Origin of the sequence: Janthinobacterium sp. BJB401 (assembly GCF_013372745.1) — a bacterium.
GTDB lineage: Bacteria > Pseudomonadota > Gammaproteobacteria > Burkholderiales > Burkholderiaceae_D > Janthinobacterium > Janthinobacterium rivuli.
Genome location: NZ_JABXFH010000006.1, coordinates 55,833 through 165,849 on the forward strand (window position 1 = coordinate 55,833; position 110,017 = coordinate 165,849).

Below are 110,017 nucleotides of genomic sequence, written 5' to 3' on the forward strand. Positions count from 1 at the left end.
ATTGTTTTTTAGATTATAATGATGGCTTGCGCGATGGCGGTGTCTTGCTTTCCCGCCCGATTCGTCCCCCCATTCACCATGAGATTGTCCATGAAATTATTTACTACCCGCACCTTGCCGCTCATCAGCGCCGCCCTGTTCGCCTTCTCCTTCAGCGCTTCGGCCCAGGCGACCGTGATTGACCTCGGCGTCGCCAACGGCTACTCGGCCTTTATCTTCGGCAACATCGGCAGCAGCAACGCCAGCGGCTTTACCAGCGTCGGCGGCAGCCTGGCCGCTGGCGGCAATATCTACCTGGACGGCTACAGCGTCGGCTCGAACAAGAAGCCGGGCAGCGCCGTCAACACCCTGGTCGCCGGTAACAGCCTGAACATCGGCGGCGGCACCATCAATGGTACGGGCGTGTATGGCGTGAGCAATGCCAGCGGCAGCGTGACGGCGCCATCGTGGTACCCATCGGGTACCTTCAGCAAGGGCAATGCCTCCACCCTGGACTTTGCGGCGGCCCAGCAGCAACTGACGACCCTGTCGGGCGATGTGGCCAAGCTGCAATCGAACGGCACCGTGATCTCGCAATACGGCGGCTTCAAGCTGGTCGGCGATGTCAACGCCGACGTCAACGTCTTCACCATCGCGGCGAACGACCTGCATAACCTGACCCTGGACGTATCGTCGCTGAAAAGCACGGCCAGCATCATCATCAACGGCACGGCCACCAACATCACCATGAGCGGCGGCTTCGACAATTTCGGCAGCTTCGCCGACCGTACGCTGCTGAACTTCGCCAACGCCACCACCACCAACCTGAACAACGTCGGCATCAACGGCAGCATCCTCGCACCGAACAGCGCGTTTTCCGGTTCGGGCAGCATGAACGGCACCCTGGTCGCCAATTCGGTCAGCTCGATCAATTATGGCCACGTCTCGATGAACGGCGCCGGCTTCAACACGGTGAGCGTCTCGGCCGTGCCGGAACCAGGCACCTACGCCATGCTGCTGGCCGGCCTGGGCCTGCTCGCCTTCGTGCGCCGCCGCACGCCAGCGCGCGCACCACAAGCCGCGATGGCTTAAGCTTTACGCTAAATCAATGCGAAACACCGGGCCGCGCGAGCGTCCCGGTGTTTTTTTATGCGCTGACGAAAAATTTATTCCACGCTCAAGCCCAGATCCGTCGCCACCTGCTTGCGCAACAGGTATTTCTGGATCTTGCCCGTCACCGTCATGGGGAATTCCTCGACGAAACGTACATAGCGGGGAATCTTGTAATAGGCGATCTGCCCATCGCAAAAGGCGCGGATGTCATCGCTGGTGGCCTGCGTGCCCGGACGCAGGATGATGCAGGCGCACAGCTCTTCGCCATACTTGGCATCGGGCACGCCCACGCATTGCACGTCAAGCACGCTCGGGTGGCGGTACAGGAATTCCTCGACTTCGCGCGGATAGATGTTTTCACCGCCGCGTATCACCATGTCCTTCGAACGGCCGACGATGCTGCAAAAGCCGTAGTCGTCGATGACGGCCAGGTCGCCCGTGTGCATCCAGCGCGCCGCGTCGATGGCCTCGGCCGTTTTTTCCGGATCGCCCCAGTAGCCCTGCATCACGGAATAGCCGCGCGTGAGCAATTCGCCCTTCTCGCCGCGCGGCACGATGCGCCCTTCCGCATCGATGATTTTCACTTCCAGGTGCGGGTGGACACGGCCGATGGACGACACGCGCATTTCGCGCGGGTCCTCGATCGCCGTCTGGAAGCTGACGGGCGACGTTTCCGTCATGCCATATGCAATCGTGATTTCCGCCATGTGCATCAATTCGATAACCCGCGTCATGACTTCCATCGGGCAGGGCGAACCGGCCATGATGCCGGTGCGCAACTGGGACAGATCATATTGCTTGAAGTCAGGATGGTCGAGGATGGCGATGAACATCGTCGGCACGCCGTGCAGCCCCGTGCAGCGTTCGGCCTGCACGGTTTCCAGCACGGCCTTCGGATCGAAGCCCTCGCCAGGAAACACCATGGCCGCGCCATGCGTGACGCAAGCCAGGTTGCCCAGCACCATGCCGAAGCAATGGTACAGCGGCACAGGTATGCACAGGCGGTCCTGTTCGGTGAGGCGCATGGCTTCGCCGATGAAAAAGCCGTTATTCAGGATATTGTGGTGCGTCAAGGTGGCGCCTTTCGGCGCGCCCGTGGTGCCGGACGTGAACTGAATGTTGACGGCGTCGTCAAACTGCAAACCAGCGCTGACTTCTTCCAGGCGCGCCAGGTCGGCATCGGCAATGCCGTCCATCAGGGCGTCGAAGTTGTGCATGCCCGGCGTGGCGGCCGCACCCAGCCGGATGACGTGGCGCAATTGCGGCAGGCGCGGCGACTGCAGGGCGCCCGCGCGCGAACGGGCAATTTCCGGCACCACGTCCTGCACGATGGCCAGGTAATCGCTGGACTTGAAGCTGGGCGACAGGATCAGCGCGCTGCATTGCACCTTGTCGAGCACGTATTCGAGTTCCGAGCGCCGGTAGGCGGGATTGATGTTGACCATGATCAAGCCGGCTTTCGCCGTGGCAAACTGGGTCAGCACCCATTCGGCGCAGTTTTGCGACCAGATGCCGACCCGGTCGCCCGGCTGCAAGCCCAGTTTCAGCAAGCCGGCAGCCAGGCGGTGCACGCGCTGCTGAAACTCACGATACGTCCAGCGCACGTTCTGGTGCGCCACGATCAGGGCGTCGTGCTGGCCGTAGCGGGCGGCAATGCCGTCCAGGTAGGCACCTATCGTTTCGCCGATCAACGGCGTCTCGTGGGCGCCGTGTACATAACTCATTGCTTGCATGCTGTCTCCAGGGTGTATGGCGCGACGCGCTCTTGTTATCGTCTTCGATGCAGAAAATTATAGCCGCAACCGCCCCCGCCCTGCGCAGCTTGCTGTAATGTGCAGGCCAGTACACCAGACACTCACGGCACCATGACAGGCACCACGCAGCACCCGCTCGAACAGGGCTTCATCCTGACCCGCCACTGGCGCGACACGCGCGACGGCACGGAAGTCGATTTCTGGCTGGCAACGGATGCCGGGCCCCGCCACGTGCGCCTGCCCGTGCAAACGGCCGTCGCCTTCCTTCCCATGGAGCAACAGGAACAGGCGCAACAGTTGCTGCGCGGCGAGCGCCACGCAGAGCTGCGTCCCCTGTCGCTGTGCGATTTTCATCACCGCCCCGTGCTGGGGCTGTACTGCAAGCAATACCGGCATTTGCTGAAGCTGGAAAAGCAGCTGCGCGCGCACGGCGTCGACGTCTACGAAGCCGACATCCGCCCGCCCGAGCGCTACCTGATGGAGCGTTTCATCACGGCGCCGGTCACGTTCAGCGGAGAAACGGAAGTGCAGCTGAAACCGGCACCCGGCTATCGCCCCACATTGCAACTGGTGTCGCTCGATATCGAGACGACGGCGCATGGCGAGCTGTATTCGCTGGCCCTGGAAGGCTGCGGCCAGCGCCAGGTCTACATGCTGGGGCCGCCAAACGGCGGCGATGACGCCTTGGACTTCGACCTCGAATACTGCGACACGCACGCGCAAATCCTCGAACGCCTGAACACGTGGATGGAACGCCACGACCCTGATGCCATCATCGGCTGGAACCTGGTGCAGTTCGACTTGCGCGTGCTGCGCCAGCACGCCGAGCGCTACCAAATACCGTTGAAGCTGGGACGCGGCGGCGCCGTGATGGAATGGCGCGAACATGGCGGCAAGCAAGAACACTATTTTGCCGCCGCCGCAGGGCGCCTCATCATCGACGGCATCGAAGCCTTGAAATCGGCGACGTGGAATTTTTCCTCTTTCAGCCTGGAAAACGTGGCGCAAACGCTCTTGGGCGAAGGCAAGTCCATCGACAATCCCTACCAGCGCATGGCCGAGATCGACCGGCGTTTTCGCGAAGACAAACCTGCGCTGGCCCGCTACAACCTCAAGGATTGCGAACTGGTCACGCGCATCTTCGCCAAGACCGAGCTGCTGACCTTCTTGCTGGAACGGGCCAGCGTGACGGGCCTGGCGGCCGACCGCAGCGGCGGCTCCGTGGCCGCCTTCGAACATTTGTACTTGCCGCTGATGCACCGGCAAGGCTACGTGGCGCCCAACCTGGGCGATGTGTCCGGCGAAAACAGCCCCGGCGGCTTCGTCATGGATTCGCAGTCGGGCCTGTACGATTCCGTGCTCGTGCTCGACTACAAAAGCCTGTACCCGTCCATCATCCGCACCTTCCTGATCGACCCAGTCGGCCTGGTGGTGGGCACCAGCGGCGACGAAGCCGATACCGTGCCCGGCTACCGGGGCGCGCAGTTTTCAAGGATCAAGCATTGCCTGCCGGCCATCGTGGAACAGGTGTGGCAAGGCCGCGAGACGGCCAAGCGCGAGCGCAATGCACCGTTGTCGCAAGCGTTAAAAATCATCATGAATGCGTTTTATGGCGTGCTGGGGTCCAGCGGCTGCCGCTTTTTCGACCCGCGCCTGGCCTCGTCGATCACCCTGCGCGGCCACGACATCATGCACCGCACGCGAGAATTGATCACCGGGCAGGGTTATCAGGTGATCTATGGCGACACGGATTCCACCTTCGTGTGGCTGAAAACGGCGCATAGCGACGAAGAGGCGGGCAAGATCGGCCGCGCACTGGTGGTGCATGTGAACGCCTGGTGGAATACCTATCTGCGCGATGAATTCGGCCTGGACAACGCGCTGGAGCTGGAATTCGAGACGCATTACCGGCGTTTCCTGATGCCCACCATCCGCGGCTCGGAAGAAGGCAGCAAGAAGCGCTACGCGGGCCTGGTGGGTAAACCGGACGGCAGCGAGGACATGGTCTACAAGGGCCTGGAAACCGTGCGCAGCGACTGGACGCCGCTGGCGCAGCAATTCCAGCAGGATTTGTACCGGCGCATCTTCCAGCGCGCCGCCTACCAGGACTATGTGCGCGACTACGTGGCGCGCACCGTGCGCGGCGAATTCGATGCCTTGTTGGTCTACCGCAAACGCCTGCGCCGTCCGCTCGACGACTACCAGCGCAACGTACCGCCCCATGTGCGCGCGGCGCGCACGGCCGACGCCTACAACCTGGCGCAGGGACGGCCACTGCAATACCAGAACGGCGGCTGGATCAGCTATGTCATCACGGTGGCCGGGCCGGAACCGCTGGAAACGCAGCGCTCGCCCATCGACTACCACCATTACCTGACGCGCCAGCTGCAACCGGTGGCCGACGCGATCCTGCCCTTCCTGGGCGACGATTTTTCGCGCCTGGTGTCGGGCCAGCAGGATTTGTTTTAGATCAATTCTGCTTACCTGCGCGGCCAAGCTGAGGTAATATCGGCGCCTGCCGGACTTATCTGACCCTGTCCACGGGCGCTGTGCGCCGCGGCAGCGTAAAATACGCCATGGCGAAAGAATAAGAGCTGTTCCAAAGAAGAAGATGCCGCTCCAGACGAGAATCGTTCGCAAGAAGATTGTCGCCACTGAAAGGGCGCATAATTTATCACTATGTTGAACCAGCAGGCTGTGCGGTATGCGCCTCCCCTGCTATTTTTTGAATGAATTGACACCATGACCGAGATCACGTCCCTAAGAGACATCCCGCAAAAAAATATCTTCCGCAAGGGCGACACCTTTGTGCTGTTCGGCGAGCTGTTCGGCCGCGGCTATGTGAATGGCTTGCTGGACGAAGCGCGCAAGGCGGGCATGAATATCGTCGGAATGACGGTCGGCCGCCGCGATGAAAACATGGCGCTGCGCCCGCTGAACGCGGAAGAGCTGGCCGAAGCCGAAGCCAACCTGGGCGGCCGCATCATCAATGTGCCGCTGATGGCCGGTTTCGACCTCGACGCGCCAGCCGGCGAACCGACGCCGACGGCCCTGCTGGCCGACATGACCCTGAAAAGCTGGCAGGAAGACAAGCTGGACTGGGCGCAGATCGAACGCTGCCGCGAAGCCGGCATCGCCCGCTTCAGCGCTTCCGTAGCAAAAGCCATGGCCGAGCTGGACAGCCTGATTCCTGACGGCAGCAATGTGTATTTCGCCCACACCATGGCTGGCGGCATTCCAAAGGTCAAAGTCTTCCTGGCCATCGCCAACCGCATCTATAAAGGCCGCGGCGAGCGCTTCATGTCCTCGCGCGCCCTGCTCGACAGCGATCTGGGTAAATTGATCCTGATGAACTTCGACGAAGTCACGGCCAACACCCTGCAACACCTGATCGACGGCAGCGCCGCCATCCGCGCCCGCATCGAGCAAACGGGCGGCCAGGTGCGCTACAGCGCCTACGGCTACCACGGCACCGAGATCTTGATCGACGGCAAGTACCAGTGGCAAACCTACAGCAACTACACGCAAGGCCTGGCGAAGATGCGCTTGGAAAACGTGGCCAAGGCCGCGTGGGACAAAGGCATCAAGGCCACCGTCTTCAACTGCCCGGAAATCCGCACGAACTCGTCCGACATTTTTGTCGGCGTGGAACTGTCCCTGTTCCCCCTGCTCGACGCGCTGAAAAAAGAAGGCGGCGCGGCCTGGGCCGAAGAGCAATGGAAAATCTGCCAGGGCTTGCTGGAAGACGGCGTCTCGCTGCAAGACTTGCTCGACCGTATCGCCGCCTACAATGGCGACGCCACCAGCGTGCAATTCCGCAACTTCGCCGCCTGGCCGATGGACAACACGCCAGAGCTGGCCGACGTCATGATCGGCACCTCGGACGACATCACCAAGCTGCACAAGGACCGCAAGGAACTGATCACCGACCACCTGAGTTCCTTGGTGCTGGAAGGCACGGGCCCGTTGATGTTCCACACCATGTCGGAACCGCCAGCACCGGTCGTCTGGCTCAACCACGACATCATCGCGCGTCTGCTGAACTGCGTGCATAACTAAGTCTGGCCACGCAGCAGTGAGAAACGCCGTCCCAGGCTTGCGCTCGGGGCGGCGTTTCTACTTTGGGCTGACAACAGCAAGCGAAAAACTTGCCGAATTGTGACAAATAAGTGATAATGCGTCTCGCGCTGCCCGAGTGATGGAATTGGTAGACGTAGCGGACTCAAAATCCGCCGCCGCAAGGCGTGCCGGTTCAAGTCCGGCCTCGGGCACCAGAATTAAAGTAGAAAAGCACTGACTTCGGTCGGTGCTTTTTTCATTTTCGTCCTATTGTTTTTCCTGAATTTTTTACTGCATGCATTTCAACGCAAAGGCCCACCGCGCAGCCTTTGCGCTACGCACACGATGCATGGGATTCCCCTTGTCGCCAGTTGGCCACGCAAGGCGGATTGCATCGTTTAAGTTCTGTCAACAACCAAACGGTCGCGCCGGCAGCCGCGGCGCCATCATCGCAGATCAACGCTCTTCACGATAATAATCGCAGCCCGCGAAAGTGGTGCGCAGCGCTTGCTGCAGCTGGGCGTAGCGCTCCGGCGCCAGATTGAAGCGCACATCGATCTGACTTCGTCGCCCATCTGCATGGCCGCCTTGGCATCCATCTGCACAGACAGGCGATTCGGATGCAAAATCACGGCATGCATGTGGCCATACCAAGAAAATTACTGGCAGCAACATTCGATATACGGTTCATCCATGGCGCCGCGCCACCGCTGTCATTTCCGCTGCAGCTCAGATCACCAAGCGCATCAGGCATGGTTAAACTGCTCAAATTTGATTAATTCGCTTGATTATATGTATCCCAAATAATACAATCGTATGTATGAAAAGCATCCACACCACGGTCACTTTTGATGGGTGGTTCAGTAAACTGAAGGACAGGAAGGCTTTTTTTCGAATCCAGGCGCGCATTGACCGCGCCGAAGACGGCAACTTTGGAGATTGCAAGCCTGTCGGTGGCGGCGTCTCGGAAATGCGAATTGACTGCGGCCCGGGTTACCGCATCTACTTCACTCAACGCGGCATGGAAATTATCATCCTGCTCGCTGGTGGAGATAAGTCAACCCAGGCGAAAGACATCAAAACCGCACAGCAACTCGCACAAGAACTCTAGGAGGTCGTTATGGCAGAGAAACTAAATAAATGGGATAGCGCCCAGTACCTCAAAACTGAAGAGGACATGGTCGCCTACTTCGAAGCCTGCCTTGAAGAGGCTGGCGACGATGGATCCTTCATCGCCAAAGCGCTCGGCAATATTGCCAAGGCGCGCGGCATGACACAACTCGCCAAAGATACCGGACTGGGACGGGAGAGCTTGTACAAAGCCCTGTCCGGCGAAGGTAATCCAAGCTTCGACACAATACTGAAGGTAACGCATGCTCTTGGCCTGCAATTCCGAGCCGCGGCCCTCTCAGCTTAAAAAATCGTACGCAGGTCTGCCATTCCGACACGCTCTCAGCCTTGAGCACCGATACTCAAGCTGACGACATCTGAGCCAACTCAATGTTGATTAGTTGAGGTTGCATTAATAACAACCAAAATTCCAACCAGGCGCCTTGGTTCATGTCGTGTCCAAGTGGCTGACCCGGCAGCCACTAAAAAAGCCAAAACCGGGTGTTACGCCGCTACCGGAATTTTTCCCGCATCGACCGCCAGCGTCATCTCGAAAATTCGCCGCACATAAGCATCCGCGTCATCAGCCATGAACAACACATGCTGCTGCGCAAAGGCGTCCAATGTGCCGACATCCCATTTCAAGTTGCGCAATAGGGTCGGCGTGACGATGAAGCTTTCCAGAGCGACCTTCTTGCCGGCGCGCTGGACACGTTGTTCGATTTCCTTGATGGTGCGATGGAACAGGATTTTTTGGCTGGCTGGCCCTTCGTGCATCAAGCCATGCGGCTCGACGAAGGCAACATACTGATGCGTACCGCGCACGATCCACAAAATGAAATCGGGATAGAAACTGCCTGCCTCGAAGAAGCCCAGCCCGCCACCGCGGCTACGATTACGCAATAGAAACACGTCGCACCCTTCCAGCAGCGTTTTGCTGCCGGGTTGATCAATGAAATGGTGCAGGTCACGGACAAAGGCAAACTCGCTTTCATTCAATGCCACCGGCGCGACACTGACCTTGCGGCCCCGCGCAACATGCAGCAACGGCGAAAACAAATGCACACCCAGCTTGTACGCCTTCAGATCCTTGTGTTCGCCAATCAAGCCGCCAGCGGATTGCTTGATTTCTTCTTCCAACAACTTGATATCGACAATCAATGCTTCATCGCTGGCATCGGCAATCAATTGATACTCATCGCCAATCGCGGGAAGATTCTTGTCGCCTGCTGCGAGCGGCTTCAATTCCAGACGCGGCTCGTAAAATGCCTTTTTCGAATGGTTATAAAAAGCCTCGACATAGCGTTTCAACAACTCCGTTACCACCCGCTGCCAAATCTCGACATTACCCCAGTGGCTGGTAGCTAAAGCCGCCTGCGGAATCAGCAGCGTGTACCAGCCTTGGCAACCGGCATCAAACAAAGCGGCCAGCTTGCCCTGATCGATATTCAGATTGGTCCAGCCGCGCAAGCGCTTGTACGTTTCCAGTTCAAACCAGATCGCATCCCAACGGATGAAGGCCAGCTGCGTCGCACCCAGCACACCGCTATGCTTTTCCGACTCCTGTCCGGTAGCGGCCAGATCACGCCGGGCAACGATGGCTTCAATGCGCGGATACCAATCGACCACTATCGGGTTCTGCCTCAGCTTGGCTGGCACCTCGCCCGCCGACGGCACCGGGCCATCGAGCTTAAAACTGTAGTCGCGTCCGTTGGTTTTTTTGGTCTTCGGCCCCAACATCATCAATTGCTTGCCGAAGTCGTACGTCAGGTTCATGGGTATCGTCCGCGTCTCCTTCTTTTCATTGCCAGGCAGGCCTTCCTGCTCCAGAAACTTGCGGAATTCCTGCATATAATCGGCCTTCACGCCGAATACGCCCAGCGTCTCCACCAGCTCGATATTCGGTGGACGTGGCACCAATGGTGTGGCGCTGCTGCGTTTGAGGCTCCAAGCATGCCCCTTCAATCGCACGCCCCGGCCAAACAATTGAATAATCTGCGCGCCTTCGCTTTTGCCGACGTGCATCAATCCCAGGGTAGAAACGCGCCAGCAATCCCAGCCCGAGACAAATTTGCGCGAACCAATCAAGAGATTGACTGGCGAGGTCGAAGCGCTGATATCGCCAAACAAGGCCCCCGATGCAAATTCGCTTTCACGCACAATCGCCTGCGGACAGCTCAGTTCCAGCACTTTCATCAGCGCAGGCGCGTTGCCGACATTGATCACGCCAAAGGGAATGTCGGAAGTACCCGCCTGCAAGCGCACTTCGGCGGTCTCGCCCTTGACGCGCGTCAGCGTCAAGGTGCCGCCGGCCGCATGCTGAAAAATCCGCGTCAAGATATCCTGGTACAGCGCGGCAGCATCCTCGCCAGCCAGGCGTTTTTCTTTCAGCATCTTGAACGACGAAGCAAAAATATCGTGGCCAGTCTCATCAAGCAAGCCGGTCGCCTGACCATTTCCAGTCAGCAAGGCCTCGATCTCGCTCACGCTGAGGCTGCGCTCATGCAGGAACCCCGCAAAAAAATTCACGATGCGCGCCACGTCCGTCATCGTTTCAACATCGTCTTTGGTGCCGCCCATCGCCTTCGTCACGCTGGCACCGACAAACACCCATAGCGGCTTTTCCAGATTAAAAGCGCCAAAGCCCACTCGCTGCTCTTCAAACAAGCGCAGCTGCTGGTAATACGACAGCAGGCTTGCCATCAAATACAGGCGTTGCGTCGCATCGTGCGCATGGCCGCTGCCCGACAGGTTAAATATCCGGTAATCCTTGCCATAGCCATCTTCGTAAAAGTAGCGATACGAGTAATCGAACAGCACGCTCTTTGCATAGGCTTGCGTTACCACGTCTTCTTTTGCCGCCTCGACCGCCTGCGCAAACGTCGCTGAATACTCGAACACAAAACCCTTGGCTGACAAGGCATCGCGCCGCGCCAGCCAGCCCGTTTCGTTCTGGCTACCAAGGCCGACATGGCCCTCGTCGACCAGCAGCAAATTGCTGTCGCCCAGATTGCGTACCGCGACGATGTTTTCCTTGTCTTCATCGCCAAGCTTGCTCATTTCCAGCGCGTCGACACGCGTCAGTTCGGGTGCGGTCTGCGACAGCAAATCACCGGCCACAAAGCGCGCCGACACAATGCCGCTGGCGCCCAATTCGCGCAGATGCTGCTCGGTCAAGTCCGCTCCCGGCGTCAGCAAGATCACCCTGCCATACTCGCCGAGTTTGCCGGACTGCGCTGCGGCATGGCGGAACTGCAGCAGATTGACGTGCATCAGCAGCGTCTTGCCGCTACCGGTCGCGTTTTGCAGGCACACCTTGTTCAATTCATCCAGAGTGAACAGGTCGATCTGGCTGCTCAAGCCCTGCTCGCCGCGCCAAGTGTTGAAGGCCGGGACAAATTGATTCAAGCCTTCCAGCAAGTCATGCTTGCGATGAAAAAACAGGTCGAGGTAACGCTCGACGAACAATAGCGTCATCCATTGAAAGTATTTCCAGCTGATCTTGCGCGCGCGCTGGGCATTGATCGCCTCGGTATGGCGCACGATATTTTCTTCATAGCGCAGCAATTCGGCGCGTGTAACGACGGCTTGCGGCGACAACTGGAATGCATGGAAAAAATGATGCAAGCCATCCGCGCCGATGCCCTCGGCGACGTGGCGGATGCTCTCGCCCAGCGCCCGGATCGGCAAAATGGGCGTACCCGTAAGATGCAGCAGCGGGTTTACGCCAAATTCGCGTATCAGCCAGGCATTCAAGACCAGCTTGTGCCGGAAATGATCGTTTTCCTTGGCCAGACTGCGGCTTTTGGCCGACTTTTCCGCACCGACAGTACCGCTCACGCCTTGCGCGCCACCAGTGGCGGCCTTGACGGGCCTACCACGTTTCTTGAGCGTCGTACTGGCCGGCAGCGGAAGTGTAATAAGGTCAGACATCTTGCGACTCCCACATGCGCTGATGGAAAGCCTGCTCCAGCAGGCGGATATCGCAATGCGGCAGTTTCGGCAAAGTATGGCTGCCGTTGACGTAAATCACATCGAACTGGTTCTTATCTTGGCTATTGGACAAATCCAGCCGCAATACTTGGCGCAGATAGGCATCAAGCACCGCGTTATCCTGCTCCAGGTTGCCGCTCAGTTTGCGCCACACGACAAGCACCCGCTGATCGATCAGCGAGCCTGCCGCGCCCGGCACACGGCCTTCCACACTGCGGAACCACCACGATGGCAGCTCCGCATTGACGGCGACTTCCTTCAGCTTGCCTTTGACCAGCAAGCGCGTTGGGCTGCCTGCCGGCAAATCAGCATCGGCTTCCTGCTCGAACTCTGCCGCAAAGGTCTGCGGCGCATGCAGCTTATCGACGCGCAAACCTATCAGCCAATTGAAGGTCTCCACCAGATCGACCGTGCGCAATGCATGCGCGTCCGAACCGGGCCGCTTGACGTCGAGCTGGTAGGCAGTCGGATCGGTGAAGGCCGCAACATTGAGCAGCGAAGGAGAACCCCGGGTTTCCAGCGCCAGCATATAGTTGAGGAAATAATCCTCGCGCAATTGCGAATTGGTGGTGATCGCTTGCTGGCGCGGGGCCATCTCAGCCAATTGCAGATTGTTCAACGTATCTTCGTAGGATTCCAGACGAATGACTTTGACGAGTTGAGAGATACCATCGTTGCCCGTGCACTTGCCATTTTTCCAATCGCTTGAAAAAATTATTTTGGAAACTCTTCTTTTTAATACCGAATCAAAATACCCCCCCATTTCAATTAACAGATACTTTCTACTACCATTATCTTTTTTGTTTTGCGAAATAACCGCATGTCCAGTTGTACCTGAACCTGCAAAAAAATCCAAAATTAGTGAATTTTTATCTGCCCAATAAATAAGTGCATTTTCCACCAAATTTACTGATTTAGGATATGAAAATTCTGTCGTATTTAATATATCTTTGAGTAATTTCGACCCATACGTCGTTCCAGAGTACGCACCTCCATACCACATTGTTTTTGGTTTTCTCCCCTCCGGAATTCTAGTTTTTTTTACAACCTCAACCCGACCAGCTTTTTCCAATACAGAAATATCTCCAGATAGAATATCTTTACGTGCACCATCTGGGCTAACTCGCCAAATTCTTCGTTCACCATGAGGGTCAAGAGGAAAAATTTCTATAGCATCACTAAAATTTTTTAATGATACTTTGGGTGGATTTAGTGTTACATATAATGGATACCACTGATTTGGCCGATCATCTGGTCGCGAATTTCCACCGCGCCTTCTTAAATTATCCCATAAAAATGCACTGATATCATCTACAAGATTAAAGCTCTGTTTTTCTTCTGGAGTTAATCCACGAAGATTAATTGAACTACAATTAATATCTTTTGCGTAGGCATGAAAATAGTCATGACTTTTTGCCGGTTCGTTTTCACGTATATTTTGACCAGCAGGGTTTACCTCAACCGAAATTGTTGATATATAGTTATTAATTCCATAAATGCCATTCAAGAGAAGACGAGCATTAGCCATTTCCGTATCATCTATAGCAAACAATATAGACCCATCTTTTGAATTCATTTTTCGTCCAATTTCGCAACGATTTTGAATTAATGAAATCCATGATGAATGTTTGAATGTGTTTTTGTATGGGATAGCATTTTCAGTTGTGTTATACGGTGGATCAATATAAATGCACTTCACCTGTTCCCGATATCGCTCCTGCATCAAATTCAACGCTTGGAAATTCTCGCTATGCACCAGCACGCCATCGGTCGCGTCATCCAGATTGTCGATACTCGCCAATAAGCGCGCGGTAAATTCCGCATCAAAAAACCGCGTGTCCAGCACCAGCGTGGTGTTCGCCTGCAAATATTCCAGCGTGCCCGGTTTCGCATTCGCCAGCAGATCCTGCGACGGCTCGATCAAGAATCCAAGCTGCCGCCATTCCACCCACTGTGCTGCATTCGCGGCAACTTCCGCATACATCGTCGCCGGCACCCTGTCGAGGGTGACCAGCCACTGTGTATCGATGACGAATTTTTTCTTCAGCCAGAGTTTTTTCTGGAAGTCTTCAATCTGCGCCAGAAACGCGATCAGCTTGTGGGCGATGGCGCGCAGCGTGTGCAGCTTGCTCAGGTAGTTTTCAAAATTGGCGACATGTGGCGCGCTGGCGGTGCCGAGATCGTCAAGCCGCATGACTTCGTTCTTGATGTAGAAATCCAGCTCACGTTTCAGGAAACCACCGAGGTCTTTGTGGATGAAATAATCCATCGTGTTCTTGGCCGTGTACTGGTGCAGGTATTTGGCCAGCAGCGGCTGGGTATCCTGCTTGCCGCCAGCCTTCTTGGCGCCTTTGCTCACCAGTTGCGCCAGGGCCAGATGATAGGCGGCGGCGTCGCCGGCCTGCGCATCGCCACCCTGCGCTTGTTGCTGCAGCGCAGTCAGGATATCTACTACCGATTGCGTATTGCGCTTGTCGCGCCAGGTGCCGGTGTTGCCGGTCTTTTCGTCATCCGCCCGGTACTGGAAGCGCACGACCAGTTCGGCGGCATCATCCGCGCCTGTTTGCCACGCAATCGGCGTGGCGTCGAGCAGGAAAAACCGGTCCTTGTCGGCGGTGGCCTTGACGTTGTTGTGCTCGCCCTCTTCCGCTTCCACCAATTTGAAGTGCAGCCTGCGCGGCGCGGTGGCTTCAGCATCGCCAAACAGGGGATTTTGCCCGTCGCTGCCGGCGGCCTTGCTGATGTCGATACTGTAGTTGTTAAAACTTTCGCTGGTCTTGATGTAGTACTGATCCTTGTTGGCCCAGTGCAGATAGACCTCGCTGCCATCATAGGGTACCGAGTACGGCGCCGCGCGGTCGTGGGTTTCACGGGCGTAATAACGGCGCGACAGAAAGTCGCCCTGGTCGTAATAGCGTTCAAAAAATCGATACAGGTGATCATAAATTTCTGCATCATCGCCGGCGCTGTCGCGTGCGGCTTCATATGCCGCACGAGCTTGTTGCACTTTCGGCAGATTGTCAGGCTCGACCGCGCCGTATTCTTTGGCGGTGGTAAGCTCCCGTTCATAGCTGGCGCGGGCTGTGTCGATGCCCGCCTGCGCGCTGCCGCCGAAGGTGGTTGCGATCACTGCGAGCAAGTCTTCGCTCAGAAATTTTTCAATCTCTGCCGATTTGGCATGCATGATGCGGTACAGGCCGAAATCGAGATCGGGTTGGTTGAGCTGGAATAGCTCGCGCAGCAATTGGATGAAGCGGTCGCGTTGTTTATTGGCAGTACTGGCTTGTGTCATTTTTAGCTTGGTTGGTTATTCTGCTGTGGTTCGGTTCTGCCCGATTGGGTAGCGGCATGGGGTATTGCTTGCGCAGGGATGACGGCTGGCATGGGTGGTGCTGTCGCTCATTGCACCCACCACCGAATGGAAAACAAGGTTTCGGCGTGGACGCTTTGCGTCAGCCGTTGTTCGAGTTGCGCGATCAGCGCATCTCGCTTTTCAAGGACGGCGTCTTCCACCTCAAACACTTCCTGGCGTTGCTTGCGCTGCTGCTGTTCCAGCGCCCGCAGCTGAACCTGGATACCGGCCTGCTCTTCCATCGATAGCGCCTGACGGCTGTCGCGCTTGGTCTGGGCAATTTGTTGCTTGGTGTTGCGCAAGTGCTCTTCTGCTGCAAGCAATTTGTCATCCGCCCATTTTTCCAACTTGTTGCGCTCCTCATGGAACAGGCGCTGGTTGGTGTCGAGGATGACGGCGACTTCAGCTTCCACGCGGCGCTGGCCGTTGCTATCAAGCCAGGCTGGCGCGCTCGCGGTGATGCCCGCTGGTTTGGCCGCGGCTTCGAGCATCAACATTTTTTCGCAAGTCTCTTGATCGAGCACGCTACCGCTATCGGTGCGGGCAATGAACATCAGGCGCTCGCAAACATCGAAGGCGGTGACTCGCAGCCGGATCAGACGCAGCCAGCCGCAGGTGCCACGCAGTGGTTCCAGCACGCTGATGCGGCTGGGATGGCGGCTGTGTTCGAAGATGATTTCCGCTGGGGGCGTGGCGCCGGCCAGTGCCTGCGCCAGCGTCCATTCACCCAGCGGGTGCGTCAAACGATAAGCATGCGCCAGCATGTCGGGCTGGAGCGCGCCGCGCAGCAATTGATAGCGGCCGGCAGCGACGCTGGCGATAGGCGGGCGCAGCAACGAAAAAGCGTAGTGCGCATCGTCGAACTGCGCGTGGCTGGCCAAGATGTAACGGCTCGCCCCCCAGAACCAGCGGCCAACCTTGTCGAGCCTGGATTCGGCCTCGTTCAAGCGCAATTTCAGGCGGTCATGCACGTCTTCGTCAAAGCGTTCCAGCAGTTGCGTCTGGGTGTCACGAATGCGGACATTGATATCTTGCTCCAGCTCGGCTTGCAGGGCATTGAAGGCGGCCTCGATCTGTTCCGGCTCGCGGCAGCTTTCGACTATCTGCAGAATGCGCCTTTCAAAATCGATGCCGCTCTCGATAGTGCCCAGCACTTCGTCAGAAGCGCCGAAGACACCGGAAAACAGGCTGAATTTTTCGGTCAGCAATTCCAGCACCCGCTGGTCGGCGTAGTTGCGGGTGTTGAGGAAATTCATGACCACGACATCGAAGCGCTGGCCATAGCGATGGCAGCGCCCTATGCGTTGCTCGATGCGCTGCGGATTCCACGGCAGGTCGTAGTTGATAACCAGTGCGCAAAATTGCAGGTTGACGCCTTCGGCGGCGGCTTCTGTCGCGATCATGATGTCGGCGTCGTCGCGGAAGCAATCGATCAGTGCGGTGCGTCGGTCCACTTGCGGCGAGCCGGTGACACGGTCAGTGCCTTTATACCGTGCCAGCCAGGCGTGATAGATGTGTGTGGCCTGTTCGCTATTATTGCTGCCGCTGAAGGTGACGATGCGCCCGCTATAGCCATGTACTGCGAGAAATTGCGCCAGATATTCCTGAGTACGACGCGATTCAGTGAAGATGATGGCTTTCTTCGGTCCCTTCAGTTCGACCATTTTTGCCATCCCTGCAGCCAGTCCGTGCAGCAGCGACTGGGCCTTGGTGTCGGTTGTCAACGCCCCGACGGCAGCTATGAAACTGTCGATCTCGGCTATCTCGGCGCGGACACGGTTGACATCGATGCTGTCCGGCGTCCCGCCACCTGGCTTATGTTCATCATCGCCATCGCCGTTATCATCTTCGGCATCGTCGAGGTAGTCTTGTTCCAGGTCTTCGTCTGCTATCAATTGAACGACCAAGTCGTCTTGCCCTGCCGTCTCATCGCATTCCTCCAGCCTGACCAGCCTTGTGCGTATGGTGCGCAAGGTGGCAACGACGGCGTGCGCGCTCGATGCCAGTAGCTTGCGCAGGATCAATGCGGTTAAATGGCGCTGCTTTTTTGGCAAGGCGTAGGACACTTCATTTTGCAGGAAAACGGAGATGGCGTCGTAGAGTTGCTGCTCCTCGTCGGTCGGGTTGAATTTTTGCGTCAGCGGCTTGCGCTCGGTATATTTGACGTATTCCAGCACGTCCTTGCGCAATGAACGCTGAACGAAGGTTTGCAGGCGGGCGCGCAACGCGGGCAGATCGGCGCCGCTTTGCATGTACTGGCGACGGAATACGGTTTCGTCGCCAAACTGGTGCTCGTCGATCAGTGTAGAAAGCCCATACAACTCCAACAAGGAGTTCTGCAGCGGCGTGGCAGTCAATAGCAGCTTTTGCCGACCGGCCAATGCGCGTTTAAGTGCCTGTCCGATGCGATTGGTACGACGGTGTGCATTGCGCAGTTTGTGCGCCTCATCGATGACGACCAGATCCCATGGCACGCTGCGCAGTTCCACCTCCATCCGCAGCGAAAATTGGTAGGACATGATTAGGATTTGCCTTGAACACAGAGCATCGAGAGACTGGCCTGAGCCGATTTTTCGCAATGTCGGTGCATCGAGGATCAGGCTGCGAAGATTGAATTTATCACGCAGCTCCTGCGACCACTGCTTGCGCAAGCTGGCTGGACCAATGATGAGCAAACGACGTTTACGTTCCGCCCAGTACTGCCCCAGCACCAGAGCTGCCTCGATGGTCTTGCCCAGGCCCACTTCATCGGCCAGTATCACGCCCTTGCTAAGCGGACTTTTTAACGCAAATAGCGCCGCCTCAATCTGGTGAGGATTCAGGTCGACATTGGCGTCAAACAGCGCTTGCGACAATCGATCCACCCCGTCAGCAGCATGCTTTAGTACTAATTCCTGCGCGTAATATTTGGCGTGGTAAGCGGTGAACATCTGATTTATAAATGATGGGCGGCAAATCCCATCTTTTGCTGGCGCGCTAGGCGCTCGGAATGAGTGACTAGGTAAAAAAATAGGAGAAGGATCAAACTTATACCAATAATTTGCGCTATACGCAAATTATAGTGTTTAAATTTGCTTGATGGACTTTGTCTTACTTACGGTGAAGGCTGGAAAATTGCTTGATGAAAATTGGCCAAGTTATCCGACAAATCAGGAAAGATAAAGGCGCGACGCTGGAGAGGATCGCATTGGCTGCAGGTACCGACCCAGGAAATTTATCAAAGGTGGAACGTGATTTACAGCAACCAACCCCAGAAATGCTAGAAGGCATCTCGAAAGCGCTAGGCTTGCCGGTTTCTTCGCTATACCTGATTGCAGAACAAACCAGTCTTTCAAATAAAATAGTAGGAAATAAAGATGAAATGCAGCAGATTACGCGTCGCCTTGAATGCGTAGTCACGCAATTCATGCAGCTAACGCCATCGAATCAACAACTTATCAATGATTTTATTGGGGTGATGCTGAAGGCACAGCACAAAGACAACTGATACGTATTGTCAGCCGCCCCCTTCAGCACGACAATAAAAAAATTGTCTTTTGAGCGCGAGCATGAATGCCTCAACGCTCCTCGCGATAATAATCGCAGCCCTCGAACGTGGTGCGCAGCGCCTGCTGCAGCTGGGCGTAGCGTTCGGGCGTCAGGTTGAAACGCACGTCGATCTGGCCATCGTCATCCATCTGCATGGCGGCCTCGGCATCCATCTGCACGGACAATCGGTTCGGGTGCAGGATCACGGCGTGCATGTGGCCGTACCACGCAAATTCCTGGCCGCAGTATTCGATGTACGGTTCGTCCATGCCCATGGCCACGTCCTGCTCGTCATACTCGTCGGCGCGCTGCAGCATCAGGTAGACGGGCTCGCCTTTGCCGGCTGGCGCGGCCAAGGTGGTGATCAGGGCGTCGTCTTCATTGATGACGGACAACTCGGTGGCGGTAAATCCTGCGGACATGGCGTGCTTTCAACAAATAGATGGATGACGCCACCATAGCGCAAAAGCGGCGCGGACGACATAGCGCGCGGCGAATAAAGCGTGCCCCTATAATGGTCATTCCATCCATATTGCACAGGAGACCGCCTTGACCGCAGCATCGTCCTACACCACCCGCCTGGCCATCCCCTCCATCGCCACCTATCAGCACCTGCGCGTGGCCGCCGGCATGAGCGCGAAAAGCACGGCGGCGGCGGCCAAGGGCTTGCCGAATTCCCTGTTTGCCGTGCAAATCCTGCATGGCGACGAGGTGGTGGGGATCGGGCGCATCATCGGCGACGGCGGCTGCTTCTTCCAGGTCACCGATATCGCCGTGCTGCCGGCCCACCAGGGCAAGGGCCTGGGCAAGCGCATCATGCGCGAGATCATGCAATTCATCGAGACGGAGGTGCCGCAAAGCGCGTATGTCAGCCTGATCGCCGATGGCCAGGCGCAAGAACTGTATGCGCAATTCGGTTTCAAGCACACGGCGCCCGCCTCCGTCGGCATGGCGCTGGTACGCTAGTGCCGGCCTGGCTGGCTGCCAGCATGGCGCTGGCGCTGATGTTGAGCGCTGCCGCCTGGCGCGCCGAGCGCCTGCTGCAGCGGCGCGGGCGCACGACGCGCTGGCTGTGGCTGGCGGCCATCGCCGCGTCCGCCATCTTGCCGCTGGCGTGGCTGCCCGGCGTGCTGGCGGCCATGCCGGCGGAACAGGCGCAGCTGAAGCTGGGCTGGTTTGTCTTATCGAGCGGCATGCTGTTGCTGTTGGCGCTGCGCAGCGTCTGGCTGCTGTCGCACCAGCGTCGCTGGCAGAAAACATCGTTGCTGGGCACGCCCGTGTACTTGAGCGGCGGCATCGGTCCCTGCGTGGCGGGGCTGCTGCGGCCGCGCATCGTGATGCCCGTCTGGCTGCAACTGATTTCGCCCCAGCAACAGGCGCTGCTGCTGGCGCACGCACAATGCCGGCTGGCCGCGCACGATCCGCTGCTGCTGGCCGTGGCGTACGCATTGATTATTCTCATGCCGTGGAACCTGCCCCTGTGGTGGCAGTTGCACCGGCTGCGCTTTGCCATCGAGGTCGATTGCGACACGCGCGTGCTGGCGCACGGCCACGCGCTGCGCGACTATGCCATCGTGCTGCGCCAGCACGGCCAGTACTATTCGGGTCTGACGGGCGCCTCGCCCATCGTGCTGAACGACCCGCTGGCGCTGCGGCGCCGGCGGCAAATCATGGCCAGATTTACGCGGAACCGGGCGGCGAACTTGCTATAGTAGTGGCAACGCCGCGCGGCGCGCCCGCGATCCCGGCTCCCCCCTTAGAAATCAGAGAGATACCATGCTTTACCTGCTTGCCATCGTGATCGTCATCGCCCTGCTGTACTACGTCTTCAGCGGCCGCACGCCCGTCAAACCGCTGCACAAGCCGCTCGTCTCGGTGCGCCAGTACGTACCGGCGATTCCTGCGGGCGCCCCCGCGCATCATTGGAGCGACGAGGGACGCTTTGCGTCGGAAGTGGAAAACGAAGCCATGTACCAGGGCGCCATCGCCAAACTGGCCGGCGAGCATGGTCCCGGCAATGCGGAAGAAAAATGCCTGGCCCTGCTCGTCTGCGACGATGCCAACCCGTTCCAGGACAAGGCCATCGCCGTCTTCATCGATGGCCTGCTGGTCGGCTACCTGTCGCACAACGACGCGCTGCGCCTGCGCCGCAACCTGGGCCGCATGGATCTGGTGGGCCAGCTGACTTCGTGCGACGCCGTCATCCGCGGTGGCGGACTGTGGAATGGCAAGCGCCTGTCATATGCCGTGTGGCTCGATTTGCAGCCGTACAACTGATAAGCACTACACCGCGCGCGCCTGCCTGATGGCGCGCGTGGCGATAAAGCTGGGCAAGTATTTTTCAATTTCAAAGCGCGGGTGCGGATGCATTTCCTCGTGATACCCCGCCAGCACGAAGCCCGCCGCCAGCTGGCCGCCGATCTGACTGTCCAGCCCGTGACCGAAGATCAGCGCATCGCCCTGCTCCATGCGCAATGCCAGCGCATCGGCGTCCATATCCTCCAGATCCGAATACGGCAGCACGAAGCGGGGCCGTATCAAGCCCTGCTGTGCCCATTGCGGGTCGCGGTCGCCGATGAACACGGCCGGATTGAAAAAACTGCTCAGCAGCACGCCGCCGTCGGCCAGCACGCGCGCGCATTCGCGCCATACGGGGCCGATGTCGGGTACGTACTGGTTCGATACAGGATGGACGATGACATCGAAACTGGCATCGGCAAAGCGGCTCAGGTCGCGCATATCGCCCTGCACGGTGGCCAGATGCAAGCCGTCACGTTCAGCCACCATGCGGTCTTTCGCCAGTTGCTGCCCGGACAAATCGAAGACGGTCACGTGCGCGCCGGCGGCCGCCAGCACGGGCGCCTGCTGTCCGCCGGCGCCGGCCAGGCACAGGATACGCTTGCCATGCACCTCGCCCAGCCAGCCGGCCGGCAAGGGGCCGGGCGTCAAATGGATTTGCCACTGCCCGGCACGCGCCGCGGCGATGGTGGCGCTGTCGACAGGCTGCGACCATGGGCTGTTCTGTGCAGCCTGAGCATCCCAGGCTTGCTGATTATGCCGCAAGAAGTTGTTACTTAAAGGCATAGTCATCCTTTCAGAAAAAACAGGACGCGAATGTAGCATGACGCATGGCAAGGCGTCGCACCTTGCAAAAAAACCACACAATTCCTGATGGCAACTTCCTCGTCAGCACGGCCATTCCACGGGCACGACAAGGTGAGCGCCCCACTCATCCGCTTGGAAATGACTTGCACGACAGGGAGAATAATTACAATTAAGATATTTGTTTCCGGAAATCTGGTAAGGTAATCCGCATCGATCACCCGCCGTGGCGGCAGGCGCACACGCCAGCGCCACACGCGCCACCTGCTTCCTACGATGATACCTGCCAGCGTCCAGCACCTGTTCCACCTTCCCACCGATCCGGCCCAGCTGCATCACGGCCAGCATGCGCCGGGCCTGGTGCTGCTGTCGCTCGTGATCGCCATTTTCACGTCGTGGATGGCTTTCCAGATGACGGCGTACAGCCGCGCGCAGGCAAGCATCAGCCGCCGCTTGCACCTGCTGTGCCTGCTGGCCGGCAGCCTGGCGCTGGGCTGCGGCGTGTGGGCCATGCATTTCATCGGCATGCTGGCCTTCGAGCTGGGCACCAGCGTCGCCTACGATCCCGGCCTGACCCTGCTGTCCATCGTGCCCAGCGTGGCGGCCTCGTTCGTCGCCTTGGCCACCATCAGCCAGCGCGCCGTCACGGCGCCGCTGCTGCTCGGGAGCGGCCTGCTGGTGGGCCTGGGCATCGGCGCCATGCATTACACGGGCATGCACGCCATGCGCATGGGCCTGTCGCTGCGCTACGATCCGCTGCTGTTTGCGCTGTCGCTTGCCGTTGCCGTGGCGCTGGCCACCCTGGCCCTGTGGATACGTTTCGGCCTGCGCGGCTGGAGCAGCCGCATAGTCGCAGCGCAGCGCACGCTGATCAGCGCCTGCGTCATGGGGTGCGCGATTACCGGCATGCATTACATGGGCATGCAGGCGGCCCGCTTCGTGGGGACGATTCCCCCAGGCAATGATGCCGATGCCAACCGGCCCATGCTGGTGATCAGCGTGACCCTGCTGACCATCGCCCTGACCATCCTGGTCGCCTCGGCCGTGGGCATCTTGCGCTACCGCGAACTGTTTCGCCACCTGAACCAGAGCGAACACTGGACCCGTTCGCTGCTGACGAGCACGGTTGACGGCGTCATCACCATCGACCGCCACGGCAACATCGTCGACTTCAACGGCGCCGCCGAGCGCATCCTCGGCTGGCGGTCGGCGGAAATTGTCGGCCGCCATGTCAGCGTGCTGGTCAGCGACGTGCGCCAGTCGGAACAGCACGGCCTGCTGCACTACCTGCGCACGGGCGAAGGCGACGCGGTCCACACCAGCGAGGAAATCGTCTACCTGCGCAAGGATGGCGCCCCGGTCGCCGTGCAGCGCTCAATGGCCAGCGCGCGTCTGGCCGACCAGGATTTATATGTGCTGTTCATTACGGACATCAGCGAACGGCGCGCCATGCTGGCCGCCCTGCGCGAAAGCGAGCAGCAGTTGCGCTCGCTGATCGGCAACATTCCCGGCATCGCCTTTCGCTGCACCACGGCGGAAAACCAGCCCATGCTGTTCATCAGCGATGGCGTGGAAGCCGTCACCGGCTATCCGCCCGCCGACTTTCTCGGCGCGGCGCCGCGCCGCAGCATCACGGGCCTGATCGCCAGCGAAGAGCGCGCCTACGTCATCGACGTCTTCAACCGCAGCGTCGCCAGCGGCGAGCCCTACCTGCTCGAATACCGCTTGCTGCATGCCGACGGCACGGCGCGCTGGCTGTGGGAACGGGGCACCGTCGTGCACGATGCGGCCGGCGCCGTGCGCTGGGTCGACGGCGTCATCCTCGACATCAGCGAACGCCGGCAAATGGAGGAAGACTTGCGCATGGCCAAGGAAAAAGCGGAGCTGGCGGCCGCCACGCGGGCCAGCTTTGTCGCCAACATGAGCCATGAAATCCGCACGCCGATGAATTCCATCCTCGGTTTCACGGATGTGCTGCTCGACTCGCCGCTGGCGCCGGAGCAGCGGCGTCACCTCGACACCGTGCGCCAGTCCGGCCGCTCGCTGTTGCGCCTGCTCAACGAAGTGCTCGACACGGCCAAACTGGACAAGGGAGCCGTGGCGCTGGAATTGCGCGACTACAGCCTGCTGGCGCTGGTCGATGAACTGGCGTCCACGTATGGCATCCACGCGCGCGCCAAAGGCTTGCGCATGGAGGTGCAGTACGACCCGCAACTGCCGGCCGTGCTGCATGGCGACGAATTGCGCATGCGGCAAGTGCTGGGCAACCTGCTCGACAACGCCATCAAGTTCACGCCCGGCGGCGCCGTCAGCCTGACGGCGCGCCGCGACGATGGCCAGCTGCACCTGCTGGTGCAGGACAGCGGCATCGGCATCCCCGCGGAACGGCGCGACGCCATTTTTGATCCGTTCGTGCAGGCCGACGCCTCGACCACGCGGCGCTTTGGCGGCACGGGCCTGGGCACCACCATCAGCCGGCAGCTGGTGACCCTGATGCAAGGGCGCATCTGGGCCGACGCCGCCTTGCCGCACGGCAGCGTGTTCCACGTCATGCTGCCCTTGTTGCCGGCACGCCAGGCGGCGCTGCCCGCCAGCGAACGCCGCAGCGTGCGCCTGCCGCCCCTGCGCGTGCTGGCGGCCGACGACGTGCCGCAAAACCTGGAGCTGCTGAGCTTACTGCTGGGCAAGCGCGGCCACACGGTGATCACGGCCGGCGATGGCGCGCAAGCCTTGCAACTGGCGCAGCAAGACGACTTCGACGTGCTGCTGCTGGACTTGCAAATGCCGCACATGGATGGCCTGGCCGCCACGCAAGCCATCCGTGCCGCCGCCCTGCGCGATGGCCGCCCGCGCGTGCCCGTGATCGCCATGACGGCCAGCGTGCTCGATGCGCACCGCAAGGCGGCGCGCGCGGCCGGCATGGACGGTTTCGCGACAAAACCCGTCGAATGGCAGGCGCTGTCGCAGGAAATCGCCCGCGTGCTGGGCCTGGCGGCGGAACCGGCCGACGCCAGCCACGCGCCGGCGCCCGCTGGCGGACGGGTGCTGCACCATGCGGGCGCCCTGCAGCGCTGGGCCGGCAACGACAGCGCCTACCGCGCGGCGCTGGCACGTTTCGGAATCGAGCATCCCCGCCTGCCGCCTGCCCTGCTGGCCGCCATCGAGGCGCGCGAGCATGCAACGCTCTTGCCTCAGAGCCACAAACTGCGCGGCGTGGCGGCCAACCTCGGCCTGGAGCAACTGGCCGCCAGCCTGGCGGCGCTGGAGCAATGCTGCGCCAGCCCCGGTCCCGCCACGGCACAACAGCTCGACGCAACGCTGGGCGCCCTGCTGACGCAATGGCCGGCGGCCGTGGACGCCATCGCCCGGCTGGCGCCGCCTGCCTTGCCGGCGACGACAGCAGCGGCAGCCATCGACGCGCCCGCCGCCCGGCAAGCGGCCAGTGCACTATTAAACGCCTTGCGGCGCGGCGAACTCGATGACGCGGCGCAAGCACAGTTGCAGCACGCCATGGGCGCGCAAGCGGACGCGCTGGCGCCGCTCTTGCACGCCATCGACGACTTTGATTTCCCCCTGGCGCAGTCGCTGCTGCACGACTTGCTGCACACCTACGCCCCGGAGTCCCCATGAATGCATCAGCCCGGCCCGTGATTCTCGTCGTCGACGATGAGGCGGCCAATTTGCAGCTGCTGCGCCAGATCTTGCAGAACGACTACGCGCTGCTGTTCGCCAAGGATGGCGCGCGGGCGCTGGCACTGGCGCAGCAGGAACGCCCGGCGCTGATCCTGCTCGACGTGATGATGCCCGGCATGAGCGGCCACGACACCTGCCGCCAGCTGAAAGCGGCGCCGCTGACGGCCGCCATCCCCGTCATTTTCGTCACGGCCCTGAACGACATGCGCGACGAACTCAGCGGTTTCGAAGCGGGCGCCGTCGATTACATCACCAAACCGCTCAGCCCCGCCATCGTGCGCGCCCGCGTGCGCACGCACCTGTCGCTGGTGCGCATCGATGAATTGAAGGAAACGCGGCTGCAGATCGTCCAGCGCCTGGGTCTGGCGGCCGAATACAAGGACAATGAAACAGGCTTGCACGTGATCCGCATGAGCCATTACGCGCGCCTGCTGGGCGTGGCCGCCGGCATGGACGAGGCCGCCGCAGACGACCTGCTGCACGCGGCGCCCATGCACGATGTGGGCAAGATCGGCATCCCCGACCGCATCCTGCAAAAGCCGGGCAAGCTCGACGCGGACGAATGGGCCATCATGCAGACGCATGCGCGCATCGGCGGCGACATCATCGGCGAACATGCCGAAGGCGGCATGCTGGCGCTGGCGCGCGCAATCGCCCTGTCGCACCATGAAAAATGGGATGGCAGCGGCTACCCGGACGGCTTGGCGGGCGAAGCGATTCCGCTGGCCGGGCGCATCGTCGCCGTGGCCGACGTCTTCGACGCGCTGACCTCGGTGCGCCCGTACAAGCGCGCGTGGTCGGTGACGGACGCCGTGGGCTATCTGCAAGCGCAACAAGGCAGCCATTTCGATGCGCGGCTGGTCGAGCTGTTTGTGCAGGAACTGCCCGCCATCGACGCCATCCGGCTGCGCTGGGCGGAGAAAGCGGAACACCACGCGCCGGCTTGAAGAGTGAACTCCCGCCACGGCCAGCGTTGTTGCGTCACACAAACAAGTGCCGGACAGATGGCGCCGGCGCCGATGCAGACCACTGGAAGAGCAAGGAGTTCAATGCCATTATGGCTGGCTGCGGGCCAGGCATTTTGACGCGCATCAAACAGCTCGCAATTTCCTGGCTGTGGACTTGCAGATGGCCATGGCCCGTATTTTTTTGACCCATATCAAGCCCAGCATAAGAAAAACGTCCGCCAGCACGGCAACGCTGGACTTGCCCCTGTTGCCGTTCTAGCCTTGTTGCCATCCTGACTAGCGAATGACACCATGGCCTATAAATCCATCCTCGTCCACGCCGACCTGTCGCGCCATGCGCCGCAGCGCATCGCCATCGCGGCACGGCTGGCGCACGCGCACCAGGCGCACCTGATCGGCGCAGCCATGACGGGCCTGTCGCGCTTTTACGTGGAAAACAACCGCGGCATGCGCGGCGGCGCCGTGGCGGCGCAGATTTCAGCCCTGCACGGGCAGGCGGAACAGGCGCTCGACCAGTTTGAAACGCTGGCGCGCCAGGCCGGCGCCGCCTCGCTGGAACGGCGCCTGATCGAAGACGATGAAGATGGCGGCATGGCCGTCAGCGCCCGCTACAGCGACTTGACGGTGCTCAGCCAGCACGACGACAGCGAAGCCCTGCCCGGCGCCATGAGCGACCTGGTGCCCTACGTGATGCTGAATGCGGCCCGTCCCGTGCTGATCCTGCCGCGCAGCGGCCAGTTCGCGCAAGTGGACAACACCGTCGTGGTGGCCTGGGATGGCAGCATGGAAGCGACGCGCGCCATCGGCCACGCCCTGCCCCTCTTGCGCGCGGCGCGCCTGGTGGTGCTGGCCCTGCTGCACCCGCCGGCCGGCCACGCGCAGCCGGCGCGCCACCCGGGCGCCGACATCGCCGCCTACCTGAGCCGCCATGGCGTGCCCGTCGAAGTGCGTTCGGCCACCACCACGGGCGACATCGGCGCGGCGCTGCTGGCCATGGCCGCCGAAGTGCATGCGGACTTGCTGGTGATGGGCGGCTACGGCCACGCGCGCTTCCGCGAAATTTTATTGGGCGGCGTGACGGAAACGGTGCTGCGCCAAATGACGGTACCGGTGCTGATGGCGCATTGACGTCAAGCGCGCCATGTTTATTTGCTAAATAGCTATAATTGCCTGATTACTTACCTCAAGGCAATGTACATGAAGCAACAACTGCTCAATTGGAGTAGCACCCTGGCGCCGTTCGGCAGCGACCTGCTGTGGACAGTCCTGCCGTGGATGCTGCTGTATGGCGTGATCGGCTTTGTGCTGGCGGTCGGCATCTGCTACCAGCTGGCCAGAAAATGCCTGCTGGTGCGCCGTCCGCCCGCCTGGCATGTGGCCGCCAAGCTCAGCTATGTGTTGATCCTGGTCGCGCTGCCGCTCCTCGGTGGCGGGTTTGGCGCCGTGCACAGCGTGCAGCGCGTCGTCAACCAGGCCCTCGAACGCGACCTGCAGCCGGTGGTCGAAGCGCAAATGCCGGCGCTGCGCGTCTACCTGGAACAGCAGGTCAGGCTGATCGCCCCGGGCCAGGCTATCAGCATGCGCAGCCTGATCGAGCCCTTCGTGCAAGACATGTATTACCGGCCGACATCCGGCAGTTACTGGGAACGCAGCAAGGCGCGCTGGATCAATGAATTCATCCTGCGCCGCGGCAGCGTGCTGCTGACGCAGGTGCTGCAGGAACAGCTGATCGCCAGGGCAACTGTGCTGGGCGAAGCGCTCAAGGGCGCCGGCTTCCGTGGCCAGGCGACGGGCGAACTGGCCAGTCTGGGCACCGACTTGGCCGTGCGCCTGACCACCGATGTGGCGCGCCAGGCCGACTTCAGCAAACTCGACAAATCAGTGCCGATGATTTTCATCGATGCCGTCAAACGCCAGGCCGGCGCCTATTTCAATTCGCTCAAGATCACGCTGGGCCTGTTCGCGCTGGCGGCGCTGCTGCTCGTGTGGGGCGAGATCATGTTGTACCGCCACTATTACCTGCGCCGCCATCCGGCCACGGCCCTGCCCGTGCCACCCATGTAAAAAAGCCGCCCCTCCTTGCGGACGGGGCGGCTTTTCATGTGCTGCTAACGCTTAGGCTTTACGCTGGGCGACAGCATCCACGACGCACAGCGCCGTCATGTTGACGATACGGCGCACGGTGGCCGATGGCGTCAGAATGTGCACGGGCTTGGCGCAACCGAGCAGGATCGGGCCCACGGCGATGCCGTTGCCTGCCGCCGTCTTCACCAGGTTGTAGGCGATGTTGGCCGACTCGATATTCGGCATGACGAGCAGGTTGGCGTCGTTCTTCAGTGCCGAATTGGGCATCAGTTTTTGACGCAGCTTGCTGTCGAGGGCCGTATCGCCGTGCATTTCGCCGTCGATTTCCAGGTCCGGCGCGCGTTCCTTGACGATGGCCAGGGCGGCGCGCATCTTTTGCGCCGAGGCGCTGTCGCTGGAACCGAAGTTCGAGTGCGACAGCAGGGCCGCGCGCGGCGACAGGCCGAAACGGGTCATCTCTTCGGCGGCCATGATGGTGATCTCGGCCAGCTGCTCGGCGTCCGGGTTTTCATTGACGTGCGTGTCGACCATCACCAGCTGGCGCTCCGGCATGATCAGCACGTTCATGGCGGCGTAGACATTGCTGCCGGCACGCTTGCCCAGCACCTGGTCGATGTATTTCAGGTGCAGCTGGGTGGTGCCGAAGGTGCCGCAGATCATGCCGTCGGCGTCGCCCTTGTGGATCATCATCGAACCGATCAGGGTATGGCGGCGGCGCATTTCCAGCTTCGCGTATTCCTCGGTGACGCCCTTGCGGCTCGTCATCGCATAATACGTGTTCCAGTAATCGCGATAGCGCTCGTCGAAGTCCGGGTTGATGACGTCGAAGTCGACGCCTTGTTTCAGGCGCAGGCCGAACTTCTGGATGCGCGCTTCGAGCACCGGTGGACGGCCAACCAGGATGGGACGCGCCAGTTTTTCATCGACCACCACTTGCACGGCGCGCAGCACGCGCTCTTCTTCGCCTTCGGCGTAGACGATGCGTTTGAGTTCGGCCGGCGTGGATTTCGCCATCAGGAACAGCGGCTTCATGAAGGTGCCGCTGCGGTAGACGAATTGCTGCAGGCTGTCCGCGTACGCTTGCAAGTCCTTGATCGGACGCGTGGCGACGCCGGAATCCTCGGCCGCCTTGGCCACGGCTGGCGCGATCTTGATCAGCAAGCGCGGATCGAACGGCATCGGGATCAGGTATTCAGGACCGAACGACAGGTTGCTGATGCCATAGGTGGTGGCCACGATGTCCGACTGCTCGGCATGCGCCAGGTCGGCGATCGCGTGCACGACGGCGATTTCCATTTCGCGCGTGATCGTCGTCGCGCCGCAATCGAGGGCGCCGCGGAAGATGTACGGGAAGCACAGCACGTTGTTGACCTGGTTCGGGTAATCCGAACGGCCCGTGGCGATGATGGCGTCGCTGCGCACGGCCTTGACTTCTTCCGGCAGGATTTCCGGATTCGGGTTGGCCAGCGCCAGGATCAATGGGTTCGGCGCCATCTTGCGCACCATGTCTTGTTTCAGCACGCCGCCGGCGGACACGCCGAGGAAAATGTCGGCGTCCGGGATGATCTCGGCCAGGGTGCGCAGCGGCGTGTCTTGCGCGAAGCGTTCCTTGTCCGGGTCCATCAGTTCCGTGCGGCCCTTGTAGACGACGCCGGCCAGGTCGGTGACGTAGATATTTTTCAGCGGGAAGCCCAGGTCGACGATCAGGTCGAGGCAGGCCAGCGCCGCGGCGCCCGCGCCCGACACGACCAGCTTGCAGTCCTCGATTTTCTTGCCGACGGCTTTCAGGCCGTTCAGGATGGCCGCGCCGACGATGATGGCGGTGCCGTGCTGGTCGTCATGGAAGACAGGAATCTTCATGCGGTCGCGCAGCTGGCGCTCGATGTAGAAACACTCGGGCGCCTTGATGTCTTCCAGGTTCACGCCGCCGAAGGTCGGTTCCAGCGAGGCGATGATGTCGACCAGCTTGTCCGGGTCCATCTCGTTGATCTCGATGTCGAAGACGTCGATGCCGGCGAATTTCTTGAACAGCACGCCCTTGCCTTCCATCACCGGCTTGGCGGCCAGCGGACCGATATTGCCCAGTCCCAGCACGGCCGTGCCGTTGGTGATGACGGCCACGAGGTTGCCGCGCGCCGTATATTTATAGGCATTCGCCGGATCGATGACGATTTCTTCGCACGGTGCCGCCACGCCTGGCGAGTAGGCCAGTGCCAGGTCGCGCTGGTTGGTCAGTTGTTTGGTCGGCGTCACGCTGATTTTGCCGGGGCGCGGGCACTCGTGATACTCGAGTGCGGCCAAGCGCAATTGTTGACGCAATTCTTCTTTTTTATCAGATGACGAATCCATGCTGTGCTGCCTTCCTGTTTGGTCGATCGGGTGTTCCGGATTTTATCAGACCGATTCTTTCAATTAGCTAGGTATTTTCCGCTAGCCACAGTCTGATATCACGAAAACGCATAACCTAGCATTGTAAGGCCGTCCGGCGATGCAAACGTCCTGAACAGGAAAAACTATCAAATTTTAGATTTCAATTAGTTTTTGTGATCACTGACCGGGGGCACGCCACAGCGGCAGCGCGGCGACGGCGCGCTCGATATCGTCCATGTCGTCCGCGCCCAGGGTGTCGTCGAACGGCGCGGACAAAATGCTGCGCATCAGCGCCAGACGGGTCGTCGCTTGCTGCGCATCGATGAAGCGCGTCGTCTCCGCGCAATACCGCGCCCGGCGCTCTGCATCGGCGCCGTCATCGTCGCCATCGGGATAATAATGGCGGCCGATGTGATGCAGCGACTGCAGCAGGAATTCGATCTCGCGCAGGATGCGCAGCGCATCCTCGCCGGACAGCACGATGCGGCGGTTGGCGGGCAGCAGGGATGGCGGCGTGGCGGGATGGTCAGCCATGGCGGATCTTTCTATCAAGGACAAGCCGACAGCCTACGCGATTTTTGCCGCTGGCGACGCCAACCGCGCACCGGGCGCGAAGCGCACGGCGATCAGCAGCAACAGCACCACGCCGCCCGCCATCACCATCCACGCCTGGGCCAGGCTGGACGAATGCTGGCGGATCAGGCCGGCAATGAACGGCATGCTGCTGGCGATGATGTAGCCGCCGCCCTGCACAAAACCGAGCAGCGCGCCGGCGCCGGCCGGGTCACGCACGTGGTCCATGCTGACGATCAGCGACAGGGGGAACAGCGAACCGATGCCGCAGCCCAGCAATATCACAGCAGGAATGGCCAGTTGCACGGGCGCCACGATCAGGCAAGCCAGGCCGGCCAGCACGGACAACAATACGGACAATAACAGGATGCGGCGGTCGGGGAAGCGGTGGATGACGCTGGAAATCACCAGTCCCGCCAGCACTTCCACCAAGGTCAGGCCGCCGAGCAGCAAGCCGCTGTCGGCCGCGCTCCAGCCCAGCTCCGTATAAAACGGCGGCAGCCAGGCCAGCACCAGCGTATAGGCGCCCGTGCCGATGCCGAAAAACACCATCAGCAGCCAGGCGCGGCCACTGCCCACGGGCAGGCTGGCGCCCGCGCCGCCGGACACGTCCACGCGCGAAGCGGCTGCGCGGCGCCACAGCAGCGCGGCGGCCACGGCGGGCAGCGTCCACAGGGCCAGCAGCGCCTGCCAGCCGAGCGATTGGGCCAAGGGCGAAGCGGACGCGGCGGCAATGGCCGCGCCGCCCATGATGCCCGTCGTATAAAAGCCCATCAGCTGGCCTGCCCGTTCGGGGAAATGACGCTTGATGAAGGCCGGCAGCAGCGCCTGCACCAGCGCGATGCCCAGGCCGCCCAGGGCCGCCGTGGCGATCAGGCCGCCGCTGCCGTGCAAGGGCCAGCGCAGCGCGCAGGCGGCGGCGATGATGGCGATGCCCAAGCTAATGCCGCGCGCCACGCCGAGCCGGCGCTGCAACTGCGCGCCCGCCAGCGCGCACAAGCCCATGGCGAACACGGGCACCGTGGTCAGCAAGCCCGCGTCAGCATTGCTGAGGCCCGTGCTGGCCTGGATGCTGTCGAGCAAGGGACCGATGGCGGCAAGGATGGGGCGCAGGTTCAGCCCCAGCAAGATGATGGCGGCCACCAGCAAGGCCGAAGACGTTGAAGAAGGGGAAGCGGCAGGGCGTGTGGAAGGCATGGGATAGTCCTTGCCTCGCTGGGAGGCACATGGTTTAATGCGTCATCAAATATGACTCGATGAAAAGTATCTTAACATAAAGATAGAAATCTATCTTGAGGTCAAGATAAATGGATCCCCATGACAGACACCCCGCAAGAACACACGCGCGCGCAATTTGCCGCCGCACAATGGCAGCGCGAGCTGCCGCAGATGGATACGCGCGCCATGCAGCTGGTGGGCCAATTGGGCACGGTGGCGCAGCTGATGGCGCGCGACTGGCTCAACCCGCTGTTCGCCGAACACGGCTTGCAACCGGGCGAATTCGACGTGCTGGCGACCTTGCGCCGCTCGGGCGCGCCCTACAGCTTGACGCCGACGGCCCTGTACGAAGCGGCCATGCTGTCCTCGGGCGGCATGACCAACCGCATCGACCGCCTGGAAGCGGCCGGCTGGATCGAACGCCAGAAGCACCCGACGGACCGGCGCGGCGTGCTGGTGGCCCTGACGCAAAAGGGGTTGGAACTGATAGAAAAACTCGTGCTGCTGCACGTGGAGAACGAGCGCGCCATGCTGTCGGCGCTCAGCGCCGACGAGCAGCGCCAGCTCGACCAGTTGCTGGCCAAGCTGCTGCAGGGCATGGCGCAGGCGAAGAAAATTTAGGAAAGCAGGTGCGCCAGCTCGCGCAGCGCCGCATTGCCGCGCCGGGCCAGGCGCTGCAGTTCGGCAGGGTCGCGGCTGTCGTAGATGGCCTGGACATGGCGCGCGCTGGCCGCGCGCAAGTCGATATCGCTGTCGCGGTCGGGAAGCTGGGCATCGGCCACGTGGCCCTCGACCAGGGTCAGATAGTAATGGCGTGGCTTGCCGCGCAAGTTGGCGGCAAACTGCAGCACCAGGCCATTCTCGAACAGCAAGGCGCCGCTGCGCTCCCCCTGCTCGAGCAGCACACGAAACGCCGGCAAAGGCTGCCGCGCCGCGCGCAGGAAGCCGGCCAGGTGCACCTGATAGCCAAGATCCAGGCCATTCGCGCCCAGCTGGCCGCGCTGCAGATACGCCTTGAACGACGCCTGCACAGACCGCTTGCCCCTGCGGAACAGGCGCTCGTCTTCGTACAGGCACAACTGGCCGCCGTCGCTGATGGCGTCGAAGCCCCACGCCACCAGTTCCTGCGCCTCGAAGGAGGCCAGGCCGACGGCTTGCGGGTCGCGCAAGCAGCCATGGTCGAGCCAGGATTGCAGCAGGTCGTGAATATCGAGAATGGGCATGGCAGGTTGCTCGGCAGTGGAAAAGACCCGTATTGTAGGCCAGCCTATAATAGCCGGGCCACACCCTCATTCAACGAACTGACCACGCCATGGCCCCACACGACGCGCTTTCCGAATTCGACCTGATCAAACAATATTTCGTGCGCCAGCGCCCCGGCCGCGCCACCCTGGGCATCGGCGACGATTGCGCGCTGATGACGCCCGGCGCCGGCAAGCAGATCGCCATCTCATCGGACATGCTGGTCGAGGACCGGCATTTCTTTGCCGGCGCCGACGCCCGCATGCTCGGTCACAAAAGCCTGGCCGTGAATTTGTCCGACCTGGCCGCCATGGGCGCGCGTCCCGTGGCATTCACGTTGGCCCTGGCGCTGCCGCAAGCCGAACGCGCCTGGCTGGCCGGCTTTGCCGACGGCCTGTTTGCGCTGGCCGACGCGTTTAATTGCGAACTCATCGGCGGCGACACCACCAAGGGTCCTTTGAATATCTGCATCACCGTGTTTGGCGAACTGGCGCCGGGCCAGGCCCTGCGCCGCAGCGCGGCCGTAGCGGGCGACGATATCTGGGTCAGCGGCACCCTGGGCGACGCGCGACTGGCGCTGGCTGGCTACCGCATGGAACAGGAGCTGGCGCCAGAGGACCTGGCCACTGCTGGTGCGCGCATGCACACGCCCACGCCGCGCGTGGCGCTCGGCTGCGCGCTGGCCGAAGCGGGCCTCGCGCATGCGGCCATCGACATTTCGGACGGCCTGGTGGGAGATTTGGGCCACATATTAAAAGCGTCGCAAGTAGGCGCCACCCTCGACGTCGACGCCCTGCCTGCCGGCCCCGTGCTGGCGCGGCAAGACACCACCCTGCGCCGCCGCTACACGGCCGCCGGCGGCGACGATTATGAACTGTGCTTCACGGCGCCCGCCACGTCGCGCGACGCCATCGCCGCGCTGGCGGCCAGCTGCGCCACACCAGTCACGCGCGTGGGCAGCATCGAGGCGCATGCGGGCCTGCGGCTGGTGGATGCAAAGGGGCAGCCGCTGGATCTGGCCTTGAGCTCTTTCGACCACTTCAGCGATTGAGCTAACGCACCGCCACCCGCGCCAACCCTGGCTGGTTCACCATCCAGTAGTGCTGGAAGGCCAGGCGGATGTTGTCGCGCAGCTGGGTGTCGTCCCACGGTTTCGTATAGAAACGGTAGATGGCGCCGCGGTTGATCGAGTCGAGCACGGCTTCCAGGCCCGTGTAGCCGGACAGGATGATGCGGATGGTTTCCGGGTACAGCTCTTTCACCTTGCTCAAAAACTCCGTGCCGCTCATGCTCGGCATGCGCTGGTCGCAGACGATCACGTGGACCCGGTGCAGGGCCAGCATTTCAAAGCCTTCGGCCGGCGTGCTGGCCGTGAGGATCTGGTAACCCTCGGGACGGAACAGGCGGTGCAATGACGACAGCACGTTGACGTCGTCGTCGACGATGAGCAGCGTTTGCGCCGGCTGCGCGGCCGGGTCGTGGCCGGGCGGCAGGCCGGCGCCGGCGACGATCATCTGTCCCAGTTCCAGCGCCGGCAGGGCGCGGCTGAAATAGAAACCCTGGATTTCGTCGCAGCGGTTGCGCCGCAGGTATTCGAGCTGCGGACGCGATTCCACGCCCTCGGCCACGACGCTCAGTTTCAGGCTGTGCGCCATGCTGACGATGGCCAGCGCGATGGCCGCGTCATTCGGATTGCTGGTGATGTTGCGCACGAAAGCGATGTCGATTTTCAGCTTGTCGATGGGGAAGCGCTGCAGATACGCGAGGCTCGAATAACCGGTGCCGAAATCGTCAATGGCCACCTTCACGCCGATTTTTTTCAGTTTGCCCAGCACGACGATGGTGCGCTCGGCGTTCGACATCAGCGCCGTTTCCGTCAGTTCCAGTTCCAGCAATTCCGGCGCTACATTGTGCTGCGCCAGCGCGCGCGTCACCTCGCCTTCCAGGTCGCCTTCGGCAAACTGGCGGCTCGACACATTCACGGCCACGTGCACGGGTCCCACTTCGCTGTCGCGCCACTCGGCGATCTGGCGGCAGGCGGCCTGGATCACCCAGGCGCCCACGCGCACGATCAGCCCCGTGTCTTCCAGCACCGGCACGAATTCGGCCGGCGCCACCAGGCCGTAGCCGGGACGGCGCCAGCGCAGCAGCGCTTCGACGCCGCTGATGCGGCCCGTGCGCAAATCCACCTTCGGTTGATAGTAGAGGATGAACTGCTCGTGTTCGAGCGCATGGCGCAGCGCCAGTTCCAGGTCCAGGCGCGCCAGCACCTGCACGTTCATGCCGGCCGTGAAAAAACGGTAGCCGTCGCGTCCCGCCTGCTTGGCGCCGCCCATGGCCGTATTCGCGTATTTGATCAGGGTTTCCGGGTCGGTGGCGTCGTCCGGATACATGGCGATGCCGATGCTGGCCGTCAGGGTGGCCGCATGGCCGCGCAAATCGAACGGCGCCCTCAAGGCTTCGCGCACCTGGTTGGCCACGGCCACGGCTTCCTGCTGGTTGCGGCTCATGGTGAGTATCAACGCGAATTCGTCGTTGCCCAGGCGCCCCACCGTGTCGCGCAGGCGCACGCATTCGACCAGGCGGTTGCTGAACTGGCGCAGCAGCTCGTCACCCAAGGCCGCCCCCAGGGTGTCGTTGATGCTTTTAAAACGGTCGAGCGCGATGAACAGCACCACGATGCGCCAGCTTTTTTCCTGCGCCAGTTCGACGGCCTGGGCCAGGGTCTGATAAAACAGGCTGCGGTTCGGCAGCCCCGTCAAGCCATCGTAATGGGCCAGGTGCTTGAGGCGCTCCTGCGCCTGGCGCCGCTCGCTGATGTCGCGCGCCACGGCGATCAGCAGCAGACCGCCCGTGCCCTGCCCTCCCCCCACGGGCGCCTGCGCATACCAGTGCCAGCCCAGCTCCACGGGGATCAGGCTCAGATCGCGCCGCACCAGTTCGCACTCCGTCACTTCCGTGGCCAGGTGGGCCGGGCCGCCCGGCAGCGCGGCCAGCGGCGGGGCCGGCGGCGACGGCAGCAAGGTGCCAGGGGCCAGCGCCAGCAGTTCGGTGCGCGCATAGCCGAGCAAACGGCACGCGCCATCGTTGACGTCGACCAGGGTCATGCCCAGCACGTCGACGAGGAAGATGGCGTCGGTGGTGGCGTCCATGGCGCCGCGAAAGCGCTGCAGTTCCGCCGTGCGCTGGCCTACCGTGCGTTCGAGCAGGGTGTTGTAGTGGCGCGCGGCGCGGTGCAGCAGCCGCACTTCGAGCATGTTGCGGATGCGCGTGAGCACCTCGAGCGCATCGAACGGTTTGCTGATGAAGTCGCGCGCGCCCGCTTCCAGCGCCGCCAGCTTGGCGTCCGGGTCGGCGGCGATCACCAGCACAGGCAAATAGCCTTCCAGTTCCAGCGGGCGCAAGGTATCCATCACCTCGTAGCCGCTCATGCCCGGCATCACCAGGTCGAGGATGATCAGGTCGAACTGGTGGCGCTGGTGCAGGCCGGCCACGGCGTGCGCGTCGAGGGTGCTGGTGATGGCCGTGTAGCCGCCGCTGTGCAGCAAATGCTCGAGCAGGCGCAGATTGACTTCCTGGTCGTCGACGATGAGAATTTTCGCCGCATAGATATCCGCCTGGCTGATCATGGCGCGCCGGTTCCCTTCTGCCGGCGCTGCTGCGCCACATAGGCCAGGGTGCTGTTGATCGCCTCGGTAAATTCATCGAGGTTGATCGGCTTGGTCAGATAGCGGTAAAAGCCCAGCGCCAGGCTGCGCTCGACGTCGCCCGGCATGGCGTTGGCCGTCAGGGCGATGACGGGGATGTGCGCCGTGCGCGGATCGGCGCGCAGCAGTTTCAGCGCGTCCGTGCCGTTCACGTTCGGCAGGTTGATGTCCATCAGGATCAGCTGCGGCAAGTGCGTGCGCGCCATTTCCACGCCCAGGCGGCCATCGGTCGCCGTCAGCAGTTGCAATTGCGGGCAGTAGCGCACGATTTCCTCGACCAGGGTCAGGTTGGCGGGATTGTCTTCCACGTACAGCAAGGTCACGGGGGCGCTGTGCTCGAGCAGCGCGCCGGCCAGATCCGGCCGCGGCAAGGCCAGCGTGTCGGGTGCGGGCAAGGCGTCGACCACGCGCAGCTCGATCCAGAAGGTGCTGCCCTCGCCGGGCACGCTGGTCACGCCGATGCTGCCATCCATCAGCTCGACCAGGCGCTTGGTGACCACCAGGCCGATGCCGCTGCCTTCTTCCGTGCCGCCTTCCTGCCCCAGCCGGTTGAACGGCTGGAACAGCAGCGCCACCTGTTCGGCGTCAAGGCCCACGCCCGTGTCGCGCACGCTGATGCGCACCCGCCCGCCCGCCTGCGGCGCGCAATCGATGGCCACCTGCCCCCGCTCGCGGTTGTACTTGAGCGCATTCGACAGCAGGTTCAGCAGGATTTGCTTGAGGCGCGTGCGGTCGGCCAGCACGTTCAGGGGGCAGGCGTCGGGGAAGGCCATGCCGATGCCGCGCTGGCTGGCCAGCGGCGCGATCATGTCGCGGCATTCCTGCAAGATGGCGTCCAGGCCCACGGGTTCGAGCGACAGGCTGACCGTGCCCGATTCCACCTTCGCCAGATCGAGGATTTCATTGATCAGGGTCAGCAGGTGACGCCCGGATTTCAGGATATGCCCGGCGAACTCCTTCTTTTGCTCCAGGGTCGACGGCAGACGGTCGGAACTGAGGATTTGCGCGAAGCCCAGGATGGCGTTGAGCGGCGTGCGCAATTCGTGGCTCATCGACGACAGGAACGCCGACTTGGCATAGTTGGCGCTGCGCGCCTCTTCCATCGCCATGGCCAGTTCGCCATTCGTCATTTCCAGCTGCATCGTGCGCTCGTGCACGCGCACTTCCAGTTCCTGGTTCAGGCGCATGACTTCCTGCTGCGCCTCGGTGCGCTGTTCGCCTTCGCTCGCCAGTTCGCCGTTCGAGCGCTCCAGCGCCTGCGTGCGCAGCTCGATCTCGGCCAGCATCTTGTTGAAGGAATCGACCAGCTGCGCCACTTCATCGACGCTGAGCTTGCGCGCGCGGCGCGAATAGTCGCCCGTTTCAATCACTTCGCGCGCCACGTCGGCGATATCGAGGATCGGCTGCGTGATGACGAAATCGAGGCGGCGCAACAGCAGCAAGGCCACCAGCAGCGCCAGCACCGTCACGCTCAGCGCGATGGCCAGGTAATCGGCCGTGCGGCCGGCCAGTTCATAATCGGCGCGCAGATACACGGTGCCCAGCAGTTCGCCATTGTCGACGATGGGCTTGAACAATTCGACGGATTTGCCCGCGATACTGACGCCTTCCTTGCCCGCCTTCGCCGGCAGCTCGCCCACATGCTGGTTCGCGCGGTAGCTGGCAAACAGGCTGCCGTCGGCCTTGTACAGGGCGCCGGCCGTCACGCGCGGGCGGATGCGCATCAGGTTGAGGTTTTCCAGCGCCAGGCGCTCGTCGTCGAAGGCCAGCGCGGCCGAGCTCATGTGCCCCAGCAGCTCGGCCTGGGTACTGATGTCGGCCACCAGATTGCGGTGGTAGGCGCGCAAGTCGTAGACGACGATGGTGCCCAGCGAAATGACGAGCGCCACCAGGGTGGTCAGCAAGACCACCGACATCAGCTTGTGGCGGATGGAACGCAGTCTGATCATCTAGGCGCCTCCCGTCTGCACGCGGTAGGCGGCCAGCAGCATGCGCGCGCTGATGCGGATATGCGCCTGCGCCACAGGTTTCAAGGCCACGTCGAAGCGGACCTTGTCTTCGGCCATCACAAAATTGATCATGCTGCCCATCGCGTAGACCTCATCCGAATCGGATACCGTCAGCAACGCCAGGCCACGGCTGGCGGCCAGCATTTCCTGCAACGCCGTTTTCTCCAGCGCGCCCAGGTACAGCACGTGCAGCCCGGCCAGCGTTTCGCCGCGGCGCACTTTTTTCACTTGCACGGCGCGGCCGTTGACGCTATGCCCGGCCACGCTCTGTTCGAGCTGCTCGGCCAGCGCATCGGCGCCCGCCACGCCGATCACCAGCGGAGAGTCGGGCCGGGCAAAGCTGCCGTCGGGCCATTCGACAAAGCCGGCAAACTTGTACAGATACCCGGCCTTGACCTGGCGTTCCAGCTCCCCCGGCACCTGTGACCGTGCATCGGCGCACAGCACGCCCAAAAGCAGCAAAAGCCAGCCCCAGCGAAGAGGGAGGCGGCGGCCGCGCGCGGGGCGGCGCAGGGGGCCAGGATGACGCCACCAGGTCCAGTTCAGAATTACCATGACAACCGAGTAAAGATAATGCAATCCGAAGGCGCGGCACCATGCCGCTTGCCTGTTCGAGCGATGCGCACCCGGGTAGCGCAGCGGCGGCCCGCCTGCCGGCCCGAAGTGGTAGCAAATGTATAAAAGAGTGTACGCATTTTCGCTGTGACCGGGGAAAGTTTCTTTTACCGTTGACCATGCTACAGTCTTGCCATCATTTTCACCGCATGCAGGAGCCATCCATGAGCAAGGAACTCGTCCCCCTCTCCACCGCCGTCGGCCTGGCCTTGCAGGCGAAGGGACTGCTGCTGGCCACGGCCGAATCGTGCACGGGCGGCGGCGTGGCACAGGCCGTCACGGACGTCTCAGGCTCGAGCGCCTGGTTCGAACGGGGCTTCGTCACCTATTCCAACGGGGCCAAGACCAGCATGCTGGGCGTGCCTGCAGAACTGATCACCGCACACGGCGCCGTCAGCGAGGAAGTGGCCGCCGCCATGGCGCAAGGCACCCTGGCCCACAGCGAAGCCCAGGTGGCCGTTTCGACCACGGGCATCGCCGGCCCCACGGGCGGCGTGCCGGGCAAACCCGTCGGCACCGTCTGTTTCGGCTGGGCCATGGACGGGCGCGTGCTGACGCAACGGCTGGTATTCGCCGGCGACAGGCAAGCCGTGCGCGAGCAGGCCGTGACGCACGCGCTGCGGGAACTGCTGCGCTTTATCCAGTAGCGTCGGCGATGCAGGCGCGGTCGCGGCCCGCCTGCTTGGCCGCATACAGGGCGCTGTCGGCGCGCATCAGCAATTCGTGGCGGCCGGCGCCGTGGCGCGGATATTCGGCGATGCCGGCCGAAAAGGTGCAGCCCGTCAAGCTGTGCGGCGCCTGCTGGATCAGCAGCTGGCGGTAGCGCGCGGCGATATCGTCGATCTTGTGCGCCGCGATCAGGCTGTCGGCTTCGCGCAACAGCAGGCAGAATTCCTCCCCGCCATAACGGCACACCATGTCGCTGCCGCGCAACTGGCCTTCCACCAGGCGCGCGAACTGGATCAGCACTTCATCGCCGAAGTTGTGTCCATAGGTGTCGTTGACGCGCTTGAAAAAATCGAGGTCGATGATGGCGATGGCCACGGGTGCATCCGCATCGGCCTCGTGCAGGATGGCATTGAGGCACGTTTCAAAATGGCGGCGGTTGTACAGGCCCGTCAGGTGGTCGCGCATGGCCTGTTCCTTCAGGCTGTCCTGCAGGGAATTGACGTGCAGGATCTGGTGCGCCAGTTCGCGGTTCAGGTGCTCGAGCTTGGCGTTTTCCGTCTCGCGCGCCGCCTGCAGCTCCAGCGCCTTGTCGCGCTCGGCCTTCAGGCTGTGCATTTCCTTTTCCAGGTTGCGCATCAGGCTGCGCGAGGCGCGCGCCGATTTGCTGCTGGCCTCGTAGGCGGCCTGGTATTGCTGCAAATAGCCATACGCGACCTGCCATTCACCCAGCTGGGCGTTGATGTCGGCCAAGCCGCGCAAAATCTGCTGCTGGTGAAACGGATTGCGCGTCCAGCTCAGCAGGCTGTGCGCCTGCGTCAGCGAGGCCAGCGCCTGCGCCGTCTGGCCCGCGTGCAAGTCCAGCTTGCCGCGCACCAGCCACGCATGCATCTGCTCTTCCAGGTCCTGGCCGCGGCGCGCATATTCTTCGGCCCGCAACAGCAATTGCAGGGCGCTGTCGGGCTGGCGCAGCAGGATGGCCGCGTGGGCGGCGATGCAGAACAGGAAGGCGCGCACGGCCAGGTCTTCTTCCGGCCACTCGTAAAACGGCTCCACCAGCGCCAACGCCTCGGCCGGCTTGCCGGTGGCCAATAAACACATGGCCAGGTTGGCCGAGACGATGGTTTGCTGGTATTTGAGCTTTTGCGTGCCGATGATCTCGAGCGCCTCGACCAGCAAGGGGATCGCATCTTCATCGTTGCCCAGGTCATGCTGCGACGACGCCAGGTTCGACAGGCTGTTGACCCGATGCGCGGGGCTGCCGAAACGTTCGGCGATGTCCAGCGCCAGCAAAAAGTTGCGCGGGCCGTCCTGCGTATCGCCACGGTTCAGGGCATCGACGCCCAGGCGCGCGTACAGCATGAACTTGTGCAGCGAATCGGGGATTTGCGCGGCCTGGCTGCGCGCCTGCAGGAAATGCTGTTCGGCATCGGCAAAATCGCCGCGCCGGCTCGCATATGCGCCCTGCAGGGCGGCCACTTCCATGCCCCCTTCCAGGTCGCCGCTGTGCTGGAAATACGCGCCCAGACGCTCGCACGACGGCTCGGCCTCGCCCGCGTAATACGCGAGCCAGCAATGATTGAGTTCCGCATACGCGCCGCCGCGCGCATACTGTTGCCGTTGCGCCGCCGCCAGCGCCATCTGCGCCAGCCGGCGCGCCTGGCGGCGGTTGCCGACCAGGCAAGCCAGGGCTTGCTGATTCAGACGGTCAATGTCGGCTTTATCGAGACTGGAGATCGGCACTGCGTCCTCGTTCACACTCTGGGGTGCATTTTTCACACAAAACTTGCTCTGTATCAATGGTATCCTGATTAACATCATAACCAGATTCGCTGTTCCGCATGGCATATTTGCAAAGGATTGTGGTAAAAATGCCAGTCGCCGCTGTCACGGATCTTTGATTGTCACTGACGCAACAACTTGGAGTAGTCGCAATGCAAAACACGGTACATTTCATCCTGCAGGGCAAGGGCGGCATCGGCAAGACCCTCGTCTCTACCCTGCTGGCCCAGTGGATAGGCGGCAAGGACGATACGCCTTTGCGCTGCTATGACACCGACCAGGAAAACGCGACTTTTTCGCGCTACAAAGCGATGCAGGTCAAGCACGTGCCCGTGATGACGGATGCGCGCAACATCGACCCGAAACGCTTCGACGCGCTGATGATCGACATTCTCGACACGGACGGCAACTGCGTGATCGACAATGGCGCCAACACCTTTTCGCCGCTGATGGGCTACCTGCTGGAAAACGACTGTTTCTCGCTGCTGGAAGAATCGGGCCGCAAGGTCTACATCCACACCATCGTCGGCGGCGGCGATACCTTGCACGACACGGCCACGGGCTTTGTCGCGACGGCCCAATCGACGAAGGTGCCGCTGGTGCTGTGGCAAAACGAACACTTCGGCCTGCTGCAATCGGCGTCGGGCAAGCAATTCGTCGAATCGCAGTCGTACAGCGACAACCGCGCGCGCGTGAAAGGCAGCATCACCCTGAGCCAGCGCAATCCCGACACCTTTGGCGCCGACGTCAAGAAAATGAACACGGCGCGCCTGACGATGCAGGAAGTGCTGCAGAACGACAAGTTCAACATCATGGAAAAGCAGCGCATCAAGGTCGTCTACCGCGACATCTTCGAACAGCTCGACAAGGTGCAGTGGTAGATGGACCAGCACAAACTGCGCAGCCACGTGTTCGACAAGACGGGCATCAAGGTCGATGTCGATGACCCCATATTCGCCCTCGTGGCGCTGAACGAAGCCGTGCTGGCGGAAACCGTCGAGCGCCAGCTGGCCCTGCTGGATTCTGCCACGCAGGCGCTGGCGGCCCAGGCGCGCGCGGCGGGCGGCTTGCCGGCGGCCGCGCCCCAGCCTGTGCAGGAAGCGGCCGGGCGCGCCCCTTGGTTTTCTCCGCGCGAATGGCGCTTGCTGGGCGCCGCGGCCGTCGTCTCTGTCGCCAGCGCGCTGCTGGTGCTGGGCGGCGCAGCCCTGTTGTATAAACTGTAGCACCGACCGTATTAACGTCCCGCTGCGCCAGCCACGAGCGAGCCGCAGCGTCTTCTCCACCTATCCCTGGAAGCATGCATGAAACCGATCAAACTGCTGGCCCTCCCCGCCCTGTTGCTGTCGCTGTACGGCGCCCCGCTCACCCTCGCCCACGCCGCCGATGCGGCCGTCACGACGGGCGCGTCATCCGTGCCGCATATCGCCTACGAAAAATACACCTTGCCGAACGGCCTCGACGTCATTCTCGTGGAAGACCATAAACTGCCCGTCACGGCCGTCAATATCTGGTACCACGTGGGTCCCGCGAATGAAGCGCCGGGCCTGACGGGCTTTGCTCACCTGTTCGAGCACATGATGTTTGCCGCCACCAAGCATGTGCCGCGCGGCATGGCCGATCAGTTGCTCGAAGGCGCGGGCGCCACGGATTCGAACGGCAGCACGGATTTCGACCGCACCAATTATTTCGACACGGTACCGTCGAACCAGCTGGAACTGGCCCTGTGGACGCATTCCGACCGCATGGGCTACCTGCTGGACGTGCTCGACCAGACGGCGCTGACGAACCAGCAGGACGTGGTGCGCAACGAACGCCGCCAGAGCGTGGAAAATGCGCCCTACGGCATCGTGCAGGAAGCGCTATACCATCAGCTGTTTCCCAAGACCCACCCGTATTACGCCAGCGTCATCGGTTCGCACGCAGACATCCAGAACGCGAAACTGGCCGACATCAAGGAATTCTTCAGCAAATACTATGGCCCCAACAACGCCAGCCTCGTGATCGCCGGCGATATCGACAAGGCGAAAACCAAGGAACTGGTCAACAAGTATTTTGGCAGCTTCAAGAGCGGCCCGGCCGTGCCGAAACCCGATGTCGTGACGCCGCCCATCACGCAGGAACGCCGCATCGTGGTGCAGGACCGGGTCGAATTGCCGCGCGTCTTCATGGCCTGGCTGACGCCGTCCGCCTACACCAGGGATGACGCGGAGCTGTCGATCGCCGCGCACATCCTGGCCGGCGGCAAGTCCAGCCGTTTATATAAGTCCCTCGTGTACGACAAGCAGATCGCCCAGGACGTGGGCGCCAGCCAGGGCTCGAACGCCCTCACCTCCATCTTCACCATCGACGCGACGGCGCGCCCGGGCCGCAAGCCCGAGGAAATTGAGCAAGCCCTGCAGGCGGAGCTGGAACAACTGCGCGCCAAGGGTCCCACCGAGAAGGAACTGGAGCGGGCGCGCAACAGCATCGAGACCAACATGCTGAGCCAGGTGGAAAAAATGGGCGGGCGCGGCGTGGCCAACTTGCTCAACGAATACAACCAGTACGTGGGCGACCCCGGCTATCTGGCCAAGGATATCGCGCGCTACCGCCAAGTGACGGCGGCCGGCGTGCAGCGCGCCGTCGACCAGTACCTGAAAAACCAGTCGCGCGTGGTCGTCTACGGCGTGCCCGGTACGCCGGACCTGGGCGCGGAAGTGCCGACACCGGCGCCGGGCAAGGTCAAGCCTGCGCCAGGCACGGCCATCAATGCCGACGAGCCATGGCGCAATGCCGTGCCGAAGGCCGGTCCCGCACCAAAAATTGTTTTACCGCAAGGAAAATCGTTCACCCTGGCGAACGGCCTGACCGTGATTCACCACTACAACGGGGCCGTGCCGCTCGTGTCCAGCCAGCTGGTGATCAAGAGCGGCTCGGGCGCCAATCCGCTGGCGCAGCCGGGCTTGTCGAGCTTTACGGCGCAATTGCTGCAGGAAGGCACGGCCACGCGCACGGCGCCGCAAATCGCCGACGATGTGGCGCAACTGGGCGTCCTGCTGAGTACCGGCTCCGGCACGGATGCCTCGTTCGCCCAGCTGACGTCGCTCAAAGCCACCTTCCCGCAAGCGCTCGACGTGCTGGCCGACGTGGTGCTGCACCCGCAATTCCCGCAGGAAGAAGTCGAGCGCCAGCGCGCCAGCCGCATCGGACAGCTGGCGCAGCAGCGTGAAAACGCGGGCTTTGTCGCGGCCCGTGTGGAAGCGGCGGCCCTGTATGGCCCGCAGCATCCGTATGGCTACATCCAGCTGGGCACGGAAGCGGCGCTGAAAGCGGCCAGCCGCGCAGACTTGCAAGGTTTCTGGCAGCAGCATTACCTGCCGAATAATGCGGCCCTGATCGTCTCGGGCGATATCGGCGAAGCGGAATTGAAGGCGCTGGCTGAAGCCAAGTTCGGCAGCTGGAAGCCAGGCACGGTGGCGCCGGCCGTGGCCGCCGCGCCGCAGACGACGAAGGCCAAGTTGATCCTGGTCGACAAGCCGGGCGCGCCGCAAACGGCCGTGCGCCTGTCCGCCATCGCCGTGCCGCGCGCCACGCCCGACTACGCGCCGCTGCAAGTGATGAACGCGGCGCTGGGCGGCTTGTTTACCAGCCGCCTGAACACCAACTTGCGCGAAGAAAAGGGGTATACGTATGGCGTGCGCTCGCAATTCCAGTACCGCAACCAGCCTGGACCGTTCTCGATTGCCGCCAGCGTGCGCACCGATGTGACAGGTCCGGCCGTGTCGGAAACCGTCAAGGAACTGCGCGCCATGATCGCCAAGCCCTTGAGCAACAAGGAACTGGCGAATGCGCGCAACTCGCAAGTGCTGTCCTTGCCGGGCCAGTTCGACACGAACGCCAGCATTAGCGCCAGCATGGCGAACGCGTATATCTACGGCCTGGGCCTCGACTATTACACGACCTTGCCGCAGCGCTTTGCCAGCGTGACGGACAAGCAGGTGCAGCAGGTAGCGAAAAAATACCTGCAGCCGGAAAAGCTGATCGTCATCGGCGTGGGCGACAAGGCGAAGATCGCCCCGCAATTGAGCAAGCTGAAACTGGCGCCGGTGGAACTGCGCGATGCTGAAGGCAACGTGAAGTAATCGGGCTAGCGGCGCTTGAACAGCGCCGCTTTATCCACCAGCGCCGCGATCGCCACACCGGCCGTGTAGGCGATCAGATCGACCCAGCCGAAGGCAGAGCCCAGCACCAGGTGCCCCAGCGGATGGGCGCGTAGCGCGACGAGCCACGGCGCCTGGATCAGCTGGCCGAATTCGACGCCAAAGCAGATCAGCAGAGACCACAAGGCCAGTTGCCACGTGCGCATGCGCGTGGCAACGATGCCCAGCGCAAAGACGATCATCATGGCCCACAGGGCGTCGCCCGGATACTTGCCGAGCGCGGCGGGGACGAATTGGGGATAGGCGCGCGAGGCCAGGCCCAGCGCGATGACAGCCACGGTTGCGCCCACCTGCAGCAGGCGGCGGCGTTCAGGTTTTACCAGGAACATATTTCCATTCAAAGGCACAATACGGGCCGAACCATTGCGGCCCGTCCGATATTGTACTGCGCGGCCGTGTCCGTCTGTAGCCTAATGCATCAGTTCAGCTTGACGTTCTGCGCCAGGAAATCAAGAAAGACGCGCACGCGCAGCGGCACATGCCCGCCTTGGCCCACGAACACGGCATGCACTTCCTCGCTGTCGCCGGGATTGAATGCTTCCAGCACGGCCTGCAAACGGCCGGCCGCGATATCGGCGCGCACCTGGAAGGCGGCCAGGCGCGCCAATCCCAGTCCCGCCAGCGCCAATTGCCGCAAGGCTTCGCCATCGCTGGCCTGCGCATTGCCGACGACAGGCACGACGACGTCGCCCTCGGGCAGGTGCAGCGGCCAGCCCGAGCGGGCGCGCGCGTAATTGGCATCAAGCAAGTTGTGCGACGCCAGCTCGGCGGGCGTCAACGGCATGCCGCGCCGCGCCAGGTAGGCTGGCGCCGCCACGATCACCATGCGCGTCTGGCCCAGCTTGCGCGCCAGCAGGCTGGAACTTTTCAGCGGGCCAGCCCGCACGGCCACATCCGTGCGCTGCTCGAGGATATCGACGACTTCATCCGTGAGCACGATGTCGAGCGTCACCTCGGGATAGCGTTCCAGGAACAACGGCGCCAGCGGCAACAAAAAATGCTGGCCGAACGGCACGTTGGCATTGACCCTGATTTTGCCGCGCGGCACATCCTGCACGCCGGCGCAGCGCTCGGCCTCGTCCAGCGCCGCCAGCACGTGACGCCCCCGTTCGTACAGGCCGCAGCCTTCGGCCGTCAGCTGCAGCTGGCGCGTGGAACGGTTCAGCAATCGCGCGCCCAGGCGCTCTTCCAGCCGCGCAACGAGCTTGCTGACGGCCGATGGCGTCATGCCGCAGGCGCGCGCGGCGGCGGAAAAGCCGCCCAGCTCGACCACGCGCACAAACACTTCCAGCTCGCCGGAGCGGTTCACTTCCAGTCTGGCCATTGTGAATTCAACTCATAAATGTTCTTCGATGAGATAGTCTAGTGCATAAATGGCTTTGCTTTCATCATGCCCACATTCCCCTTGATGAAGCGAGCCGCCATGCAACGATTGTCCATTTTTCCCGCCGCCTTGCTGAGCCTGGCATTCAGCACCAGCCCGGTCCAGGCCGCCAATGCCGCACCCACCTGGCTGGCCAGCTGGACGGCCAGCCCGCAAGCCGTGTGGCGCACCGATTTCCTCTTCCCATCCAACGTACCCGCCGTGCTGCAAGCGCAAACCGTGCGCCAGGTGGCGCGCCTCAGCGTGGGCGGCCCGCGCGTGCGCATCGTGTTGTCGAACGCGTATGGCAAGGCGCCGCTGCACATCGGCACGGCCACGGTGGCCCTGGCCGCGTCCGGCTCAGCCATCCAACCCGGCAGCCTGCGCACGCTGACGTTTTCCGGCCAGCCGGCGGCCAGCGTGGCGCCGGGTGCGCCGCTCGTCAGCGACCCCGTCGAGCTGTCCGTGCCGGACCTGGCCCGGCTGACGGTGAGCATCCATTTGCCGCAAGCCAGTCCCGTCTCCACGTTTCACTGGGATGGCCGCGAGACGGCGTGGATCGCGCCGCATGACCAGACGCAGGCGGCGCGCATCGATGACGGGCCCGGCGTGCAAGCCACCACGGCGCGCCTTTTACTGACGGCCATCCAGGTGGAGGCGGCGCAGGGGGCGCAGGGAGCGCAAACTGTGGCCATCCTTGGCGATTCCATCACCGATGGCGCCAGCGCCAGCCTGGGGATGGATGCGCGCTGGCCCGATTTCCTGGCTGAACGCCTGGCGCCGCACGGCGTGGCCGTGGTCAATGCGGGCATTTCCGGTGGGCGACTGTTGTCCGACGGCATGGGAGACAACGCCCTGGCGCGTTTCGAGCGCGACGTGCTGGCGCAGCCTGGCGTGCGCACGGTGATCGTCTTGTTGGGCATCAATGACATCAGCTGGCCCGGTACGGCGTTTGCGCCACGGGAAAAACGGCCGACATTGGAGGAATTAACAAACGGCTACGCCCAGCTGGTGGCCCAGGCGCGCAGCCGCGGCGTGCGCGTGATCGCGGCCACCCTGACGCCGTTCGCAGGCGCCCTGCCCGGCACGCCCCTGAGCAACTATTATCAGCTTGATAAAGATGCATTGCGACAGCAATTGAATGCGTGGATACGCGCCAGCGGCCTGTTTGATGCCGTCCTCGACTTCGATGCGCTGGCGCGCGACCCTGCGCACCCGCTGCGCCTGCTGCCCGATTACGACTCGGGCGACCACCTGCACCCGGGCGACGCGGGCAACCGCGCGCTGGCGGAAGGGATAGACCTGTCCCTACTGTTTACAAATCAATCACCGAGGCCTGCGTACAAAGCCGTGCTCAGGTAGCGTTCGCCGAACGACGGGATGATGGTGACGATGGTCTTGCCCGCGTTTTCCGGACGGCGCGCCACTTGCAGGGCGGCCCACAGGGCGGCGCCCGACGAAATGCCGACCAACAAGCCTTCGTCGCTGGCGGCCAGGCGCGCCGTGGCGAACGCGTCGTCGTTCTTGACACAAATGATTTCGTCGTAGATGGTGGTGTTGAGAATCTGCGGCACGAAACCGGCGCCGATGCCCTGGATCGGATGCGGCCCTTTCGTGCCTTTCGACAGCATCGGCGACGCTTCCGGTTCCACGGCGATCACCTGCACGCCGGGTTTGCGTTCCTTCAGCACTTCGCCGATGCCCGTGATCGTGCCGCCCGTGCCCACGCCGGCGATGACGATATCGACTTGCCCATCCGTGTCGCGCCAGATTTCCTCGGCCGTCGTGGCGCGGTGGATGGCGGGATTGGCGGGATTGTTGAATTGCTGCAGCATCAGGTAGCGCGGGTCGGCCGCCACCAGTTCCTCGGCCTTGCGGATGGCACCCAGCATGCCTTCGCTGCCTGGCGTAAGCACCAGCTCGGCGCCATAGGCGCGCAGCAGGATGCGCCGCTCGCGGCTCATGGTGTCGGGCATGACGAGGGTGCAGCGGTAGCCGCGCGCGGCGCACACCATGGCCAGCGCGATGCCCGTGTTGCCGCTGGTGGGCTCGACGATGACGGTATCAGGATGAATCTTGCCAGCGGCTTCCGCGGCGACGATCATGGCCAGGCCTATACGGTCCTTGACGCTGTGCGCGGGATTGTAGAATTCGAGTTTGGCCAGGATGGTGGCCACACTGCCGGCGGCGATGCGGTTGATGCGCACCAGGGGCGTGTTGCCGATCAGTTCAGTGACGTCGTTGGCGATGTTCATGGGGGTGGTCTCCACAGCAATTACAGAAGAACCCAGTCTACCGTGTTTCAGCGCGTAAATGGCGGCGGCGCGGGGATGCGCCGCCGCCAAACCGAACAATTACTTCACGTCCAGCAATTCCACGTCGAAGATCAGTGCCGAGTTCGGCGGAATGTCGCCATTGCCGGCGCCGCGCGGACCGTAAGCCAGTTCGCCTGGAATGATCAGGGTGCGCTTGCCGCCCACTTTCATGCCGGCCACGCCCTGGTCCCAGCCCTTGATGACCATGCCCTTGCCGAGCGGGAAGTCAAACGGGCCACGGCCCACGGAGCTGTCGAATTTCTTGCCGCGCGAATCTTTCGCCAGCGGACGATACAGCCAGCCCGTGTAGTGCACGGTGACGGCATTGCCGGCGGACGCTTCCTTGCCCGTGCCGACCTTGTTGTCGATGATGATCAATTTATCGGCGACAGGGCCGGGGCTCAGCGAGACGGCGGAGGCGGGAACAGGCGCTGGCGCCTGTGCCTGCGCCAGCGACGCGGCGACGGAGCAGATCAGGGCAAACAAAACGGAGCTACGCGTCATGATGTATTCTTTCAGTGAGTTTCGGTGAGATCCCTGCCAGTGCAAGTGGGCAGGCAACGCCAATAATAGCAAACCGCCGCAACGATAGGAAAAACTTGTCGCCCGATACCCATTGCCCCCGTCTGTTTTACGCGCTGTGGCCCGACGCGGCCACGCGCGCGGCCCTGGCCGCCTGGCAAGCGCGCCTGGAAGGCAAACCCGTGCGCGCGGACAAGCTGCACCTGACCCTGGCCTTCCTGGGCCAGCGCCCGGCCAGCGAGCTGCCGGCCCTGCTCGATATTCTGGCGCACACACCGGCGCGTCCCATGCCCTTGCTGTTCGATCACGCCAGCCATTTTGCGCAGCTGGCGCTGGCCTGGGCCGCGCTGGCGCAACCTTCGCCGGCCTTGCTGGACTTGCGCGCGGCCTGCATGCGTAACTTGGCGGAACAGGGACTGGCGCCCCGCTTCGAACACGACCGTTTTACGCCGCACGTGACCCTGGCGCGCCAGGCGCCGCCACCGGCCATCGGGGACTTCGCGCCCATCACCTGGCTGGCGGACGAGCTGGTGCTGGTGGAATCGCTCAAGAGCAGCGGCGACTACCGCATCCTGGCCAGCCGGAAACTAAGCTAGGCGACTAAGCTAGGCGGCGTCCGGCAAGGCCGCTAATTTGTCCTGGCGCAAGCTTTTCAGCGCATGGGCGGCCGCCACCATGCCGAAGCTGGCCGTCACCACCACGCTGGAACCGAAGCCGGCGCAGTTCAAGCCCGTGACGCCGGCGGGCGTGCTGCCATCGATGGCGCACGCTTCGGCGCTTTCTGGCGTGCTCAACGGTTCCATGGAAAACACGGCGTCGACGTTGAACTTGTTTTTCACGCCACGTGGGAAACCATATTCAGTGCGCAACAGTTTGCGTACTCGCTTGAGCAGCGGTTCCTGTTCCGTTTTCGACAGGTCGCGCACGGCGATCAGGGTCGGGTCCGTCTGGCCGCCCGCGCTGCCGATGGTCAGCATGGGTATGTTGCGCGCGCGGCAATACGCGATCACGGCCGCTTTCGCCTTGGCATTGTCGATGGCGTCGACCAGGTAGTCGAAGTCGCGCCCGCCCAGCAACTGCTCCAGGTTATCGGGAGTAATAAAATCCTCGATCTGCGTGACCTGGCAAAACGGGTTGATCAGTTCGATGCGTTCGGCCAGGGCCGTGATCTTCGCTTGGCCGATGGTGTCGCTCATGGCCTGGATCTGGCGATTGATGTTCGATTCGGCAACATTGTCGAGGTCGATCAGGGTCAGGCGGCCGACGGCGCTGCGCGCCAGCGCTTCGACGATCCAGGAACCGACGCCGCCCACGCCGATCACACACACATGCGCGGCGCGGAAGCGTTCCAGCGCGGGGGCGCCGTACAGGCGGGCGATGCCGCCGAAACGCCGCTCAAAATCGATCTCGGTCAAGTCCATGGAAATTTGTTCATTGGTGGAGGTATGCATGGCGCCATTTTAACGGACACTGCGCTGGCGGATATTCTAAAATAGCCGAATTGACACAGCGACAAGCCGCACTGTCGCCACGCCCCAACACCGCCCACCACGAGAACTCGCCATGACCTCTCCCCTGTTCGACTCCGTTCCCGGCTTTGACCAGCCCATCGCCGTGCTCAAGCATTGCCACGACAAGATCCGCAAGCAGCTGACGACCTTGCAAAACCTGCTGGGCCATCTGGCGCAGCACGGCAACACGGCGGACGCGCAGCAGGCGGCCAAGGCGGTGTTGCAATATTTCAATAAAGCCGCCCATTTGCACCATGACGATGAAGAGCAGGACTTGATGCCCATGCTGCAGGCGACCGCCACGGGCGACGATGCGGCATTGCTGTCCACGCTGGTACCGGAAATCCTCGCCGACCACCAGCGCATGGATCAGGCCTGGCTGACCCTGCGCCCGGAACTGGACGCCATCGCGGCCGGCACGGGCACCCAGCTGGCCGACGAGGGTGTGGCCGCCTATGTCGCCGCCTACCAGGCCCACATGACTAAGGAAGAGGGGCATTTGGCGCCGATGGCCAAGCGCCTGTTCAGCGCGCAACAGATGGAGCGGCTGGGTACGGCCATGCAGCGCCGCCGCGGCATCGCGCCCGATGCGCCGGAACTGCCCGCAGTGCCGGATGCGGCCGCCGTGCTGGCCGCCATGCGCACCGACTACGTGCAATCGAGCCTGAGCGAGACGGACGTGCTGGCCGATCCCATCGCCCAGTTCCAGAAATGGTTTGCCGAGGCCGTCAACGCGCAAGTGATGGAACCGAACGCCATGGACTTGTCCACCGTCACCCCTGATGGCAAGCCCAGCTCGCGCATCGTGCTGATCAAGCAGTTCGATGAACGGGGCTTTACCTGGTACACGAATTACCACAGCGACAAGGGCCAGCAGCTCGAACACAATCCACACGCCGCCCTGCTGTTCTTCTGGCGCGAGCTGGAGCGGCAAGTGCGCATCGAGGGCACGGTGGTGAAAACCACGGCGGCCGAGAGCGACGAGTATTTCAATGTGCGCCCCCTGCAAAGCCGCTTGTCGGCGATTGCCTCGCAGCAAAGCGCCCCCATCGACAGCCGGGCCGCGCTGGAAAGCAATTATGAGGCCGTGGCCGCCGCCGTCGGCGACGCGCAGCCGCCGCGCCCGGCACACTGGGGCGGCTACCGCTTGCAGCCCGAGCGCATCGAATTCTGGCAGGGACGCCGTTCGCGCTTCCACGACCGCATCGTGTTTACGCGTGGTGCTGACGGGCAATGGAGCATGCAACGCTTGCAACCTTAAGCAGGATAGGCCGGGCGGCGCAAAGCAGGCTGGTCAATATCGGTGTAGGCTATGAGGATAGAAGTTACTAAATGACATTGTTTCTCAATTTGCGGCTGCCACGGCGGCCGCTGCATTGGAGGCCATTTTGTTTGTACAAAACCAACTCAAGTCCTGGATCGCCAGCATCCGCAGCAAGACCGCCTTGCCGCTACGCATAGAATTGTGGAACGGCCAGCACGTCGACCTGTCCAGCGAAACGCCCAGAGTCACCATCCGTTTGCCGACCGTCGCCTCGGCCCGCTATCTGCTGAACCCGTCGCTGGCCAACCTGGGCTCGGCCTATGTGGAAGGCAATATCGAGGTCAAGGGCAAAGCGATGGACATGATTTCCATCTGCAATGCCCTGGCGCGCAATACCTTGAAGCCGGAAGGCAAGCTGGCCCGCATCGTGCGCAGCTTTACGCACGACAAGAGCAAGGATGCGGAAGCCATCCGCTACCACTACGATGTGTCGAACGCTTTCTATGAGCAGTTTCTCGACCCCGCCCTCGTGTATTCCTGCGCCTATTTCGAACATGGCGACGAAACCCTGGCGCAGGCGCAAGTCAAGAAGATCGACCATATCCTGAAGAAAATCCAGCTGCAGCCGGGCCAGACCCTGCTCGACATCGGCTGCGGCTGGGGCGCGCTCGTCATCCGTGCCGCGCAGCAATATGGCGCCCGCTGCGTGGGCGTGACCCTGTCGGAAAACCAGTACGCGCTGGCGCGCGAGCGCGTGGCGGCGGCCGGCCTGGCGCACCTGATCGACATCCGCCTGCAAGATTACCGCGATGTGACGGGCCAGTTCGACCGCATCACCAGCGTGGGCATGTTCGAGCACGTGGGCCTGAAACACTTGCCCGACTACTTTTCCATCATCAACAAGCTGCTGGCGCCGGACGGCATGGCGATGAACCACGGCATCACCTCGACCGATCCGGAGAATGGCGAAACGCCGTATGGCGGCGGCGAATTCATCGAAAAATATGTGTTTCCGCACGGCGAGCTGGCGCACATCGGCAATGTCCTGAAAACCATGCAGCAAGGCGGGCTGGAAGTGCTGGATGTGGAAAACCTGCGGCGCCACTATGCGCGCACCTGCGCCCTGTGGACGGAGAATTTCGAAGCCCGCGCCGAACAGATCCGTCCGCTGGCGGGCGAGCGGCGCTTCCGCATCTGGCACGTCTACCTGGCCGGCTGCGCCTATGCCTTCGAGCAAGATTTGATCAGCCTGTACCAGATCGTCTGCGTGAAGGCGGGCCGGCGCTCTTCCACGCTGCCCTGGTCGCGCAACTACATGTATGCGCAGGAGCATACGCAGGAAACAAGGCCGGCGCCCGTGCTCACGCCCTGACAGACGGACGCATGCGGGGCGCTTACTTCAGGCGTCCCGCATACATGGCACGGAATTTCTCCACCTTCGGTACGACGACCAGCGCGCAATAACCCTGCAAGGGATGCTGCTCGACATAATTCTGGTGGCACTCCTCGGCCGGATAAAAGGTGGCGGCCGGCGCCAGCTGCGTGACGATGGGCGCATCCCACACGCCGGCCATCTCGGCCACGACCTTGCGCGCCACGCTTTCCTGCGCGGCCGACTGGTAATGGATGACGGAACGGTATTGCGTGCCAACATCATTTCCCTGGCGATTCAAGGTCGTGGGGTCGTGCAAGGTAAAAAAGATTTCCAGCAAGTCGTGATAGCTGATGATGGCGGGATCGAATTCCAGGCGCACCACTTCCGCGTGGCCCGTCTCGCCCGTGCACACCTGTTCATAGCTGGGGTCGGGCACCTTGCCGCCCGTATAGCCGGCCTCGACGCGCGTCACGCCGCGCACTTCCCCGTACACGGCGGCCAGGCACCAGAAACAGCCACCGCCGAATACCGCCACTTCCGTCTGTTGATGCATGATGCCCTCCCGCAACGCCTCTGCGACGTATCATTTCACCACTGTAACGTAAAGCGCAACGGCCTGCAGCGCCGCTTGAAACGGCCCGTTAGGCACCGCACATAGGGGCATGCCGGCCACGATTGCGCTGGCGCGGCCGATTTTTGGCATAATGTCAGCAAATAGACAGGTCCCCCCATGAACACACGCTCTCCCCGCGCGCCAGCGCAAGAATTCGATACGACACATTTCCGCCAGGCACTGTCACAGTTTGCCACCGGCGTGACGGTCATCACGACGCGCCTGGCCGACGGCAGTTTCCGTGGCTTGACGGCCAGTTCCTTCAATTCCGTCTCGCTGTCGCCGCCGCTGGTGCTGTGGAGCCTCGGCTCCGTGGCGAACAGCATGCCCATTTTCAGCGGCAACTCGCATTACGTCATCAATGTGCTGGGCGCCGACCAGGCGGAACTGGCGACGCGCTTTTCACGCCGCACGCCGAATCCCTTCGACGACGTCGACTACGAACTGTCGCGCACGGGCCAGCCCATCCTGAAAGGCGCATCGGCCTGGTTCGAATGCCACAACCGCAGCCGCTATCCCGAAGGCGACCACGTCATTTTCGTGGGCGAAGTGGAACAATGCGCGTTTGCCGCGCAGCCGCCCTTGATCTTCCACAATGGAAAGTTCAATACCCCGCCAGCCTGAGCGGGAACGGGACAAAAAAAATCCGCCGAAGCGGATTTTTTGTTTTACAGCGTAAAGTTGTATCCGATGCTGACACTCACCGCAACCGGGTCGAGCTTGATGTCCTGCGTCTGCCCCGTCGAGAATTTCGCCCTGGTTTTCAGGTAGGTCTTGACCACGGCCACGTCGGCAAACCAGCGCTCGTTGAAGGCCACAGTGCCGCCGACCACCAGGCTGCCGGTCAGCTTGTTGTCCATGCGGTACGTCACTGGTTTTCCACCCGGATCCAGCAAGGCCGTCATCTGGCCCGAACCTTTTTCCTTCTGGAAATAAGCATACGTCAAGCCCGCGCCCACGTAGGGGCGGATCATCGCATTAGGCTGGAAGAAACGGTACTGGATGAAGGCCGTCGGCGGCAAGGCTTCCGCCGTCCCCAGCTTGCCCGTACCCTTGATGGAACCGTCGCCGATCAGGTCGTGCTTGTACGGCACGCCGAGGATCATTTCAGCGGAAACATTGTCCGTGATCATGTAGGCAAAGGTCAGGATGGGCTTGGTATCCGACTTGACGTCGGCTTTCGTGCCAGGCAGTGCCGGCGCGGAAATGTCGCCACTGTCCACGTGCGGCGTGATCTTGTTGAGGCCGGCTTTGACCATCCAGGTGCCTGCGCTTTGCGCCGAAGCGCCCGTCGCCATGGCCATCGCGGCAGCCGCGGCCAGCACGCGTACAGCGGTATTCAAACGATTCTTCATCTTGTCTCCTGATCATTATGTGCGGATAGCCGGGCTATCCAAACTTGTCGCTGCCAGCGCCAGCCACGTCCCGTCGACGTAGCTGGCGCGGCCATCCCTTACAGCCAGCCCCGCACGACCATGTCCTTGGCCACGTAACGGGCCAGCAACAGGTTGTTGAACGGCGTAGGGTGCACATCGTCGGCATACGAGTAGTGGCTGACGTCGCCCGCTTTCAGGTTGGTGCCATTGCAGACCAGCGAACTGCCCAGTGAATTTTTCGCTGGCGACAGGTCGCACGCCGTTTCCGTGACGTTGGTCAAGCCATACGGGCCAGGATTGACGCCCTGGTCATGGCTGACGGCATACACGTCGACCAGCAAGACTTTCGCATTGCCGTTCAAGCCGGCGCTCAGCTCGCCATTGAAGGTGCTGACCATGGCATTGATGAGCGCCTTGGTATTGGCATCCTTGCTCAGGCCCGATGGTGTACCGGCCACGTCCGGCAGGTTGTTGACCACCACATTGTTGGCGCCCTTGGCAATGATCTGGTCCTTGACCTGCGCCACCAGTTCGATACCAGCTTTTTTCATCTCGGCAACCAGCAACGGCCCCTGGGCAGCAGCGTATTCGGCACCGGCCTTGGCGCCGGCGGCATTGCCCGTCACCGTCGCATCGGCTTGCGCCTTGGCGGCCAGAGCCGGGGCTTGCGTCTGGGCATTCATATTGCCGGCAATCATGGCAGCTTGCACGGCAGCACCGACGATGGTCGTCGATGTGGCGCCAGGTGCCGCACTGGCTGTTTTGATGGCGGCGCCAATGGCAACCACTGCCGTGTTGGGATTGGTGGCGCCGGCCGCCAGGGCCACCGCCAGGTTGGTCGCGAAGGCTTGCGCACCCGCGGCAGCGCCCGCCTTCTTGCCGGCGTCCGTCGCGCCCGCTTGCAATTGACCCAGCAGGAACAGCACGTCATTACCGCCGGCCATCACGAAAACGACTTCCGTGCCGCTGAACTTGCCGCCGGAAACCGCCAGATGGTTCGCGATCTGCGTCACCACGGGCACGGTCAGGGCGCCCAGCGCACCGCCCGCCAGCTTGTTGTTCGGACCAACGGGGTTGGTGACGCGCGAACCGCCCATGGCGTAGCCGAAGCAGCCGGCATGCTTGACGCGCGGAGCCTGCAGGCTCGGTACGCTGCCTTCCAGGCCCGTTTCGGCGGCGCATGGCGCCGGCAAGCCGAATTGCGCGGCCAGGTGCTCGGTCCAGTTCTTGCCCGTCAGCTCAGGATTGATCTTGGTATTGTCGCCATTGATGGTGAATTTGCCGCCACCGCTCGCCGCCACGCCGGCGACGGCATACGAACCGACATCGGACAGGCTGTCGCCGAACGACACCTGCGCCGTGTATTTGACTTTCAAGGCTTGATCACCGCCACTGGCGCCGCCGCAACCTGCCAGGACAGCCGCTGCCAGCACGGCCAGCGCGAATTTGGTTTGATGCATTTTGTCTCCTCGGTCTTTTTTCTGGTTTCTAAACGAACGGGCGTGCTATTCGCTACCCAACTAATATGCCATCGTTCCTCAGGCTTGTATAGAAAATATGTTTTAAAAATCAACGAAATAACAACACTGACGGCGCCCTGTCATGGCCGGGCGATCAGATGGATTATGGCGGATTTACTATGTTTCGTGGCAAGCATCGCTATTGCGCTGCATCAAGAAAAAGCCCCTTGCGGGGCTTTTTTCAGACGGACAGGAATTGCTGCAAGATACCACTTGAGCCGAACGCGGCACGCCGCAGACGGTCGTTGACGCCCAGCCACACGGGGCCGGTGGGTGGGGCTTCGACGAGTATCAGCTCGGCGCCGACCTGGTCCATCGTGCGCAGCGAGGCATACAGCGCATGTGCGTAATTTTCAGGTGTCGCGGCCAGGCGCACGCTGGCGCTGGCCGGCGGCAGATCCGAGTAGTGGATCAGAGCCACGCGGCGCCCGTCATTGAGCAGGCGGTTCAGGGTGGCGCTCACGTCGTCGCTGTGCTGCATCGCAACAGGCGTGTGCGGCGCGTAATGCGATTCCAGGGTGCCCGAGGCGCGCGGCGCGGCAGCGTCCGCCATTGCCGGTGCGCGGCCGATGACGGCGGCGATCTGTTCGCTGCTGATATGGCCGGGACGCAACAGCACGGGACCGTGTGTGGCCAGGCGCGACAGGTCGACGATGGTCGACTCGATGCCCACGTCGCTCTGCCCGCCATCGAGGACCTGGCCCAGCAAGCCACTGGCAAGTTCCGCCGCGAATTCATCGCGCACGTGCTGCGCCGTGGTGGGGCTGACGTTGCCGAACTTGTTCGCCGACGGCGCCGCCAGGCCGCCCTTGCCGCCCTTGAAAGTGCGTAGCAATGCGATAGCCACCGGATGCGACGGGCAGCGCAAGCCCACCGTATCCTGGCCGCCGGAAACGGCGTCGGGAATATGCGCGGCGCGCTTGACGATCAGGGTCAGCGGACCGGGCCAGAAGGCGGCCACCAGCTGTTCCGCCTCGACTGGAATGTCGTCGGACCAGTGGGCCAGGTCGGCGCCGGGTGCCACGTGCACGATCACGGGGTGGTCCGAGGGCCGGCCCTTCGCTTCATAGATGCGCGCCACGGCGGCCGGGTTTTCCGCATCGGCGCCCAGGCCATACACGGTTTCCGTCGGGAAAGCGACGAGGCCGCCCGCCTCCAGCACGGCGGCCGCCGCTGCCAAGTCTTGCGCGGGCACGCTCACGGTGCGATTCCCAAAATCAGGCAAGCGTCGCGCAGGTGCTGCTGCGCCTGCGGCAAGGTGGCGGCGATGAAGGTCAGGTGGCCCATCTTGCGGCCACGGCGCGGATCATCCTTGCCATACAGATGCAGGCAGGCGCCCGGCAGCGCCAGCACCTGGTCCCACGCCGGTTCGCAGGCAGCATCGCTGTCGCTGGCAAACCAGGCGTCGCCGAGGATGTTGAGCATCACGGCCGGCGAATGCTGGCGCACGTCGCCCAGCGGCAGACGCGCCATGGCCCGCACCTGCTGCGCGAACTGGCTGGTGACGCAGGCATCCAACGTGTAATGGCCGCTGTTGTGCGGACGCGGCGCCATTTCATTGACCACCAGGCTGCCATCTTCCAGCACGAAAAATTCGATGCACAGCACGCCGACATAGCCGAGTTCGGCCACCATGGCTTGCGCCGCCCGCTGCGCCTTGGCAGCGCAGTCGTCCGACACGTTCGGACCCGGCACGGTGGTGGTAAACAGCACGCCGTCGCGGTGCACATTTTCGGCGATCGGATAGACGACCGATTCGCCATCCACGCCGCGCGCCGTCAGCACGGACACTTCATACGCCAGCGGCAGCATCTTTTCCAACAGGCAAGTTACTTCGCCCATTTCCGCGAACGCGGCGCGCACATCGTCGCGCGTGCGCACGCGAAACTGGCCCTTGCCGTCATAGCCCATGCGCACGGTTTTCAAGATACCCGGCAGCAAGTCGTCGCTGATGGCGTCGATGTCAAGCTGCGTGGCGATGACCATGTGCGGCGCCGGCAGCACGCCCGACTTGCCTGCACAGCCGACAAAGAAACGCTTTTCCGCGATGCGGTCTTGCGCCACCGACACGCCGTGGGCATTCGGCGCCACGAACACGCGTTCGGCCAGGCGCGACAGGCTGTCGGCCGGCACGTTTTCAAATTCCGTGGTGACGGCCAGGCATTGCGCCGCCAGGGCGTCGAGGCCGGCGACATCGCTATAGCCGGCATTGATGAGGCGCTGCGCCACCTGCCCCGCAGGGCAAGTGGCGGCCGGTTCCAGCACAGGTTCAAGAACTGCAACCTGATAACCCATGCTCTGGGCGGCCTGGGCAAACATGCGGCCGAGCTGGCCGCCACCCATCACGCCCAGCCACGCCGGTGGATTAGCGGCAGGCAGCAATGGGGAAGTCGATTTACTATTCATTATTTTTCAAACACATTATTCAGGCAAGACCATGGCCTTGGCGGCGGCCGTTTGCGTGGCACGGAAGGCTTCCAGGCGCTCGGCCAGGGCGTCGTCATTGGCGGCAAGCATCGCCACCGCCGTCAGCGCCGCATTCGCCGCGCCCGCTTCGCCGATGGCGAAGGTGGCCACCGGCACGCCCTTGGGCATTTGCAGGATGGACAGCATGGAATCTTCGCCGCGCAAGTATTTCGACGGCACGGGCACGCCCAGCACAGGCACGATGGTCATCGCCGCCACCATGCCAGGCAGGTGGGCCGCGCCGCCGGCGCCGGCGATGATGGCGCGCAAGCCGCGCGCGCGCGCGCTTTTCGCGTACGCATACATCTCGTCGGGCATGCGGTGCGCGGAAATGACTTGCGCTTCGTACGGCACGCCAAACTGTTTCAGGATGGCGACCGCGTTCTGCATCACGTCCCAGTCCGAGGACGAGCCCATGATGACGCCGACCAGCGGCTTGTTTTGCTCAGTCATCTCAGGCCTTCAGCTTCTCGCCCGTCAGGCGTTCGATGGCTTCAAAATACTTGGCCTGGGTTTTTTCGATGACGTCGGCCGGCAGCGCAGGCGCCGGTGCGGTCTTGCCCCAGGTCAGCGTTTCCAGGTAGTCGCGCACGAATTGCTTGTCGAACGATGGCGGCGAAATGCCAGGCTGATACGAATCAGCAGGCCAGAAGCGCGACGAGTCGGCCGTCAGCACTTCATCCATCAAATGCATGACGCCATTGTCGTCCAGGCCGAATTCGAACTTGGTGTCGGCGATGATGATGCCGCGCGTGGCCGCGTATTCGGCGGCCGTCTTGTAGAGTTGAATGGCCACGTCGCGCATCTTGGCGGCCAGGTCGGCACCGATGCGCTCTTCCATTTCAGCAAAGCTGATGTTTTCGTCATGCTCGCCCAACTCGGCCTTGGCGGCCGGCGTGAAGATCGGTTCCGGCAGTTTTTCCGCCTGCTGCAGGCCTGCTGGCAGCGCGATGCCGCAGATGCTGCCCGTGTCCTGGTAATCTTTCCATCCCGAACCAATGATGTAGCCGCGCACGACTGCCTCGACCATGATCGGTTTCAAGCGCTTGGCCACGACGGCGCGGCCTTGCACTTGCTCCACTTCATCAGCTGCCACCACGGATTCCGGCGCCACGCCGGTCAGGTGGTTCGGCACGATATGGCCCAGTTTCTCGAACCAGAAGTCGCTCATCTGGTTGAGGACCTTGCCCTTGCCGGGGATAGGCTCGTTCATGACGACATCGAAGGCCGACAGGCGGTCCGTGGTGACGATCAGAATCTTGTCGTCGCCAACGGCGTAGTTGTCGCGGACCTTGCCGTGGCCCAGCAATGGCAGGGAATGGATGGAAGTCTGATAGAGGCTGTTCATAGCGGGGGAATAGTTGGATGAAACGAAACCGGCAGGCAGGGGGTGCCCGCCGGTCGAGAAAATCGGGCACGGAGCATTGCTTCCGGCCCGTTCCAGACAGAATTTTACTTCACAATTTGCGACAGCTCGCCGGCCTTGTAGCGCTCGGCCATTTTTTCCATCGTGATGACCTTGATTTTCGACGCCTGGCCTTCGCAGCCGAAAGCCTGCATGCGCGCGCGCACGATTTGCTCGGCGGCGGTGCGCGCTGGCTTCAGGAAGTCGCGCGGGTCGAATTTCGACGGGTTCTCGAACAGGTACTTGCGCACGGCAGCCGTCATCGCCAGGCGGATGTCGGTGTCGATGTTGATCTTGCGCACGCCGTGACGGATGCCTTCCTGGATTTCCTCGACTGGCACGCCGTAGGTTTCCTTCATGTCGCCGCCGAATTCGCGGATGATGGCCAGCAATTCCTGCGGCACCGACGAAGAACCGTGCATCACCAAGTGGGTGTTCGGGATGCGCGCGTGGATTTCCTTGATGCGGTCGATGGCCAGGATGTCGCCCGTTGGCTTGCGCGTGAATTTGTAGGCGCCGTGCGAGGTGCCGATGGCGATCGCCAGGGCGTCGCACTGGGTGCGCTGCACGAAGTCGGCCGCTTGCGCCACATCCGTCAACAGTTGCTCGCGCGTCATGGTGCCGTCCGCGCCGTGGCCGTCTTCCTTGTCGCCCTTCATGGTTTCCAGCGAACCGAGCACGCCCAGTTCCGCTTCCACCGTCACGCCGATGGCGTGCGAGAATTTCACCACTTCACGCGACACTTCCACGTTGTAGTCGTACGATGCGACCGACTTGCCGTCCGCTTCCAGCGAACCGTCCATCATCACGGAAGTAAAACCCGAGCGGATGGCGGCCATGCAGACGGCCGGCGACTGGCCGTGATCCTGGTGCATGACGACAGGAATGTGCGGATACGCTTCGACGGCCGCGTCGATCAGGTGGCGCAGGAACGCTTCACCGGCGTACTTGCGCGCGCCAGCGGATGCCTGCATGATCACCGGCGAGTTCAGCGCATCGGCGGCGGCCATGATGGCTTGCACTTGCTCCAGGTTGTTGACGTTGAAAGCAGGAATGCCATAACCGTTTTCGGCGGCATGGTCCAGCAGTTGACGCATGGATACGAGAGACATGGTAATACTCCAGATAACAATAGAAACCGTTGCGGCGCTTCGCGGTGGTCAATAACCGCGGCGGCGCCTGAATTCTTTACATCAGATCAGCACTGCCTCGAGGTCGCCTACCTTGACAATTTTCAGGGCATTCGTGCCGCCCACCTGACCCATCGGTTCACCCCAGGTAACGACGATCATGTCGCCCTTGCGGACGATACCTTGTTCCACCAGCAAGTCTTCCGCCTGCTTCAGCACTTGCGCGCTGGGGGCGTTCTGCATCAGATGATACGCCCGAACATTGCGGTACAGCGCGGCTTTGCGCAAAGTCGTCACGCTGGGCGTGAGCGCGTAGATCGGCGTGTCGATACTGTGGCGGCTCATCCACAAGGCGGTGGAACCGGATTCCGTCAGCGCCACGATGGCTTTCACGCGCAGGTGATGGGCCGTAAACAGCGCGCCGTAGGCGATCGACTGGTCGATGCGGGTAAACGTGACGTTGAGGAAATCGGCATCGAGCTTGTTGTATTCGGACTGTTCCGCTTCGACGCAGATGGCGGCCATCATTTCCACCGTCTCGATCGGGTACTTGCCCGAGGCCGTTTCAGCCGACGTCATGACGGCGTCCGTACCGTCGAGCACGGCATTGGCCACGTCGGACACTTCCGCGCGGGTCGGCACGGCGTTGACGATCATCGATTCCATCATCTGCGTGGCCGTGATGGCTAATTTATTCGACGCGCGCGCCATCTTGATCATGCGTTTCTGCAAGGCCGGCACGGCCGCATTGCCCACTTCGACGGCCAGGTCGCCACGCGCCACCATGATGCCGTCGGAGGCGTCGAGAATTTCTTGCAGGGCAGGAATGGCTTCCGCGCGCTCGATCTTGGCGATCATCATCGGCTTGTGGTGGTACGGCTCGCCGGCGATATTGGCCAGCTGACGCGCCATTTCCATGTCGGTCGCGCATTTCGGGAAGGAAATGGCCAGATAGTCGGCCTGGAAACTCATGGCCGTCTTGATATCTTCCATATCCTTGGCCGTCAGCGCGGGCGCGGACAGGCCGCCACCCTGGCGGTTGATGCCCTTGTTGTTCGACAACTCGCCGCCGATCTTGACGGTGGTGTGGATTTCGCTACCGTGGATGCGCTCGACGATCAGCACGATCAGGCCGTCATTGAGCAGCAGTACGTCGCCCTTGTGCAAGTCGCGCGGCAAGGCCTTGTAGTCGAGGCCGACACGCTCCTGGTTGCCCAGTTCGCCGTTTTCGCCCCACTTGGCGTCGAGGATGAAGCGCTCGCCCGCCTCTAGCTGAATGCGGGTGTTTTCAAATTTGCCAACGCGAATCTTCGGCCCTTGCATGTCGGCCATGATGGCCACTTCGCGGCCGCACTCGGCCGCTGCCAGGCGCACCAGCGCCGCGCGGTCGATATGGTCTTGCGCCTTGCCGTGGGAAAAATTCAAGCGCACCACGTCGACGCCCGCGCGTATCATTTTCACCAGGATATCGAAGTCGGTGGAAGCGGGGCCGATTGTTGCTACGATTTTTGTACCGCGTGGCATAGGAGTCCTTGTGCGCGAGCGAAGGTGAGCAAGACCTGGCGGCTATGCCGCCCGGCAAGGTAAAAGCGCAGCGGTCAGGCTGCGCTTGGTACTGAACGGCTAACGGCAGCGCCTCAAGCGGCGCGCTGCATCAGGATCTCGACGGCTGGCAAAGTCTTGCCTTCCAGGAACTCCAGGAAAGCGCCGCCGCCGGTCGAGATATAGCTGATTTTATCGGTAATGTCGTATTTGGCAATCGCCGCCAGGGTGTCGCCACCGCCGGCAATCGAGAAAGCTTTCGACTCGGCAATGGCCAGGGCCAGAGTCTTGGTGCCGTTGCCGAACTGGTCGAATTCGAACACGCCGACCGGGCCGTTCCACACGATGGTGCCGGCCGCGGCGATTTGCTGCGCCAGCAGGGCCGCCGTTTTCGGGCCGATATCGAGGATCATGTCGTCGTCCGCCACGTCGGCCACGTCCTTGACGGTGGCAACGGCCGTAGGCGAGAATTCCTTGGCGCACACGACATCGACAGGAATCGGCACTTGCGCGCCGCGCTTGGCCATGATCTCGATGATGGCCTTGGCTTCCTCGACGAGTTCCGCTTCCACCAGCGACTTGCCGACATTCAAGCCGACGGCTTTCATGAAGGTGTTGGCGATGCCGCCGCCGACGATCAGGTTATCGACCTTGTCGGACAGGGCTTTCAAAATGGTCAGCTTGCTCGATACTTTCGAACCAGCAACGATGGCCAGCAATGGGCGGGCTGGGGCGTGCAAGGCTTTCCCCAGTGCATCGAGTTCGGCGGCCAGCAGCGGACCGGCGCAGGCGACGGGGGCGAACTTGGCGATGCCGTGCGTGGACGCTTCCGCGCGGTGGGCCGTGCCGAACGCGTCATTGACGTAGATATCGCACAGCTTGGCCATTTTCTGCGCCAGCTCATCGCTGTTTTTCTTTTCGCCCTTGTTGACGCGCACGTTTTCCAGCAGGACGACCTGGCCGGCAGCCAGCGATTCCAGGCCGGCGCCATCGACCCAATTTTGTTTCAGTGCAACTTCCTGGCCCAGCAGCTCGGACAGGCGGGCGGCCACGGGCGCCAGGCTGTCGGCAGGCTTGAACTCGCCTTCCGTCGGACGGCCCAGGTGCGACGTCACCATAACAAAGGCGCCAGCGTCGAGGGCGACGCGGATGGCCGGCACCGAGGCGCGGATGCGCGTATCTTCGGTGATCTTGCCACTGTCATCTTGCGGGACATTCAGGTCGGCGCGGATAAACACGCGCTTGCCTTGCAGTGCATTTTGGGCGATCAAATCTTGCAGACGGATGAAGTTGAGAACAGCTGACATGGCGATCCAGATGACGAGTGGAAGGAAGTGCGCTATTTTACCGCAATGACCAGAGCAAATCCCCGATTTGTCCTGCTTTACTAAAAAACGTGCAACAGTCGCAAGCCCGTGAAAACCAGCATGCCGAAGACGATGGTTTGCAGCATATTGCGGCGGATCACGAAAAAGAGCGTGGCGGCAATCCCCGACAAGAGTTTCAAATTCGACAATTCCAAGTGTACTTGCTGCCCCTCCATCAGCAGGTCGGGCGCGATGATGGCCGCCAGCGCGCAGGCCGGCGCATAGCGCAGCATCTCGCCCACGCGGCGCGGAATGGTGATGTGGTGGCCGATCAGCCAAAAGGTGCTGCGCGTGGCGGCCGTGGCCACCACCAGCACAGCGATGGCGATCCACACGTCGCTCCCGCCCAGGTCGATGCCGTCAAACATGGCGTTTTGTCCATTTCTCGGTCAATTCTTCCACGGCCATGGCGCTGACCATGCCCACCACGACGGCCACCAGCAAGCCCAGCTTGTACGGCAGGCTGAAGGCCAGCACGGCCACCGCGCCCGCCACCAGCACGCCGCACAGGGCGGCGCGGCTGAGAATCAGCGGCACCGTCACGCACAGGATCGCCAGGGTGCCCGCAAAACCCAGCCCCCATTCGGCCGGCACGACGGCGCCCAGCACGATGCCGATGAAGGAACCGATTTGCCAGGCCAGCCAGTTGGGGTAAATCAAGCCTTTCAGGAAGGGCAGCTTGGCCGGGTCCGGTGTTTCATGGGGATAGCGCTGCAGGAACAGGCCCACCGTGATGTCGCCCGCCACATAGCCGAGCGCAAAGCGCTGGCGCCACGGCAAATGGGAAAAATGCGGGGCCAGCAGCACGGAAAAGATGACAAAACGCAAATTGACGACGAGGGCCGTGGCGAAGATCACCCACACGGGCGCCTGCGCGGCCAGCAGGGGTAAAGATGCGAGCTGGGCCGAGCCGGCGAAGACAAACAGGGTCATGGCCCCCGCCTGCGCGACAGTCAGGCCGCTTTTCACCATGGCCACGCCCACCACCATACCCCAGGCGGCGATGCCCAGCAGGGTGGGCGCACCCAGGTTCAGGCCGGCGCGCCAGGCGTCTTTCAGCAGGGCGTCGTCCTTGGCGGCCGGGACGGCGTTCACGCGGCGCTCCGGCCGAGGTAGTGTGGTAACTGCACAACAATGGTGCGCGGGGCGCATGGGCGCAACGGTAATACCGGCAAGGCAAATCCAGTCAGTGTGGCGCTGCAGCTGCCATATTTCCGCAAAAACCCGCGCTGCAGCCGAAGATGATCAAGGCGACATTTTAGCCATGATTTTTGCTGTCTGCCTGAATCCGTTAAAATCGTGCTTTTGGCAGCAGCCGACTTCCTTCCATACAGCCTCACGGAGCATGACAAGATGACAAAAACCACCCAGCCAGCGGTCGAACTCGACAGTAAAGACTTGCCAGCCCACTGCCCTAACCCGGCCATGCCATTGTGGTCGTCGCATCCGCGTGTGTTCCTGGAATTCAACAAGGACGGTATCGCCAAGTGCCCTTACTGCGGCACGGCCTACACCCTGAAGGAAGGCGCCAGCGCCGGCCACCATTAAACTGCCCAGCGGCGCGCCCCCAGCGCGCCGTTTTCATTTGCACACTTAGCTGTACCGATCAAGCCGGAGTCGTCATGAAACGTCTGAAAGAACTCAATGGCAGCGCCGCCGAAGTCGAAGCGGCGTTCTACGATGCCTTGCACCGCGCCGACCTCGAAGCGCTGATGGCGCTATGGGCCGACGATGAAGAGATCGTCTGCATCCACCCGGGCGGCGCGCGCCTGATCGGCCACGCCGCCATCCGCGCCTCGTGGGAAACCATCCTGGCCGGCGGCGGTCTGCATATCGTGCCGGCGCAGCTGCATGAAACGCACAATCTGATGAGCTCGGTGCACACGGTCATCGAAGGCGTGACCCAGGAGGAAGGCGGCCCGGCGCACCTGCTGGCCACGAATGTGTACGTGAAAACGCCGCGCGGCTGGCGCATCGTCTTGCATCACGCCTCCATCGCCCCCGGCGGCGCACCGGCCGATGCCGCGGGGACACAGATCCTGCACTGATGGCTTTATCTCTTTCTTACACCGCCCCGCTGTGGCTGCCTGGCGGCCACGCGCAAACGATTTATCCGGCCGTGTGCCTTGCCAAGCCGGCCGTGGCCTTCCGCCGCGAACGCTGGCAAGCGCCCGATGGCGATTTCGTCGACGTCGACCTGGTCGACGGCCAACCGGGCCAGCCCTTCGTGGTGCTGTTCCACGGCCTGGAAGGCTCGTCGAACAGCCATTACGCGCGCGCGCTGATGGCCGAGGTGGCCGCGCGCGGCTGGTCCGGCGCCGTGCCGCATTTTCGCGGCTGCTCGGGCGAAGCCAACCTGGCCCCACGTTTCTACCATTCTGGCGATGCGCAGGAAGTGGACTGGATCGTGCAGCGCCTGCGCCCGCGCGCCACCGGTAAATTTTACGCGGCCGGCGTCTCGCTGGGCGGCAACGCCCTGCTGTGCTGGCTGGGCCAGTCGCAGCACCAGGCCGATTTCATCGATGCGGCCGCGGCCGTATCGGCCCCGCTGGACCTGGCGCAAGGGGGCAAGGCCCTGTCTTCGGGCGCCAACCGGCTCTACACGCGCATGTTCCTGAATACCTTGAAACCGAAATGCCTGGCCAAGCTGGAACAGTTCCCCGGCCTGTTCGCGCGCGACGCCATGCTGGCCGCGCGCGACTTGCACGCCTTCGACAATGTCGTCACGGCCCCCCTGCACGGCTACCGCGACGCCGACGATTACTGGCACCGCGCCAGCGCCAAGCACGTCTTGCACGACATCACCGTGCCGACCCTGGTACTGAATGCGCAAAATGATCCTTTCCTGCCCGGACGCTTCCTGCCGCGCAGCGCCGCGCCGAACGTCACGCTCGAGTATCCGCGCCACGGCGGCCACGTCGGCTTTGCCGCCGGCAAGTTGCCGGGAAGCACTCGCTGGCTGCCGCAACGGCTGCTCTCCTTTTTTGAAAACGGCAACATGGCGCCGTCTGTGTCGCAAAGCTGGCACGCTGGCGGTGCGCCCACTCACATGGAAAACGCTACACATGGATGAACTCGTCAAGCAAGCCCTGGCCAAATGGCCGAACGTACCGCACTGCTACGGCTGGCTGGGCCTGGATGCGCGCGGCCACTGGCGCATGCGCGACCAGCAGGCGCAACAGCAACAACTGCCCGGCGACAAGATCGCCCACGCGGCCCTGTTGAATTTCATCAACCGCAATTACGCCCAGGACGAACGCGGTTGCTGTTTTTTTCAGAACGGCCCGCAGCGCGTGTATGTGAACCTGGAGGCGACGCCGTATATCGCCCGCAGCGATCCGCAGCACGGTTTTGTCTTGCAGACGGGCGCGCCGCTGGAACAGATCGAGCAAGTGTATTGGTGCGACGACGGCATGCTGATCTTGCGCCATGGCGATATCGTGGCGCAGGTCGACGACCGCGACCTGTCCCAGGTGCTCGATGCGCTACATGTCGATGGCCAAGTGGCCAGCGACGACGACTTGCTGGACTGGCTGGAATTGCACCAGGGCAGCTTGACCCTATTGCACGCGGGCAAGCACATTGCCGTGCAGCCGCTGCGCTACGATGCCGTGCCGCAAACCTTCGACTTCCAGCCGGTGCCGCAAGCCGATCAAGACTAGCCCTTCTGGTCCTTGATCTGTTCGCGGCGCTTTTCCTGCAGTTCGCGTTCGCGCGCATCGATCACCGCCTGGTCGTAAAAGGTGGCGTCCGTCGATTTGCGGGCGATCGTCAGCTGGTCCAGCGCGGCCATGGTGGCGCCCTGCAAGACGTACGATTCGGCCAGCGCCATGTGCTGCAAGGTCATCTTGCCCTGGTCCGCATAAGCTTTCGCCAGTAAATCGTAGAGTTCCGGCTCTTCCTTGTACAGCTGCACCTGCTCGCGCAAATACAGGGTCGATTGCTCCAGCTTGCCGGCAGCCATCAACGCTTCCGCATACTGGTGGGCAATGCCGCGCGAGAGGGGGAACTGCTGGCGCGCAGCGTCGGCCGCCTTCAGTGCCTGTTGCGCCACTTCCTTCTTTTGCGCCGGCATCAACAGCACTTCCAGCGCCATCGCGGCCAGCAGGGAATTGGGACCCTGCGTGCCGCCCGACGTCAGCACATTTGGCGCGGCCGGCTGGTGCAGTGCCGCATTGGCCGCATCGAGTTCCTTTTGCGCCTCCGCCGGCTTGCCCTGCTTGACGGCGACAAAGGACAAACCGTAATGGGCGGCCGTCACCTGGAAGCGGCTTTGCTGTTCCAGCTGCGTCTTGAAGAGGGCTTTGGCATTCAACAAACCTTGCACGCTTTCATCCTGCAGCACGCGGGCGCGCGCCCGGGCCAGGTGGAAACTCAGGCTGTCCGCCCGCTGCTTGTAAGGCTGCTCGCGGATGCGCGCCTGGATGTCGGCGATGCGTTCCGTCGTCAGCGGGTGGGTCTGCAGGTAGGCGGGCATCAGATCGCTGTACGAGCGGCTGGCCGCCTGCATGCGGCCGAAGAAGGCCACCATGCCGGTGGTGTCGAACCCGGCTTCGCCCATGATCTGGAAACCGATGCGGTCCGCCTCGCGTTCGGCGTCGCGGCCGAAATTGAGCTGGCGCTGGATGGCCAGGCCCTGGCCGGCGGCAAACACGCCCATGGCCACGTCGCCGCCGGCGCGCGAAGCGAGCGCCGCCAGCAGCATGGCGGCCAGCGGCATCAGGGCATCCTGGCGCTGCTGGCCCAGCATGCGCGCGATATGGCGCTGCGCCACATGGCCGATCTCGTGCGACAGCACGGACGCCAGTTCCGCCTCCGTTTGCGCCGCCAGCACCAGGGCCGAGTGCACGCCGATGAAGCCACCGGGCAAGGCAAACGCGTTCAACTGGGGATCGCGCACGGCAAAGAAAAAATAATCGTAATTCGTTTCGCCGCGCACGCTGGGACGCGCCGCCACGAGCGCGTTGCCGAAGGTATTCAGGTATTCGAGCAAGGGCGCGTCATCGAGGTAGTCGCGGTCGCCGCGGATGCCGCGCATGATTTCCTCGCCGATCTTGCGCTCCATCGCCGGCGACAGGTCTTCGCGCGAGGTGTCGCCCAGGTTCGGCAGGTTTGGCGCCGGCGGCACGGCCAGCGGCGTCCAGCTGCTTGCAGGCTTGGCCGCCACGCTGGCGGCCGGCGCCTCAGGCGCGGAGGTATAGGTTTGCGCCAGCGCAGAAGGGGCAGCGCAGCACAGCGCGGCCAGCAGGGACGCACGCCATGGCTGGCGCAGCCATGCGGCAGCGGCGTTTTCAAGTACGGTCTGGAGGGGAGTTTTTGAATTCACGGGTGCTATCATACCTTGTTAGCGGCACCCATTCCCACGCGTGCCGCGCCCCACTCCTCACCTATTTTTGACGCCATGACAACAGCAGACAAGCAAGCCCCCGCCGGGGAATTGACCCATTTCGACGCCACGGGCCAGGCCCATATGGTCGACGTGGGCAGCAAGGAAGACACGCGCCGCAGCGCCGTGGCCGCAGGCACCATCCGCATGCAGCCCGCCACCCTGGCATTGATCATTTCGGGCAATGCAAAAAAAGGCGACGTGCTGGGCATCGCCCGCATCGCCGCCATCATGGGCGCCAAGCGCACCAGCGACCTGATTCCCCTGTGCCACCCGCTGGCCCTCACGCGCGTCACCGTCGATTTTGAAGTGGACGAAGCGGCCAACAGCGTGCACTGCCGCGCCCAGGTCGACACGACGGGCAAGACGGGCGTGGAAATGGAAGCGCTCACTTCCGTGCAGATCGGCTTGCTGACAATTTATGACATGTGCAAAGCCGTCGACCGGGGCATGGTCATGACGAATGTGCGCGTGCTGGAAAAGCATGGCGGCAAGTCGGGTGATTGGACAGCGGCTGTGTGAGCTCCAGTGGCAAGCGCGCTAATTTAGTACGCCGCACCGTCAAGGCGTTAGTCTGGCAGCCTGCTGCACGCAGGCAGATGCATGGCGCGTCCCATGAAAAGAGCCAGAACCACTAACGCCATGGCGTGTATCGACTGGCGAAGGGCACAGGGGCGCTTACTTCGCGCAGATGTCATTCAAGAGCAGCTTTCACTGAATCAAGCCACATCGACGACATTTTTTCTTGCCCTTTTTCGTTTAAATGACAAGCATCAAACCTGTACTCATCACCCAGCAAATTCGTGTTTGGCCCGGGATAACGCTTCAATTCAGGCGCATTGCCAAATATTAATTGAGCAGACTCGATATTACGGTCATACGCCATCCCGCAACGCGAATGAGCAGCAATCATCCAGCGGTTTACCTTGATTTTACTATTGACGTAGCCAATTACTTCGCCCAATCGCTGTATATACACATCTTTGTCAGTACCGGAATCCGAAGAACCCTGGTGCCAAAACGCAAAATCAAATTTAATTCCCTGTGCCAGGATTACGCCGATTGCAATGTTGAGCTTTCCAAATGCCACACCACCTGCCTGCCAATCTGCCACTTTAGTCCCACCCACACCGATCGGCATAAAAATGACTTTACGCGCGATACCTGCCCCAATCAACTTTTTCCCCAGCGGCATCCACATTGATCCATGATTACAATCGGCCCACTCAAAGGGGTCACTTGCAATTTTTATCACGCCATCTTTACCAACCTGAAATACATTATCCACAGCAGGATAAACATGTTCATTGCAATTCGATGATATCGATTGACCGATGACCAAAATTCGTAGTTCCGGCAAGGGATCGGGAATAACGGGGGTGACGGGAATGACTGGAATGATTGGGGGGACCGGGGGGACTGGGATGACTGGAGTGACCGGAGTAACCGGCGGGACGGGAATGACGGGAATAATCACAGCACCGTCAGGCGCACTGCCAGTACCGCCGCCGCATGCGGCAATTACCAAAATACAAGATAGGCCGAGAAGATACTTAAACAAACGAAGATTTTTCATCATTGAAGTCATGTTGACATCCATAAAAAAACATCACGTCTGGCGCGTGCGGTGTTCGCAAGCGTCCACATTCAAGTCACCTTCCATGCAGCATGGATGAAGTGGGATATTGCTCATACATCTCAGAAAGCGCTAACAACACTCCATGAAATATATCGAATAAAAAAACGCTCGCTATTGAGAAAAATCGAAAGATATGTCTTATGGGAACAAATGACATTGCTGTCTTCCCATGAGGTCATGCCAAATGTAAAAATAGCAATTAAATAGAAGAGGAAAGGTGATAAGCAGGAAGAGTGGGGCTTGCAGACTTGTTGAAACATTGACGTCCACGGAGGTCGGTCTGTTGCCGACCTGAGACATGTGCAACGCCGTCGATTGCGGCATGGTCTTGACGAACGTGCGCGTGCTGGAAAAGCATGGCGGCAAGTCGGAAGACTGGTGGTGATATAGCAAGACACAATTTGACTACACCGCTGTATCGAAACTAGACTGACAAATGCTCTGCAAGAAGCAAAGCATTCCTCATGCTTATCTATCCGGAGGAATATTATATGCAGGAGCTAACTAGGCGGCAAGAAATGACGGGCGGTTAAAACGTCATACGTTCACCACCCCGCCACAGAAAAACTATACATCAACAAATACCCCTGTCGGTTCGACAAGCGTGTATTATTTTTTGGCACATCAGCATGCGCCATTTATTGCAAAAATGAAGTTTTTAAAATTACTTAAAATAATATAGCAAGGATTCCTTTTGATATTTCACACTTGCAATATCTACGCTTTGTATCTTACTGAGCCATAATTGAGCCAATGTATTTTGCCCAAGCTCATTCAGCGAACAATTTCCAGAGCGATACTTTTCATCGAGCTGAGCAACATCCGGCCCAGGAAACCGATTTAATAGAGCTTCCCATTTTCCCGAAGTAGCATGCGTAGTATTTTTTTCACCACATTTACCATTGCGTCCAATTATCCATTTTTCCACAGCCATACCAAGACTCACGGATTTGACTACGCGCCGGACTTCGCCTTCATATTTTGACTCTAGCAATTGATTATCTGCAAACCAACCTTGCCATAGTGCGTAATTAAATTTTATATTTCTTAATTTCGCCGTTTTCATGGCTAACTGCAGATCTTTATATAAAACTCCACCAGTCAGCCAATCATCTACACGCTCTCCCGATGCGCCAAGCGTCATGAAAAAGACACGTTCAGCGATACCCGCCTGAACTATTTTTTGACCTAAAAGCACAGAAATATTATCAGCAGCACAGTCGGCCCGTCCGGTCGAGAGCCGTGCAGGGGTCTCCTGTCCGTTCAAACCAAGTAGATACACACCCTGAACTTTTTCATGTGCCACTTCGCGACAGGCCGCCGTGCCACCTTCTTGCATTACAAGTATATGAAGGTCGCGGGCGCTTGTTGATACCGAAAACAAAAGCAACGGTATTACCAGAAAAATCTTAACACCCGACAACATAACGACTCCGTTTTTTCAAAACTTTCTTCATTATTAAAACCACAGCGATGGACACACAAAAAACAACTCCGACCTCCAGGAAAATTTTTCCAGCCTCACTGAAAAATACATTTCTCGCCATCAACTTAGAAAATGCATAAATAACAAAGCCATGCACAAAAAACAATCCAAAACTTATCTTTGCAAAATATCCTAATATTTTATTTTCACGATTCATGAATCGTTCAAAAAGAAAAAATATAGCGACCAACAATGCCAATTTCCCAATTGAAATATAATTTGGAAGGCCTAAACCGCTAAAAAAATCCGGAGGAAATTTTGGTTGTTTAAAATACAGTGATGCAGAAATAAAAAACACAAAAAAGGAGACCGTGATAATTATTGTTTTAGCCGACTTGCTTAAATTATCCAATACTGATGCATTACTTGCCGCCAGCACGCCAAACAAATAAAATCCTAGGAAGTGCAGGAATGCCAGAATAGCGTTTGAATTATTTATTGGCCGGGAAGAAAAAGCACTAAACAGCAATGCAAAAAATGTCACCGCATACAATGATTTCGTTTTAGACAACACATTAAAAACTGGCGTCATTAAAAAAAATATTACTATCATCGGTATAAACCAGAGTGGGAAAACAATTGCCCACCCAACAAGCAGAGACCACAATACATAATTTAATGGGGTCAAATCAAATAGAACATTTTGTGAAACATAAAGCTTCAAGGACAAAGCTATAAAAGCAAAGAAAAAATATGGCAAAATTACATACTTTGCCTTTTTTAGCAAATAGTCCATGTAATTAAATTTATTCACTTCCAGATAACAAAATAAATATCCTGAAATAAATACAAACCAAGTTGTAGCATCCGTCAAAGTAAAATTCAGATACTTTCCCATGCCGCCCATTTCCTGAATGGATGGCGTATGAGAAAGGATGACAAAAAGTATCGCCATGCCTCTGAAATTATCCAAAAAATACCTAAAATTCAATTTCATTTATTACTCAATTCCATTATTTAAGGGCGGACTTTATTGATTCCAACCACATCGCCGCCATTTCATCTTGGCCACTTTTTTTAAGGTGACAACCATCAGTCCTGTACTCATCTCCCAACAAATTGCTATTGGCACCGACATAACGCTTAAGCTTGGCCATTTTCCCCATTTCCATCTGAGCAGATTCAATATTGCGATCATAGGCTCCGAAGCATCGCGAGTGAACGCCTATCAGCCATCGATTAATTTTTACTCGCTCATCGACGTAATCAATTACAGCGCCAAGACGACTCATGTAGGCGTTTTTCTCCATTCCGGAATTTGACGACCCTTGATGCCAGAAAGCGAAATCAAAACCAATTCCTTGTCCCTGAATTAAAGAAATTGCAGAATTCAATTTCTTAAACGCGATTCCATTCGCCTGCCAATCTTCAACCTTGGATCCGCTAACACCAATGGGCATAAAAGTCACTTTACGTGCAATACCAGCATCGATCAGTTTCTTCCCAAGAGGCATCCACATTGAACCTCTTTCACAATCCGCCCATTCAAACGGATCTGCCGCTGCTTTGACAGATCCATTGTTACCGATCTGAAATACATTATCTACTGGGCCATATTTATACTCGTTGCAATTGGATGATATAGACTGCCCTATCACCAAAATACGAAGTTCCGGCAGTGGGTAAATAATGACAGGAACAAAAACAGGTTCATTAGAACTTCCTGCACTACTCGAATTACCTCCTCCACATGAGGTCGCCATCAGGCCTATAAAAATGGCCAACGCACATTTAATCAATTTCATTTTTTCTCTGAATGATCTATATTTTATGGCATGGAAAAAGCCAGCCTCTTGAACTTTTTTAGAGCCCTACGACAGCCAGACAGCAATAAAGTCAGCCATGTATCTACTCTCGTGCCCACACTGGCAGCTACTTACATCATCAACACGACAAGAAATGTACAAACAATCAACGAGAAAAAGATCAAGTCATATAAAAAAATACAATGTTACCGACTCAATTCCGTAGCGGAAAAGTAATGAAAAATCACTAAAGTGTAACATATTCATGCGTAAATAAGATTTACGTCAGAAGAAATCACACTTCCCAGTGCATAGAAAGAAACATTTGTTACAATTAGATACAAACCAAGTGCATTATTTTTATCATTCCTCTTCATATCCGCAGCTAAGGCACGCCGTCTCGTCTTCGTCTCAACTGGCAATCGCTTGTCAGCATAATACGTTCGTGTCTCACGTAATCTGTACATAACGAGGCAGACCATGTCAACGACACATCGTAGATTCATCGATCTAGATTCGCTCACGTTCGCTTCTTCGCCAGCTAAAATGCAGCATCAGAATTGCATAGCAAAACACCGACGACAGGGTTACCGCCCATCACATCTCTGACGTTTGCTCGGAAGTCCTGTTTTTACGACGCATGGATACAATAGGACAAACTAAAGATATATGGAACGCGCCGCGCTGCACCGGTTTGTCAGTGATTAAAGTCGGAAGAGGGTATGGCAAGTATCTTGCGCGGCAATTCGAGGGAACAATATCCCTCGCATGCCAATTGGCCCACGTGGCATGTCCGGCAACTTGGTTATCAAGTAAGAGAAGTTTCGATTCGCCCACCAAGAGAGTTGCCAATCCCGATACTGGCTTGATGGCAACAGATATTTCCTTGCCAGCCACTGCAATACCTGGATGAGGCTTGCCCGCCACCTTCAAGTAATGTCTTTCTCACATACCCAGGATTATCGCGCACGAGACCGCGTCACAAAACGTGCCGTATGCGAAGATCGTCCGCACGCCATGCAAACAATAGCCACAGGCCACATCCCAGGCACAGGACGATAATGGCGATCGACAGGGGCAAGTGAAATTGCGCCAGTCCCGCCAGTGCGAAGCCGGCGTGGATCAGGAAGGTGCCCACGCCCAGTACGGCGCATACTGCCGCATAGCTAGGCGCATGTCTGGTGTTCAGCAATACATGCCGGTAGCCGATCAGCACCACGGCAATCGCCGCCAGGTTAAACACGAGAAAACCCTGCACGCCGCCCGGCAGATGGAACATCTCCCACTCTTTCCAGTAGGCAGCGTCGATTTGATGCAGGATGAGGAACAACATGGTCCAGAAGTAGCTGCGCGGCATAGGATTTACATTCGTCAATATTGAAGCAATTGTAAAGCCTGCACCGCGCGGCGGCGCGTGCACCTGGCATTTTTCGATGCCAATATGAATTTCATTGATATAAATGCTTTTTCATCAAGAAATCATGCATACTGCGAGTCGTCCATATCCAGATGAGCATCGCATGACAAGCAAGCAGCCCGCCGTGGAAACCAAGCTCCAGGACTTCGACTTCGAGGCCATGAATCTGCAGGTGGGTGGCCGCATCCAGTTCATCACGCACCGCACCATCAAACCCATCCAGCATTTCTCGACCCTGATCGGCTATGTGAAAGATGAGTACCTGATCGTCAAGATTCCCATGGAAAACGGCGCTTCCATCGTGCTCAACGAGGGCGACAAGCTGACCATCCGCGTGTTTTCCGGCGTCACCGTGTGTTCGTTTTCCTGCAGCGTGCTGCGCATCTTTGGCCGCCCGCTCAACTATGTGCACCTGAGCTTTCCGGACGCCATCCAGGGCACCAGCCTGCGCACGGCCATGCGCGTCAAAGTGGACATTCCGGCGCAGCTGAGCTACCGCGACGTGGCGGCCGTGCCCGTGTTCATCGTCAACCTCAGCGTCTCGGGCGCGCTGATCGAGGCGCCCGGCATGCTCACACCGGACGATGAGGGCGTGGCGCTAAGCTTTACTCTGCTGGTGCAGCCGAACAAGCACCAGATGCGCGTCAATACGCGCGCCCGCATCCAGAACGTCAGCGTGGGCAAGCCGTCGAATGGCCACGCCGCCGAGGCGGCGGAAATCTATACGTATGGCGTGCAATTCATCGACCTGGAGCCGACCCACTACACCCTGCTGCAAAACCTCACCTATGAAGCGCTGATCGCGGACCGGCAAAAAATCGTCTGATACCGGGCTGACAAGCGTCACCTAGAGCGTCGGCGTCACGTCGGGAATGTTGTTTTTGGTAATCGCTTCCTTCGCCGCCGGATTCGTCACGGTGGTGCTATTGAACCAGGTCAGACTGCTCGTGCCCGGCTTCATGGTCATCGTCACGGTTTGTCCACCGATACCGGTGCCCAGGTCGGCCGCCAGGGTCAGCACGATATCGCCCTTATTCACCGTGGCGCTGGCCACTTCGCGCGTGGCACTGAACACGGGAATGGCGCTGGGCACGGCCTGGGTGGGCGTGCTGCAGGCGGCCGCCTCGCCGCCGTTTTCCTGCACGCACAGGGCCACGGCCGTTTTCAAGGGGGCAGCGGCCGCCAGCACATTGCTGACCTTGGCCCGCATCGTGTAGTCGCCATACTGGGGAATGGCCACGGCCGCCAGGATGCCGGCGATGGCCACCACGATCATCAGTTCTATCAGGGTAAATCCGCTTTGCGCGCGCATCGTATCCTCCCATGGTGCATTGCTCACGCCAGGTACGTTGCAAGCGCCATGCCAGCGGCGCGCCCGGGCAGCGGCGACACGCATGGAAAGAAAAGCGACACATTTGGGCAGGTTCGGACCAGCATCGTCCGCCCAGGCCGGGAATCGGCCTGTCTTGCGGACAAAAAAAAGGAGCCGAAGCTCCTTTTTTGTACTGCGGTAACCAGGCTGAAATTACAGCATGGCTTTCAGCAGACGCGCCATTTCCGACGGGTTTTTGGTCACGGTGATGCCGCAAGCTTCCATGATTTCCAGCTTGGCTTGTGCCGTATCGGCACCGCCCGAGATCAGCGCGCCGGCGTGGCCCATGCGCTTGCCTGGAGGAGCGGTCACGCCAGCGATGAAGCCGACGACCGGTTTTTTCATGTTGTCTTTGATCCAATAAGCCGCGTTGGCTTCGTCAGGACCGCCGATTTCGCCGATCATGATGACCGCGTCGGTATCTGGATCGTCATTGAACATCTTCATGATGTCGATGTGCTTCAGACCGTTGATCGGGTCGCCGCCGATGCCGACTGCCGACGATTGGCCCAGGCCCAGTGCGGTCAGCTGACCCACTGCTTCATAGGTCAGGGTGCCCGAACGCGACACCACGCCGATACGGCCCTTCTTGTGGATGTGACCTGGCATGATGCCGATCTTGATTTCGTCTGGCGTGATCAGGCCTGGGCAGTTAGGGCCCAGCAGCAAGGTTTTGCTGTTGGCTTTGGCCATGCGGTCTTTCAGAGCCATCATGTCACGCACAGGAATGCCTTCGGTGATGCAAATGGCCAGATCCATTTCAGCTTCGACAGCTTCCCAGATCGCCGCTGCCGCGCCTGCTGGCGGTACGTAGATCACGGACACGTTGGCGCCGGTTTCTTTTTTCGCTTCGGTCACGTTAGCGAAAATAGGAATGCCTTCGAAATCTTCGCCGGCTTTCTTCGGATTCACGCCTGCCACGAAGGCAGCTTTGCCGTTCGCGTAGTCGCGGCAACCGCGGGTGTGGAACTGGCCGGTCTTGCCGGTGATCCCTTGGGTAACGACTTTGGTATCTTTATTGATCAGAATGGACATGTTGATTCCTTAATTAAGCTTGACCGGCAGCAGCGGCAACGACGCTCTTGGCTGCATCTTCCATGGTGTCGGCTGCGATGATAGGCAGACCGGAATCGGCCAGCATCTTTTTGCCCAGGTCTTCGTTGGTGCCCTTCATGCGCACGACCAGTGGCACGTTCAGCGAGACGGCTTTCACTGCGGCGATGACGCCTTCAGCGATCACGTCGCAACGCATGATGCCGCCGAAAATGTTCACCAGGATGGCTTTCAGGCCTGGGTTTTTCAGCATGATCTTGAACGCTTCGGTGACTTTTTCCGCCGTGGCGCCGCCGCCGACGTCGAGGAAGTTGGCTGGCTCGCCGCCGAACAGTTTAATCGTGTCCATGGTGGCCATGGCCAGGCCGGCGCCGTTCACCAGGCAACCGATGTTGCCGTCGAGCGAAATGTAGGCCAGGTCGAATTTCGACGCTTCGATTTCAGCTGGATCTTCTTCGTCCAGATCGCGCAGGGCGACGATTTCCGGATGACGGAACAGGGCGTTCGGGTCAAAGTTGAACTTGGCGTCCAGGGCGATGACTTTGCCGCTGCCGGTAACGATCAGCGGGTTGATCTCGGCCAGCGAGCAGTCGGTTTCCCAGTACGCTTTGTACAGGCCTTGCAGGTTGACGCGCGCGTCGGCGATGGAGCCGGCAGGCACGCCGATTTTGGCGGCGATGTCGTCTGCCTGGGCATCGGTCAGGCCGGTGCCTGGATCGATGGTGACGTGGTGGATCTTCTCAGGGTGGCTCTCGGCCACTTCTTCGATGTCCATGCCGCCTTCGGACGACGCCATCAGGACGATTTTCTGGGTAACGCGGTCGGTGACCAGCGAAACGTACAGTTCTTGTTTGATGTCGGCGCCTTCTTCCACCAGCAGGCGGTTGACTTTCTGGCCTTCGGCGCTGGTCTGATGCGTGATCAGCTGCATGCCCATGATCTGGTCAGCGTATTCCTTGACCTGTTCGATCGATTTTGCCACTTTCACGCCGCCGCCCTTGCCGCGGCCACCTGCGTGGATCTGTGCCTTGACGACCCACACCGGGCCGCCCAGGGTTTCCGCAGCCTTGACTGCCTCTTCGACGGACATGCACGGGATACCGCGTGGTACCGTCACTCCGTGCTGCCGGAGGATTTCTTTGGCTTGATACTCATGGATTTTCATGCTGGCTTCCCTTCTGATACTGATGTGTAAAAATACGGTTAGTGGTGCAAAAAAAACAGGAAAGCGCCGGGGTCACGGCTTGGCTACCCAGCGCGGGTAATACTGTGCCACCGCCCCGCCATCGGTGCGCAGGGCGTGGCATTTGTCGAGTTGAAACGGCTTTTCATGCGATAAGTCAGCATTCGCACCGTCGCGGGTCGACCAGACATCGCCGGCAAATGCCTGAACCGTCGCAGTCGGCAAGACTTGCGCCAGTTCGGTCAAATGGGTACAGCCAGCGATTCCCGCCAGGCGCTGTTTCAAGTCGCGGCGGAAATTCTTCAATAAATTCAGACCGATCAGCGCCCGGTAAGCGGGGCCGATGGTATCGCAAAAACCGGGATAGGGCACGGCATCGGAGGCAGCTTCGGCCTCGACAATGGTCAGTTCGCGATCGACGGTAATGCGTAAATGGAGGTCATGCAGAGGGGCGCCGGCGGGACGGGGGCCCGAGGCCAGGGTCGCGTCATAGCTTTTGATATCGGTGATACGGGCGTCAATATCCCACAGGCCGTCGTCGCGCACATACGCTTGGACGTCGATAACGCGGGAGTGCCGTAAGGCGCGCCGGGATACGGGAGTTGACAGGGGCATAAGACCGATGCCGCTTGCGCGGCCATAATTAGTAAGCAGCCATGTGCATAAAGCACGCCGTTCGCAGCTTCTACGAACAGCAACCGCACCTGCGGCGCCGCAAAAACCCTAAAAGTGTAGCACACAGGGCGCTAGTTGCGCCGCAACATAATTATTTATTGGTCTGGCTGCCCGCCGCAAATTATCAATGAAAATCGCAAAATGAATGACAAACATTCACAATTCAAATAACTCGGAAGCAGGTCGGCAGGCGCCGGCAAGCTGGCCGGCGCCGCGCCTCAGTCTGTCACGCCCAGTATGCGCAAAATGGGCAAGTTACGCGCAGCGAAATGCTGTGCGTGCGCCAGCAGTTCGGCCAAGTTTTCCTCTTCCGTCAACAAGGGCTGCCCGTCCTTCGTCACCAACTGGTTCAGGCGCAGCAACACCGGCCATGTCGCGCGCACCCATTCTTGCGGCGTTGAACAACCTTGCAGTTTCGCCCACAGGAAGAGCTGTTGTAAATGCGGTACAGCCACGCCGCTGCCCGTCAGGGGACTGGCGAGGATGTTCAAATCGGTTCTTGCCAGCGCCTGTTCCAGCAGGTGCGCATTCAGGCGGGCCGTCTGCGGCCGCGCCACGGCGATGTCGGCCTCGTCCTGGACAGCCAGCACGCTGCCCTTGCTGACCAGCACCAGCATGATCTGCAGCAAGGCGGCCAGCTTGGCTTCGCTGCCCGCCAGTTGCTGCTCCAGCTCGCCTATCGTATAGACGCGATGGTCGGCCATGGCATCGAGCACGGGCGCATACACGCGCTCATCCATATCGGCGTCGCCCAGCACGCCATGCACGCTCAACACCACTTCGTCGCGCGGCACGGCCAGCATCACGCGCACGGCCCGCAAGGCGCTGGCCTGGGCGAGCGGCGTCAGCCTGCGCGCGCCCTTGACCCAGTAATCCTTGCGGAACTGCTCGTTGACGAGGAAGGCGCGCGTCGTCTCGCGGAAGGTGGGATCGGGTATCTCGGCCAGGAATTGCTGGTGCTCGGCCGTCAGGTTCAGCATGTCGACCAGAGCGGTATAGGTGGCGGACGCGGCAAACTCGAGCTTGGCTTCGCCCAGCATGGCCGCGACGCTGGAAAAGGCCATCGGTTGCCAGTCGGCATTGAAATACTCATGGGCAAGATAATGTCCATCCATCGCCTTGAGCTTGTCGATGCGGTCCGCCAGGAGCGGGTTGGCCTCCAGGAAGCGCGGTTGCGCGGCGATCATCCTGTCGACGAAATCGATGGCGCCAGCGACTCTGTCCAGCACGCCCTGGCCCGGGGCACTCATGACGCGGCTATGTTCGGCCATCAGGTCGCGCATCGGCATCATGGCGGCCCAGCCTGGCTGCGTGTTGTAACTGATGAACACGACACCGCCGACTTTCAGCTTGCGCCGCAGGAAGTCGACGATCAGCGCGCGATTGTCCGCCGAGACCCAGCTCCAGATCCCGTGCAGGCAGATAAAGTCGAAATCGGGCAAGTCGTCGCGGCGGCAAAACTGCGCGAACGATTCGTCCGTGAACTGCGCGCCGGCGCCGGCCGCGCTGGCCAGCTCCTGCGCAAAGGCGGCCTGGGAAGGATTGAAATCATTGCCATGCCAGCGCGTGGCGGACGCCGCCGCATGGATGTTGGCGCTGATGCCCTGGCCAAAGCCCAGCTCGCAAGCCGTGCCGCTGGCCGGCAAGGCAAGGCCGGCGGCCAGCAGGGGCAGCCGCAAGCGCAAGGGATTCAATTCTTCGTAATAGCCATAGGTATAAGCGATTTCGGCCATATAGCCGGCATTCCAGTTGCTCATCTTGCATCCTGTCACGATCAGTGGTGCCGCGCGCATCGCACAGCGTTCGAGCGCCAGCATACCCGATCGCGCGGCGTCGCCATACGGGAAACAGACGGCGTTTGCGAGCGCAGTTCATGGCGGCACGGCGGGGCCGCCATGAACTGCCTTATTCCTCGTCGGGATCCAGCCCCTTCAGGGCCACCTGCACGGCGCGCTGCGAAAAGCCGCGCTGCATCAAAAAACGCATCTGCTTGTTGCGCTGCTCGGCATCCTGCGCCACTTCACCAAATTTGCGGCGCCACACTTCGCGCGCGCGTGCGGTCTCGCCTTCGGCCAGGCCCGCCTTGAGTTCCTGCAGCGCCTCGCCACCGATGCCATGGCTTTGCAACTCCGCCATGATGCGGCTGTTGCCGAAACGGGCCGAGCGGCGGTGGATCAGCGACTCGGAAAAGCGCTCCTGCGACAGCCAGTTCGCTTGCTCCAGGCTGTCGAGCAAGGCTTCCACGTCATCGCCCTCTTGCGCATGGCGCTGCAGCTTGCGCCGCAATTCCATGCGGCTGTGTTCACGCATCGACAGAAAGCGTAGCGCCCTGCCCTTCAGGCTCAGTTGTACTGCGGCCATACACCCACCTTGTCTTTCATTCCACGATCACATCACCCAAACACAATCGCCGCCCGGCGCAACAGCGCGGGACGGCGATCATGGTCCTACCTTGCGGCAAGCCATGCGTAGGTCGGATCAGGCCCCCTGGGCCGTCATCCGACAACATTGTTGACGTCTGTGGTGTTGTCGGATTACGCGCGGCTTTGCCGCGCTCATCCGGCCTACTCTGGCTTGGCTTCCGCAGCCTTGGCAGCCTTGTCGGCGGCTTTATCGGCTTTTTCCGGCTTTTCAGCAGCCAGCGGCGGCAGTTCGCGCACGCCCAGCGACGCGCGGACCTTGTTTTCGATTTCGCGGGCCAGCGCCGGCCGCTCTTGCAGGAAGGCGCGGGCGTTGTCCTTGCCCTGGCCGATGCGTTCGCCGTTGTAGCTGTACCACGAACCGGATTTTTCCACGATCTTGGCATCCGAACCCAGGTCCAGGATTTCGCCTTCGCGCGAGGTGCCGGCGCCGTACAGGATGTCGAAGTGCGCTTCCTTGAACGGTGGCGCGATCTTGTTCTTGACGACCTTGACCTTGGTTTCGTTACCGATTACTTCATCGCCGGACTTGATCGAGCCGGTGCGGCGGATATCGAGGCGCACGGAGGCGTAGAATTTCAGGGCGTTACCGCCGGTGGTCGTTTCCGGGCTGCCGAACATCACGCCGATCTTCATGCGGATCTGGTTGATGAAGATGACCAGGGTATTCGTGCGGTTGATGGAACCGGTCAGCTTGCGCAGGGCTTGCGACATCAGACGCGCTTGCAGGCCTGGCAGGGAATCGCCCATGTCGCCTTCGATCTCGGCGCGTGGCGTCAGTGCGGCCACGGAGTCGATGACGACGAGGTCGACACTGCCCGAACGCACGAGGGCGTCGCAGATTTCCAGCGCCTGCTCGCCCGTGTCCGGTTGCGAGATCAGCAATTCATGCAGGTTCACGCCCAGCTTTTGCGCGTAACCGACGTCGAGCGCGTGCTCGGCATCGATAAAGGCGCAAGTGCCGCCCAGTTTTTGCATTTCAGCGATGGTTTGCAGGGTCAGGGTGGTTTTACCCGACGATTCCGGACCGTAGATCTCCACCACGCGGCCGCGCGGCAAGCCGCCCACGCCCAGCGCGATATCGAGGCCGAGCGAACCGGTCGACACGACTTGCACTTCTTCGATCGGTGCGCTGGCATCCATGCGCATGACCGAACCTTTGCCAAACTGCTTCTCGATCTGCGCCAGTGCGGCGGCGAGCGCCTTGGCTTTTTCCGATGCGGGTACTACAGCTTTTTTATCGTCCATATGTTCTTTCAGCCGTTCTACAGTTGCGGATTCACGTGACGCATCTACGTGAACCGTGCAGCCTGCGATAGCGCCAGTGGGTTAAATTCTTTACACAGACAGTACTGTATAAAAAAACAGTGATCAATGCAAGCGGAACGTGGATTTGTTTTGAAACAGATCAATACAAGCCTGGTTTCTCACAAAAACTCGCCACCTTGCGGAAAATGAAACACAATACAAACTTCTACCGCCGCAAGCATAGGAAGTGCACCATGCGTATTTTACTTGCCGAAGATGACAGCGTGCTGGCCGATGGCCTGACCCGCTCGCTGCGCCAGTCCGGTTATGCGATCGACTACGTCAAGACGGGGCAAGAGGCCGATACGGCCCTGTCCACCCAGGAATTCGACCTGCTGATCCTCGACCTGGGCCTGCCCAAGATGTCCGGCCTGGAAGTGCTGCGCCGCCTGCGCGCGCGCGCCTCGCTGTTGCCCGTGCTGATCCTGACGGCCGCCGATTCCATCGAGCAACGCGTGAATGGCCTCGACCTCGGTGCCGATGATTATATGGCCAAGCCGTTCGCCCTGTCGGAACTGGAGGCAAGAGTGCGCGCCCTGACGCGCCGCGGCGCTGGCGGCGGCGCCACCATCATCAAGCACGGCCCCCTCAGCTACGACCAGGTGGGGCGCAGCGCCTACATCAACGACCAGATGCTCGACCTGTCGGCGCGCGAACTGGGCTTGCTGGAAATATTGCTGGGCCGCACCGGCCGCCTCGTCTCGAAAGAGCAGCTGGTCGACCACCTGTGCGAATGGGGCGAAGAAGTGTCGAACAACGCCATCGAAGTGTATGTGCACCGCCTGCGCAAGAAAATCGAGGTGGGCGGCGTGCGCATCGCCACCGTGCGCGGCCTCGGCTATTGCCTGGAAAAATACTCGGAAGCGGCGCGCCTGAACGCCGAAGCGGGCGAGGCGGCAAGCCCGGCCAGCGGACCCGCCAGCAAGTGAAGGCGCGCGAGGCGCCAGCGGACGAGCCGGAAGACGACGACTGGTTCGAGCCGCCCACCACGGAGCAGGATGACACCATCGAGCATTCGCTGTTCGGCGAAATCCTCGACTGGATGCTGGCGCCCTTGCTGCTGCTGTGGCCGATGAGCATCGCCATCACCTATCTGGTGGCCAAGGGCATCGCCAATCAGCCGTTCGACCATGCGCTGGAAGACAGCGTGACCGTGCTCACGCAACAGGTCAAGCAGGCCGACGGCGCCATGCTGCGCCGCGTGCCGGACAAGAACGAAAAGAGCAGCAATAATAATGGCCGCGACTTCCTGCGCGGCGACGATATCGACACCCTGTATTACCTGGTGGTGGGGCCGCGCGGCGAATACCTCGATGGCGACCGCGATTTGCCGCCGCCGCAGGACCCCGACAAATACCGCAGCGGCATGGTGCTGTTTCGCAACGACACCATCCATGGCACGCCCGTGCGCGTGGCGTTCAGCTATCTCGACATTCCCTCCAGCAACGACGACGAGCCCAGCCGCGCACTGGTGCAAGTGGCGGAAACCCTGGAAAAGCGCGCCCAGCTGGCCAATGAAATCATCAAGGGCGTGATCTTGCCGCAGTTCATCATCCTGCCCGTGATTTTGGCCCTGGTCTGGTTTGCCCTGGCGCGCGGCCTGTCGCCGCTGGCGCAATTGCAGGAGCGCATACGCGCCCGGCCGCCCGACGATTTATCACCAATCGAATCGGGCCAGGTGCCCGAGGAAATCACGCCGCTGGTCGGTTCCCTCAACGAAATGCTGGCGCGGCTGTCGCTGTCGATCGACATGCAGAAACGCTTCATCGCCGATGCCGCGCACCAGATGAAGACGCCGCTGGCCGGCATGCGCATGCAGTCCGAGCTGGCCCTGCGCCAGACCGACCACGACGAAATCCACCGCTCGCTGCTGCAACTGGCGAAAAGCTCGGAAGCGGCCACGCGCCTGGTCAACCAGCTGCTGGCCCTGGCGCGCGCGGAAAACCAGCCGCAGGCGGGCACGGCGTTCGAGCCGATCGAGCTGAGCGAACTGGCGCGCGGCGTGGTGCAGGACTGGGTGCAAGCCTCGTTTGCCCAGCATATCGACCTGGGCTTCGAGCAGCCCGCGTATTCGATCATGATTTCCGGCAATGCCATGATGCTACGCGAGCTGCTGAGCAACCTGATCGACAATGCCCTGCGCTACACGCCGTCGGGCGGCAGCGTCACGGTGCGCGTGCGCAGCACCCTGGAACTGGCCATCCTGGAAGTGGAAGATACGGGCCCCGGCATTGCGCCGGCCGAGCGGGCCCACGTGTTCGAACGCTTTTACCGCATTCTCGGCAGCAATGTCGACGGTAGCGGCCTGGGCCTGGCCATCGTGCGCGAAATTGCCCAGCAGCATGGCGCCGAAGTCGATATTTTTAACAATCCGCGCGCGCAGTCGCCGAAGCTGCCGGGCACCCTGCTGCGCCTGAGCATCGCCCTGCTGTTGCCGGACGCGCCAGAAGAGGATGACATCACGTATGGATAAGCCAAGCCCAAGCGCTCCCCCGGCGCGGCCGGCGCGCACGCCCAGCCCAGAGTTGCAGGCGCGCCGCGATGTGCACTGGCGCAAGACACGGCGCCTGACGGCCATCCTGCTGCTGGTCTGGCTGCTGACGGGCTTCCTGACCGTGTTTTATGCGCGCGAACTGTTGCATTTAAATCTGTTCGGCTGGCCGCTGCCCTTTTATATGGCGGCCCAGGGCGCCTCGCTGGTCTACCTGGCCATCATCGCCTTCTACGCCTGGCGCATGCGGCGCCTGGACCGGGCTTTTCATGCCGAGGAGCAAGCATGAGCGGCCAACCCACTTTCTTTGCGCGCCTGTGCCGCTACTACCTGCTGTTTACGGCCGGCTTCGCCGCCTTCCTGCTGGCTTTGTCCGTGCTGGAACAGGAAGGCATGCCGCGCGCGTGGATCGGCTACCTGTTCATGCTCGTCACCATCACCCTGTACGCCACCATCGGCGTCATCAGCCGCACCTCGAACGTCACCGAATACTATGTGGCGGGGCGCCGGGTGCCGGCCATGTTCAACGGCATGGCCACGGCCGCCGACTGGATTTCGGCGGCCAGCTTCATCAGCCTGGCCGGCGGCCTGTACCTGAACGGTTTCGACGGCCTGGCCTTCATCATGGGCTGGACGGGCGGCTATTGCCTCGTGGCGCTATTGATCGCCCCCTACCTGCGCAAGTTCAGCCAGTATACGATTCCCGATTTCCTCGCCGCCCGCTATGGCAGCGGCACCGACAAACGGGGCGCCAGCGTGCGCGTGGTGGCCGTGGCCGCCACCATCATCGTGTCGTTTACCTATGTGGTGGCGCAGATCTACGCCGTCGGCCTGATCGCCTCGCGCTTCACGGGCGTGGATTTTTCCGTCGGCATCTTCCTGGGCCTGGCCAGCATCCTCGTGTGCTCCTTTCTGGGCGGCATGCGCGCCATCACCTGGACCCAAGTGGCGCAATACATCATCATCCTCGTCGCCTTCCTGATTCCCGCCATATGGCTGTCGGTCAAGCATGCGGACAATCCCGTGCCGCAGATCGCCTACGGCAAGGTGTTGCCGCAACTGAGCGCGCGCGAACACGTGCTGGAAACGGATCCGAAAGAAAACGCCGTGCGCGCCATCTTCCACCAGCGCGCCATCAGCTACCAGGCGCGCATCGACGGCTTGCCCGCTTCCTGGGAACAGGGCCATCTGACGGCCCAGCGCCAGCTCGATAGTTTGCGCCAGCGCAATGCCTCACTGTTCGACATCCGCAACGCGGAACGCTATCTGATTGCCTATCCGAAGAGTCCGGACGAGGCACGCGTGCTGTGGCAGACGGCGCAGGCGCAGAACCAGAAACGCGCCGAGCCGATCATTCCGCATGCGCAACCGTTTCCCGCCGCCGACCGGGAGCAGTCTGACATCAAGCGCAACAATTTCCTGGCTCTCGTGTTCTGCATGATGCTGGGCACGGCCGCCCTGCCGCATATCCTCATGCGATCGTACACCACGCCCTCCGTGCACGAGACGCGCGTCTCCGTCTTCTGGACCCTGTTCTTCATCTTGTTGATCTACCTCACGATTCCCGCACTGGCCGTGCTGGTCAAGTACGATATTTACTCGGCTCTCGTGGGCACGCAATACGCGAACCTGCCCACCTGGGTGTCGTACTGGGCCAATGTGGACAAGCTCAGTCCCCTGATCAGCATCGTCGACGTCAACCGCGACGGCATCGTGCAACTGGCGGAAATTTCCATCGATGCCGACGTGCTGGTGCTGGCCACGCCCGAGATCGCCGGCCTGCCCTACGTGATCTCCGGCCTGGTGGCGGCCGGCGGCCTGGCCGCCGCCCTGTCGACGGCCGACGGCTTGCTGCTGGCCATCTCCAACGCCCTGTCGCACGACGTGTATTACAAGGTGGTCGACCCGACCGCCTCGACGCAAAAGCGCGTGACGATTTCAAAATTGCTGCTGCTGGCCGTGGCCTTCATCGCCGCCTATGCGGCCTCGCAAAAGCCGGCGGACATTTTGTCGCTGGTGGGCGTGGCCTTTTCCCTGGCCGCCTCGACCCTGTTCCCGCCGCTGGTGCTGGGCGTGTTCTGGCAACGCGCCAACTATCAGGGCGCGCTGGCCGGCATGCTGACGGGCTTTGGCGTGTGCCTGTATTACATGCTGCACACGAGCACCATGCTGGGCGGTAATGCCAGCGGTCAATGGTTCCATATCGCGCCTATTTCCGCCGGCATCTTCGGCGTGCCGGCCGGCCTGGCCGCCGCCGTGCTGGTCAGCTGGCTGACGCCGGCGCCGGGACGCCGCAGCACGGGGCTGGTCGAGCATATCCGGGCGCCGGAATAACAGCGCATCATGACCTGGGGTAAAAAGACAGCGCCGCGGCAAAAAAGGAGTAGGCTGGAGGGTCGTTCCATTTACGAGGAAATCCCATGCCGTCTGGAAAAATTCTTGTTGCCCAGGGAGGCGGCCCCACCGCCGTCATCAACCAGTCGCTGGTGGGCGTGGTGCTCGAATCGCGGCGCTTTCAGCATGTCACGCGCGTGTATGGCGCGCTGCATGGCGTGCGCGGCATCGTCAATGAAGAATTCGTCGATCTGACGCAGGAAACCAGCCACAACCTGGAACTGGTGGCCGCCACGCCGTCTTCGGCCCTCGGTTCCACGCGCGACAAGCCCGACATTGCCTACTGCCAGCAAATCTTCGAAGTGCTGCGCGCGCACGAGATCGAACACTTCTTTTACATCGGCGGCAATGACTCGTCCGACACCGTGCGCATCGTCAGCGAGGAAGCGCACAAGGCCGGCTATCCGCTACGCTGCATCCACATTCCGAAGACCATCGACAACGACCTGGTCGGCAGCGACCACACGCCCGGCTTTCCCTCGGCAGCGCGTTTCGTCGCACAAGCGTTCGCCGGCGCCAACCTGGACAACGCAGCCTTGCCCGGTGTGTACGTGGGCGTGGTGATGGGCCGCCACGCGGGCTTCTTGACGGCCGCCTCGGCCTTGGGCAAGAAGTTCCCCGACGATGGCCCGCACCTGATCTACCTGCCCGAGCGCGTCTTCGTGCTGGAGAACTTCCTTGCCGACGTGAAGGCGACCTATGAAAAATATGGCCGCTGCGTGATCGCCGTCTCGGAAGGCATCCACGACGCTTCGGGCGAACCGATCGCCAGCCTGCTGGCCAAACAGGTGGGCAATGAGGTCGAACGCGATGCGCACGGCAATGTGCAATTGTCCGGCACGGGCGCGCTGGCCGACCTGCTGTGCGACGAAATCAAGGCCAAACTGGGCATCAAGCGCGTGCGCGGCGATACCTTCGGCTATCTGCAGCGCTCCTTCATCGGCTGCGTCTCTGATGTCGATCAACGCGAAGCGCGCGAAGTGGGCGAGAAGGCGGTGCAGTTCGCCATGTGGGGCGACCGTGACGGCTCTGTTGCCATCAAGCGTACGGGCTTTTATTCCGTCGATTATGAATTGCTGCCGCTCACCGAGGTCGCGGGCAAGACCCGCACCATGGAAGACGAATTCATCAGCGCCAGCGGCACGGACGTCACCGATGCTTTCAGGTTATATCTGCGCCCGCTGCTGGGTTCGGGCATGCCCGATGCGTTCCGCCTGCGCGCCGCAAAAGTAGCGAAGGTCTTGAAACCTTAGCTGTTTTCCGCCAGCAATAGCGGCCGCAGCTTGACGGCCGCTTCTTTTAACTGCGGCACGTGTTGCAGCAGTTGCTCCACGGACTTGCGCGCCACAGGCGCGTGGCAGGCCACGGCCGCCACGATGCGCCCGTCGGCCGCGCAAATGGGTACGGCCACGGCCACCATGCCGTGCACAAATTCCTCGTCGTCGATGCCGATGCCCAGCCGGGCGATGCGCACGATCTCGCGCTCCAGCAGCACGGGGTCGGTAATGCTATTCGGCGTGCGCGCTTCCAGGCCCAGCATGGCCAGCAATTCGCGCCGCTCCAGCAGGGTCATGTGCGCCAGAAATAATTTTCCGCTCGCCGTGCAATGCATGGGCGCGCGCGTACCCAGCACCAGGTGCAGGCGCAGCGGTTCCTGCGTTTCCACCCGGTCCACGTAGACGATCGCATTGCCTTCGGGAATGGCCAGGTTGCACGTCTCGCCCGTGGCCGCCACCAGGCTGCCCAGGATGCTGCGGCTTACGCGGATCAGGGCATTGTTGCGCAGGGTGGCCAGCGCCAGGTTGGTAGATGCCGCGCCGGGCACATAGCCGCGTCCCACGGGCGTGCGCAGCACATAGCCATGCTGTTCCAGGGTATCGAGCAAGCGCATCATGCTGGCCTTGGGCACCTGCATGCGCGCGGCCAGCTGCGACAGAGTCAAGGGCTGGCTGGCGCTGGCCAGGTGCTCGATCAGGCGCAGCACGCGCAAGCCCCGCGCCTCGTCGCCATGACTGGCCGCCGTGCCAGCACCCGCTTGGTTGCCTTCTTCGGCCTCACCCGGCCGTTTTTGAAACGCATCATGCATGTTCTGTTTCACCTCTCGCGTATGCGGCTGTTTCCGCTTGTCCCTGTGCTGCACGTCTTTTACAAATGGAACCAGATGTTCCAAAAATAATCAATAAAGACCAGTGTATCGCAAAAAATGCCCGTCGAGGCAGCTAGATACCGCAACGCAGGAGACAAGAGCAATGTTGCAAACACACTATGATTACATCGTTGTCGGCGCCGGTTCCGCCGGCTGCGTGCTGGCCAACCGGCTGTCGCATGACAGCAACAACCAGGTATTGCTGCTGGAAGCGGGCGGCAAGGACAACAATCCGTGGATACACGTACCGGTCGGCTATTTCAAGACCATGCACGACCCCAGGCTGGACTGGTGCTACCGCACGGAAGCGGACGCCGGCATCGCCGGGCGCCAGCTGCAATGGCCACGCGGCAAGGTGCTGGGCGGCTCCAGCTCGCTCAACGGCTTGCTGTACGTACGTGGCCAGAAGGAAGATTACGACCGCTGGGCCGAGCTGGGCAATGCAGGCTGGAGCTATGCCGAAGTGCTGCCCTATTTCAAGAAATCGGAAGACCAGGAACGCGGTGCCAGCGATTACCACGGCGTCGGCGGTCCATTGAAAGTGTCGGACCTGCGCCTGCGCCGTCCCATCGCGGAACACTTTATTGCCGGCGCCACGGAAAGCGGCATCCCCTTCAATGCCGATTACAACGGCGCCACGCAGGAGGGTGTCGGCTACTTCCAGCAGACGGCCAGCAAGGGCTTGCGCTGGAGCACGGCGAAAGCCTTCCTGCGGCCGGCCCGCAAGCGCGTCAACCTGCGCGTGGAAGTGCGCGCGCAAATCACCCGCGTGCTATTCGAGGGCAAGCGCGCCGTCGGCATCGAATTCCGGCAGGATGGCCAGCTGCGCCAGGCGCGCGCCAGCGGTGAAGTGATTTTATGCGCGGGCGCCATCGGCTCGCCGCAAATCCTGCAATGCTCGGGCGTCGGACCGCGCGCCCTGCTCGATGAAGTAGGCGTGCCGCTGGTGCACGACTTGCCCGGCGTGGGACAGAACCTGCAAGACCATCTGCAAATCCGCCTCGTCTTCAAGACGCGATTGAAAACCCTGAACGATGAAGTCAACAGCCTGTGGGGCAAGCTGTGGGTGGGCATGCAATATGTGTTTTCCCGCTCGGGGCCACTCACCCTGGCGGCCAGCCAGGTGACGGTGTTTACCCGCTCCTCGCCCGAGGTGGAGCGGCCCGACATCCAGTTCCACATGCAGCCGCTGAGCGCCGACAAGCCGGGCGAAGGCGCGCATCCGTTTTCCGCGTTTACGTCGTCCGTGTGCCAGCTGCGCCCGCACAGCCGCGGCCACGTGTCGATCAAGTCCGCCGATCCGTTTGCGTATCCGGGCATCTACCCGAACTACCTGTCCGACCCGCGCGACCAGCAAACGGCGATCGCCGCCCTGCGCGTGGCGCGAAAAATCGCCGCCGCCCCGTCGCTGGCGCCGCACATCATTTCCGAGTTCGTGCCCGGCCCGCAGTTCGAAACGGACGAGGAACTGCTGGACGCGGCGCGGCGCTTCAGCCAGTCGATCTACCACCCCAGCGGCACCTGCAAGATGGGGCACGACGCCATGGCCGTCGTCGACGACCGCCTGCGCGTGCACGGCCTGCAGCACCTGCGCGTGGTCGACGCGTCGATCATGCCGGAAATCGTCTCGGGCAATACGAACGCGCCCACCATCATGATCGCCGAAAAAGCGGCCGACATGATCCTGGCCGACGCCGTGCGCCTGCCCAAGGCAGCCTGACTCGCCCCCATTTCGTTCTCAAAGGAGGATGCCAGCGGCGGGCAGACGGCCCCGCCTCCAATGACTCGGCGACAAGCCAAGCATCAGAAAAAAACACATAATCGATATCGATTGGAGACTAGATATTATGGATAACAATACGAACCATCCGAAAAAGGCCAAAGAGCTACGGAAAGTCGTGATGGCCAGCGTGATCGGCGCCACCATCGAGTGGTATGACTTCTTTTTATACGGCGTCGTGGCCGGCATCGTGTTCAGCAAGCTGTATTTCCCGGGCGGCGATCCGCTCGTCTCGACCATGCTGGCCTACGGCACCTTCGCCGTGGGCTTTCTGTCGCGCCCCATCGGCGGCGTGATCTTCGGCCACTTCGGCGACAAGATCGGCCGCAAGAGCATGCTGGTGATGACCCTGATGATCATGGGCGTCTCCACCTTCCTGATCGGCGTGCTGCCGACGTATGAGCACATCGGCTACTGGGCGCCGGGCCTGCTGCTGTTCCTGCGCGTGCTGCAAGGTATTGGCCTCGGTGGCGAATGGGGCGGCGCCGTGCTGATGGCGTATGAATATGCACCGCCGAAGGAGCGCGGTTTCTACGCCAGCCTGCCGCAGATTGGCCTGGCCATCGGCCTGTGCCTCGCTTCCGGCGTGGTAGCGATCCTGTCCTATAGCTTGAGCGATGCGCAGTTCCTGTCCTGGGGCTGGCGCGTCGCCTTCATCCTGTCGGCCGCCCTCGTCTTCATCGGCATGTGGATACGCTTGAATGTGATGGAAACGCCGGAATTCCAGGCCGTCAAGGAGAAGAACGCGGAGACGCAGATTCCGTTCTTCGACCTGCTGAAGCGCTATCCGGGCAACGTCTTGAAGGGCATGGGCGCGCGCTATATCGACGGCGTGTTCTTCAATATCTTCGGCGTGTTTTCCATCACCTATCTGACCAACACCATCAAGATCGACCGCACGGAAGCGCTGATGGGCGTGATGGCGTCGGCCGTCGTGATGTGCTTCTGCATCCCGTTCTTCGGCCGCCTGTCGGACCGCATCGGCCGCAGCAAGGTGTTTTTCTGGGGTTCGCTGATCACGGGCGTGTCGTCGATTCCCGCCTTCTGGATCATGCTCAACCACGCCGACAATCCGCTGCTGCTGTGGTGTTCCGTGATCATCCCGCTGGGCGTGCTGTATTCGGCCGTGTATGGCCCGGAAGCGGCCCTGTTCTGCGACCTGTTCGACGCCAAGGTGCGCTACACGGGCATCTCTTTCGTGTACCAGTTCTCCGGCATCTTCGCCAGCGGCCTGACGCCCATCATCGCCACCTACCTGCTCAAGACGGGCAATGGCGAGCCGTGGCACATCGTCGGCTACATCCTGTTCGCCTCCCTCGTCTCGGCCGTCAGCGTGGCCATGATCGGAAAGGGAGGCTCCCAGCCGGATGGACGCATGAAGACGGCGCACGCAAGGTAAGGCATCGGGATATAAAAAAAGGCAGGCCTCTCGCGAGTGCCTGCCTTTTCTATGCGTGCGACAACTTAGATCACGATGGTCTGGTGCTCGTCACCGTTACGGGCACGAATGGTGCCGATGCGCGAGACGGTTTCGCCGGCCGCTTGCAGCTGGGCGATGGCGGCGTCCGCGTTTTCCTGCGAGACGATGACGGTCATGCCGATGCCGCAGTTGAAGACGCGGTGCATTTCGGCGTCAGCCACGCCGCCGTGCTGTTGCAGCCACGTGAACAGCGGCGGCATGGTCCATGCCTTCGAGTCCAGTTCGGCCACCAGGCCAGGCTGCAGCACGCGCGGGATGTTTTCCACCAGGCCGCCACCGGTGATGTGCACCATGCCCTTGACTTCCATGCCATCCATCAGCGCCAGCAGCGGCTTGACGTAGATGCGCGTCGGCTGCATCAGCACGTCGGCCAGTTTACGGCCGTGGAAGTCGCCTTCCAGGTCAGGTTTCGCCACTTCGATGATCTTGCGCACCAGCGAGTAACCGTTCGAGTGCACGCCCGACGAGGCCAGGCCCAGCACCACGTCGCCCGGGGCGATCTTGGTGCCGTCGATGATTTTCGATTTTTCCACGGCGCCGACGGCAAAACCTGCCAGGTCGTATTCGCCGGCCGGGTACATGCTCGGCATTTCCGCCGTTTCGCCGCCGATCAGCGCGCAACCGGCTTGTTCGCAACCCTGGGCGATACCCTTGATGACGTCGGTGGCAATGGCCACGTCCAGCTTGCCGCAAGCGAAGTAATCGAGGAAGAACAGCGGTTCGGCGCCCTGCACCAGGATGTCGTTGACGCTCATGGCGACCAGGTCGATGCCGACCGTGTCATGGCGGTTCAGTTCGAACGCCAGGCGCAATTTGGTGCCGACGCCGTCGGTACCCGAGACCAGCACCGGTTCCTTGTACTTCTTGCTGATTTCAAACATGGCGCCAAAACCGCCCAGGCCGCCCATCACGCCTTCGCGCAGGGTGCGCTTGGCAAACGGCTTGATTGCTTCGACTAAAGCGTCGCCTGCGTCGATATCGACGCCAGCGTCACGGTAGGAAAGGGAAACATTAGAAGTCTGGTTCATGGTGTGGTGGCAGCGGAGGCGGTAAAATAGAAGGCGGATACCCGCCGGCACGCGCGCGCAAGCATGTTTTTCAACATCGTGCGGCAGGACGCCAGCGGGTGAATTCGGTCGATCAAGTCGCTATTTTATCAAACTGCCCCGCCATTTCGTAATTAACTGCCTTTTTTTAACGCAACAGTACAAACTACATGCCATTCGCCATCACCGCCGAACAGAAGCAAACAGCATTTTGGATCGCGGTCTGGCTGGCATTTTTGCTGCTGCTCGTCAGCCTCGGCCCCATCCTGACGCCCTTCCTGGCCGCCGCCATCCTCGCCTACGTGCTCAATCCCGGCGTGGACCGCTTGCAGCGCCTGCATTACAAGCGTTTTTACGTGCCCCGTCCGCTCGCCGTGCTGGTCGTCGTAGTGTTGTTTTTCCTCGCCATTACGGCGCTCGTGCTGATCGTCGTGCCCGTGTTGCAGAAGGAAATCCCCTTGCTGCAGGCGCAAATCCCCCAATTTCTCAGCAAGGCCAACGAGTTCCTGGCGCCGAAACTGCGCGACCTCGGCATCCGCGTTCGCCTCGATGGCACGGGCATCAAACGCATGCTGAGCCAGCAGATGGCCACCAGCGGCGATGAAATCTGGAGCACGGTACTCGCCTCGGCCCGTATCGGCGGCACGGCCGTGCTGGGCTGGCTGGCCACCGTGGTGCTCATTCCCGTCGTGTTGTTTTATTTGTTGCTGGACTGGCATCCGATGCTGGCGCGCATCGCCGGCGCCGTACCGCGCCGCTGGGTCGGCCGCACGGTGGGCATGGCGCAGGAAGTCGACACCCTGCTGGCGCAATACCTGCGCGGCCAGTTGCTCGTCATGCTGGTGCTGGCCACGTATTACTCGGTGGCGCTGGCCATCGCCGGTTTTGAAGTGGCATTGCCTGTGGGCATCATCACGGGCTTGCTGGTGTTCATCCCCTACCTGGGCTTCGGCCTGGGCCTGATGCTGGCGCTGATCGCCGCCCTGCTGCAGTTTGCCGACTGGAGCGGCGTCATCGCCGTGGCCGTCATCTACGGCTGCGGCCAGGTCATCGAAGGCTTTTTCCTCACGCCGCGCCTGGTGGGCGAGCGCATCGGTTTAAATCCGCTGGCCGTGATCTTCGCCTTATTGGCTTTCGGACAATTGTTCGGTTTCGTCGGCGTTTTGCTTGCTTTACCCGCTTCTGCCGTGCTGATGGTCGCTTTTAAGCATCTAAGACGCCACTACCTGTCCAGCACCTTCTATAATGCATGACAAGGTGACTGACATAAGCTACTGCGCGTCGCACTTTGCGGCCGGCGATGCTCACCGTACTACAGTACGGTTGCGCTTCTCGGCCACAAATCGCTGCCGCTCGCTACGCTTCTGTCAGGCACCCGACACAAAAAATGTTAAACTAACAACAGCGACGACGACGCATACGCAGTAATGAAAAACAGGACAAGGCGTACGCCATGAAACAACTGGTGCTCGATTTAGGCACAGACCAGGCGCACAGCCTCGATACCTTCGAGGTGGGACAGAATGCCGAAGTGGCGCAGCTGATGCGCCAGTTCGCCGCGCGCACGTCGCGCGAACATTTTGCCTACCTGTGGGGCGAACTGGCCGCCGGCAAGAGCCACCTGCTCAAGGCCCTGGCCAGCACCGAGCGCGCGCGCTACATTTCGCCATTCTCGATCGAGTCCGAATTCGTGTATTCGCCCGACGTCGACCTGTACCTGCTCGACGACTGCGAAAAACTGTCGCCGCTGGCGCAGATCGACGCCTTTGCCCTGTTCAATGAAATCCGCGCCAACAAGGCCTATATGGTGTGCAGCGGCGCCGTGCCACCGGCCGTGCTGCCCGTGCGCGAAGACTTGCGCACGCGCATGGGTTGGGGCCTGATCTACCAGATCCACGGCTTGACCGACGATGAAAAAATCGCCGCCCTGACCCAGGCGGCCACCACCCGCGGCTTGACCTTGTCGCCCGGCGTGTTACCCTATCTGCTGTCCCATTTCCGGCGCGACATGCGTTCGCTGTCGACGATGCTGGACTCTCTCGACCTCTACTCCCTTGAAACCCAACGCCCGATCACCTTGCCATTGTTGCGCGAGTTGCTGCAGGCGGAAGCGAAAGAATGATGAATCTGGCCCTGTTTGACCTCGACCACACCCTGCTGCCCATCGACTCGGATCACGAGTGGGGCGAATTCCTGGTACGCATCGGTGCCGTGGACGCCGCCGAATTCACCCGCCGCAACGACGAATTTTTCGCGCAATACCAGGCCGGCACGCTCGATCCGGTGGAATACCTGGAATTTTCCCTCGGCACCCTGGCGCAATTCCCGCGCGAACGCCTGGAAGCGCTGCACCGGCAATTCATGGCCGAAGTGGTCATGCCGGCCATCCGTCCGGAAGTCGTGGCCCTGCTGAAGCAGCACCAGGACGCGGGCGACCTGCTGGCGATCGTCACGGCGACCAACCATTTCATCACCAAACCCATCGCCGATGCGCTGGGCGTCGAGCACTTGCTGGCCGCCATGCCCGAGTATGACGACGCAGGCAATGTCACGGGCAAGCTGGTCGGCACGCCGACTCTGGGCGCGGGCAAGCTGACCCACACCCACGCCTGGCTGGAAAAGATGGGCAAGGAACTGGGGCAGTTCGAGCGCAGCTATTTTTACAGCGATTCGCACAACGACATTCCCCTGCTGTCGGTCGTGACCCACCCGGTCGCGACCAACCCCAACACCGCTTTGAGCGCACACGCATCCCTCCACGGCTGGCCATCACTTCACTTATTCAATGATTAAAAAATTCATCCGCAAGATCCTCGGCGTTAAAAAAGAGGCAGCGCGCGACACCACGGCACCCATCGTGCTCGGTCCTGCGCAACACGGAATCGACCCGAAACTGGTGTCGTCGAATGCCATCCGCGTCACCAGCAGCCTGCAGGAAGCGGGCTTCGAGGCCTTTGTCGTCGGCGGCGCCGTGCGCGACCTGCTGCTGGGCGTGAAACCGAAAGACTTCGACATCGCCACCAACGCCACGCCGGAACAGGTCAAGCGGTTGTTCCGCCGCGCCTTCATCATCGGCAAGCGCTTTCAGATCGTGCACGTGATGTTCGGCCAGGATTTGCTGGAAGTGACGACCTTCCGCGGCGCCGGCGCCGACTCCGCGCCGAAGGATGAACATGGCCGCGTCCTGCGCGACAACACCTTCGGCTTGCAGCACGAAGACGCGCTGCGCCGCGACTTCACCATCAACGCCATGTACTACAACCCGGCCACGCAGGAAGTGCTCGATTACCACGGCGGCGTGGAAGACATCCGCGCCCAGACCCTGCGCATGATCGGCAAACCGGAAGAACGCTACCGCGAAGACCCCGTGCGCATGCTGCGCGTCGTGCGCTTCGCCGCCAAGCTGAAATTCACCATCGAGCCGCACACGGCCGCGCCGATCCCCATCATGGCGCCGCTGATCAACAACGTGCCGGCGCCGCGCGTGTTCGATGAAATGCTGAAACTGCTGATGAGCGGCCACGCGCTGGCTTGCCTGCAGCAGCTGCGCAAGGAAGGCTTGCATCACGGCCTGCTGCCGCTGCTCGACGTGGTGCTGGAGCAGCCGCTGGGCGCGAAATTCGTCACCCTGGCGCTGGACGCCACGGACCAGCGCATCGCCGCCGGCAAGACCGTCTCGCCGGGCTTTTTGTTTGCCTCGCTGCTGTGGCATCAGGTGCTGGAAAAATGGACGGCCTACCGCGCCGCCGGCGAGTCGACCATTCCCGCGCTGCACCTGGCGGCCGACGACGTGCTCGATTCGCAAACGGAAAAACTGGCCTTGCAGCGCAAGATCGGTTCCGACATGCGCGACATCTGGTCGATGCAGCCGCGCTTCGAGCGCCGGGTCGGCAAGGCGCCGTACAAACTGCTCGAACACCTGCGCTTCCGCGCCGGCTACGACTTCCTGCTGCTGCGCTGCGCCTCGGGCGAGATCGACATGGACATCGGCGAATGGTGGACGGCCTTTTATGAAGGCGACGAGGAAACGCGCGAAGCGCTGCTCGTCAGCGCCAATGCCGCACCGGGCGCCGTCAAGAAAAAGCGTCCGCCACGCCGCAGCACGCGCAGCAAGACCAGCACGGGCGGCGGTTCGACCACCGGCAGCAACAGCGGCGAATAATGGTAGTCATTGCTTACATCGGTATCGGCGCCAACCTGGGCGACGCGCGCGCGAATGTGCAGGATGCGCTTGCGCGCCTGGCGCGCTTGCCCGGCGCCAGCTTGCTGGACGCCTCGGCCAGCTACCGCACGGCGCCCATCGATTCGAGCGGTGACGACTACATCAACGCCGTGGCGCGCATCAGCACCACCCTGCCGGCAGAGGAACTGCTGCTGGCCTTGCACGCCATCGAGGCGGCGCACGGGCGCGAACGGCCCTACCGCAACGCCCCGCGCACCCTGGATCTGGACTTGCTGCTGTACGGCGATGAGCAGATCGCCAGCGCCACCCTGACGGTGCCCCATCCGCGCCTCACCGAGCGCGCCTTCGTGCTGGTGCCGCTGCTGGCACTGGCGCCCGCCATCATCGTGCCCGGACTCGGGCCGGCGCAGGACTACCTGGCCACGGTGGCCGGCCAGGCCATCAGCCAGCTCTGAACCGCTGCGCCGGACATACACTACAATGCCGTCCCTGCAGCACGCCGCATAAAGTACTACACTAGCGGCGTCGCAATCGCATCACCCCCTTTCACTCTAGAGAATACCTATGTCCGCTTATTTGCAAGGAACAGATCTGGCCGCAAAAGACAAGGCCGCCACACCGGCGCCGGCGCCATCCAAGCCTGTCGCCAACAAGGCCGTGACCATCCACACGCTGGCTACGCTGCGCGCCGCCGGCGAAAAGATCACCATGCTGACCTGCTATGACGCCAGCTTCGCGTCCCTGATGGACCGCTGCGGCGTGGAGATCCTGCTGATCGGCGATTCGCTCGGCATGGTCTGCAATGGCCATAGCTCCACTTTGCCCGTCACCGTGGCCGAACTGGCTTACCACACGGCTTCCGTGGCACGCGGCAGCAAGTCGGCCATGATCGTTGCCGACCTGCCGTTTGGCGCGTACGGCACGCCCGAGACAGCCTATGCCAACGCCGTCATCCTGATGCAGGCCGGCGCGCACATGATCAAGATCGAAGGCGGCGCCTGGCTGGCCGAGACCGTGCGTTTCCTCTCCGAGCGCGGCATTCCCATCTGCGCCCACATCGGCCTGACGCCGCAATTCGTGCACCAGCTGGGCGGCTATAAAGTCCAGGGCAAGAGCACGGAAAGCGCGGCGGAACTGAAGAACGACGCGCTGGTGCTGCAAAACGCAGGCGCCGCCATCGTGCTGATGGAAGCCATGCCGACGCAACTGGGCAAGGAAGTGACCGACATGCTGACGATTCCGACCATCGGCATCGGCGCAGGTCCCGACTGCTCGGGCCAGGTGCTCGTCATGCACGACATGCTGGGCGTCTTCCCAGGCCGCAAGGCGCGCTTCGTGCGCAACTTCATGGAAGGCGCGGCCAGCATCGACGACGCCGTCACCGGCTACGTCAAAGCCGTCAAGGATGGCAGCTTCCCGGCGCTGGAACACTGCTTCTGATCCAAGTAACCCCCATAAATTATTGTGATTTCTGACTTCCATAACCGGCACTCTGCGGCGTTGCCCACCGCTCGCAGTGCTCGCACTGCGTCGCGGCGGACGCCTTGCATAGCATCCGGCTATGTTCGTCATAATTTCACAATAATTTCCTGAGGATTACTTAGCCTATTGAGGCGATATCGCTCCGGTACTTGCCGGGGCGATTTTTTTTTCGCGTAGCGTTTCTGTCCGTACAAACGCCACCTCCAGTCCAAAAAACTGCCCTATCCGGTTCAGTGACTGGATGGTCGGATTGCCCTTGCCGTTCTCGATTTCCTTGATGGTTTTCAGGCTGACTCCTCGGTGTTCCGCAAATTGCGCCTGCGTCATGCGCGAGATGGCGCGCATCTCCTTCACCGCATGCTGGAGCGTGACTTCACCGCGCGCGATGGCGTCGTAGAGCACCGCCCTGCGCTGCCTGAGCTGTTCCTTGTCGATATGGGTGCGCGCCATCTCAGTGCTCCCCCAGCGCGCTCAATTGTTCGATCTGCGTGGCGATGTGAGGCCTGAGAAAGGCGACGATATCATCATCCACGCCTGCCTGCAGCATGCGCCGCTCCAGCTCGACGAGTCGTTGGCCGAAGCGGTAAAGTTCAACCTGAATGTGATTGCGCTCCACGTCGGCAATATCCATGGCGGCCAGAATGGCAGGCCATGCATGCAGCTCTTTTTTGCTGACCGGATGGTACCAGCGCGCTGCCCGTGCAATGCCTGCCGGGTCCAGATACATGGGCGCAAAATCGAACAACGGCGTGAGACGCACGTTGGCACCGATCTTTTGAACGGCGGTATTGCGTGCGTGGTTGTCGGTATTGCGCATGGCCAGGTTCAATATGTCGCGCTTGAGGAATTCAACGGTCTCGGTGGTCTTGTCGCTGACGACGGCGCGCAATGCCTGCAACAGCTCGAACTGGCTGGGCGAAGCTTCAAATCCAACGATGCCGGCTAACGAAGCCGCACTTTCCTGATGCAGGCGAAGTACCTTGCCATCCCGGACTATCCGGTCAAAGCGTGGAATGAACAGGGTATCTTCCTGGTAGCGAAGCTCGCCAGCCGTGCGCAAGCCCATCGCGCTCGCCACGCGCATGTAGGCCGCTTCATTTCTCAGCACCTTGTCATCGCTCGGGGTCTTGCCCCGCGCCCGCTTGACGATAAAATGCGCTGCCGCGCGCTCGTCGGCCAATGCGCCATCCGCATGCCACATTCCGTCATGGTCCGTCGTCAGCAAATATTTCGGCGCCGCGCCCTGGACACCGAGGCTACCTGCTGCCAGCATGCTGTGTACCAGCATGCGTTCGTGAAATGCCTCGCCGCGGCCAATGATGTCTTCCAATGACAACCCGTACATGGGTGTGTCGGTCTCGTGGCGGGCAAGATGCTGTTCATAGTATTGCACTGCCTCGGCAACGCGGACACACCCGATGGGATTGAAGGCACCGGCGCACATCAACGGAAAATCGGCGGCAGGACCATCCGCCAGTTGCAGCTGCCCCAGCAGATACGCCCGCCCGCTCCCCTGGGGGATCAGGTCAAACACAAAGGCTGGCCATTGCGCCAACCTCTGCATATCTGCCGTGACGGGAAAGCGCAGCGATACGGGTTCGACTTTTTTCTCGAAGGCATAATCGAGGTCGTACTCAAACAGCGTGGCAGTACGGGGGTTGCCGCCGGCGGGTTCGAGCAGGGTAAGCAATGCACAATCTTTCCATACTTCCTCATGAAAGATTTGAAAATGACACTCCATACCGCCCCCAAATAGTCCCTATAACGCCTAATTTAGCATATTTTTGCCAATAATTAGATCTTATAGGAGCTAATTATCGCGATAATCGACGCACACTACCCCACCTGTATCCAAGTCGTCTTCAGCTCCGTGTACTTGTCCAGCGCATGCAATGACTTGTCACGCCCGTTGCCCGACTGCTTGTAGCCGCCGAACGGCACGGTGATGTCGTCGCCGTCGTACTGGTTGACGTGCACGGTGCCCGCGCGCAGGGCGCGCGCAGTCTGGATGGCCTTGGTGATGTCGGACGTCCACACGGCCGCCTGCAAGCCGTACGGCGTGGCGTTGGCCTGCTGTACCGCCTCGGCGATATCCGTAAAACCCAGCACCGACAACACGGGCCCGAAAATCTCTTCGCGCGCGATCGTCATGCCCGCATCCACGCCAAAGATGGTCGGCTGCACATAGTAGCCACCCGTCTCCGCGCGCACGGCCTCGCCGCCACCGAGCAGTTGCGCGCCTTCGCTCTTGCCGGCCGCGATGTAGCCCATCACCGTTTGCATCTGGGTGGCGTCGACGATGGCGCCCATGACGGTGGCTTCGTCGAGCGGGTCGCCCGGCTGGAAGCGGGGCAGCATGGCCAGCGCCTTGGCGATAAATTCATCCTTGATCGATTCTTCCACGAACAGCCGCGAAGGCGCGTTGCAGCTTTCGCCCTGGTTGAAAAAGATAGAGCCGACGGCGGCCGCCACGGCCTTGTCCAGGTCCGGACAATCGGCGCAAACGATGTTGGCGGACTTGCCGCCCAATTCCGTCCACGCCAGTTTCAGGTTCGACTGGCCCGCCATTTGCACGATCAATTTGCCCGTGCGTGTGGAACCCGTAAAGCCGATGCAATCGACATCCATGTGCAGCGCCAGCGCGGCGCCGGCCTCGTTGCCGTAACCGGGCAGCACGTTGAAGACGCCCGCCGGCACGCCCGCTTCCAGCGCGATGTCGGCCAGGCGCAAGGCCGTCAGCGGCGATTTTTCGGATGGTTTCAATATCACGCTGTTGCCGGCCGCGAGGGCGGGCGCGATCTTCCAGGCGGCCATGATCATCGGGTAATTCCACGGCACGATGGCGGCGACGACGCCCACCGGTTCGCGCGTGATCAGGGCCAGGCTGTTGGCGGGTGTCGGTGCGATTTCATCGTAGACCTTGTCGATCGCCTCGCCATACCAGCGCAGGCAGTTGGCCGTGGAGCCCACGTCCACGTTCTGGCTGTATTTGATCGGCTTGCCCATGTCCAGGGTTTCCAGCAGGGCCAGCTCGGGACCGTATTTCTGCACCAGGTCGGCGAACTTGATCAATATCCGCTTGCGCTGCGCGGGCGACTTGCCTGCCCAGCGGCGGTCGTCAAAAGCGGCGCGGGCGGCCTGCACGGCCGCATCCACGTCGGCAGTGTCGCAGCGGGCCACCTGCCCCAGCAAGCGCCCGTCGATGGGCGACAGCTTATCGAAAGTCTGGCCGGATATGGAACCTGTCCGCTTGCCATTGATAACTGCGCGTCCATCGATCGTCAGCGCTGCGGCCCGTGCATGCCAGCTGGTGTTTTCCGTCATGGTCGTCTCCTGCAAGGTGAAAACGCCAGCTTACTCTAGTCTTCCAAATAGGCCGCAGACAGTTGCTTGCGGCGTCTGCGGTCCGCGCGCGCCAGCATCACGGCATACGCGATGACGGCGATGGTCACGACGAGGATCGTCAGCGCAGCGATGGCGTTCACGCGCGGATCGAGCCCCAGGCGCGCGCGCGAGAAGATCACCAGCGGCATCGTCGTCGAACCGGGGCCGGACAGGAAAGCCGACAGCACCACGTCGTCCAGCGACAGGGTAAACGTCAGCAGCCAGGCGGACGCCAGCGCCTGCGTGATGTTCGGCAGGGTCACGAGGAAGAACACCTGGTGCGCGCGGCAGCCCAGGTCCATGGCCGCTTCGGCCAGCGATTTACTCATCTCCTGCAGGCGCGACTGCACCACCACGGCCGCATACGCCATGCCCAGCAGGGTATGGCCGAGCCAGATGGTCAGCACGCCCCGCTCGGGAAAACCGAAGACCTTTTGCATGGACACCAGCATCAGCAGCAAGGACAGGCCGATGATCACTTCCGGCATCACCAAAGGCGCGCTGACCATGGCGGAAAACACGGTGCGGCCACGGAAGCGCTGGTAGCTGGTGAGGGCAAAAGCGGCAAAGGTGCCGAGGATGACGGAGGATGTCGCCGACATGAAGGCGATCTTCAGCGACAGGCCGAAGCCCGAAATGATCTCCGTATCGCTCATCAACTCGCTGTACCAGCGTAGCGAAAAACCGCTCCACACCATGTCCTGGCGCGAGCTGTTGAACGAGAAGACGATCAGCACGATGATGGGCAGGTACAGGAACAGATAGCCGAGCGAAAGCCAGCCGCGGCCGAACCAGCGCTGCAGGAAAGTACGTCCGTTCATGTGCGCTCCTCCGCGTCCTGGTCGGTCTTGTATTTGTTAAAAATGGCCATCGGCACGAGGATCAGCAAGACCACCAGCACCGTCACCGACGACGCCATGGCCCAATCGTTATTGGTGAAGTATTCATCCCACAGCACCCGGCCGATCATCAGGGTTTCCGGGCCGCCCAGCAGTTCGGGAATCACGTATTCGCCCACGGACGGGATGAACACCAGCATGGCGCCGGCGATGATGCCCGATTTCGACAGCGGCACCGTGATGCGCCAGAACGCCTGCAACGGCGTGGCGCCCAGGTCGGCCGCCGCTTCCAGGAAACGCATGTCCATTTTCACCAGGTTCGCATATAGGGGCAAAATCATGAACGGCAGGTAGGCGTACACCATGCCGACCACCAGCGAGAACGAAGTGTTCATCATGTGCAGCGGTTCGCTCACGACGCCCAGCGCGATCAACAGGTCGTTGAGCAAGCCGTGGTTGGCCAGGATGCCCTTCCACGCATACACGCGCAGCAGGAACGAGGTCCAGAACGGCAGCATCACCAGCATCATCAGCACGGGACGAATGGACGGCCTGGCGCGCGCCATGAAGTAGGCGAACGGATAGCCGATGAAGAGGCAGATGGCCGTGGTGATGGCCGCGTATTTCAATGAACTGAGATAGGTGAGCAGATACAGTTCATCGGCGGCGATGAACAGGTAGTTGGCGATTTTGACCTTCAGCACGACGATGCCGTCGACATACGACAGCAAGCCGCCGAACGGGCTGCCCGCCGTGTCCATGTCGGACAGGCTGATACGCAGCACGATCAGAAACGGTACCAAAAAGGCGGCCGTGAGGAACAGCGACGGCACGGCGATGACGGCGTTGCGGCCAGTGAGCCAGCGTAAGGTCACCAGGTTGCGCAGCATTTGCAGAATGGACGTCATGGTGGCCTCAGCTGGTCAGCACGACGATGTCGGCGCCATCCCACCACACCCACACGCGCTGCTCGCGTTCGAGGCGCGCGGCGTCGTGGCGGGCCGCGTTGGTGCGCGAGACTTTCACCACCGTGCCGCTGTCGAGGCGCACGTGGTAGCTGGTTTCATTGCCAAAATACGCCATGGCGACGATCACGCCCTGGGCGCAGTTGTAGCCGTGTTCCTTTGGTGACGCGCGCTCTTCCAGGGTGGGTGGCGCGATCTGGATGCCGATTTTTTCGGGGCGCACGGCCACCGAGACATCCATGCCCAGATTGCCCGTGATGCCATGCGAAACATAGTGCTCGCCATCGAGCGTGGTGATCACCACGTGATCCGGTTCGTCCTGCGTGATGCGGCCGTCGAACAGGTTGACGCTGCCGATGAAGTCGGCGACGAAGCGGCAGTTCGGCGTTTCATAGATTTCACCCGGTGCGCCCACTTGCAGGATGCGCCCTTCGCTCATGACGGCGATACGCGTAGCCATGCTCATGGCTTCATCCTGGTCGTGCGTGACCATCACGCAGGTGACACCCACCTGCTCGATGATATTCACCAGTTCCATCTGCGTGCGCTCGCGCAGTTTTTTATCCAGCGCGCCGAGCGGCTCGTCGAGCAGCAGCAATTGCGGCCGCTTGGCCAGGCTGCGCGCCAGCGCCACGCGCTGCTGCTGCCCGCCAGACAGCTGATGCGGCTTGCGTTTCGCGTATTGGCCCAGCTGCACCAGCGCCAGCATCTGCTCGACCCGCGCCGCCACTTCCGCTTTCGGCAAGCCGTCGCGGCGCAGGCCGAAGGCGATGTTGTCCCACACGGACAGATGCGGGAACAGCGCGTACGACTGGAACATCATGTTGATGGGGCGCTGGTGCGGCGGCACATCGACAATGCTGTTGCCAGCCAGGGCGATCCTGCCCGACGTCGGCGTCTCGAAGCCCGCGAGCATGCGCAGCAGGGTCGACTTGCCGCAACCTGAACTGCCGAGCAGGGCGAAGATCTCGCCCTTGTTGATCGTCACGGAAATATCATTGACGGCGCGCACGCCATCGAATTCCTTGACCAATTGATCAATCAGCAAGAAAGGCGCTGGGGCGTCGCTGGCCGACGCGGCGGGTGTTGCTATCGTCATGTGGGTGCTTTGGGTAAGTGGGTGTCAAAATGAAAAACTGGCCGCTACAAAGAGCGGCCAGGATGGAAGTTTAGCGGAACTGTCGCTTATCTGGTCTAAAAATTGTACAGATGTCGATAAAAACCCAACAGCAGAGACTGGGGTCGTACCCTCAGGGT

The 110,017-nt window shown here is 61.2% G+C and carries 95 protein-coding genes, 1 tRNA gene and 1 pseudogene; 45 read left to right on the forward strand and 52 right to left on the reverse strand.

Going from position 1 to position 110,017, the window contains the following annotated elements; translation table 11 throughout:
• Positions 1 to 90: 90 nt before the first annotated feature.
• Positions 91 to 1,071 (forward strand): choice-of-anchor A family protein, encoded by a 981-nt coding sequence (locus tag HWE17_RS06290; protein WP_035822402.1) that lies wholly within the window; start codon positions 91 to 93, stop codon positions 1,069 to 1,071.
• 74 nt (positions 1,072 to 1,145) lie between these two features.
• On the opposite strand, the gene HWE17_RS06295 is transcribed toward HWE17_RS06290, so the two are convergent.
• On the reverse strand, positions 1,146 to 2,825 hold the full coding sequence (locus tag HWE17_RS06295) for an AMP-binding protein (protein WP_176388182.1): 1,680 nt from the start codon (positions 2,823 to 2,825) through the stop codon (positions 1,146 to 1,148).
• Positions 2,826 to 2,957: 132 nt separating this feature from the next.
• Between HWE17_RS06295 and HWE17_RS06300 the strand changes: the two genes are divergently transcribed.
• The 5 genes from HWE17_RS06300 (at position 2,958) to HWE17_RS06320 (ending at position 8,322) form a co-directional block, all read left to right on the forward strand.
• Positions 2,958 to 5,315 carry a DNA polymerase II gene (locus HWE17_RS06300; protein WP_176388183.1) on the forward strand — a complete coding sequence of 786 codons (2,358 nt, stop codon included), beginning with the start codon at positions 2,958 to 2,960 and terminating at the stop codon, positions 5,313 to 5,315.
• Positions 5,316 to 5,588: 273 nt separating this feature from the next.
• Positions 5,589 to 6,905 (forward strand): hypothetical protein, encoded by a 1,317-nt coding sequence (locus HWE17_RS06305; protein WP_176388184.1) that lies wholly within the window; start codon positions 5,589 to 5,591, stop codon positions 6,903 to 6,905.
• Positions 6,906 to 7,035: 130 nt separating this feature from the next.
• Positions 7,036 to 7,120: transfer RNA gene (locus HWE17_RS06310), tRNA-Leu, on the forward strand.
• Positions 7,121 to 7,725: 605 nt separating this feature from the next.
• Positions 7,726 to 8,016 (forward strand): type II toxin-antitoxin system RelE/ParE family toxin, encoded by a 291-nt coding sequence (locus HWE17_RS06315; protein WP_099401702.1) that lies wholly within the window; start codon positions 7,726 to 7,728, stop codon positions 8,014 to 8,016.
• 9 nt (positions 8,017 to 8,025) lie between these two features.
• A complete protein-coding gene (locus HWE17_RS06320; RefSeq protein ID WP_099401703.1) occupies positions 8,026 to 8,322 on the forward strand; it encodes an addiction module antidote protein in 297 nt (98 codons plus the stop codon).
• A gap of 197 nt (positions 8,323 to 8,519) precedes the next feature.
• Here HWE17_RS06320 and HWE17_RS06325 read toward each other — a convergent pair whose 3' ends face one another.
• From HWE17_RS06325 to HWE17_RS06335, 3 genes are all read right to left on the reverse strand, one after another.
• Entirely contained in the window at positions 8,520 to 11,948 is a 3,429-nt protein-coding gene (locus HWE17_RS06325) for a DEAD/DEAH box helicase family protein (RefSeq protein WP_176388185.1), read from the reverse strand.
• Positions 11,941 to 15,300: a site-specific DNA-methyltransferase gene (locus HWE17_RS06330; RefSeq protein WP_176388186.1), complete on the reverse strand. Its 3,360-nt coding sequence runs from the start codon at positions 15,298 to 15,300 to the stop codon at positions 11,941 to 11,943. The genes HWE17_RS06325 and HWE17_RS06330 overlap by 8 nt, the downstream gene beginning before the upstream one ends.
• Before the next feature lie 107 nt (positions 15,301 to 15,407).
• Complete coding sequence (locus HWE17_RS06335; protein ID WP_099401706.1) at positions 15,408 to 18,290, reverse strand: SNF2-related protein; 2,883 nt, start codon at positions 18,288 to 18,290, stop codon at positions 15,408 to 15,410.
• A 191-nt stretch (positions 18,291 to 18,481) separates the two neighbouring features.
• Here HWE17_RS06335 and HWE17_RS06340 point away from each other — a divergent pair, with 191 nt between their 5' ends.
• Positions 18,482 to 18,847, forward strand: a complete 366-nt coding sequence (locus HWE17_RS06340) for a helix-turn-helix domain-containing protein (RefSeq protein WP_099401707.1) — start codon at positions 18,482 to 18,484, stop codon at positions 18,845 to 18,847.
• Positions 18,848 to 18,917: 70 nt separating this feature from the next.
• Here the strand turns inward: HWE17_RS06340 and HWE17_RS06345 are convergent, their stop codons facing one another.
• Positions 18,918 to 19,310, reverse strand: a complete 393-nt coding sequence (locus tag HWE17_RS06345; protein WP_052140012.1) for an Imm10 family immunity protein — start codon at positions 19,308 to 19,310, stop codon at positions 18,918 to 18,920.
• A gap of 127 nt (positions 19,311 to 19,437) precedes the next feature.
• On the opposite strand from HWE17_RS06345, the gene HWE17_RS06350 reads away from it, so the two are divergent.
• The 3 genes from HWE17_RS06350 to HWE17_RS06360 all read left to right on the forward strand — a co-directional run bounded on the left by HWE17_RS06350 (position 19,438) and on the right by HWE17_RS06360 (position 21,165).
• A complete protein-coding gene (locus tag HWE17_RS06350; protein ID WP_255206134.1) occupies positions 19,438 to 19,854 on the forward strand; it encodes a GNAT family N-acetyltransferase in 417 nt (138 codons plus the stop codon).
• Positions 19,854 to 20,600, forward strand: a complete 747-nt coding sequence (locus HWE17_RS06355) for a M56 family metallopeptidase (RefSeq protein WP_176388187.1) — start codon at positions 19,854 to 19,856, stop codon at positions 20,598 to 20,600. The genes HWE17_RS06350 and HWE17_RS06355 overlap by 1 nt, the downstream gene beginning before the upstream one ends.
• 64 nt (positions 20,601 to 20,664) lie before the next feature.
• Positions 20,665 to 21,165, forward strand: coding sequence for a hypothetical protein (locus HWE17_RS06360; protein ID WP_099401709.1), 501 nt, complete (start codon positions 20,665 to 20,667; stop codon positions 21,163 to 21,165).
• Positions 21,166 to 21,171: 6 nt separating this feature from the next.
• On the opposite strand, the gene HWE17_RS06365 is transcribed toward HWE17_RS06360, so the two are convergent.
• The gene (locus tag HWE17_RS06365) at positions 21,172 to 21,972 is read right to left on the reverse strand and encodes a class I SAM-dependent methyltransferase (protein WP_176388188.1); all 801 of its coding nucleotides are present in this window, start codon (positions 21,970 to 21,972) and stop codon (positions 21,172 to 21,174) included.
• A gap of 294 nt (positions 21,973 to 22,266) precedes the next feature.
• Between HWE17_RS06365 and HWE17_RS06370 the strand changes: the two genes are divergently transcribed.
• The 4 genes from HWE17_RS06370 (at position 22,267) to HWE17_RS06385 (ending at position 28,715) form a co-directional block, all read left to right on the forward strand.
• Positions 22,267 to 25,620 (forward strand): MHYT domain-containing protein, encoded by a 3,354-nt coding sequence (locus HWE17_RS06370; protein WP_176388189.1) that lies wholly within the window; start codon positions 22,267 to 22,269, stop codon positions 25,618 to 25,620.
• Positions 25,617 to 26,630: a two-component system response regulator gene (locus HWE17_RS06375; protein ID WP_176388190.1), complete on the forward strand. Its 1,014-nt coding sequence runs from the start codon at positions 25,617 to 25,619 to the stop codon at positions 26,628 to 26,630. Before HWE17_RS06370 ends, HWE17_RS06375 begins: the two co-directional genes overlap by 4 nt.
• 312 nt (positions 26,631 to 26,942) lie before the next feature.
• Positions 26,943 to 27,779: a universal stress protein gene (locus HWE17_RS06380; RefSeq protein ID WP_176388191.1), complete on the forward strand. Its 837-nt coding sequence runs from the start codon at positions 26,943 to 26,945 to the stop codon at positions 27,777 to 27,779.
• A 69-nt stretch (positions 27,780 to 27,848) separates the two neighbouring features.
• Complete coding sequence (locus tag HWE17_RS06385) at positions 27,849 to 28,715, forward strand: hypothetical protein (protein ID WP_176388192.1); 867 nt, start codon at positions 27,849 to 27,851, stop codon at positions 28,713 to 28,715.
• 51 nt (positions 28,716 to 28,766) lie between these two features.
• On the opposite strand, the gene HWE17_RS06390 is transcribed toward HWE17_RS06385, so the two are convergent.
• The 3 genes from HWE17_RS06390 to HWE17_RS06400 all read right to left on the reverse strand — a co-directional run bounded on the left by HWE17_RS06390 (position 28,767) and on the right by HWE17_RS06400 (position 32,876).
• Positions 28,767 to 31,085 (reverse strand): NADP-dependent malic enzyme, encoded by a 2,319-nt coding sequence (locus HWE17_RS06390; protein ID WP_035822433.1) that lies wholly within the window; start codon positions 31,083 to 31,085, stop codon positions 28,767 to 28,769.
• A gap of 198 nt (positions 31,086 to 31,283) precedes the next feature.
• Positions 31,284 to 31,640, reverse strand: coding sequence for a hypothetical protein (locus tag HWE17_RS06395; protein WP_217916710.1), 357 nt, complete (start codon positions 31,638 to 31,640; stop codon positions 31,284 to 31,286).
• Positions 31,641 to 31,673: 33 nt separating this feature from the next.
• On the reverse strand, positions 31,674 to 32,876 hold the full coding sequence (locus tag HWE17_RS06400) for an MFS transporter (RefSeq protein WP_176388193.1): 1,203 nt from the start codon (positions 32,874 to 32,876) through the stop codon (positions 31,674 to 31,676).
• Positions 32,877 to 32,996: 120 nt separating this feature from the next.
• On the opposite strand from HWE17_RS06400, the gene HWE17_RS06405 reads away from it, so the two are divergent.
• Positions 32,997 to 33,518 carry a MarR family winged helix-turn-helix transcriptional regulator gene (locus HWE17_RS06405; RefSeq protein ID WP_176388194.1) on the forward strand — a complete coding sequence of 174 codons (522 nt, stop codon included), beginning with the start codon at positions 32,997 to 32,999 and terminating at the stop codon, positions 33,516 to 33,518.
• Here HWE17_RS06405 and HWE17_RS06410 read toward each other — a convergent pair.
• On the reverse strand, positions 33,515 to 34,120 hold the full coding sequence (locus tag HWE17_RS06410; protein ID WP_176388195.1) for a hypothetical protein: 606 nt from the start codon (positions 34,118 to 34,120) through the stop codon (positions 33,515 to 33,517). The genes HWE17_RS06405 and HWE17_RS06410 overlap by 4 nt on opposite strands.
• An 89-nt stretch (positions 34,121 to 34,209) precedes the next feature.
• On the opposite strand from HWE17_RS06410, the gene thiL reads away from it, so the two are divergent.
• Entirely contained in the window at positions 34,210 to 35,190 is a 981-nt protein-coding gene (gene thiL, locus HWE17_RS06415) for a thiamine-phosphate kinase (protein WP_176388196.1), read from the forward strand.
• 1 nt (position 35,191) lies between these two features.
• Here thiL and HWE17_RS06420 read toward each other — a convergent pair whose 3' ends face one another.
• The 3 genes from HWE17_RS06420 to HWE17_RS06430 are packed head-to-tail and all read right to left on the reverse strand — an operon-like array spanning position 35,192 to position 40,317.
• Complete coding sequence (locus HWE17_RS06420) at positions 35,192 to 37,768, reverse strand: EAL domain-containing protein (RefSeq protein WP_176388197.1); 2,577 nt, start codon at positions 37,766 to 37,768, stop codon at positions 35,192 to 35,194.
• Positions 37,765 to 39,795, reverse strand: coding sequence for an ATP-binding protein (locus HWE17_RS06425; protein ID WP_176388198.1), 2,031 nt, complete (start codon positions 39,793 to 39,795; stop codon positions 37,765 to 37,767). The genes HWE17_RS06420 and HWE17_RS06425 overlap by 4 nt, the downstream gene beginning before the upstream one ends.
• Positions 39,796 to 40,317 (reverse strand): YfiR family protein, encoded by a 522-nt coding sequence (locus tag HWE17_RS06430; RefSeq protein ID WP_176388199.1) that lies wholly within the window; start codon positions 40,315 to 40,317, stop codon positions 39,796 to 39,798.
• Between the two features lie 317 nt (positions 40,318 to 40,634).
• Here HWE17_RS06430 and HWE17_RS06435 point away from each other — a divergent pair, with 317 nt between their 5' ends.
• A complete protein-coding gene (locus tag HWE17_RS06435) occupies positions 40,635 to 41,117 on the forward strand; it encodes a CinA family protein (RefSeq protein WP_176388200.1) in 483 nt (160 codons plus the stop codon).
• On the opposite strand, the gene HWE17_RS06440 is transcribed toward HWE17_RS06435, so the two are convergent.
• Complete coding sequence (locus tag HWE17_RS06440; RefSeq protein WP_369681709.1) at positions 41,107 to 42,879, reverse strand: diguanylate cyclase; 1,773 nt, start codon at positions 42,877 to 42,879, stop codon at positions 41,107 to 41,109. The genes HWE17_RS06435 and HWE17_RS06440 overlap by 11 nt on opposite strands.
• A 191-nt stretch (positions 42,880 to 43,070) precedes the next feature.
• Here HWE17_RS06440 and HWE17_RS06445 point away from each other — a divergent pair, with 191 nt between their 5' ends.
• From HWE17_RS06445 to HWE17_RS06455, 3 genes are all read left to right on the forward strand, one after another.
• Positions 43,071 to 43,799, forward strand: coding sequence for a hypothetical protein (locus HWE17_RS06445; protein ID WP_099401722.1), 729 nt, complete (start codon positions 43,071 to 43,073; stop codon positions 43,797 to 43,799).
• Complete coding sequence (locus HWE17_RS06450) at positions 43,800 to 44,141, forward strand: hypothetical protein (protein WP_176388201.1); 342 nt, start codon at positions 43,800 to 43,802, stop codon at positions 44,139 to 44,141.
• 78 nt (positions 44,142 to 44,219) lie between these two features.
• Entirely contained in the window at positions 44,220 to 47,039 is a 2,820-nt protein-coding gene (locus tag HWE17_RS06455; RefSeq protein WP_176388202.1) for a pitrilysin family protein, read from the forward strand.
• Between the two features lie 5 nt (positions 47,040 to 47,044).
• On the opposite strand, the gene HWE17_RS06460 is transcribed toward HWE17_RS06455, so the two are convergent.
• Both HWE17_RS06460 and HWE17_RS06465 read right to left on the reverse strand, forming a co-directional pair.
• Positions 47,045 to 47,446 carry a DUF2809 domain-containing protein gene (locus tag HWE17_RS06460; RefSeq protein ID WP_176388203.1) on the reverse strand — a complete coding sequence of 134 codons (402 nt, stop codon included), beginning with the start codon at positions 47,444 to 47,446 and terminating at the stop codon, positions 47,045 to 47,047.
• A gap of 89 nt (positions 47,447 to 47,535) precedes the next feature.
• Positions 47,536 to 48,441 carry a LysR family transcriptional regulator gene (locus HWE17_RS06465; RefSeq protein ID WP_176388204.1) on the reverse strand — a complete coding sequence of 302 codons (906 nt, stop codon included), beginning with the start codon at positions 48,439 to 48,441 and terminating at the stop codon, positions 47,536 to 47,538.
• Between the two features lie 99 nt (positions 48,442 to 48,540).
• Between HWE17_RS06465 and HWE17_RS06470 the strand changes: the two genes are divergently transcribed.
• Complete coding sequence (locus HWE17_RS06470) at positions 48,541 to 49,842, forward strand: SGNH/GDSL hydrolase family protein (protein ID WP_255206136.1); 1,302 nt, start codon at positions 48,541 to 48,543, stop codon at positions 49,840 to 49,842.
• Here HWE17_RS06470 and cysK read toward each other — a convergent pair.
• Positions 49,803 to 50,735 carry a cysteine synthase A gene (gene cysK, locus HWE17_RS06475; RefSeq protein WP_035822460.1) on the reverse strand — a complete coding sequence of 311 codons (933 nt, stop codon included), beginning with the start codon at positions 50,733 to 50,735 and terminating at the stop codon, positions 49,803 to 49,805. The two genes, HWE17_RS06470 and cysK, sit on opposite strands and share 40 nt — an antisense overlap.
• Positions 50,736 to 50,834: 99 nt before the next feature.
• On the reverse strand, positions 50,835 to 51,299 hold the full coding sequence (locus HWE17_RS06480; protein WP_099401727.1) for an FKBP-type peptidyl-prolyl cis-trans isomerase: 465 nt from the start codon (positions 51,297 to 51,299) through the stop codon (positions 50,835 to 50,837).
• Positions 51,300 to 51,394: 95 nt separating this feature from the next.
• Here HWE17_RS06480 and thpR point away from each other — a divergent pair, with 95 nt between their 5' ends.
• A complete protein-coding gene (gene thpR, locus HWE17_RS06485; RefSeq protein ID WP_176388205.1) occupies positions 51,395 to 51,913 on the forward strand; it encodes an RNA 2',3'-cyclic phosphodiesterase in 519 nt (172 codons plus the stop codon).
• Positions 51,914 to 51,922: 9 nt separating this feature from the next.
• Here the strand turns inward: thpR and tcdA are convergent, their stop codons facing one another.
• Complete coding sequence (tcdA, locus tag HWE17_RS06490) at positions 51,923 to 52,768, reverse strand: tRNA cyclic N6-threonylcarbamoyladenosine(37) synthase TcdA (RefSeq protein ID WP_255206137.1); 846 nt, start codon at positions 52,766 to 52,768, stop codon at positions 51,923 to 51,925.
• 112 nt (positions 52,769 to 52,880) lie between these two features.
• On the opposite strand from tcdA, the gene pdxH reads away from it, so the two are divergent.
• Positions 52,881 to 54,089, forward strand: coding sequence for a pyridoxamine 5'-phosphate oxidase (pdxH, locus tag HWE17_RS06495; protein ID WP_176388206.1), 1,209 nt, complete (start codon positions 52,881 to 52,883; stop codon positions 54,087 to 54,089).
• A gap of 127 nt (positions 54,090 to 54,216) precedes the next feature.
• Positions 54,217 to 55,464, forward strand: a complete 1,248-nt coding sequence (locus tag HWE17_RS06500) for a cyclopropane-fatty-acyl-phospholipid synthase family protein (protein WP_176388207.1) — start codon at positions 54,217 to 54,219, stop codon at positions 55,462 to 55,464.
• 22 nt (positions 55,465 to 55,486) lie between these two features.
• On the opposite strand, the gene msrA is transcribed toward HWE17_RS06500, so the two are convergent.
• Positions 55,487 to 56,020 carry a peptide-methionine (S)-S-oxide reductase MsrA gene (gene msrA / locus HWE17_RS06505; RefSeq protein WP_035822468.1) on the reverse strand — a complete coding sequence of 178 codons (534 nt, stop codon included), beginning with the start codon at positions 56,018 to 56,020 and terminating at the stop codon, positions 55,487 to 55,489.
• Positions 56,021 to 56,197: 177 nt separating this feature from the next.
• Between msrA and HWE17_RS06510 the strand changes: the two genes are divergently transcribed.
• Complete coding sequence (locus HWE17_RS06510; protein ID WP_035822470.1) at positions 56,198 to 56,704, forward strand: flavin reductase family protein; 507 nt, start codon at positions 56,198 to 56,200, stop codon at positions 56,702 to 56,704.
• 44 nt (positions 56,705 to 56,748) lie between these two features.
• Here HWE17_RS06510 and HWE17_RS06515 read toward each other — a convergent pair whose 3' ends face one another.
• The 11 genes from HWE17_RS06515 to HWE17_RS06565 all read right to left on the reverse strand — a co-directional run bounded on the left by HWE17_RS06515 (position 56,749) and on the right by HWE17_RS06565 (position 67,981).
• Positions 56,749 to 57,435, reverse strand: coding sequence for an OmpW family protein (locus HWE17_RS06515; RefSeq protein WP_035822474.1), 687 nt, complete (start codon positions 57,433 to 57,435; stop codon positions 56,749 to 56,751).
• Positions 57,436 to 57,533: 98 nt separating this feature from the next.
• Complete coding sequence (locus HWE17_RS06520; protein ID WP_176388208.1) at positions 57,534 to 58,916, reverse strand: SGNH/GDSL hydrolase family protein; 1,383 nt, start codon at positions 58,914 to 58,916, stop codon at positions 57,534 to 57,536.
• 241 nt (positions 58,917 to 59,157) lie between these two features.
• Positions 59,158 to 60,177, reverse strand: a complete 1,020-nt coding sequence (locus HWE17_RS06525) for an L-threonylcarbamoyladenylate synthase (protein WP_176388209.1) — start codon at positions 60,175 to 60,177, stop codon at positions 59,158 to 59,160.
• A complete protein-coding gene (locus tag HWE17_RS06530; protein ID WP_176388210.1) occupies positions 60,174 to 61,382 on the reverse strand; it encodes a 5-(carboxyamino)imidazole ribonucleotide synthase in 1,209 nt (402 codons plus the stop codon). Before HWE17_RS06530 ends, HWE17_RS06525 begins: the two co-directional genes overlap by 4 nt.
• Positions 61,383 to 61,397: 15 nt before the next feature.
• The gene (gene purE / locus HWE17_RS06535) at positions 61,398 to 61,895 is read right to left on the reverse strand and encodes a 5-(carboxyamino)imidazole ribonucleotide mutase (RefSeq protein WP_035822487.1); all 498 of its coding nucleotides are present in this window, start codon (positions 61,893 to 61,895) and stop codon (positions 61,398 to 61,400) included.
• A 1-nt stretch (position 61,896) separates the two neighbouring features.
• The gene (locus HWE17_RS06540) at positions 61,897 to 62,790 is read right to left on the reverse strand and encodes a phosphoribosylaminoimidazolesuccinocarboxamide synthase (RefSeq protein ID WP_035822489.1); all 894 of its coding nucleotides are present in this window, start codon (positions 62,788 to 62,790) and stop codon (positions 61,897 to 61,899) included.
• Positions 62,791 to 62,894: 104 nt separating this feature from the next.
• Positions 62,895 to 63,959, reverse strand: a complete 1,065-nt coding sequence (fba, locus tag HWE17_RS06545; protein WP_035822493.1) for a class II fructose-bisphosphate aldolase — start codon at positions 63,957 to 63,959, stop codon at positions 62,895 to 62,897.
• A gap of 81 nt (positions 63,960 to 64,040) precedes the next feature.
• Positions 64,041 to 65,501 (reverse strand): pyruvate kinase, encoded by a 1,461-nt coding sequence (gene pyk / locus HWE17_RS06550; protein ID WP_035822495.1) that lies wholly within the window; start codon positions 65,499 to 65,501, stop codon positions 64,041 to 64,043.
• Between the two features lie 113 nt (positions 65,502 to 65,614).
• On the reverse strand, positions 65,615 to 66,826 hold the full coding sequence (locus tag HWE17_RS06555; RefSeq protein WP_176388211.1) for a phosphoglycerate kinase: 1,212 nt from the start codon (positions 66,824 to 66,826) through the stop codon (positions 65,615 to 65,617).
• A gap of 80 nt (positions 66,827 to 66,906) precedes the next feature.
• Positions 66,907 to 67,254 carry an AzlD domain-containing protein gene (locus HWE17_RS06560; RefSeq protein ID WP_099401736.1) on the reverse strand — a complete coding sequence of 116 codons (348 nt, stop codon included), beginning with the start codon at positions 67,252 to 67,254 and terminating at the stop codon, positions 66,907 to 66,909.
• Entirely contained in the window at positions 67,247 to 67,981 is a 735-nt protein-coding gene (locus HWE17_RS06565) for an AzlC family ABC transporter permease (protein ID WP_035822502.1), read from the reverse strand. Before HWE17_RS06565 ends, HWE17_RS06560 begins: the two co-directional genes overlap by 8 nt.
• A 258-nt stretch (positions 67,982 to 68,239) precedes the next feature.
• Between HWE17_RS06565 and HWE17_RS06570 the strand changes: the two genes are divergently transcribed.
• From HWE17_RS06570 to HWE17_RS06585, 4 genes are all read left to right on the forward strand, one after another.
• Positions 68,240 to 68,434, forward strand: a complete 195-nt coding sequence (locus HWE17_RS06570) for a zinc-finger domain-containing protein (RefSeq protein ID WP_034780619.1) — start codon at positions 68,240 to 68,242, stop codon at positions 68,432 to 68,434.
• A 74-nt stretch (positions 68,435 to 68,508) separates the two neighbouring features.
• The gene (locus tag HWE17_RS06575; protein ID WP_034746103.1) at positions 68,509 to 68,934 is read left to right on the forward strand and encodes a nuclear transport factor 2 family protein; all 426 of its coding nucleotides are present in this window, start codon (positions 68,509 to 68,511) and stop codon (positions 68,932 to 68,934) included.
• Positions 68,934 to 69,959, forward strand: a complete 1,026-nt coding sequence (locus HWE17_RS06580) for a YheT family hydrolase (protein WP_176388212.1) — start codon at positions 68,934 to 68,936, stop codon at positions 69,957 to 69,959. The genes HWE17_RS06575 and HWE17_RS06580 overlap by 1 nt, the downstream gene beginning before the upstream one ends.
• Positions 69,952 to 70,548, forward strand: a complete 597-nt coding sequence (locus tag HWE17_RS06585) for a DUF2946 family protein (protein ID WP_176388213.1) — start codon at positions 69,952 to 69,954, stop codon at positions 70,546 to 70,548. Before HWE17_RS06580 ends, HWE17_RS06585 begins: the two co-directional genes overlap by 8 nt.
• On the opposite strand, the gene HWE17_RS06590 is transcribed toward HWE17_RS06585, so the two are convergent.
• Positions 70,545 to 72,053 (reverse strand): M48 family metalloprotease, encoded by a 1,509-nt coding sequence (locus HWE17_RS06590; RefSeq protein ID WP_369681711.1) that lies wholly within the window; start codon positions 72,051 to 72,053, stop codon positions 70,545 to 70,547. The two genes, HWE17_RS06585 and HWE17_RS06590, sit on opposite strands and share 4 nt — an antisense overlap.
• A gap of 234 nt (positions 72,054 to 72,287) precedes the next feature.
• Between HWE17_RS06590 and moaC the strand changes: the two genes are divergently transcribed.
• Entirely contained in the window at positions 72,288 to 72,794 is a 507-nt protein-coding gene (gene moaC / locus HWE17_RS06595) for a cyclic pyranopterin monophosphate synthase MoaC (protein WP_176388214.1), read from the forward strand.
• A 172-nt stretch (positions 72,795 to 72,966) separates the two neighbouring features.
• Here moaC and HWE17_RS06600 read toward each other — a convergent pair whose 3' ends face one another.
• Complete coding sequence (locus tag HWE17_RS06600; RefSeq protein WP_176388215.1) at positions 72,967 to 73,860, reverse strand: sialate O-acetylesterase; 894 nt, start codon at positions 73,858 to 73,860, stop codon at positions 72,967 to 72,969.
• Between the two features lie 301 nt (positions 73,861 to 74,161).
• On the opposite strand from HWE17_RS06600, the pseudogene HWE17_RS28605 reads away from it, so the two are divergent.
• Positions 74,162 to 74,296: pseudogene (locus tag HWE17_RS28605) on the forward strand (cyclic pyranopterin monophosphate synthase MoaC); the annotation flags it as partial.
• Positions 74,297 to 74,575: 279 nt separating this feature from the next.
• On the opposite strand, the gene HWE17_RS06605 reads toward HWE17_RS28605, so the two are convergent.
• The 4 genes from HWE17_RS06605 to HWE17_RS06620 form a co-directional block, all read right to left on the reverse strand.
• Complete coding sequence (locus tag HWE17_RS06605) at positions 74,576 to 75,337, reverse strand: hypothetical protein (RefSeq protein WP_176388216.1); 762 nt, start codon at positions 75,335 to 75,337, stop codon at positions 74,576 to 74,578.
• Positions 75,321 to 76,334 carry an acyltransferase gene (locus HWE17_RS06610; RefSeq protein ID WP_176388217.1) on the reverse strand — a complete coding sequence of 338 codons (1,014 nt, stop codon included), beginning with the start codon at positions 76,332 to 76,334 and terminating at the stop codon, positions 75,321 to 75,323. The genes HWE17_RS06605 and HWE17_RS06610 overlap by 17 nt, the downstream gene beginning before the upstream one ends.
• Before the next feature lie 16 nt (positions 76,335 to 76,350).
• On the reverse strand, positions 76,351 to 77,142 hold the full coding sequence (locus HWE17_RS06615; protein ID WP_176388218.1) for a sialate O-acetylesterase: 792 nt from the start codon (positions 77,140 to 77,142) through the stop codon (positions 76,351 to 76,353).
• Positions 77,143 to 78,121: 979 nt separating this feature from the next.
• Positions 78,122 to 78,499, reverse strand: a complete 378-nt coding sequence (locus tag HWE17_RS06620) for a DUF6713 family protein (RefSeq protein WP_176388219.1) — start codon at positions 78,497 to 78,499, stop codon at positions 78,122 to 78,124.
• 163 nt (positions 78,500 to 78,662) lie between these two features.
• Here HWE17_RS06620 and HWE17_RS06625 point away from each other — a divergent pair, with 163 nt between their 5' ends.
• Entirely contained in the window at positions 78,663 to 79,385 is a 723-nt protein-coding gene (locus HWE17_RS06625; RefSeq protein WP_176388220.1) for a flagellar brake protein, read from the forward strand.
• Positions 79,386 to 79,406: 21 nt separating this feature from the next.
• Here HWE17_RS06625 and HWE17_RS06630 read toward each other — a convergent pair whose 3' ends face one another.
• From HWE17_RS06630 to recA, 7 genes are all read right to left on the reverse strand, one after another.
• Positions 79,407 to 79,871: a pilin gene (locus HWE17_RS06630; protein WP_099401742.1), complete on the reverse strand. Its 465-nt coding sequence runs from the start codon at positions 79,869 to 79,871 to the stop codon at positions 79,407 to 79,409.
• Positions 79,872 to 80,084: 213 nt separating this feature from the next.
• Positions 80,085 to 80,966, reverse strand: a complete 882-nt coding sequence (gene sucD, locus HWE17_RS06635; protein ID WP_034746085.1) for a succinate--CoA ligase subunit alpha — start codon at positions 80,964 to 80,966, stop codon at positions 80,085 to 80,087.
• A gap of 13 nt (positions 80,967 to 80,979) precedes the next feature.
• Positions 80,980 to 82,149 (reverse strand): ADP-forming succinate--CoA ligase subunit beta, encoded by a 1,170-nt coding sequence (sucC, locus tag HWE17_RS06640; RefSeq protein WP_034746081.1) that lies wholly within the window; start codon positions 82,147 to 82,149, stop codon positions 80,980 to 80,982.
• A 72-nt stretch (positions 82,150 to 82,221) separates the two neighbouring features.
• Positions 82,222 to 82,782: a DUF2889 domain-containing protein gene (locus HWE17_RS06645; RefSeq protein ID WP_035822519.1), complete on the reverse strand. Its 561-nt coding sequence runs from the start codon at positions 82,780 to 82,782 to the stop codon at positions 82,222 to 82,224.
• A gap of 278 nt (positions 82,783 to 83,060) precedes the next feature.
• Positions 83,061 to 84,599: a class I SAM-dependent methyltransferase gene (locus HWE17_RS06650; protein WP_176388221.1), complete on the reverse strand. Its 1,539-nt coding sequence runs from the start codon at positions 84,597 to 84,599 to the stop codon at positions 83,061 to 83,063.
• Positions 84,600 to 84,747: 148 nt separating this feature from the next.
• The gene (gene recX, locus HWE17_RS06655; protein WP_176388222.1) at positions 84,748 to 85,203 is read right to left on the reverse strand and encodes a recombination regulator RecX; all 456 of its coding nucleotides are present in this window, start codon (positions 85,201 to 85,203) and stop codon (positions 84,748 to 84,750) included.
• A 203-nt stretch (positions 85,204 to 85,406) separates the two neighbouring features.
• Positions 85,407 to 86,510, reverse strand: coding sequence for a recombinase RecA (recA, locus tag HWE17_RS06660; RefSeq protein ID WP_034746069.1), 1,104 nt, complete (start codon positions 86,508 to 86,510; stop codon positions 85,407 to 85,409).
• Positions 86,511 to 86,764: 254 nt separating this feature from the next.
• On the opposite strand from recA, the gene HWE17_RS06665 reads away from it, so the two are divergent.
• The 5 genes from HWE17_RS06665 to HWE17_RS06685 all read left to right on the forward strand — a co-directional run bounded on the left by HWE17_RS06665 (position 86,765) and on the right by HWE17_RS06685 (position 92,708).
• Positions 86,765 to 87,499 carry a response regulator transcription factor gene (locus HWE17_RS06665; RefSeq protein WP_099401744.1) on the forward strand — a complete coding sequence of 245 codons (735 nt, stop codon included), beginning with the start codon at positions 86,765 to 86,767 and terminating at the stop codon, positions 87,497 to 87,499.
• Positions 87,496 to 89,043, forward strand: coding sequence for a sensor histidine kinase N-terminal domain-containing protein (locus HWE17_RS06670; RefSeq protein WP_369681710.1), 1,548 nt, complete (start codon positions 87,496 to 87,498; stop codon positions 89,041 to 89,043). The genes HWE17_RS06665 and HWE17_RS06670 overlap by 4 nt, the downstream gene beginning before the upstream one ends.
• Positions 89,036 to 89,350, forward strand: a complete 315-nt coding sequence (locus tag HWE17_RS06675) for a DUF4212 domain-containing protein (RefSeq protein ID WP_176388223.1) — start codon at positions 89,036 to 89,038, stop codon at positions 89,348 to 89,350. Before HWE17_RS06670 ends, HWE17_RS06675 begins: the two co-directional genes overlap by 8 nt.
• Positions 89,347 to 91,395, forward strand: a complete 2,049-nt coding sequence (locus HWE17_RS06680; protein WP_176388224.1) for a sodium:solute symporter family protein — start codon at positions 89,347 to 89,349, stop codon at positions 91,393 to 91,395. The genes HWE17_RS06675 and HWE17_RS06680 overlap by 4 nt, the downstream gene beginning before the upstream one ends.
• Before the next feature lie 86 nt (positions 91,396 to 91,481).
• Positions 91,482 to 92,708: a 6-phosphofructokinase gene (locus tag HWE17_RS06685; RefSeq protein ID WP_099376367.1), complete on the forward strand. Its 1,227-nt coding sequence runs from the start codon at positions 91,482 to 91,484 to the stop codon at positions 92,706 to 92,708.
• On the opposite strand, the gene HWE17_RS06690 is transcribed toward HWE17_RS06685, so the two are convergent.
• Entirely contained in the window at positions 92,705 to 93,541 is an 837-nt protein-coding gene (locus HWE17_RS06690) for an IclR family transcriptional regulator (protein ID WP_176388225.1), read from the reverse strand. The two genes, HWE17_RS06685 and HWE17_RS06690, sit on opposite strands and share 4 nt — an antisense overlap.
• A gap of 163 nt (positions 93,542 to 93,704) precedes the next feature.
• On the opposite strand from HWE17_RS06690, the gene HWE17_RS06695 reads away from it, so the two are divergent.
• Entirely contained in the window at positions 93,705 to 95,321 is a 1,617-nt protein-coding gene (locus HWE17_RS06695) for a GMC family oxidoreductase (protein ID WP_176388226.1), read from the forward strand.
• Positions 95,322 to 95,448: 127 nt separating this feature from the next.
• Positions 95,449 to 96,780, forward strand: a complete 1,332-nt coding sequence (locus HWE17_RS06700; RefSeq protein ID WP_176388227.1) for an MFS transporter — start codon at positions 95,449 to 95,451, stop codon at positions 96,778 to 96,780.
• Positions 96,781 to 96,845: 65 nt separating this feature from the next.
• Here the strand turns inward: HWE17_RS06700 and purM are convergent, their stop codons facing one another.
• Positions 96,846 to 97,889: a phosphoribosylformylglycinamidine cyclo-ligase gene (gene purM, locus HWE17_RS06705; protein WP_176388228.1), complete on the reverse strand. Its 1,044-nt coding sequence runs from the start codon at positions 97,887 to 97,889 to the stop codon at positions 96,846 to 96,848.
• 188 nt (positions 97,890 to 98,077) lie between these two features.
• Here purM and HWE17_RS06710 point away from each other — a divergent pair, with 188 nt between their 5' ends.
• From HWE17_RS06710 to panB, 6 genes are all read left to right on the forward strand, one after another.
• Positions 98,078 to 99,160, forward strand: a complete 1,083-nt coding sequence (locus tag HWE17_RS06710; RefSeq protein WP_035822543.1) for an AI-2E family transporter — start codon at positions 98,078 to 98,080, stop codon at positions 99,158 to 99,160.
• A gap of 200 nt (positions 99,161 to 99,360) precedes the next feature.
• On the forward strand, positions 99,361 to 100,029 hold the full coding sequence (gene hda / locus HWE17_RS06715) for a DnaA regulatory inactivator Hda (protein ID WP_034788687.1): 669 nt from the start codon (positions 99,361 to 99,363) through the stop codon (positions 100,027 to 100,029).
• Positions 100,029 to 100,700 carry an HAD family phosphatase gene (locus tag HWE17_RS06720; protein WP_035828308.1) on the forward strand — a complete coding sequence of 224 codons (672 nt, stop codon included), beginning with the start codon at positions 100,029 to 100,031 and terminating at the stop codon, positions 100,698 to 100,700. The genes hda and HWE17_RS06720 overlap by 1 nt, the downstream gene beginning before the upstream one ends.
• Positions 100,693 to 102,069, forward strand: coding sequence for a polynucleotide adenylyltransferase PcnB (gene pcnB, locus HWE17_RS06725; protein WP_035822545.1), 1,377 nt, complete (start codon positions 100,693 to 100,695; stop codon positions 102,067 to 102,069). Before HWE17_RS06720 ends, pcnB begins: the two co-directional genes overlap by 8 nt.
• The gene (folK, locus tag HWE17_RS06730) at positions 102,069 to 102,545 is read left to right on the forward strand and encodes a 2-amino-4-hydroxy-6-hydroxymethyldihydropteridine diphosphokinase (protein ID WP_035822547.1); all 477 of its coding nucleotides are present in this window, start codon (positions 102,069 to 102,071) and stop codon (positions 102,543 to 102,545) included. Before pcnB ends, folK begins: the two co-directional genes overlap by 1 nt.
• Before the next feature lie 109 nt (positions 102,546 to 102,654).
• On the forward strand, positions 102,655 to 103,530 hold the full coding sequence (gene panB, locus HWE17_RS06735; protein ID WP_176388229.1) for a 3-methyl-2-oxobutanoate hydroxymethyltransferase: 876 nt from the start codon (positions 102,655 to 102,657) through the stop codon (positions 103,528 to 103,530).
• A 165-nt stretch (positions 103,531 to 103,695) separates the two neighbouring features.
• Here panB and HWE17_RS06740 read toward each other — a convergent pair whose 3' ends face one another.
• From HWE17_RS06740 to HWE17_RS06765, 6 genes are all read right to left on the reverse strand, one after another.
• On the reverse strand, positions 103,696 to 104,022 hold the full coding sequence (locus HWE17_RS06740; protein ID WP_035822549.1) for a helix-turn-helix transcriptional regulator: 327 nt from the start codon (positions 104,020 to 104,022) through the stop codon (positions 103,696 to 103,698).
• A 1-nt stretch (position 104,023) separates the two neighbouring features.
• Positions 104,024 to 105,262, reverse strand: coding sequence for a type II toxin-antitoxin system HipA family toxin (locus tag HWE17_RS06745; protein WP_255206139.1), 1,239 nt, complete (start codon positions 105,260 to 105,262; stop codon positions 104,024 to 104,026).
• A 146-nt stretch (positions 105,263 to 105,408) separates the two neighbouring features.
• Positions 105,409 to 106,896 (reverse strand): aldehyde dehydrogenase, encoded by a 1,488-nt coding sequence (locus HWE17_RS06750; protein WP_176388231.1) that lies wholly within the window; start codon positions 106,894 to 106,896, stop codon positions 105,409 to 105,411.
• Positions 106,897 to 106,931: 35 nt separating this feature from the next.
• A complete protein-coding gene (locus tag HWE17_RS06755) occupies positions 106,932 to 107,777 on the reverse strand; it encodes an ABC transporter permease (RefSeq protein ID WP_102294967.1) in 846 nt (281 codons plus the stop codon).
• Positions 107,774 to 108,703 carry an ABC transporter permease subunit gene (locus HWE17_RS06760; RefSeq protein ID WP_176388232.1) on the reverse strand — a complete coding sequence of 310 codons (930 nt, stop codon included), beginning with the start codon at positions 108,701 to 108,703 and terminating at the stop codon, positions 107,774 to 107,776. Before HWE17_RS06760 ends, HWE17_RS06755 begins: the two co-directional genes overlap by 4 nt.
• 7 nt (positions 108,704 to 108,710) lie before the next feature.
• Complete coding sequence (locus HWE17_RS06765) at positions 108,711 to 109,859, reverse strand: ABC transporter ATP-binding protein (RefSeq protein ID WP_176388233.1); 1,149 nt, start codon at positions 109,857 to 109,859, stop codon at positions 108,711 to 108,713.
• Positions 109,860 to 110,017 lie beyond the last annotated feature (158 nt).

What these genes read in the sequence shown, in the direction of transcription:
- HWE17_RS06515 (WP_035822474.1), bottom strand. Translation starts at nt 57,435, where the DNA reads ATGAAGAATCGTTTGAATACCGCTGTACGCGTGCTGGCCGCGGCTGCC.
- moaC (WP_176388214.1), top strand. Translation starts at nt 72,288, where the DNA reads ATGACAACAGCAGACAAGCAAGCCCCCGCCGGGGAATTGACCCATTTC.
- HWE17_RS06365 (WP_176388188.1), bottom strand. Translation starts at nt 21,972, where the DNA reads ATGCCTTTAAGTAACAACTTCTTGCGGCATAATCAGCAAGCCTGGGAT.
- msrA (WP_035822468.1), bottom strand. Translation starts at nt 56,020, where the DNA reads ATGCATCAACAGACGGAAGTGGCGGTATTCGGCGGTGGCTGTTTCTGG.
- HWE17_RS06585 (WP_176388213.1), top strand. Translation starts at nt 69,952, where the DNA reads ATGGATGAACTCGTCAAGCAAGCCCTGGCCAAATGGCCGAACGTACCG.
- HWE17_RS06755 (WP_102294967.1), bottom strand. Translation starts at nt 107,777, where the DNA reads ATGAACGGACGTACTTTCCTGCAGCGCTGGTTCGGCCGCGGCTGGCTT.
- HWE17_RS06615 (WP_176388218.1), bottom strand. Translation starts at nt 77,142, where the DNA reads ATGAAATTGATTAAATGTGCGTTGGCCATTTTTATAGGCCTGATGGCG.
- fba (WP_035822493.1), bottom strand. Translation starts at nt 63,959, where the DNA reads ATGTCTCTCGTATCCATGCGTCAACTGCTGGACCATGCCGCCGAAAAC.
- HWE17_RS06320 (WP_099401703.1), top strand. Translation starts at nt 8,026, where the DNA reads ATGGCAGAGAAACTAAATAAATGGGATAGCGCCCAGTACCTCAAAACT.
- HWE17_RS06420 (WP_176388197.1), bottom strand. Translation starts at nt 37,768, where the DNA reads ATGATCAGCCAGGCGGATATCTATGCGGCGAAAATTCTCATCGTCGAC.
- purE (WP_035822487.1), bottom strand. Translation starts at nt 61,895, where the DNA reads ATGACTGAGCAAAACAAGCCGCTGGTCGGCGTCATCATGGGCTCGTCC.
- HWE17_RS06720 (WP_035828308.1), top strand. Translation starts at nt 100,029, where the DNA reads ATGAATCTGGCCCTGTTTGACCTCGACCACACCCTGCTGCCCATCGAC.
- HWE17_RS06405 (WP_176388194.1), top strand. Translation starts at nt 32,997, where the DNA reads ATGACAGACACCCCGCAAGAACACACGCGCGCGCAATTTGCCGCCGCA.
- HWE17_RS06395 (WP_217916710.1), bottom strand. Translation starts at nt 31,640, where the DNA reads ATGGCTGACCATCCCGCCACGCCGCCATCCCTGCTGCCCGCCAACCGC.
- HWE17_RS06460 (WP_176388203.1), bottom strand. Translation starts at nt 47,446, where the DNA reads ATGTTCCTGGTAAAACCTGAACGCCGCCGCCTGCTGCAGGTGGGCGCA.
- HWE17_RS06390 (WP_035822433.1), bottom strand. Translation starts at nt 31,085, where the DNA reads ATGGATTCGTCATCTGATAAAAAAGAAGAATTGCGTCAACAATTGCGC.
- HWE17_RS06695 (WP_176388226.1), top strand. Translation starts at nt 93,705, where the DNA reads ATGTTGCAAACACACTATGATTACATCGTTGTCGGCGCCGGTTCCGCC.
- HWE17_RS06370 (WP_176388189.1), top strand. Translation starts at nt 22,267, where the DNA reads ATGATACCTGCCAGCGTCCAGCACCTGTTCCACCTTCCCACCGATCCG.
- HWE17_RS06300 (WP_176388183.1), top strand. Translation starts at nt 2,958, where the DNA reads ATGACAGGCACCACGCAGCACCCGCTCGAACAGGGCTTCATCCTGACC.
- tcdA (WP_255206137.1), bottom strand. Translation starts at nt 52,768, where the DNA reads ATGCATACCTCCACCAATGAACAAATTTCCATGGACTTGACCGAGATC.
- HWE17_RS06580 (WP_176388212.1), top strand. Translation starts at nt 68,934, where the DNA reads ATGGCTTTATCTCTTTCTTACACCGCCCCGCTGTGGCTGCCTGGCGGC.
- pcnB (WP_035822545.1), top strand. Translation starts at nt 100,693, where the DNA reads ATGATTAAAAAATTCATCCGCAAGATCCTCGGCGTTAAAAAAGAGGCA.
- HWE17_RS06685 (WP_099376367.1), top strand. Translation starts at nt 91,482, where the DNA reads ATGCCGTCTGGAAAAATTCTTGTTGCCCAGGGAGGCGGCCCCACCGCC.
- HWE17_RS06645 (WP_035822519.1), bottom strand. Translation starts at nt 82,782, where the DNA reads ATGCCCCTGTCAACTCCCGTATCCCGGCGCGCCTTACGGCACTCCCGC.
- sucC (WP_034746081.1), bottom strand. Translation starts at nt 82,149, where the DNA reads ATGAAAATCCATGAGTATCAAGCCAAAGAAATCCTCCGGCAGCACGGA.
- HWE17_RS06620 (WP_176388219.1), bottom strand. Translation starts at nt 78,499, where the DNA reads ATGCCGCGCAGCTACTTCTGGACCATGTTGTTCCTCATCCTGCATCAA.
- HWE17_RS06530 (WP_176388210.1), bottom strand. Translation starts at nt 61,382, where the DNA reads ATGAATAGTAAATCGACTTCCCCATTGCTGCCTGCCGCTAATCCACCG.
- HWE17_RS06345 (WP_052140012.1), bottom strand. Translation starts at nt 19,310, where the DNA reads ATGTCCGCAGGATTTACCGCCACCGAGTTGTCCGTCATCAATGAAGAC.
- HWE17_RS06435 (WP_176388200.1), top strand. Translation starts at nt 40,635, where the DNA reads ATGAGCAAGGAACTCGTCCCCCTCTCCACCGCCGTCGGCCTGGCCTTG.
- HWE17_RS06295 (WP_176388182.1), bottom strand. Translation starts at nt 2,825, where the DNA reads ATGCAAGCAATGAGTTATGTACACGGCGCCCACGAGACGCCGTTGATC.
- HWE17_RS06625 (WP_176388220.1), top strand. Translation starts at nt 78,663, where the DNA reads ATGACAAGCAAGCAGCCCGCCGTGGAAACCAAGCTCCAGGACTTCGAC.
- HWE17_RS06480 (WP_099401727.1), bottom strand. Translation starts at nt 51,299, where the DNA reads ATGACGCGTAGCTCCGTTTTGTTTGCCCTGATCTGCTCCGTCGCCGCG.
- HWE17_RS06570 (WP_034780619.1), top strand. Translation starts at nt 68,240, where the DNA reads ATGACAAAAACCACCCAGCCAGCGGTCGAACTCGACAGTAAAGACTTG.
- HWE17_RS06560 (WP_099401736.1), bottom strand. Translation starts at nt 67,254, where the DNA reads ATGTTTGACGGCATCGACCTGGGCGGGAGCGACGTGTGGATCGCCATC.
- HWE17_RS06290 (WP_035822402.1), top strand. Translation starts at nt 91, where the DNA reads ATGAAATTATTTACTACCCGCACCTTGCCGCTCATCAGCGCCGCCCTG.
- HWE17_RS06690 (WP_176388225.1), bottom strand. Translation starts at nt 93,541, where the DNA reads ATGCATGATGCGTTTCAAAAACGGCCGGGTGAGGCCGAAGAAGGCAAC.
- HWE17_RS06335 (WP_099401706.1), bottom strand. Translation starts at nt 18,290, where the DNA reads ATGTTCACCGCTTACCACGCCAAATATTACGCGCAGGAATTAGTACTA.
- HWE17_RS06610 (WP_176388217.1), bottom strand. Translation starts at nt 76,334, where the DNA reads ATGAAATTGAATTTTAGGTATTTTTTGGATAATTTCAGAGGCATGGCG.
- HWE17_RS06700 (WP_176388227.1), top strand. Translation starts at nt 95,449, where the DNA reads ATGGATAACAATACGAACCATCCGAAAAAGGCCAAAGAGCTACGGAAA.
- HWE17_RS06380 (WP_176388191.1), top strand. Translation starts at nt 26,943, where the DNA reads ATGGCCTATAAATCCATCCTCGTCCACGCCGACCTGTCGCGCCATGCG.
- folK (WP_035822547.1), top strand. Translation starts at nt 102,069, where the DNA reads ATGGTAGTCATTGCTTACATCGGTATCGGCGCCAACCTGGGCGACGCG.
- HWE17_RS06410 (WP_176388195.1), bottom strand. Translation starts at nt 34,120, where the DNA reads ATGCCCATTCTCGATATTCACGACCTGCTGCAATCCTGGCTCGACCAT.
- HWE17_RS06360 (WP_099401709.1), top strand. Translation starts at nt 20,665, where the DNA reads ATGCTTTACCTGCTTGCCATCGTGATCGTCATCGCCCTGCTGTACTAC.
- HWE17_RS06650 (WP_176388221.1), bottom strand. Translation starts at nt 84,599, where the DNA reads ATGAGCAACTGGAATGCCGGCTATATGGCCGAAATCGCTTATACCTAT.
- HWE17_RS06305 (WP_176388184.1), top strand. Translation starts at nt 5,589, where the DNA reads ATGACCGAGATCACGTCCCTAAGAGACATCCCGCAAAAAAATATCTTC.
- HWE17_RS06630 (WP_099401742.1), bottom strand. Translation starts at nt 79,871, where the DNA reads ATGCGCGCGCAAAGCGGATTTACCCTGATAGAACTGATGATCGTGGTG.
- purM (WP_176388228.1), bottom strand. Translation starts at nt 97,889, where the DNA reads ATGAACCAGACTTCTAATGTTTCCCTTTCCTACCGTGACGCTGGCGTC.
- pyk (WP_035822495.1), bottom strand. Translation starts at nt 65,501, where the DNA reads ATGCCACGCGGTACAAAAATCGTAGCAACAATCGGCCCCGCTTCCACC.
- HWE17_RS06330 (WP_176388186.1), bottom strand. Translation starts at nt 15,300, where the DNA reads ATGACACAAGCCAGTACTGCCAATAAACAACGCGACCGCTTCATCCAA.
- HWE17_RS06375 (WP_176388190.1), top strand. Translation starts at nt 25,617, where the DNA reads ATGAATGCATCAGCCCGGCCCGTGATTCTCGTCGTCGACGATGAGGCG.
- HWE17_RS06400 (WP_176388193.1), bottom strand. Translation starts at nt 32,876, where the DNA reads ATGCCTTCCACACGCCCTGCCGCTTCCCCTTCTTCAACGTCTTCGGCC.
- HWE17_RS06555 (WP_176388211.1), bottom strand. Translation starts at nt 66,826, where the DNA reads ATGTCAGCTGTTCTCAACTTCATCCGTCTGCAAGATTTGATCGCCCAA.
- HWE17_RS06600 (WP_176388215.1), bottom strand. Translation starts at nt 73,860, where the DNA reads ATGACTTCAATGATGAAAAATCTTCGTTTGTTTAAGTATCTTCTCGGC.
- sucD (WP_034746085.1), bottom strand. Translation starts at nt 80,966, where the DNA reads ATGTCCATTCTGATCAATAAAGATACCAAAGTCGTTACCCAAGGGATC.
- HWE17_RS06750 (WP_176388231.1), bottom strand. Translation starts at nt 106,896, where the DNA reads ATGACGGAAAACACCAGCTGGCATGCACGGGCCGCAGCGCTGACGATC.
- HWE17_RS06760 (WP_176388232.1), bottom strand. Translation starts at nt 108,703, where the DNA reads ATGACGTCCATTCTGCAAATGCTGCGCAACCTGGTGACCTTACGCTGG.
- HWE17_RS06540 (WP_035822489.1), bottom strand. Translation starts at nt 62,790, where the DNA reads ATGAACAGCCTCTATCAGACTTCCATCCATTCCCTGCCATTGCTGGGC.
- HWE17_RS06450 (WP_176388201.1), top strand. Translation starts at nt 43,800, where the DNA reads ATGGACCAGCACAAACTGCGCAGCCACGTGTTCGACAAGACGGGCATC.
- HWE17_RS06445 (WP_099401722.1), top strand. Translation starts at nt 43,071, where the DNA reads ATGCAAAACACGGTACATTTCATCCTGCAGGGCAAGGGCGGCATCGGC.
- HWE17_RS06680 (WP_176388224.1), top strand. Translation starts at nt 89,347, where the DNA reads ATGAGCGGCCAACCCACTTTCTTTGCGCGCCTGTGCCGCTACTACCTG.
- HWE17_RS06510 (WP_035822470.1), top strand. Translation starts at nt 56,198, where the DNA reads ATGAACACACGCTCTCCCCGCGCGCCAGCGCAAGAATTCGATACGACA.
- hda (WP_034788687.1), top strand. Translation starts at nt 99,361, where the DNA reads ATGAAACAACTGGTGCTCGATTTAGGCACAGACCAGGCGCACAGCCTC.
- HWE17_RS06325 (WP_176388185.1), bottom strand. Translation starts at nt 11,948, where the DNA reads ATGTCTGACCTTATTACACTTCCGCTGCCGGCCAGTACGACGCTCAAG.
- HWE17_RS06605 (WP_176388216.1), bottom strand. Translation starts at nt 75,337, where the DNA reads ATGTTGTCGGGTGTTAAGATTTTTCTGGTAATACCGTTGCTTTTGTTT.
- HWE17_RS06315 (WP_099401702.1), top strand. Translation starts at nt 7,726, where the DNA reads ATGAAAAGCATCCACACCACGGTCACTTTTGATGGGTGGTTCAGTAAA.
- HWE17_RS06575 (WP_034746103.1), top strand. Translation starts at nt 68,509, where the DNA reads ATGAAACGTCTGAAAGAACTCAATGGCAGCGCCGCCGAAGTCGAAGCG.
- HWE17_RS06740 (WP_035822549.1), bottom strand. Translation starts at nt 104,022, where the DNA reads ATGGCGCGCACCCATATCGACAAGGAACAGCTCAGGCAGCGCAGGGCG.
- HWE17_RS06340 (WP_099401707.1), top strand. Translation starts at nt 18,482, where the DNA reads ATGAAAATTGGCCAAGTTATCCGACAAATCAGGAAAGATAAAGGCGCG.
- recX (WP_176388222.1), bottom strand. Translation starts at nt 85,203, where the DNA reads ATGGCCGCAGTACAACTGAGCCTGAAGGGCAGGGCGCTACGCTTTCTG.
- pdxH (WP_176388206.1), top strand. Translation starts at nt 52,881, where the DNA reads ATGACCTCTCCCCTGTTCGACTCCGTTCCCGGCTTTGACCAGCCCATC.
- panB (WP_176388229.1), top strand. Translation starts at nt 102,655, where the DNA reads ATGTCCGCTTATTTGCAAGGAACAGATCTGGCCGCAAAAGACAAGGCC.
- HWE17_RS06675 (WP_176388223.1), top strand. Translation starts at nt 89,036, where the DNA reads ATGGATAAGCCAAGCCCAAGCGCTCCCCCGGCGCGGCCGGCGCGCACG.
- HWE17_RS06385 (WP_176388192.1), top strand. Translation starts at nt 27,849, where the DNA reads ATGAAGCAACAACTGCTCAATTGGAGTAGCACCCTGGCGCCGTTCGGC.
- HWE17_RS06465 (WP_176388204.1), bottom strand. Translation starts at nt 48,441, where the DNA reads ATGGCCAGACTGGAAGTGAACCGCTCCGGCGAGCTGGAAGTGTTTGTG.
- HWE17_RS06425 (WP_176388198.1), bottom strand. Translation starts at nt 39,795, where the DNA reads ATGATCAGACTGCGTTCCATCCGCCACAAGCTGATGTCGGTGGTCTTG.
- cysK (WP_035822460.1), bottom strand. Translation starts at nt 50,735, where the DNA reads ATGAACATCGCCAACGACGTCACTGAACTGATCGGCAACACGCCCCTG.
- HWE17_RS06765 (WP_176388233.1), bottom strand. Translation starts at nt 109,859, where the DNA reads ATGACGATAGCAACACCCGCCGCGTCGGCCAGCGACGCCCCAGCGCCT.
- HWE17_RS06665 (WP_099401744.1), top strand. Translation starts at nt 86,765, where the DNA reads ATGCGTATTTTACTTGCCGAAGATGACAGCGTGCTGGCCGATGGCCTG.
- recA (WP_034746069.1), bottom strand. Translation starts at nt 86,510, where the DNA reads ATGGACGATAAAAAAGCTGTAGTACCCGCATCGGAAAAAGCCAAGGCG.
- thiL (WP_176388196.1), top strand. Translation starts at nt 34,210, where the DNA reads ATGGCCCCACACGACGCGCTTTCCGAATTCGACCTGATCAAACAATAT.
- HWE17_RS06470 (WP_255206136.1), top strand. Translation starts at nt 48,541, where the DNA reads ATGCAACGATTGTCCATTTTTCCCGCCGCCTTGCTGAGCCTGGCATTC.
- HWE17_RS06455 (WP_176388202.1), top strand. Translation starts at nt 44,220, where the DNA reads ATGAAACCGATCAAACTGCTGGCCCTCCCCGCCCTGTTGCTGTCGCTG.
- HWE17_RS06710 (WP_035822543.1), top strand. Translation starts at nt 98,078, where the DNA reads ATGCCATTCGCCATCACCGCCGAACAGAAGCAAACAGCATTTTGGATC.
- HWE17_RS06520 (WP_176388208.1), bottom strand. Translation starts at nt 58,916, where the DNA reads ATGCATCAAACCAAATTCGCGCTGGCCGTGCTGGCAGCGGCTGTCCTG.